The 115,343-nt window shown below is 53.3% G+C and carries 104 protein-coding genes and 6 tRNA genes (1 of these 110 running past the window's edge); 57 read left to right on the top strand and 53 right to left on the bottom strand.

The genetic code is table 11. The annotated features are described in order from the left end of the window. The 18 genes from ABIK48_00005 to rpsG form a co-directional block, all read left to right on the top strand. The coding region (locus ABIK48_00005; GenBank protein ID MEO0020548.1) for a T9SS type A sorting domain-containing protein at positions 1-1,224 on the top strand (1,224 nt) is incomplete at its 5' end. A gap of 63 nt (positions 1,225-1,287) precedes the next feature. Beyond that, positions 1,288-1,360 (top strand) — tRNA-Thr (locus ABIK48_00010). Positions 1,361-1,369: 9 nt separating this feature from the next. Further along, a tRNA-Tyr gene (locus tag ABIK48_00015) sits at positions 1,370-1,452 on the top strand. 20 nt (positions 1,453-1,472) lie between these two features. Next, positions 1,473-1,543: transfer RNA gene (locus tag ABIK48_00020), tRNA-Gly, on the top strand. A gap of 71 nt (positions 1,544-1,614) precedes the next feature. Continuing rightward, positions 1,615-1,687, top strand: a tRNA-Thr gene (locus ABIK48_00025). Between the two features lie 72 nt (positions 1,688-1,759). After that, positions 1,760-2,962 (top strand): elongation factor Tu, encoded by a 1,203-nt coding sequence (gene tuf, locus ABIK48_00030; protein ID MEO0020549.1) that lies wholly within the window; start codon positions 1,760-1,762, stop codon positions 2,960-2,962. Positions 2,963-2,964: 2 nt separating this feature from the next. Then, the gene (gene rpmG, locus ABIK48_00035; GenBank protein MEO0020550.1) at positions 2,965-3,111 is read left to right on the top strand and encodes a 50S ribosomal protein L33; all 147 of its coding nucleotides are present in this window, start codon (positions 2,965-2,967) and stop codon (positions 3,109-3,111) included. Beyond that, a tRNA-Trp gene (locus tag ABIK48_00040) sits at positions 3,110-3,182 on the top strand. The genes rpmG and ABIK48_00040 overlap by 2 nt, the downstream gene beginning before the upstream one ends. A gap of 8 nt (positions 3,183-3,190) precedes the next feature. Further along, entirely contained in the window at positions 3,191-3,382 is a 192-nt protein-coding gene (gene secE / locus ABIK48_00045) for a preprotein translocase subunit SecE (protein MEO0020551.1), read from the top strand. 18 nt (positions 3,383-3,400) lie between these two features. Then, positions 3,401-3,925 (top strand): transcription termination/antitermination protein NusG, encoded by a 525-nt coding sequence (gene nusG, locus ABIK48_00050; GenBank protein MEO0020552.1) that lies wholly within the window; start codon positions 3,401-3,403, stop codon positions 3,923-3,925. A 15-nt stretch (positions 3,926-3,940) separates the two neighbouring features. Next, the gene (gene rplK / locus ABIK48_00055; GenBank protein MEO0020553.1) at positions 3,941-4,369 is read left to right on the top strand and encodes a 50S ribosomal protein L11; all 429 of its coding nucleotides are present in this window, start codon (positions 3,941-3,943) and stop codon (positions 4,367-4,369) included. Beyond that, complete coding sequence (rplA, locus tag ABIK48_00060; GenBank protein ID MEO0020554.1) at positions 4,369-5,079, top strand: 50S ribosomal protein L1; 711 nt, start codon at positions 4,369-4,371, stop codon at positions 5,077-5,079. The genes rplK and rplA overlap by 1 nt, the downstream gene beginning before the upstream one ends. A 1-nt stretch (position 5,080) precedes the next feature. After that, on the top strand, positions 5,081-5,614 hold the full coding sequence (rplJ, locus tag ABIK48_00065; GenBank protein MEO0020555.1) for a 50S ribosomal protein L10: 534 nt from the start codon (positions 5,081-5,083) through the stop codon (positions 5,612-5,614). 81 nt (positions 5,615-5,695) lie between these two features. Further along, positions 5,696-6,091 (top strand): 50S ribosomal protein L7/L12, encoded by a 396-nt coding sequence (rplL, locus tag ABIK48_00070; GenBank protein MEO0020556.1) that lies wholly within the window; start codon positions 5,696-5,698, stop codon positions 6,089-6,091. Positions 6,092-6,181: 90 nt separating this feature from the next. Then, positions 6,182-10,189, top strand: coding sequence for a DNA-directed RNA polymerase subunit beta (rpoB, locus tag ABIK48_00075; protein ID MEO0020557.1), 4,008 nt, complete (start codon positions 6,182-6,184; stop codon positions 10,187-10,189). A 33-nt stretch (positions 10,190-10,222) separates the two neighbouring features. Continuing rightward, entirely contained in the window at positions 10,223-14,239 is a 4,017-nt protein-coding gene (gene rpoC / locus ABIK48_00080) for a DNA-directed RNA polymerase subunit beta' (protein MEO0020558.1), read from the top strand. Between the two features lie 62 nt (positions 14,240-14,301). Continuing rightward, on the top strand, positions 14,302-14,685 hold the full coding sequence (gene rpsL / locus ABIK48_00085) for a 30S ribosomal protein S12 (protein ID MEO0020559.1): 384 nt from the start codon (positions 14,302-14,304) through the stop codon (positions 14,683-14,685). A 10-nt stretch (positions 14,686-14,695) separates the two neighbouring features. Continuing rightward, a complete protein-coding gene (rpsG, locus tag ABIK48_00090) occupies positions 14,696-15,166 on the top strand; it encodes a 30S ribosomal protein S7 (GenBank protein ID MEO0020560.1) in 471 nt (156 codons plus the stop codon). A gap of 37 nt (positions 15,167-15,203) precedes the next feature. On the opposite strand, the gene recJ is transcribed toward rpsG, so the two are convergent. From recJ to ABIK48_00175, 17 genes are all read right to left on the bottom strand, one after another. Further along, positions 15,204-16,943 (bottom strand): single-stranded-DNA-specific exonuclease RecJ, encoded by a 1,740-nt coding sequence (gene recJ, locus ABIK48_00095; GenBank protein ID MEO0020561.1) that lies wholly within the window; start codon positions 16,941-16,943, stop codon positions 15,204-15,206. A 52-nt stretch (positions 16,944-16,995) separates the two neighbouring features. Beyond that, the gene (locus tag ABIK48_00100; protein ID MEO0020562.1) at positions 16,996-18,804 is read right to left on the bottom strand and encodes a tetratricopeptide repeat protein; all 1,809 of its coding nucleotides are present in this window, start codon (positions 18,802-18,804) and stop codon (positions 16,996-16,998) included. Positions 18,805-18,823: 19 nt separating this feature from the next. Then, entirely contained in the window at positions 18,824-20,749 is a 1,926-nt protein-coding gene (locus ABIK48_00105) for an SLC13 family permease (protein MEO0020563.1), read from the bottom strand. A gap of 9 nt (positions 20,750-20,758) precedes the next feature. Continuing rightward, on the bottom strand, positions 20,759-21,172 hold the full coding sequence (locus tag ABIK48_00110; GenBank protein ID MEO0020564.1) for a hypothetical protein: 414 nt from the start codon (positions 21,170-21,172) through the stop codon (positions 20,759-20,761). A gap of 14 nt (positions 21,173-21,186) precedes the next feature. Continuing rightward, complete coding sequence (locus ABIK48_00115) at positions 21,187-23,127, bottom strand: SLC13 family permease (GenBank protein ID MEO0020565.1); 1,941 nt, start codon at positions 23,125-23,127, stop codon at positions 21,187-21,189. 77 nt (positions 23,128-23,204) lie between these two features. Further along, positions 23,205-23,774 (bottom strand): TRAM domain-containing protein, encoded by a 570-nt coding sequence (locus ABIK48_00120; GenBank protein MEO0020566.1) that lies wholly within the window; start codon positions 23,772-23,774, stop codon positions 23,205-23,207. Positions 23,775-23,803: 29 nt separating this feature from the next. Beyond that, a complete protein-coding gene (radA, locus tag ABIK48_00125) occupies positions 23,804-25,162 on the bottom strand; it encodes a DNA repair protein RadA (protein ID MEO0020567.1) in 1,359 nt (452 codons plus the stop codon). Next, positions 25,163-26,584, bottom strand: coding sequence for a replicative DNA helicase (gene dnaB, locus ABIK48_00130; protein ID MEO0020568.1), 1,422 nt, complete (start codon positions 26,582-26,584; stop codon positions 25,163-25,165). It abuts the gene before it with no gap. After that, positions 26,568-27,794, bottom strand: a complete 1,227-nt coding sequence (gene coaBC / locus ABIK48_00135; GenBank protein ID MEO0020569.1) for a bifunctional phosphopantothenoylcysteine decarboxylase/phosphopantothenate--cysteine ligase CoaBC — start codon at positions 27,792-27,794, stop codon at positions 26,568-26,570. The genes dnaB and coaBC overlap by 17 nt, the downstream gene beginning before the upstream one ends. Before the next feature lie 31 nt (positions 27,795-27,825). Continuing rightward, the gene (locus tag ABIK48_00140; GenBank protein ID MEO0020570.1) at positions 27,826-28,155 is read right to left on the bottom strand and encodes a hypothetical protein; all 330 of its coding nucleotides are present in this window, start codon (positions 28,153-28,155) and stop codon (positions 27,826-27,828) included. After that, on the bottom strand, positions 28,152-28,766 hold the full coding sequence (gmk, locus tag ABIK48_00145; protein ID MEO0020571.1) for a guanylate kinase: 615 nt from the start codon (positions 28,764-28,766) through the stop codon (positions 28,152-28,154). The genes ABIK48_00140 and gmk overlap by 4 nt, the downstream gene beginning before the upstream one ends. Continuing rightward, positions 28,756-29,631 carry a YicC/YloC family endoribonuclease gene (locus ABIK48_00150; protein ID MEO0020572.1) on the bottom strand — a complete coding sequence of 292 codons (876 nt, stop codon included), beginning with the start codon at positions 29,629-29,631 and terminating at the stop codon, positions 28,756-28,758. The genes gmk and ABIK48_00150 overlap by 11 nt, the downstream gene beginning before the upstream one ends. After that, a complete protein-coding gene (dtd, locus tag ABIK48_00155; protein MEO0020573.1) occupies positions 29,628-30,068 on the bottom strand; it encodes a D-aminoacyl-tRNA deacylase in 441 nt (146 codons plus the stop codon). The genes ABIK48_00150 and dtd overlap by 4 nt, the downstream gene beginning before the upstream one ends. Beyond that, on the bottom strand, positions 30,065-30,673 hold the full coding sequence (locus ABIK48_00160) for a DJ-1/PfpI family protein (GenBank protein ID MEO0020574.1): 609 nt from the start codon (positions 30,671-30,673) through the stop codon (positions 30,065-30,067). Before ABIK48_00160 ends, dtd begins: the two co-directional genes overlap by 4 nt. A gap of 96 nt (positions 30,674-30,769) precedes the next feature. Further along, complete coding sequence (locus tag ABIK48_00165) at positions 30,770-31,357, bottom strand: hypothetical protein (protein ID MEO0020575.1); 588 nt, start codon at positions 31,355-31,357, stop codon at positions 30,770-30,772. A gap of 111 nt (positions 31,358-31,468) precedes the next feature. After that, positions 31,469-32,293: a signal peptidase I gene (gene lepB, locus ABIK48_00170; protein MEO0020576.1), complete on the bottom strand. Its 825-nt coding sequence runs from the start codon at positions 32,291-32,293 to the stop codon at positions 31,469-31,471. A 46-nt stretch (positions 32,294-32,339) separates the two neighbouring features. Continuing rightward, positions 32,340-33,020 (bottom strand): DUF554 domain-containing protein, encoded by a 681-nt coding sequence (locus ABIK48_00175; protein MEO0020577.1) that lies wholly within the window; start codon positions 33,018-33,020, stop codon positions 32,340-32,342. Positions 33,021-33,168: 148 nt separating this feature from the next. On the opposite strand from ABIK48_00175, the gene acpP reads away from it, so the two are divergent. The 6 genes from acpP to ABIK48_00205 are packed head-to-tail and all read left to right on the top strand — an operon-like array spanning position 33,169 to position 38,118. Next, positions 33,169-33,435: an acyl carrier protein gene (gene acpP, locus ABIK48_00180; GenBank protein ID MEO0020578.1), complete on the top strand. Its 267-nt coding sequence runs from the start codon at positions 33,169-33,171 to the stop codon at positions 33,433-33,435. Positions 33,436-33,464: 29 nt separating this feature from the next. Continuing rightward, positions 33,465-34,706 carry a beta-ketoacyl-ACP synthase II gene (gene fabF / locus ABIK48_00185; GenBank protein ID MEO0020579.1) on the top strand — a complete coding sequence of 414 codons (1,242 nt, stop codon included), beginning with the start codon at positions 33,465-33,467 and terminating at the stop codon, positions 34,704-34,706. A gap of 3 nt (positions 34,707-34,709) precedes the next feature. Continuing rightward, positions 34,710-35,498 carry an electron transfer flavoprotein subunit beta/FixA family protein gene (locus ABIK48_00190; GenBank protein ID MEO0020580.1) on the top strand — a complete coding sequence of 263 codons (789 nt, stop codon included), beginning with the start codon at positions 34,710-34,712 and terminating at the stop codon, positions 35,496-35,498. After that, positions 35,498-36,160, top strand: a complete 663-nt coding sequence (coaE, locus tag ABIK48_00195; protein ID MEO0020581.1) for a dephospho-CoA kinase — start codon at positions 35,498-35,500, stop codon at positions 36,158-36,160. The genes ABIK48_00190 and coaE overlap by 1 nt, the downstream gene beginning before the upstream one ends. Before the next feature lie 4 nt (positions 36,161-36,164). Next, entirely contained in the window at positions 36,165-37,217 is a 1,053-nt protein-coding gene (locus ABIK48_00200; protein ID MEO0020582.1) for a phosphoribosyltransferase family protein, read from the top strand. Positions 37,218-37,269: 52 nt separating this feature from the next. Next, complete coding sequence (locus ABIK48_00205; GenBank protein ID MEO0020583.1) at positions 37,270-38,118, top strand: HNH endonuclease signature motif containing protein; 849 nt, start codon at positions 37,270-37,272, stop codon at positions 38,116-38,118. Here the strand turns inward: ABIK48_00205 and hisS are convergent. The 4 genes from hisS to ABIK48_00225 form a co-directional block, all read right to left on the bottom strand. Continuing rightward, positions 38,115-39,368, bottom strand: a complete 1,254-nt coding sequence (hisS, locus tag ABIK48_00210) for a histidine--tRNA ligase (protein MEO0020584.1) — start codon at positions 39,366-39,368, stop codon at positions 38,115-38,117. The two genes, ABIK48_00205 and hisS, sit on opposite strands and share 4 nt — an antisense overlap. Positions 39,369-39,370: 2 nt before the next feature. Next, entirely contained in the window at positions 39,371-39,706 is a 336-nt protein-coding gene (locus ABIK48_00215; GenBank protein ID MEO0020585.1) for a hypothetical protein, read from the bottom strand. After that, the gene (locus ABIK48_00220) at positions 39,699-40,331 is read right to left on the bottom strand and encodes a V-type ATP synthase subunit D (protein MEO0020586.1); all 633 of its coding nucleotides are present in this window, start codon (positions 40,329-40,331) and stop codon (positions 39,699-39,701) included. Before ABIK48_00220 ends, ABIK48_00215 begins: the two co-directional genes overlap by 8 nt. Positions 40,332-40,432: 101 nt before the next feature. Beyond that, positions 40,433-41,536 (bottom strand): hypothetical protein, encoded by a 1,104-nt coding sequence (locus ABIK48_00225; GenBank protein ID MEO0020587.1) that lies wholly within the window; start codon positions 41,534-41,536, stop codon positions 40,433-40,435. Positions 41,537-41,818: 282 nt separating this feature from the next. On the opposite strand from ABIK48_00225, the gene ABIK48_00230 reads away from it, so the two are divergent. From ABIK48_00230 to ABIK48_00245, 4 genes are read left to right on the top strand one after another with little or no spacing between them, the layout of a single operon-like run. Beyond that, complete coding sequence (locus tag ABIK48_00230; GenBank protein ID MEO0020588.1) at positions 41,819-42,508, top strand: hypothetical protein; 690 nt, start codon at positions 41,819-41,821, stop codon at positions 42,506-42,508. Continuing rightward, positions 42,505-43,341 (top strand): DUF4097 family beta strand repeat-containing protein, encoded by an 837-nt coding sequence (locus tag ABIK48_00235; protein MEO0020589.1) that lies wholly within the window; start codon positions 42,505-42,507, stop codon positions 43,339-43,341. The genes ABIK48_00230 and ABIK48_00235 overlap by 4 nt, the downstream gene beginning before the upstream one ends. 16 nt (positions 43,342-43,357) lie before the next feature. Continuing rightward, complete coding sequence (gene trxA, locus ABIK48_00240; GenBank protein MEO0020590.1) at positions 43,358-43,693, top strand: thioredoxin; 336 nt, start codon at positions 43,358-43,360, stop codon at positions 43,691-43,693. Between the two features lie 16 nt (positions 43,694-43,709). Then, positions 43,710-45,125 carry an FAD-binding oxidoreductase gene (locus ABIK48_00245; GenBank protein ID MEO0020591.1) on the top strand — a complete coding sequence of 472 codons (1,416 nt, stop codon included), beginning with the start codon at positions 43,710-43,712 and terminating at the stop codon, positions 45,123-45,125. Here the strand turns inward: ABIK48_00245 and ABIK48_00250 are convergent, their stop codons facing one another. Genes ABIK48_00250 through ABIK48_00270 form a run of 5 tightly spaced genes read right to left on the bottom strand, consistent with a single transcriptional unit; the run spans position 45,126 to position 55,107 of the window. Continuing rightward, positions 45,126-47,264: a clostripain-related cysteine peptidase gene (locus tag ABIK48_00250; protein ID MEO0020592.1), complete on the bottom strand. Its 2,139-nt coding sequence runs from the start codon at positions 47,262-47,264 to the stop codon at positions 45,126-45,128. It lies immediately after the preceding gene. Positions 47,265-47,280: 16 nt separating this feature from the next. Beyond that, the gene (locus ABIK48_00255; protein MEO0020593.1) at positions 47,281-48,333 is read right to left on the bottom strand and encodes a PorV/PorQ family protein; all 1,053 of its coding nucleotides are present in this window, start codon (positions 48,331-48,333) and stop codon (positions 47,281-47,283) included. A 12-nt stretch (positions 48,334-48,345) separates the two neighbouring features. Next, positions 48,346-51,228, bottom strand: a complete 2,883-nt coding sequence (locus ABIK48_00260; GenBank protein ID MEO0020594.1) for a hypothetical protein — start codon at positions 51,226-51,228, stop codon at positions 48,346-48,348. Between the two features lie 10 nt (positions 51,229-51,238). Then, the gene (locus tag ABIK48_00265; protein MEO0020595.1) at positions 51,239-54,067 is read right to left on the bottom strand and encodes a TonB-dependent receptor; all 2,829 of its coding nucleotides are present in this window, start codon (positions 54,065-54,067) and stop codon (positions 51,239-51,241) included. Further along, entirely contained in the window at positions 54,064-55,107 is a 1,044-nt protein-coding gene (locus ABIK48_00270) for a hypothetical protein (GenBank protein MEO0020596.1), read from the bottom strand. Before ABIK48_00270 ends, ABIK48_00265 begins: the two co-directional genes overlap by 4 nt. Before the next feature lie 309 nt (positions 55,108-55,416). Here ABIK48_00270 and ABIK48_00275 point away from each other — a divergent pair, with 309 nt between their 5' ends. After that, on the top strand, positions 55,417-56,802 hold the full coding sequence (locus tag ABIK48_00275; protein MEO0020597.1) for a T9SS type A sorting domain-containing protein: 1,386 nt from the start codon (positions 55,417-55,419) through the stop codon (positions 56,800-56,802). Positions 56,803-56,818: 16 nt separating this feature from the next. Here ABIK48_00275 and ABIK48_00280 read toward each other — a convergent pair whose 3' ends face one another. The 9 genes from ABIK48_00280 to ABIK48_00320 all read right to left on the bottom strand — a co-directional run bounded on the left by ABIK48_00280 (position 56,819) and on the right by ABIK48_00320 (position 65,847). After that, positions 56,819-58,213, bottom strand: coding sequence for a PorV/PorQ family protein (locus ABIK48_00280; GenBank protein ID MEO0020598.1), 1,395 nt, complete (start codon positions 58,211-58,213; stop codon positions 56,819-56,821). Then, entirely contained in the window at positions 58,210-58,986 is a 777-nt protein-coding gene (locus ABIK48_00285) for a hypothetical protein (protein ID MEO0020599.1), read from the bottom strand. Before ABIK48_00285 ends, ABIK48_00280 begins: the two co-directional genes overlap by 4 nt. Before the next feature lie 68 nt (positions 58,987-59,054). Continuing rightward, positions 59,055-60,620 carry a glycosyltransferase family 39 protein gene (locus tag ABIK48_00290; GenBank protein ID MEO0020600.1) on the bottom strand — a complete coding sequence of 522 codons (1,566 nt, stop codon included), beginning with the start codon at positions 60,618-60,620 and terminating at the stop codon, positions 59,055-59,057. Beyond that, positions 60,568-63,048 (bottom strand): YfhO family protein, encoded by a 2,481-nt coding sequence (locus ABIK48_00295; GenBank protein MEO0020601.1) that lies wholly within the window; start codon positions 63,046-63,048, stop codon positions 60,568-60,570. Before ABIK48_00295 ends, ABIK48_00290 begins: the two co-directional genes overlap by 53 nt. A 4-nt stretch (positions 63,049-63,052) precedes the next feature. Then, the gene (locus tag ABIK48_00300) at positions 63,053-64,021 is read right to left on the bottom strand and encodes a lysylphosphatidylglycerol synthase transmembrane domain-containing protein (protein MEO0020602.1); all 969 of its coding nucleotides are present in this window, start codon (positions 64,019-64,021) and stop codon (positions 63,053-63,055) included. Continuing rightward, positions 64,018-65,217, bottom strand: a complete 1,200-nt coding sequence (locus ABIK48_00305; protein ID MEO0020603.1) for a glycosyltransferase family 4 protein — start codon at positions 65,215-65,217, stop codon at positions 64,018-64,020. Before ABIK48_00305 ends, ABIK48_00300 begins: the two co-directional genes overlap by 4 nt. A 45-nt stretch (positions 65,218-65,262) precedes the next feature. After that, on the bottom strand, positions 65,263-65,520 hold the full coding sequence (gene rpsT / locus ABIK48_00310; GenBank protein ID MEO0020604.1) for a 30S ribosomal protein S20: 258 nt from the start codon (positions 65,518-65,520) through the stop codon (positions 65,263-65,265). Between the two features lie 30 nt (positions 65,521-65,550). Further along, a tRNA-Phe gene (locus ABIK48_00315) sits at positions 65,551-65,623 on the bottom strand. A gap of 62 nt (positions 65,624-65,685) precedes the next feature. Continuing rightward, positions 65,686-65,847 (bottom strand): hypothetical protein, encoded by a 162-nt coding sequence (locus ABIK48_00320; protein MEO0020605.1) that lies wholly within the window; start codon positions 65,845-65,847, stop codon positions 65,686-65,688. A gap of 209 nt (positions 65,848-66,056) precedes the next feature. Here ABIK48_00320 and ABIK48_00325 point away from each other — a divergent pair, with 209 nt between their 5' ends. The 6 genes from ABIK48_00325 to ABIK48_00350 all read left to right on the top strand — a co-directional run bounded on the left by ABIK48_00325 (position 66,057) and on the right by ABIK48_00350 (position 72,496). Continuing rightward, positions 66,057-66,749: a VTT domain-containing protein gene (locus ABIK48_00325; GenBank protein MEO0020606.1), complete on the top strand. Its 693-nt coding sequence runs from the start codon at positions 66,057-66,059 to the stop codon at positions 66,747-66,749. Between the two features lie 33 nt (positions 66,750-66,782). Next, the gene (gene accC, locus ABIK48_00330) at positions 66,783-68,120 is read left to right on the top strand and encodes an acetyl-CoA carboxylase biotin carboxylase subunit (GenBank protein MEO0020607.1); all 1,338 of its coding nucleotides are present in this window, start codon (positions 66,783-66,785) and stop codon (positions 68,118-68,120) included. A 78-nt stretch (positions 68,121-68,198) separates the two neighbouring features. After that, entirely contained in the window at positions 68,199-70,826 is a 2,628-nt protein-coding gene (locus ABIK48_00335) for a valine--tRNA ligase (protein MEO0020608.1), read from the top strand. Further along, complete coding sequence (locus ABIK48_00340) at positions 70,823-71,365, top strand: hypothetical protein (GenBank protein MEO0020609.1); 543 nt, start codon at positions 70,823-70,825, stop codon at positions 71,363-71,365. The genes ABIK48_00335 and ABIK48_00340 overlap by 4 nt, the downstream gene beginning before the upstream one ends. A gap of 36 nt (positions 71,366-71,401) precedes the next feature. Continuing rightward, on the top strand, positions 71,402-71,791 hold the full coding sequence (locus ABIK48_00345; protein ID MEO0020610.1) for a DUF5683 domain-containing protein: 390 nt from the start codon (positions 71,402-71,404) through the stop codon (positions 71,789-71,791). A 6-nt stretch (positions 71,792-71,797) separates the two neighbouring features. Beyond that, on the top strand, positions 71,798-72,496 hold the full coding sequence (locus ABIK48_00350; GenBank protein MEO0020611.1) for a hypothetical protein: 699 nt from the start codon (positions 71,798-71,800) through the stop codon (positions 72,494-72,496). A gap of 71 nt (positions 72,497-72,567) precedes the next feature. Here the strand turns inward: ABIK48_00350 and ABIK48_00355 are convergent, their stop codons facing one another. The 4 genes from ABIK48_00355 to ABIK48_00370 form a co-directional block, all read right to left on the bottom strand. Further along, complete coding sequence (locus ABIK48_00355; protein MEO0020612.1) at positions 72,568-73,674, bottom strand: PilT/PilU family type 4a pilus ATPase; 1,107 nt, start codon at positions 73,672-73,674, stop codon at positions 72,568-72,570. 62 nt (positions 73,675-73,736) lie between these two features. Beyond that, positions 73,737-75,875: a hypothetical protein gene (locus ABIK48_00360; GenBank protein MEO0020613.1), complete on the bottom strand. Its 2,139-nt coding sequence runs from the start codon at positions 75,873-75,875 to the stop codon at positions 73,737-73,739. Further along, positions 75,872-76,432, bottom strand: a complete 561-nt coding sequence (locus ABIK48_00365; GenBank protein MEO0020614.1) for a hypothetical protein — start codon at positions 76,430-76,432, stop codon at positions 75,872-75,874. The genes ABIK48_00360 and ABIK48_00365 overlap by 4 nt, the downstream gene beginning before the upstream one ends. A gap of 174 nt (positions 76,433-76,606) precedes the next feature. Further along, entirely contained in the window at positions 76,607-78,232 is a 1,626-nt protein-coding gene (locus ABIK48_00370; protein ID MEO0020615.1) for a C25 family cysteine peptidase, read from the bottom strand. 84 nt (positions 78,233-78,316) lie between these two features. Here ABIK48_00370 and ABIK48_00375 point away from each other — a divergent pair, with 84 nt between their 5' ends. The 4 genes from ABIK48_00375 to ABIK48_00390 are packed head-to-tail and all read left to right on the top strand — an operon-like array spanning position 78,317 to position 82,806. Further along, complete coding sequence (locus ABIK48_00375; GenBank protein ID MEO0020616.1) at positions 78,317-79,189, top strand: Rossmann-like and DUF2520 domain-containing protein; 873 nt, start codon at positions 78,317-78,319, stop codon at positions 79,187-79,189. A gap of 1 nt (position 79,190) precedes the next feature. Further along, positions 79,191-80,159 (top strand): hypothetical protein, encoded by a 969-nt coding sequence (locus tag ABIK48_00380; GenBank protein ID MEO0020617.1) that lies wholly within the window; start codon positions 79,191-79,193, stop codon positions 80,157-80,159. After that, complete coding sequence (locus ABIK48_00385) at positions 80,143-82,116, top strand: vWA domain-containing protein (GenBank protein ID MEO0020618.1); 1,974 nt, start codon at positions 80,143-80,145, stop codon at positions 82,114-82,116. The genes ABIK48_00380 and ABIK48_00385 overlap by 17 nt, the downstream gene beginning before the upstream one ends. Continuing rightward, positions 82,117-82,806, top strand: coding sequence for a small multi-drug export protein (locus ABIK48_00390; GenBank protein ID MEO0020619.1), 690 nt, complete (start codon positions 82,117-82,119; stop codon positions 82,804-82,806). It abuts the gene before it with no gap. Here ABIK48_00390 and ABIK48_00395 read toward each other — a convergent pair. Beyond that, positions 82,800-84,695, bottom strand: coding sequence for a DUF2723 domain-containing protein (locus ABIK48_00395; protein ID MEO0020620.1), 1,896 nt, complete (start codon positions 84,693-84,695; stop codon positions 82,800-82,802). The genes ABIK48_00390 and ABIK48_00395 overlap by 7 nt on opposite strands. A gap of 298 nt (positions 84,696-84,993) precedes the next feature. Here ABIK48_00395 and ABIK48_00400 point away from each other — a divergent pair, with 298 nt between their 5' ends. Genes ABIK48_00400 through ABIK48_00415 form a run of 4 tightly spaced genes read left to right on the top strand, consistent with a single transcriptional unit; the run spans position 84,994 to position 90,747 of the window. After that, positions 84,994-86,292, top strand: a complete 1,299-nt coding sequence (locus ABIK48_00400; GenBank protein MEO0020621.1) for a hypothetical protein — start codon at positions 84,994-84,996, stop codon at positions 86,290-86,292. Then, positions 86,292-87,224 (top strand): glycosyltransferase family 2 protein, encoded by a 933-nt coding sequence (locus ABIK48_00405; GenBank protein MEO0020622.1) that lies wholly within the window; start codon positions 86,292-86,294, stop codon positions 87,222-87,224. Before ABIK48_00400 ends, ABIK48_00405 begins: the two co-directional genes overlap by 1 nt. After that, the gene (gene wbaP / locus ABIK48_00410; GenBank protein MEO0020623.1) at positions 87,211-88,578 is read left to right on the top strand and encodes an undecaprenyl-phosphate galactose phosphotransferase WbaP; all 1,368 of its coding nucleotides are present in this window, start codon (positions 87,211-87,213) and stop codon (positions 88,576-88,578) included. The genes ABIK48_00405 and wbaP overlap by 14 nt, the downstream gene beginning before the upstream one ends. Positions 88,579-88,629: 51 nt before the next feature. Further along, positions 88,630-90,747, top strand: a complete 2,118-nt coding sequence (locus tag ABIK48_00415) for a two-component regulator propeller domain-containing protein (GenBank protein ID MEO0020624.1) — start codon at positions 88,630-88,632, stop codon at positions 90,745-90,747. 8 nt (positions 90,748-90,755) lie between these two features. Here ABIK48_00415 and ABIK48_00420 read toward each other — a convergent pair whose 3' ends face one another. After that, a complete protein-coding gene (locus ABIK48_00420) occupies positions 90,756-90,920 on the bottom strand; it encodes a hypothetical protein (protein MEO0020625.1) in 165 nt (54 codons plus the stop codon). 27 nt (positions 90,921-90,947) lie between these two features. Beyond that, positions 90,948-91,787, bottom strand: a complete 840-nt coding sequence (gene speB, locus ABIK48_00425; protein ID MEO0020626.1) for an agmatinase — start codon at positions 91,785-91,787, stop codon at positions 90,948-90,950. Positions 91,788-91,958: 171 nt separating this feature from the next. Between speB and ABIK48_00430 the strand changes: the two genes are divergently transcribed. The 8 genes from ABIK48_00430 to ABIK48_00465 all read left to right on the top strand — a co-directional run bounded on the left by ABIK48_00430 (position 91,959) and on the right by ABIK48_00465 (position 99,722). Further along, the gene (locus tag ABIK48_00430) at positions 91,959-94,061 is read left to right on the top strand and encodes a T9SS type A sorting domain-containing protein (GenBank protein MEO0020627.1); all 2,103 of its coding nucleotides are present in this window, start codon (positions 91,959-91,961) and stop codon (positions 94,059-94,061) included. A gap of 123 nt (positions 94,062-94,184) precedes the next feature. Beyond that, a complete protein-coding gene (locus tag ABIK48_00435; GenBank protein MEO0020628.1) occupies positions 94,185-94,481 on the top strand; it encodes a zinc ribbon domain-containing protein in 297 nt (98 codons plus the stop codon). An 11-nt stretch (positions 94,482-94,492) separates the two neighbouring features. Then, positions 94,493-94,999, top strand: coding sequence for a hypothetical protein (locus ABIK48_00440; protein ID MEO0020629.1), 507 nt, complete (start codon positions 94,493-94,495; stop codon positions 94,997-94,999). Between the two features lie 2 nt (positions 95,000-95,001). Further along, positions 95,002-95,511, top strand: coding sequence for a cob(I)yrinic acid a,c-diamide adenosyltransferase (gene cobO, locus ABIK48_00445; GenBank protein MEO0020630.1), 510 nt, complete (start codon positions 95,002-95,004; stop codon positions 95,509-95,511). Continuing rightward, positions 95,492-96,454, top strand: a complete 963-nt coding sequence (gene meaB / locus ABIK48_00450) for a methylmalonyl Co-A mutase-associated GTPase MeaB (GenBank protein ID MEO0020631.1) — start codon at positions 95,492-95,494, stop codon at positions 96,452-96,454. The genes cobO and meaB overlap by 20 nt, the downstream gene beginning before the upstream one ends. Next, positions 96,447-98,099 carry a methylmalonyl-CoA mutase family protein gene (locus ABIK48_00455; protein ID MEO0020632.1) on the top strand — a complete coding sequence of 551 codons (1,653 nt, stop codon included), beginning with the start codon at positions 96,447-96,449 and terminating at the stop codon, positions 98,097-98,099. The genes meaB and ABIK48_00455 overlap by 8 nt, the downstream gene beginning before the upstream one ends. Before the next feature lie 9 nt (positions 98,100-98,108). Next, complete coding sequence (locus ABIK48_00460; GenBank protein ID MEO0020633.1) at positions 98,109-98,507, top strand: cobalamin B12-binding domain-containing protein; 399 nt, start codon at positions 98,109-98,111, stop codon at positions 98,505-98,507. A 45-nt stretch (positions 98,508-98,552) separates the two neighbouring features. Continuing rightward, complete coding sequence (locus ABIK48_00465) at positions 98,553-99,722, top strand: phosphoribosylaminoimidazolecarboxamide formyltransferase (protein MEO0020634.1); 1,170 nt, start codon at positions 98,553-98,555, stop codon at positions 99,720-99,722. 47 nt (positions 99,723-99,769) lie between these two features. Here ABIK48_00465 and ABIK48_00470 read toward each other — a convergent pair whose 3' ends face one another. From ABIK48_00470 to ABIK48_00520, 11 genes are all read right to left on the bottom strand, one after another. Then, on the bottom strand, positions 99,770-100,558 hold the full coding sequence (locus ABIK48_00470) for an Omp28-related outer membrane protein (GenBank protein MEO0020635.1): 789 nt from the start codon (positions 100,556-100,558) through the stop codon (positions 99,770-99,772). 276 nt (positions 100,559-100,834) lie between these two features. Beyond that, on the bottom strand, positions 100,835-102,166 hold the full coding sequence (locus tag ABIK48_00475) for an MFS transporter (protein MEO0020636.1): 1,332 nt from the start codon (positions 102,164-102,166) through the stop codon (positions 100,835-100,837). Between the two features lie 32 nt (positions 102,167-102,198). Next, positions 102,199-103,077 (bottom strand): lipoyl synthase, encoded by an 879-nt coding sequence (gene lipA / locus ABIK48_00480; GenBank protein MEO0020637.1) that lies wholly within the window; start codon positions 103,075-103,077, stop codon positions 102,199-102,201. Between the two features lies 1 nt (position 103,078). After that, positions 103,079-104,359 (bottom strand): 4Fe-4S binding protein, encoded by a 1,281-nt coding sequence (locus ABIK48_00485; protein ID MEO0020638.1) that lies wholly within the window; start codon positions 104,357-104,359, stop codon positions 103,079-103,081. A 147-nt stretch (positions 104,360-104,506) separates the two neighbouring features. Continuing rightward, the gene (locus tag ABIK48_00490; protein MEO0020639.1) at positions 104,507-105,967 is read right to left on the bottom strand and encodes a DUF6029 family protein; all 1,461 of its coding nucleotides are present in this window, start codon (positions 105,965-105,967) and stop codon (positions 104,507-104,509) included. A gap of 11 nt (positions 105,968-105,978) precedes the next feature. After that, positions 105,979-106,512, bottom strand: coding sequence for a TlpA disulfide reductase family protein (locus tag ABIK48_00495; GenBank protein MEO0020640.1), 534 nt, complete (start codon positions 106,510-106,512; stop codon positions 105,979-105,981). After that, entirely contained in the window at positions 106,512-107,099 is a 588-nt protein-coding gene (locus ABIK48_00500; GenBank protein MEO0020641.1) for a hypothetical protein, read from the bottom strand. The genes ABIK48_00495 and ABIK48_00500 overlap by 1 nt, the downstream gene beginning before the upstream one ends. A 60-nt stretch (positions 107,100-107,159) precedes the next feature. Continuing rightward, positions 107,160-107,297, bottom strand: coding sequence for a hypothetical protein (locus ABIK48_00505; protein ID MEO0020642.1), 138 nt, complete (start codon positions 107,295-107,297; stop codon positions 107,160-107,162). Between the two features lie 39 nt (positions 107,298-107,336). Next, positions 107,337-108,617, bottom strand: a complete 1,281-nt coding sequence (gene rimO / locus ABIK48_00510) for a 30S ribosomal protein S12 methylthiotransferase RimO (GenBank protein MEO0020643.1) — start codon at positions 108,615-108,617, stop codon at positions 107,337-107,339. After that, positions 108,614-109,033: a PaaI family thioesterase gene (locus ABIK48_00515; protein ID MEO0020644.1), complete on the bottom strand. Its 420-nt coding sequence runs from the start codon at positions 109,031-109,033 to the stop codon at positions 108,614-108,616. Before ABIK48_00515 ends, rimO begins: the two co-directional genes overlap by 4 nt. Then, complete coding sequence (locus tag ABIK48_00520; GenBank protein ID MEO0020645.1) at positions 109,020-109,634, bottom strand: outer-membrane lipoprotein carrier protein LolA; 615 nt, start codon at positions 109,632-109,634, stop codon at positions 109,020-109,022. Before ABIK48_00520 ends, ABIK48_00515 begins: the two co-directional genes overlap by 14 nt. Before the next feature lie 415 nt (positions 109,635-110,049). Between ABIK48_00520 and ABIK48_00525 the strand changes: the two genes are divergently transcribed. From ABIK48_00525 to ABIK48_00550, 6 genes are all read left to right on the top strand, one after another. Next, positions 110,050-110,850 carry a phosphate ABC transporter substrate-binding protein gene (locus tag ABIK48_00525; GenBank protein ID MEO0020646.1) on the top strand — a complete coding sequence of 267 codons (801 nt, stop codon included), beginning with the start codon at positions 110,050-110,052 and terminating at the stop codon, positions 110,848-110,850. Further along, positions 110,850-111,689, top strand: coding sequence for a phosphate ABC transporter permease subunit PstC (gene pstC / locus ABIK48_00530; GenBank protein ID MEO0020647.1), 840 nt, complete (start codon positions 110,850-110,852; stop codon positions 111,687-111,689). The genes ABIK48_00525 and pstC overlap by 1 nt, the downstream gene beginning before the upstream one ends. Beyond that, positions 111,686-112,522 (top strand): phosphate ABC transporter permease PstA, encoded by an 837-nt coding sequence (pstA, locus tag ABIK48_00535; protein ID MEO0020648.1) that lies wholly within the window; start codon positions 111,686-111,688, stop codon positions 112,520-112,522. The genes pstC and pstA overlap by 4 nt, the downstream gene beginning before the upstream one ends. Before the next feature lie 26 nt (positions 112,523-112,548). Then, a complete protein-coding gene (locus tag ABIK48_00540; protein ID MEO0020649.1) occupies positions 112,549-113,271 on the top strand; it encodes a phosphate ABC transporter ATP-binding protein in 723 nt (240 codons plus the stop codon). Further along, positions 113,249-114,022: a phosphate ABC transporter ATP-binding protein PstB gene (gene pstB, locus ABIK48_00545; protein MEO0020650.1), complete on the top strand. Its 774-nt coding sequence runs from the start codon at positions 113,249-113,251 to the stop codon at positions 114,020-114,022. The genes ABIK48_00540 and pstB overlap by 23 nt, the downstream gene beginning before the upstream one ends. A 144-nt stretch (positions 114,023-114,166) precedes the next feature. Then, positions 114,167-115,343, top strand: partial view of a hypothetical protein gene (locus ABIK48_00550; GenBank protein ID MEO0020651.1) — the 5' portion only. It continues 11 nt past the right edge of the window; only the first 1,177 of its 1,188 coding nucleotides appear in the window; it begins with the start codon at positions 114,167-114,169; its stop codon lies off the right edge, out of view.

The following is a 115,343-nucleotide window of genomic DNA, read 5'->3' on the forward strand; positions in this document are numbered from 1 at the left end:
GGCGAGGAGCGGACCAACACCACCGACCCGCTGGCAGTCTCAGCCCTGAGCACCATTCCGCCCGGCACCACCATCCCCTGCACCCTGTTTGTCTCCGGCGACAGCGCCGACTATGCAACGAAGTTTGCAGTTCAGCTGCGGGTAGGGGAACCGCCGCCTCAGCCGGGAACGATCATCTGGGGTCCGAAGGTCTGTCCGGGAATGCCGACCGACTGGGGTTTGTACGGCGTAGCTTATAACACCCGGGACAGTCTGATTTACTGCATCTATTTCTTCAGTGCCCAGGCTTACAAGTATACTTCCGACTCCTTCCTGCAGGCGCGCGGAACGATACCACTGCCCGAGGATTCCTGCACCGATATCGACTACTGCGAGTATGATAATACCTTCTGGGTGGTTGCCAATCCTTCCAAGCGGGTTTATAAAATAACGCCCAGCGGTTCGGTAATCCGTTACTTTTCAGTGACGCAGGCGGATTATCCGGTCGGGGTGACTGAACATGAGGCGGCTCACCTTGTCTATGTCAGCGACCGCCGGAGTACGACCAATCAGCAGCGGATTTTTGTGTTTGATACGCTGGGAAATCTTCAGACGACAATTACTCATCCGGTTTCCGGATATTACGGGACAAGGTGTCTGGCGCTTGACTACCATCGTCCCGGGAATCCGCCTTCACTGCTGAATATCTTTACCTGGTTTGATGCGGGTGGCACAGCGCTTGAATCCTGCGCGGTTACCGAGATTGACCGGGCGAGCGGTGCGCTGCTGAACCGGTTCCGTTTTGTCAATACCGAATGGAATATCCGGGGTGTTGAGTATGACCCGCGGGATGGTTCGTACTGGGTGACGATTATGCAGTATACCTCCGGTTCCAATAATATGATTTTCAAGATGGTAGGCTTCAACTATGGCGTCGGCGTGGCTGAAGGACCCGGGACCGGGCGGCTGGAGCGGGTGCAGCTGCAGGTGCGTCCGAATCCCTTCCGTGAGCAGACGGTCATGGCGATAAGGCTGACAGAACCGTCAGCGGTTGATCTCGAGATCTATGACCGCAGCGGCCGGCTGGTCCGGAATCTGGGACGGGCAGTCCCGGTGGTCACCCAGACGGAGTTCATCTGGGACGGTACGGATGACTTTCACCGCAGTGTTGCCCCGGGAATATACTTTTACCGGATTCGGGATGGTCAGCGTGAACTGTGGGGGAAAATGGTGCTTACCCGCTGAAGGGGACGGTGATTGTAAAACTTGACGGGACGACGAAATAGGGTATATTATTAACTTGGAATTGCCGACATAGCTCAGCCGGTAGAGCAGAGGTTTTGTAAACCTCAGGTCGGGGGTTCGACTCCCTCTGTCGGCTGAAAAAGATGGACGGGTTCCCGAGTGGTTAAAGGGGGCAGACTGTAAATCTGCTGGCGAACGCCTACGGAGGTTCGAATCCTTCCCCGTCCATTTGCATTTTTTAAGCCCGTGCGGGCGTGGTGTAATGGTAGCACAACAGCCTTCCAAGCTGTTTGCGTGGGTTCGACTCCCATCGCCCGCTAAGCGGAGAGATTTTGGATTGAAAGAAATTGTTGACAAGAAATAAGTTATAATTATAATTATTGAACTTTTGCCCATGTAGCTCAGTCGGCAGAGCACTTCCTTGGTAAGGAAGAGGTCGCCGGTTCAATTCCGGCCGTGGGCTGAATAATCAGTTAAAGCGGTTTGTGTTTAAGTGAGAGAAAAATAAGGATTTGAATACAAGGAGGAAAGGACCATGGCTAAGGCAAAGTTTGAACGGAAGAAACCGCATGTCAATGTCGGGACGATCGGTCATGTGGACCACGGTAAAACGACCTTGACATCGGCGATTACCAAGGTGCTCGCAACCAAGGGGCTGGCGACCTATACAACCTATGATCAGGTGGCAAAAGCCAGCGAAGCCCACGGCCGGCGGGATGAGACGAAGATTCTGACAATCGCAGTTTCGCATGTGGAGTATGAGAGTGAGAAAAGACATTACGCCCATATCGACTGTCCGGGGCACGCTGATTACATCAAGAACATGATCACCGGCGCCGCCCAGATGGACGGGGCGATTCTGGTGGTTTCGGCAGCGGACGGCCCGATGCCGCAGACAACCGAGCACATTCTGCTGGCACGGCAGGTTAATGTGCCGGCGGTCGTGGTCTATCTGAATAAAGTGGATCTGGTTGACGATCCGGATCTCATTGAACTGGTTTCTGAAGAAATCAAGGACATTCTGAATAAATACGGATTCCCGGGAGATAAGACACCGATTATCAGGGGCAGTGCACTGAAGGCACTGCAGGAGGATTCCGGACCGAATGTGGACTCAATCTGGGAGCTGATCAAGGCGCTGGATGATTTCATTCCGGAGCCGGTCCGGGACATCGACAAGCCGTTCCTGATGCCGATCGAGGACATTTTCTCAATTACCGGACGCGGTACGGTAGTTACCGGCAGAGTGGAACGGGGAATCCTCAAACCCGGCAGTGAAGTGGAAATCATCGGCTTTGGCAAGCATGATAAGGTGGTAGTTACCAGCATTGAGATGTTCCGCAAGGTTCTGGATGATGCGCGGGCTGGTGACAATGTCGGTCTCCTGCTGCGGGGTGTGAGCAAGGAGGAAGTGGAACGGGGTATGGTTGTGGCAGCGCCGGGTTCGATCAAACCCTACAAGAAATTCAAAGCCGAGGTTTATGTTCTGACCAAGGAGGAAGGTGGAAGGCATACACCGTTCTTCCCCGGTTACCGGCCGCAGTTTTATATCCGCACGACCGATGTCACCGGCACGGTTCAGCTGCCCCCCGGTGTGGAGATGGTGATGCCTGGTGACCATGTGACGATGGAGATTGAGCTGATTACGCCCGTTGCGCTGGAGCAGAATTCCAAATTCGCAATTCGCGAGGGTGGCCGGACAGTGGGTGCAGGAACGGTAGTCGAGATTATTGAGTAAAGATGCGTATATTTGTTACCCTGGCTTGTGCAGAGTGCAAGAGTCGGAATTATCATACGGACAAGAATAAAAAGAAAACTCAGCGGATGGAATTGAAGAAATTCTGTCCCAGCTGTAAAAAACATACAGTTCACAAGGAGGTTAAATAGGCCAGTAGCTCTAACGGTAGAGCGGCGGACTCCAAATCCGTAGGTTGGGGGTTCAAATCCCTCCTGGCCTGTAAGAAAAATGAATATCTGGAAAAAAATTAAAGAGTACATCAAGGATGTAATCAGTGAACTGAAAAAAGTAAGCTGGGTAAAACCGCGTGAACTCTGGACTACCACACTGGTGGTTATTGCTTTTTCGGCGGTACTGGGCGGGTTCATCGGTTTGTGTGACTTTATTTTCTCCCGTTTGCTGGCACTGATTCTGCGGTAATCAAATGGGAAAGGCGCGATGAAGTTTTTTGTGGTTCATACCTACACCGGCAGAGAGAAGAAGGTGAAAGAGCTGCTGGAGAAGGCGATCAAGATGCAGGGTAAGGAGGAACTTTTCGGACGGGTGATTCTGCCGGCAGAGAAGGTTGCCCGGGTGCGCAAGTCAAAGATTGTTACGGAAGAAAAGCGGTTGTATCCAGGATATATTGTCGTCGAGATGGAGCCGGTTGAGGAGGCGCTTAAGCTGGTAACATCAATTCCCGGGGTTACACATATTCTCGGGACAAAACAGCGACCGCTGGCGCTGTCGGAAGATGAGGTAACGGCAATCTGTGAACAGATTGAGCAGGGCAAGGACCGGATTGAACCGGAGGCGCCGTTTGAGAAAGGGGAGACGGTAAAGGTAACAAAGGGACCGTTTGCGGGGTTTACCGGGACGGTGGAGGAGATTATACCGGAACGGCGCCGGGTCAAGGTGATGGTTACCATTTTCGGACGCCCAACGCCAATTGACCTCGATTTTCTCGAGGTCCAGCCAATTTAGGGAGGATTTGTTATGATGACGAAGAAAGTTCTCGCAGTAGTTAAATTACAGATTCCCGCAGGTCAGGCGACTGCAGCACCACCAGTTGGTCCGGCACTGGGGCAGCACGGTGTGAATATTGCGGAGTTTATCCGGGCTTTCAATGAGGCAACAAAGCGGGAGCCGCCAGGAATGCTGATTCCGGTGATTGTTACGATTTACGCCGACCGGAAATTTACATTCGTGACCAAAAGTCCGCCGGCATCGGTGCTGTTGAAGCAGGCAGCCGGACTGGCAAAGGGTTCGGCTGAACCCAACCGGGTAAAGGTGGGTGTGGTAACCAGAAAGGCGATCCGGGAAATTGCGGAAAAGAAGATGAAGGACCTGAATGCCAGCAGTCTGGAGGCGGCAATAAAAATCATCGAAGGGACCGCCCGTTCGATGGGACTTACAGTGGAGGGTTAATGAGACACAGTAAACGATATCGTCAACTGCGGGAGAAGATCGACCGCTTGAAAAGTTATTCACTCGCTGAGGCGGTCCGGCTGGTCAAGGAAAACGCCAATGCCAAATTTGATGAATCGGTAGAGGTGGCGGTCAGGCTGGGGATTGATCCGAAAAAGCAGGAACAGGCGGTTGCCGGGACGGTGACGCTTCCGCATGGCACCGGTAAAAAGGTGAGGGTACTTGCCTTTGTCAAGGGAGATAAGGTGGATGAAGCCCGGGCCGCCGGGGCCGATTATGTGGGGTTTGAGGATCTGGTGGAGAAAATCAGTTCTGGCTGGACCGATTTTGATATCGCAGTGGCAACCCCGGACACCATGCCTGCGGTCGGAAAACTGGGTAAGATTTTAGGACCGAAAGGATTGATGCCATCCCCGAAAACCCAGACCGTGACCTTTGATATCGGGAATGCAATCCGTGCTCTTAAGGCGGGAAGAATCAATTATCGAAATGACAAAACCGGAAATGTCCATGCGGTGGTCGGGAAGGTCTCATTTGCACCGGAACAGCTGATTGACAATATCCAAACCTTTGTCCGGGAGCTGATGAAGAACAAACCCTCAACCGCCAAGGGGCAGTTTATCCGCAAAGTGGTTATTTCCTCGACTATGGGGGTGGGGATTAGAGTTGACACCAAGGAATTCAGTGAAGCGGTGAAACGCGAGGTTTAAAATGCCCAAGGAAGAAAAGGTTAAATTTATTGAAGATCTGCAGTCAAAAATCAAGGCAGCGACTGCACTCTATTTTCTCGACTTCAGCGGACTGCCGGCGAATGACTTTAATGAGTTCCGGCGCAGCGCCCGGGAGCAGAATATGATGGTGAAGGTAGTAAAGAATCAGCTCGCACTGAGGGCGCTGAAGGCATCGGGCGTTCCCGATGGGATTGATCAAGTCCTCCGCGGTCCGACCTCCATGATTTTTGCAGTTGATGATCCGGTTGCGCCCGCACGTTTCCTGAAGGATATGGGTAAACGGATACCCAACATCAGGTTCAAGGGTGCCTATCTGGAAAATACAGTTTACACCGCCGAGCAGTTCGACCTTTTGGCGAATCTGCCGACCAAGCAGGACCTGCGCGCCGAACTGGTGGGCGTTCTTGCCGGCCCCATATCAGGACTTGCTGGAGTGCTGGAGGGTATGCTGGCAGAGCTGGTTTGGGTGCTTGAGCAACTGGAGCAGAAAAAAAGTACCGTGTCCGGGAGTTAATCATGGCGTCCCGGGATATTGATCCAAGATTGCTGCTTCTAAGCAAAATGGCTGAAAAATTTCTAAATTAAGGAGGAAAAAATGTCTGAGGATAAAGTTCAGCAGTTAATTGCTACGATTGAAGGGTTGACCGTGACCGAACTGGCAGCACTGGTAAAGGAGTTGAAGGAGAAATTCGGGGTGACAGCTCCCGCATTTGTTGCCGGGGTGGCAGCTCCTCAAGCTGCGGCCGGTGGTGCAGCAACGGATACCAAGGCAGAGGAAAAGACCGAGTTCACCGTTACCCTGGTTTCAGTTGGTGACAAGAAGATCCAGGTGCTCAAGGAGCTGCGTGCTCTGACTCAGCTGGGTTTGAAGGAGGCAAAGGATATTATTGAGAAGACACCAAGTGTTATTAAGGAGAATGTCAGTCGGGAGGAGGCGGAGCGCCTGAAGGCGAAGCTGGAAGAAGTCGGTGCCAAGGTGGAAATTAAGTAAGATTTCCCTGGTCCGCGGTTGTGCAGCAGAGGAACCAGCGGTTGAGCGGTTTATTTAGCACGGGTGGAGCGTAAACAGGAAAGAGAGTAAATGAGTATAAAACAGAAAAACTTTGCAAAGAGTCGGACGGTCCTTGAAATTCCCAATCTGCTTTCGCTCCAGTGGGAGTCGTTTGCCGAATTTACCCAGTTCAATGTCGCACCGGAACAACGCAAGGTGCAGGGGCTGGAAGCGGTGTTCCGGGAGATGTTTCCGGTTGTTGATGAACACAAGAACTTCCGTCTTGAGTATGTGCGCTACGAATTTGGCGAGCCTCGCTATTCTCCCGAAGAGGCGATTGCGCGGGGAACTACTTATGCCCTGCCGCTCAAGGTGATCTTCCGTCTGGTCAGAACCGGATGGAAAAAAGATAAATTGCGGGATACCGACGTTGGTGAACCGGAAGTGAAGGATGTAATCGAACAGGAGGTATATTTCTGTGAGCTCCCTTGGATGACGGTAAACGGCTCATTCATTATTAACGGGGTTGAAAGAGTAGTCGTAAGCCAGCTGCATCGTTCCCCCGGAGTCTATTTCTCAGAGGAAGAGGAAGAATTGTCGGCACTGCTGGTTCCATTGCGGGGAGCCTGGTTTGAGCTGGTCGTAGATAAGAATCAGACGCTGATGGTAGTCCTTGATCGTAAGAAACGGGTATCTGCCGGGACATTCCTTCAAGCCTTGGGATATACCCATGCTGATGTGCTCAGAAAGCTGTTCAAGGTAGAGCGACGGAAACTGCAGCTGGGAGATGTTCTTGCGGAAGATATAAAAATAGAGGATACAGATGTTACCGAGGCGAAACGGGAGCCAGTAGTTTTAGCAAGGGCGGCAGAGCGTATTACCGAAGGTCTTTATGAATATCTCACTGCCAAGGGGATTGAGGAGGCGGAAATTGTCGTTTCCGGTCAGCCGGGTATCGATATTATTGTGAATACACTCGAAACCGACAAGGCCAGTTCCAAGGATGATGCGGTAAAAAGGATATATCTGCGCTTGCGAAACATCGTACCGCATTCGCTGGAAGTTGCGGAAAATATGATTGCGGCGATGCTGTTTGATCCGCGGCGATTTGACCTGGGCCGGGTCGGGCGTCTCAAGCTGAATCAGCGGCTCTGGCTCAGGACCAGTCCGAATCAGACTGCGCTTGATATCAATGATATCTTTTCAATTATTGACCGAATCCTGCGAATCGCGGCAGAAGCGCAGCTGGCAGTACTCAAGATCGAATGCAAAGACAGGCATGATGTAGATACGATTGTCAATCTATTGACAGAGAGTGGCGCTGCTCCTGATAAATACGAGTTTTTTGATCGTAATCGCATAGTGGAACTGTGGTTTAAATCTGAGGATTTGGGAAAGCTGGCGCGCGAGATTTTACATCGGGCGGGCTACAAATCAGATTTGCAGATGTTCCGATACGGGCTGGATGATGTTGATCATCTGGGCAGCAGGCGGGTAAGAAGAGTCGGGGAGCTGCTGGAGAACCAGTTCCGGCTCGCATTGACCCAGCTTGCTCAAAATGTCCGGGAAAGGGCAGCGTTTGTTGACGATGCGCAGCTGGTGCCTCAGGAGTTGGTGAATACTCGGGTAGTTGCAAATGCGGTCATGCAGTTTTTTACCCAGAGCCAGCTGTGTCAGTTTATGGAGCAGACCAACCCGCTTGCTGAGTTGACGCATAAGCGGCGGGTTTCGACTCTTGGTCCCGGAGGATTAACCAAGGAGACGGCCGGCTTTGAAGTCCGCGATGTGCATTATTCTCATTACGGCCGGCTCTGTCCGATTGAAACTCCTGAAGGTCCGAATATCGGTTTAATTGCCACGGTTGCCACTTACGCCCGTATTGATCCTTACGGATTTATTAGTACTCCTTACTGGCAGGTAAAGGATGGCAGGGTGATCATGGGGAAGGGAAAGGAGGTTTACCTAACGCCTGATGAGGAGGACCGTTATACTATTGCTCAAGCGACCTCGGAACTCCTTCCCGATGGCAGTTTTGCCAAATCGGAGGTTATCTGTCGTCGACGGGGCGATGTAGTGGTAGTCCCGGTGGAAGAAGTTGATTTTATAGATGTTTCTCCGAAGCAGCTGTTTGCTCCTTCAACAGTTATGATTCCGTTTCTGGAGCATGACGATGCTGACCGGGCATTAATGGGTGCCAACATGCAGCGGCAGGCGGTTCCGCTCCTCGTGCCTCAGAAACCATTAGTGGCTACCGGAGTTGAAGAGAAATTTGCGACTGAATCGGGTGCAGTGGTTATTGCTCAGGAGGATGGAATTGTTACAAAAGTTGATGCCAGACGGATCATTGTTCGCACTGAAAAGGGGCTGGTAGAACACCGGTTGATAAAATACCGGAAATCCAATCAGTATACCTGTCTGAACCAGCGGCCGGTAGTCCGGGTTGGTGATGAGGTGAAAAAAGGAGATCTGCTCGCCGACGGACCGGCGACAGATGAGGGCCAGCTGGCGCTGGGGAGGAATGTGCTGGTGGCGTTTGTGCCCTGGCGGGGATATAATTACGAAGATGCGATTATCGTTTCCGAAGATTTATTAAAAGAAGACGCGTTTACATCTATTCAGATTCTGGAGTTTGAAATCCAAGCCCGGGAGACGCGGTTAGGCCCGGAGCAGATTACTCGTGATATTCCCGGAGCAACTGAAGACGAGCTGAGGAATCTGGATGAGTTTGGAATTGTGCGGATCGGAGCGGAGGTTGGTCCTGGTGATATCCTTGTGGGCAGGATTACCCCCAAGGGGGAAACTGAATACACTCCAGAAGAACGGCTTTTGAGAGCGATTTTCGGAGAGAAGGCAGCAAATGTAAAGGATACATCATTACGGGTGGAACCCGGGGTTTTTGGGACAGTAATTGATCGGCGAATTCTCTCCCGGAAACTTAATGACCGACTTTCCCGCCGGCTGGAAAAGGAACGGGTGAATGAGGCAGAAAATCGTTATGAGGTGAAGAAAGAGTTTTTCCGCCAGCGGCGCGATGAGAAGTTGAGGGCATTACTTAAAGGGCATAAGGCAGCAGCCAATGCCCGGACAAGCAAGGGGAAGATTGTTCATAAAGCCGGGCTGGTAATGGATGATGAGTTTCTTAATTCGGAAGAATTTTCCAATGTTGTTAACTTTGAGCAGCTGTTGGTCAATCCCAGACTCCAGGATGAAATACGGCAGGTACTGAAGGAATATGATGACGCGCTAACCAAGGCTCAGGCGGAAAAGAGAAATGAAGAGGAAAGGGCAACGCGGGGTGACGAACTGCCTCATGGTGTATTGCAGTCCGTGACGATTTTTATTGCCCAGAAGCGGCGACTGGCGGTTGGTGACAAATTCGCCGGGCGGCATGGTAACAAGGGAGTGGTCTCCAAAATTTTGCCGGTTGAAGATATGCCCTATGTTGCTGTTAATCCCCAGGAAGCCGAGAGCAATACGATCAAAGAAATGCGTGGATTGCCAGTTGATATGGTCCTGAATCCGCTGGGCGTGCCGTCGCGAATGAACTTAGGGCAGGTTTTAGAGGCACATCTGGGCTGGGCGGCACGGGTTCTGGGATATCAGGCGGTGTGTCCGGTTTTTGAAAGCGCAACCCCCGAGGAAATCAAAGAGGAGTTGAAGAGAGCCGGATTGCCGGCAGATGGTAAGATTGTCTTGTACGACGGCCGAACCGGAGAGCCGTTCAAGGGAAAGGTTACGGTAGGTGTAATGTACATGATGAAGCTGATTCATATGGTAGATGATAAAATCCATGCCCGCTCAACCGGTAAATATTCATTAATTACTCAGCAGCCGCTGGGTGGTAAGGCGCAATTTGGCGGACAGCGTTTTGGCGAGATGGAAGTATGGGCTCTTGAGGCTTATGGTGCAGCGCATGCTTTACAGGAGATGCTGACGATTAAGTCTGATGATGTGGAGGGGAGAAGCGCACTTTATGAGGCACTGATCCGGGGCAAAAACCCACCGCGTCCCAAGGCGCCAGCTTCATTTGCGGTTCTGATTAAGGAGTTACAGGGTTTGGGATTGGAACTGATTCCGGAAAGGGAAAAGAAAATATAATAATGCGGGGAATTTTTGAGGTGAGGAGGTCGGATGAGCAGTGAAAGAGAATTCGTGTATGATTTTGATTCACTTCGGTTAAGACTTGCGTCACCAGAAACAATAAGGAGCTGGTCGAGTGGTGAGGTAATTAAACCGGAAACGATTAATTATCGCACTCAGAAGCCGGAAAAGGATGGTCTGTTCTGTGAGCGAATTTTTGGACCCGTAAAAGATTATGAATGCAACTGCGGTAAGTACAAGCGAGTTAGGTACAAAGGTATTGTCTGTGACCGATGTGGAGTGGAGGTGACGCTTTCTTCGGTGCGGCGCCATCGCATGGGACATATCGAACTGGCGGTACCGGTTGCACATACGCTCTTTTATCAGGTGCCGCCATCGAAGATTGGATTAATACTGGATTTGACGATTAATCAGGTGGAGACAATTCTTAATTATGAAGTCTACATCGTCATTCAGCCAGGTGCTTCACCTTTCAAAAAAATGGATCTCTTAGATGAAGAACAATACCGGGAGGCACTCGAAAGAAGGTACGACGGATTTGAAGCTGATACTGGTGCAGTTGCGCTTAAAAAGCTGCTTGCTTTGATTGAGCTTGATGATTTAGCAGCTGATTTGAGGGCAAGAATAAAGCACGAGACTTCGCGGCGGTTCAGCCTGCTGCGCCGTCTGCGGGTAGTGGAGGCATTTCGTAATTCGGGAGCCAGACCGGAATGGATGATTCTGGATGTTCTTCCAGTGATTCCGCCAGACTTGCGACCACTGGTGCCACTGGAGGGGGGGCGTTATGCGACTTCAGATTTGAATGATCTCTATAAGCGGGTCATAGTGCGTAACAACCGGCTGAAACATCTTATGTCCATTCGGACTCCTGAGATTATTCTCAAGAATGAAAAGCGGATGCTCCAGGATGCAGTTGATGCGCTATTTTTGAATGAATCGCGTCCCAAACCGGTGAGGGGTAAAGCCGGGCGTCCCTTGAAATCACTCTGCGAAGCATTGCGGGGTAAGCAGGGAAGATTCCGGCGCAATCTGCTCGGTAAAAGGGTTGATTACTCAGGGAGATCGGTAATTGTGGTTGACCCGACTTTAAAGTTGCATCAATGCAGTCTTCCCAAGGAGATGGCACTGGAGCTCTTTAAACCGATGATTCTGAGACGACTGGAAGAACGTAAGCTTGCCGACAGTGAACGGGGTGCCAAACTTATGTATCGGCAGGAGGCACCGGAAGTGTGGGAAGTACTGGAGGAGGTTACAAAGGACCATCCTGTGCTGCTGAACCGGGCACCCACACTGCATCGTGTTTCAATCGAGGCCTTTTATCCGGTGTTATCTGAACATCGAGCGATTGGGATTCATCCCCTGGTTTGTCCGCCGTTTAATGCTGATTTTGATGGTGATACGATGTCGGTGCATGTTCCTGTGACTCCTGAAGGGATTCTGGAAGCAGCAGTTTTGATGCTGGCACCGCATAATATTCTGTCCCCAGCACACGGAAAACCATTGATGGTTCCATCACAGGATATTGTTGCCGGGATATACTATATTACTAAAACAAAACCCGGAGAACCCAAACCTGCTGGTTCGTTTGATGATTTTCATACCGTGCGCTCGGCATTTGATCTCAACGAATTTGATCTCCACGAATGGATTAATTTTCGATATCAGGGTAAGCTTATTCTGACAACAATAGGCCGTGTGCTGTTTAATGCCGTACTGCCCGAAGGGCTTCGATTTGTAAATGATACCGTTCCCAAGGAAAAACTCGTTGGGCTAATCGACCGGTGTGCACGGACACTGGGGCTTGATGTTACTGTAAAGCTTCTGGATGATCTGAAGGATCTGGGTTTTGAGATGGCAACTAAATCCGGATTGTCGATTGGAATGGATGATGTTGTGGTGCCAAAGGAAAAGCAGAAGATACTGGAACGCAGTGACGAAGAAGTAAGGAAGGTCCAGAAGGCGTATGATCGGGGATTGATGACTGAATCAGAAAAATACAACAAGATTGTTAACATCTGGACACTAGCGACTGCGGAGGTTGAGGAAGCACTGATGGGGAGATTGCGTCAGGACCAGGATGGTTTTAACCCAGTCTTTATGCTGATTGATTCCGGGGCACGCGGTTCCCGGACGCAGGCAGCGCAGCTGGGTGGAATGCGAGGGTTGATGGCAAAGCCTCAGAGGAGAACCGTGGGAGAGGAAGTTATAGAAACGCCAATCAAAAGTTCCTTCCGTGAAGGGCTCTCAGTGTGGGAGTACTTCATTTCCACCCATGGTGCACGCAAGGGATTGACCGACACTGCCCTAAAGACGGCGGAAGCGGGGTATCTCACCCGCAGGCTCGTTGATGTAGCACAGGATGTGGTCATTACAATGGAGGATTGCGGGACAATTGTCGGCCAAGAGGTCACTGCGCTGCGTGAAGGAACTGATATTATTGAGCCGCTGAATGAGCGGATTGCCGGTCGTTTTGCGCTGGATGATATCGTGAATCCGGTGACCAAGGAGGTAATTGTCCGGGCCGGTGAGGAAATCACTGATCAGGCAGCTGAGGAAATCGAAAATTGCGGTATTGAAATGGTAAGGGTGCGTTCCGTTCTAACCTGTGAGGCTCCCAATGGTTTGTGTGTGAAGTGTTATGGTCGCAACATGGCGACAGGGAGAATCGTTGAAATCGGCGAGGCAGTTGGTATTGTGGCAGCGCAGTCAATCGGTGAGCCCGGGACACAGTTAACGCTGAAGACTTTCCATGTTGGTGGTGTAGCCGCACGGGTTGCTGAACAGACAAAGGCATTTGCACGTTTCGCGGGGAAAATCAAATTTGAGAATCTGACTGTCAGCAGACGCAGCGATGGGGAATCGACAACTTTGGTGCAGGGGAAGATAATGTTACTGTCAGCGGAGCGTCAGATCCCATACAGCGTGCCGGTGGGAGCGCTGATTCGAGTGGAAGATGGACAGGAAGTTAAGGAAGGTGATGTTTTGTTTGAATGGGAACCTTATTCCATTTCGCTTCTTGCCCAAGTTAAAGGGAAGATAAAATTTAGAGATATCGAAGTAGGGAGAACACTCAGGGAAGATATAGATGAACAGACCGATCGAATGCAGAGGATAATTATCGAAGACCGGTTGCGGAAACTGCACCCAATGATTGAGCTTGTGGATGAACGGGGTAAGGTGGCAGATCGATGCCCGCTCCCGGCCGGGTCATATTTAATGGTTGAAGAGGGGCAGAGTGTGTTGCCGGGTGATGTGCTGGCGAGGCTCGTCCGGGAGATGGCGCGAACCCGGGATATTACTGGCGGTCTTCCCAAAGTAGCGGAGCTGTTCGAGGCAAAGAGAGTTAAATCGCCAGCGGTAATTTCAGAAATCGATGGGACGGTTGAGGTTGGTGAACCCAAAGAAGGTAAGCGACTGGTTAGAGTGCTTTCGGATGGCGGGGCAGTGAAGGAGTATGAGATACCTTACGGAAAATATCTCCTCGTCCAGACAGGAGATCGAGTTAAAGCCGGGGACAAGTTGTGTGAAGGCTCAGTTGATCCTCATGATGTGCTTAAAGTAAAAGGGTGGCTTGCCGTGCAGGAGTTCTTGACTAACCAGATTCAGGCGGTTTATCGGTTGCAGAAGGTAAAAATCAACGATAAGCATATTTCAATAATAGTGCGGCAGATGCTACGCAAAGTGCGAATTGAAGACGCCGGAGATTCCAACTTTATTGAGGGAGAAATTGTCGAACGGCGTCGAGTACTGGAAGAGAATGAAAGGCTGCTGGCTGAAGGTTTGCGACCGGCAAGCTACCAACCGATTTTGCTTGGTATTACCCGAGCCGCTCTCCTGACGGAAAGTTTCCTCTCGGCAGCCTCATTTCAGGAGACAACGCGCGTGCTTTCCGAAGCTGCGATTCAGGGACGAGAAGATAAGCTCCGTGGCTTAAAAGAAAATGTAATAGTCGGAAGATTGATTCCTGCCGGGACCGGTTTCCGCGAGTTCAGCAGAATCAAACTGGTGACAGCCGAAGAAGAAAAACAGCAAGAGGAGGCGGCTTAGTAGATTATGGTGTGGCTTGTAATCGGGATTAATTTGGTGTATAATTCTATAAAGGAGATAATATGCCGACGATTAATCAGTTGGTGAGGAAACCGCGTAAGAAAGTTAGGGCGAAATCGAAGACCCCGGCACTGCTGGGTAATCCTCAGAAGCGGGGAGTATGTACTCGTGTATACACAACTACCCCCAAGAAACCGAATTCAGCATTGCGTAAGGTTTGCAAGGTGCGTCTTACTTCGGGATATGAGGTGACTGCTTACATCCCCGGTGAAGGACATAATCTGCAGGAACATTCAATCGTTCTTGTCCGGGGGGGGCGTGTAAAAGATTTACCCGGTGTTCGTTATCATGTAGTTAGAGGAGTTTATGATTGCAGCGGTGTGGAAGGAAGAAAGCAGGCACGCAGTCAATACGGTGTAAAGCGGCCCAAGCAATCTGCAGGATAAAGGGAGAATTATGGCAAGGAGAGGCAAATACAAAGTTCATACCGTAGCTCCTGATCCGAAGTACAATTCGGTACTGGTTGCTAAATTTATCAATAAATTAATGTGGGACGGCAAGAAGACGGTTGCGCAAAAGATATTTTATGAGGCGCTGGCTCTGGCAGAAAAGAAAGCCGGCGAGGACGGTTATTCGATTTTCCAAAAGGCAATTAACAATGTAAAGCCGGTACTTGAGGTTAGACCCCGTCGAGTCGGAGGGGCTACTTATCAGATTCCAATGGAAGTCTCACCGCGGCGCAGGGATGCTTTGGCAATTAAATGGCTAGTAGAAGCAGCTCGTGCCCGGGGAGAGTATACTATGATTGAACGTCTGGCAAATGAATTGATTGATGCCAGTAAAAAACAGGGCGCAGCATTTAAGAAAAAGGAAGATACTCATAAGATGGCGGAAGCCAACCGAGCATTTGCTCATTATCGCTGGTGAACTGGAATTGAATAAAATAACAGAGTTTTTAACAGGATCAATCAGATAGATTGTTGTTCCCGGCAGTTCTCAAGTCTAAAAGTTTCAATTGGACTCTGTTATTGCTGTTGAATGTGCCGTTTGCCAGAGTATAACAGATATCAAGATACCCCGGCTGACCGATGCGAAGATTGAGTATGTCTCTGCTTCGGTTCCAGGCTATAACCGATACAACAGTGTTACCGGAGCGCACTTTGAATTTGAGGTGTTCTTTATTTCTGCCGATACGCTGAGGATAACCTACGATTTCCAGACCGGTTGATGCAAATACGGGTTCAGGATTGTCCAGCCCGAATGGCTGGAGCTGAGCAAGGTGTTGAAGCAATTCAGGAGTAATTTCATCGAGGTTGGCTATGGCATCGATTTTCAAGGTGGGCTGAAAAGTTGACTCCGGCAGTAGGGAAGCGTACTGATTTATTGCATTCTCAAACAACGGAATTAGGTCGCGGTTTATTTTGATTCCCGCTGCATAGCAATGTCCCCCAAAACTAATGAGGTGATCCTTGGTTTTTTCCAGTGCTTCGTAGAGATTGAAACCAGAAATTGACCGTCCGGAGCCCTTACCGATTTCCGCGTTAAGGGAAATCAGGATGCAGGGACGCCAGAATTCTTCTGCCAGTTTGGAGGCGACGATTCCAATTACTCCTTCGTTCCACCCTGGCCGGGCAAGCACCAGTACCCTCTGTTCATGTTTTGCTCCATCGATAATGAGGCGTCGAGCTTCGGTGAAAATAATATCCTCGAGCCGTTGACGAAAGCGGTTGAACTCCTCCAATTGATATGCCAGATTAATGGCGGTGTCGTCATCTTCAGTCAGAAGAAGCTCAAGGGCAAGTTGCGCGTGACTTACTCGCCCCGCTGCATTGATACGTGGAGCGACGACGAATGCAATGTCACGGGCCGAAAGTTTTCGAGAGTAAAGGCGGCTGGTTGCAAGTAGTGCCTTTATTCCTGGGCGGTTAGTTTTACTTAACGCAAGAAGTCCAAGGCGGGCGATGATTCGGTTTTCTCCCACAAGCGGGACTACATCAGCGATAGTTGCCATTCCGACTAAGTCAAGTAACGCGATTAATTCTTCTTTAGGAGATTTTAAAGAAGCCAGCAGCTGCCATGCCAGTTTGAAGGCAACACCAGCACCGGAGAGTTCTCGAAATGGATAATCGGAATCTGGGCGTTTTGGATTTACAAACGCAAGAGTGGGGAGCGAAGTTGTATTTGGTTCATGATGGTCGGTGACGATCACATCAATGCCGGCATCTCGTGCTAGTTTAAGATTTTCAATATCAGCTGAGCCGCAGTCAGTAGTAATAATTAACCTGATGCCATGTTTGATTGCGTGTTCAATTCCGGCACGAGAAATACCATACCCTTCATTCTGACGGTGAGGCAGGTAGTAAGTAACCACGCCGCCCAATTTTTTCAAGGTGGAGACGAGAATTGCCGTGCCGCAAATACCGTCGACGTCATAATCACCATAGACCAGTATCGCTTCTTGATTTTTGATCGCTGAGATAATTCGTTCAGTGGCGAGATTGATATCGGGCAGAGTATCAGGACGATGTAAACGCGCTGCCGAAGGATTGATGAATTCTCTGCACTCCTCAGCAGTTCGGCAACCGCGATGGTAAAGCAGCTGGATAATTATTGGGGGAAGATTGGTAGTTCGGACGAGTTCCTGAATCCTTTCTTCTTCAGTTATAGGCAGCTGCCATTGATGGTTCTGGAAAATTGCAGACACGGTATGTTTATAGCGAGATGAGGACGGAAGTCAAACGAATTGCAAATCACAATCAACGAATTTCATGCTTAATATAAGAAAGTGCTGAACGGGCAGCTTCATGATCGGGATCGAGTTGCAAACTTAAGGACAGGTATTTCTGAGCGTTAAGTAGATCGCCTATGCTAACATAAACAAGTCCAGTTAAGTAATATGCTTCCGGGTTAAGTGGGTTGATTTGTATTGCAAAATGATAATGGCGAAGTGCACTGATAAAGTCACGGCGCGCGACGGCAATCCGCGCTGCAGCGAGATGATGTATTTCCCGGGCTTCCGGAGAAAATCTTTGTAATTGCTCAAATTCGTGTTCAGCCTCAGCTATCCGGCGCATTCCGGCATAAAGTTCGATCAGACTGTAACGGGTTGAGTAGTTGTTCGGGTCATATTGCAGTGCTTTATTAAAAGCTTGAAGGGCAGGCATTGCATATTTCCGTTCTAAGTAGATGTTTCCCAGTTGAGTCCAGGCCTGAGCAGAATAATGGTTGCGATTCACCGGTATCAGATTACTTACTAGGTAAATTGCAAGACTGATTGGGAGCCACCGAATCCCGACTGATACACGTCGGTTTTTGTAAAAATGGTAGAGTTCGAGAAAGGTATAACTGGCAAATGGAAGAAATAACGGAATAGTGGGTGCGCGGAGTCGGGATAAAACATAAAACACGAGTGCGGAGATGAAATATCCACCTATGAAGACGTACAGAAGCCAGCGTTGCCGCCACTGTCTCCCAGCAAGGATGATACCGGGTATTCCAAGGGCTATGATTATGCCCCAGTTCAACCGGGCGAATTTGAGCACCCAGGAGAACGGTAATACCGTCTCAAAGTAATAATTGTTTGGCACTTCATAATTACAAAAGAATAATAGTAGTTTGCGCCACAAAAGCTTCAGGAACTTTCCCGGGGATGATGTGATGAATTTTAATCCCTGCTTGAACCACCATGATGATGCCTGTGACCAGGAGACTTCCTGTCCGTTTACAGTTTTAGCAATTTGTTTCAAGCGCTGGTGAGAAAAACCGAATCCGAGGTTCATATCCTTAACCGGCTGCCAGGTCCCATCAGCTTCCGAGTTGTTACCGAAATAGAAATTAATGCCTGAGTGGGCAGTAAACAGTACCGGGTCACGGGCAACCAGATAGTTGCGTAACGGCATGAGACCAACAACCACGATGTTTGCAACCGCAAATGAAATTGCAGAATTAACATGTACTTTGTGAAATTTAACAATACCCCAGATGAGAAGTGGTAAAAGGATAAGCAATTCTGGGCGGCAGATAACCAGCAGGCCGAAGCTAATCCCAGCCAGCAGGGCATGCCACCAGCGGTTTATTTTCAATAGTAACAAAATGGTCAAGAGTGTAAAAAAAACTGTTATTTCCACATAAAGCAGTGTACCGGTGTAGAAAATCAGAACACCGCATAATGCGAATCCCAGACCTGCAATAACTGCAGTTTTAAGATTGAACAGTCGCTCGGTAATTTTCATCAGCATGAAGCAGGAGATTACTGCCAACAGGGTCTGAAATATCTGTACTGGGACAACTTGGGGACCGAAAAGGCGATAGATAGTTGCCAGTAAATAAGGGTAAAGTGGACGCAGAAAGAACACCTCAGTTCCCCAGAAATTACCCTTAATAATTTCCAATGCCCAACGATGGTAAAACCAGGAATCAATTACTTGGGGTGTCAGGGATGAGAAAGGATGATGCCGCATTTCCAGAATAAACCACAATCGGACCAATAATGTAGCCGACAGGGGGAGCAGAATCGATAAAATTTTTTTTGATTTATTAAGCAATGGTGTGTGTTTTTCCTTCATCAGTCCTGCGGTACTAACATCATGGAGCAAAGGGCAGTTGGATAAGAAGAATGATTGTGGCGATGAGGAGGGTAATAACCGTAATGACAATTCCAGTGCCAATCCACTGGCCGAAATTGATCGACCGCCCGGTATACTTTTCATACGCACCGATTGCCACCAGGTTGGCACTGGAGCCGATCATTGTCAGATTGCCCCCGTAGCATCCTCCAATTAACAGACTCCACCAGAGAATTTTGCTATGAGGCAGGCCAATCTGTACCAGCGTTTTAACAATCGGAACAAGTGCAGCAACAATCGGCATATTATCAACAAAGCCTGAAGTTATGCCAGAAAACCAGAGAAGAAGTATGAGGCTTGAGCCTGTCAGTCCAGACTGTCCAAGCCATTGAGTAAAAGGCAGGTTTTGGGCAATCCGTAACAAAAGATACCCCAGTTTTGTAGTGACACCGGTGTGTTCTAAACAGGCGGCATTGGCAAAAAGAAACATAAAAAAGAGGATGGTCCACCAATCAATACCACGTTCAATCAGCATTTTCCCCCGTTCCTGCATGACGAATATGACAAAGGCAAGAGCAGTGATCGGGGCAGCAACAAGCACAGTTCCCTCCTTAAGATTTAGCCAATGTTCCAGTCGGGCGTGGAGGATAATGAGTGTTATTACCGCAACAAATACAATCCAGCCGAGTTGCAGTTCTGATGGTTTGACTGAGAGAGTGTCACTGATTTTCATCTGTGGGTGTGCAGGAAGATGTCGGCGAAAGAGTGATAAACAGATGATAACGGTAACGACACACGCTACAAGCGATACCGGCGTTGCCCAGCGCAGAAAGTCTTCAAATGTCAATCCTCCAGCGAAGGCTATATAGACACCGATTGGATTGCCAACAAGTGTTAGCGCTGACCCTACATTGGTAGCAAAGACCAATGCTAACAGGTAAGGGAAGGGGGAGGTTCGGTTCTGGCGGGCAATCTCCAATGCCAACCCAAAGGTCACAAGAATTCCGGATACTTCTCCCGCAAAACCGGAGAGGATAGTGGAAAAAAGCATTAGAACAGCAAGCATTAGTCCTGAGGAGTTTCCTATTCGTCGGGCAACAGCTGTGACAATTATCCGGAAGAAACCGATGTTTTCCAGCCATTTGATTAAAGCCATCATCGCCATAATGAAGATTACTGTAGGTATGGACATATATTCTACAGCAAGTTCGACATTCATTACCCTAAGAAATAACAGCAGCGCAATGCTCACTGCCGCCAACGCCACTCGAAACCGCCAGAAGAACAAAGTTCCGAGAATCATTCCAACGAAGATAGCTGTTGTCAATGCCTGACGGGAGACCCACGGTTCCGAATTAAATTTGAGCAACTCCAATTTTTCGTATATTCCCGTAGCCGGCAGATCCAAAATAGGGAAGAATGCTCGGCCAAGAAAATAAGTCCCCAGGATTGCCAGCAGCAGGAATAATAATGTCCGGTAGCGCTGGAATATTCCGGGTTTTACTTCAGCAGTCAAGAGACGGAAAATTTCTTCGGGATTCCGGGCTTTAAGTATCTGTTGACGGCGATGGTAATCGTGAAATACACGGGCAATTTCCGCAAGAAGCTGGAGATATTCATTGCGGTGCTGCTCAGCGGCAATGACAATGAATATAAGTTGGACCGGTTTAGTGTCTTCCGCGTGCCACTTGATTCCCTTGCGTACCCGGATAAAGATAGCCAGTGGTGCCGGGAGTGCTTCAGGTATAATGGCATGAGGGATGGCAACCCCCTCGCCCAGACTGGTGGAACCGGATTGTTCTCGGATAACAAGGTGACGCACAATCTGGTCGGACACAGAATTCAGGGGGGCGATCCGGCTGACAGCGATTTTAAAGACGGTTTCCGGTGAATCTGCTTCTTCTAAGTCAATTACGTACTCCGGTCGAAAATATTTCTGAAGCATCGATGAGAATTATGAGTTGTTTATCAATAAAATGGGGCAGGGTAAATTGGGGAGCAGTTCTTCTGGTAGATGGTAATCATGGTCAGCGAGAATGCTGACAGGCAGAATTATCAGATCGCAATGCGTACTATTGGCAAGAAACTGCAGATTATCAAGGGTCGTCAGATGAGCGATTACTGATGCTCGAATACCGGATTGTTTGAGGTCTTCTTCGACCCGGTAAATACTGCGCCAGCACTGGCGTTCATAGTTCTCCGCCCGGACCGCTTGGCGGGTCGCACCTTCAGTTCGAGGAGGTGGACATCCGTCAAGAGGACTGACTCCGGAAACAAGCACTGTACTGTTATGCTGGCGTGCAAAGCTCATGACAATTTCCTTTTCTTCCTGCTTTTCACTTATTATGTAGAGGATACGGTCGAACATATTTTTCTCCTTTTTTACGGTGCCAGATTTATTTGGCAAAAGATGGCAATGGAAGAAACAATGAGAGTAACAGTTGTTATGATTATACCGAACTTGAACCATTCCCGAAATCGGATATGGCGACCGCTGGCCCGTTCAAAGGCTCCTACCGCAACGAGGTTGGCGGTTGAGCCGATGACGGTCAGATTTCCCCCGAAACATCCTCCGAAGAGCAGTGCCCACCATAGGATTGAGGCATGTGGTAGTCCGATGCGAATAAGGTCTTTGACAACCGGCGCAAGTGCGGCAACAATCGGGAGATTGTCGACGAATCCCGATAAAATACCAGATATCCAGAGAAAGGAAAGAGCAGCAGGCAGAGTGAGACTGCAGTTGCCGGTTCCGGCGATTTTCCCGGCGAAATTTAAGAGCAGGTAACCTAACTTTGTTGTGACTCCGGTATATTCAAGACAGGCAGCGTTAGCAAATAAAAACATGAAAAAAAGTAACGTCCACCAATCAATCCCCCGTTCAACCAGTACTCTGCCTTTTTCTTGTTCGTAAAAGACAATAAAACCCGTAACTGCTAATGCACTTGCAACCAAAGCAGTGCCGTCACTTAATCCAAGCCAAACTTCAAATCTTCGGTGTAATGCTATCAGGATGATAATAATGAAGAAGGTGATTAGGCCAACCCGGAGCTTGACCGGATCAATATTACCGGCGGTCTTTTCGAGTTGCTGCACATCAAGGTGATATCGAGTATTGAAAAAGTGTCGGCGGTATAGAATTAAACAGAGGAGAGCGACGATAATCGCAGTAATAGCTGAAACCGGAGTTGCCCAGCGCAGAAAGTCTTCAAATGATAAGCCACCGGCAAAGGCAATGTATACTCCGATCGGATTGCCGACAAGTGTAAGAGCAGACCCAACATTAGTAGCAAATACCAAGGACAGCAAAAAGGGCACAAGCGGGGCTTTTGTTCGGCGTGATACTTCCAGCGCGAGACCAAAGGTTACCAGGATGGCTGAAACTTCATCAGCAAATCCCCCCAGAATAACCGAGAATGCCATAAGCAGCAGAAGTAAAAGCCAGGGGATACCTTTTACCTGCTCGATTGCCTTCAGTACAATAAACCGGAATACGCCGATATTCTGCAGCCAGCGGACAATTACCATCATCGCCATAATAAACAGAATGGTCGGAATGGACATGAATCTAACGGTGTGTTCCAAATCCATTACTCCGGCAATTAGTAATGTGCCCAATGCTGCTGCAGCAATAGCGACCCGGAAACGCCAGAAAAGCAGTGTCCCGATGACCATGGCGAGAAAGAGAGTGATTGTCAGTTGTTGCCGCAGAATCCATACCGACTCATTGAAACGTAAATAACCCAGTTCCTGATAGATACCGACAGCTGGAAGACGAATATGCGAAAGGATGCTTCCTGCCCCGACGAATATCAGCGCAACCAATCCGAAAAATAAGATGAGCCGACGATTGCGCTTAAAAAAATTCTGATGAGGCGGAGAGGCGATGATGCGCGAAGCCGATGTCGCATCCTGTGCTGCAAGTGCAGCTGTGCGTAATTGCGGGGTATTTAGACTGCGGGCAATCTCGGCCAGGAGGGAAAGATAAAGGTTCCGTTCTTTTTCTGGAGCTACTAAACATACTATCAGTTTTACCGGTTCCTCGTCGATTGAATTCCAAGGAACTGGTTGTTTTAGCCGAACTACGAGAGCGGCGGGCTGATTTATATTATCCCCGATGAAATGCGGGAGCGCAATACCATAACCGACACCAGTTGAGCCGAGGTTTTCCCTTTCCCGGAGCTGATTGACTAAAAATGTTTCATCGGTAGCTACTCCCGCATCTATAAGTTGACGGGCAATGCGATGAAAAATTTCATCTTGGGTTAATTTTTCGTCAATATCCAACGCCCAATCGCTTAGAATAAACTTTTTGGGATCAATCATTAATTCGTTTCCTAATTATGAATTTCAAAATAAACCAAATTTTTGCGAAGTCAAAATGTCCCACTTTTCGAGTCTGTTCAGTGGAGTTCGATGAACTTCGGTTTTGCAAATAACACCTGTCCAACATCAGTGTCAATGCCGCCCTGTATTATAACATCAACCTCCTGTCCTACGGAATTCCCACCATTTTCGACAACGACTTTAATTCCCCCTTCAAGATAACCGATGCCTTCATTCCGTTCTTTTCCTCTTTTGGAAATTTTTACTCTCAAAGTCGTACCGGGCAGATAAGCTGGACGGAAAAGCTCAAAAAGCTCGGCAGTAGTGATTACCGGAAAGCCGTTTGCGGCATGTTTCAGTTCTGATCGAATAGTTATTAGGGTGGCATGGTACCTCTGGGCAATATTCATCAATTCATCTGTCGACTTGATCGGGAGAATTTTTAACTTAAGCGTAGGGATGCGTTTCAGTTGTTCGATGTGTTCTTTTGCTCTTTGAAGTGAATATTCGGATTCGTCCGGTTGTATGCCTGGTTGCGGTAGAAAAAGCCTGCCTGTCAGCAGTCCCAGTTGCAGAAATTTCACGACTCTGGGGTCAGCAAGAGTATCGGAATCGATAATAAAGGCTTTGGTTTTTCGAAACAACATGAAAACCTCCAAATTTTAAAAATTTAAGTTCATTTTTTCACTCCCAAGTATTTCAGAGCGGCGTTGATTGTTTCCACCGGGACAAGTTCGATATTCAATTTTTTAAATTTAGTAAAATTCGGAGGCAACAGTGCGCGTTTAAACCCCAGTCTTTGTGCTTCATTCAATCGTGCTTCAATCCGGCTGACAGTTCTGATTTCTCCTGCCAACCCAACTTCGCCGATGACTACTGTATTCTCAGGCAGAGGTGCATTGCGCAAGGCCGATGCCAATGTGCAGATAACACCCAAATCGACAGCCGGTTCAGTTAGTTTTAAGCCTCCGGCAACATTAAGAAAAATATCACGGTTACCTGTGCTGATACCGGCGCGGCGTTCAAGTATTCCCAGTAGAAGCGATAGTCGACGCAGGTCAAACCCTGTCGCTATTCGCTGAGGTAACGGAAACGGTGTGGGGGCAGCCAGAGCCTGAATTTCGACTAATAGAGGTCTTGTCCCTTCCAGTGTTGCCACTACAACCGAACCGGAAACATTGAGACGCCGATCAGAAAGAAAAAGTTCCGACGGATTGGGAACTTCCTTCAGACCAATATCGGTCATTTCAAAGACGCCGATTTCGTTCGTGGGACCATAGCGATTTTTGACTGTGCGGATGATACGGTAGTTGTAGGTTGTTTCCCCTTCAAAATAAAGCACCGTGTCTACCATATGTTCTAGTGTTTTCGGTCCCGCAATTACGCCGAATTTCGTGACATGACCGACAATGAACGTAGTGATGCACTGTGTTTTAGCCAGTCTTAATAATTCAGCAGTACAATCACGAACCTGGGCAACACTTCCTGGTGTACTGGTAAGTTCGGGGTTTGTCAATGTTTGAATTGAGTCAATAACCAGTATCTTGGGATTTACCTGATTAACTCCATGGACAACATCCTCCAGTGATATCGTACAAAGGACGAATATATCAAGTAGTGATGAATTAAGGCGTTCAGCCCGCAGGCGAACCTGTTCAGCTGATTCTTCTCCTGTAACATATAACACTGGAATTTTATTCCGGGCGAGATTTCTGCAAACTTGTAAAAGCAGCGTTGATTTACCGATACCGGGTTCACCTCCGAGTAGCAGCAGGGATCCGGGTACAATTCCTCCTCCTAGCACACGATCCAATTCACCAATTCCGGTTTTTAACCGCTGGACCGGAGTCAGAGACAGTTCTGCCAGCCTTTTGGGAGATGCACAGGTGTCTGATGAGTGTTTTGATCTCGGTAATTTTTTAGGGATAACTTCCTCTTCAGTGAGTGTATTCCAAGATTCGCAGTTGGGGCAACGGCCCAGCCAGCGGAGTGATTCGTAACCGCAGTTCTGGCATACAAAATGAACCTTTCTCATTTAACTTTCTGATTCCGCTTCGTTGTCTTCGGGCAGGGTTGAGTAATTATACCTTGATTCAATATTTTCGAAGCGCATAAACTGGTATAGGTAGACCAGTTTAATACTTCGGGTGGGGCCATTGCGATGCTTGGCAATGATTAAATCAGTATCTTTTTTCTGTTCCTCAGAAAGTGCGTCCCAGTTTTTTTTATTATATTCGGCATCGCGGTACAGGAAAATAACAACATCCGCATCCTGTTCTAATGCACCCGATTCACGAAGGTCGGACAATAACGGTTTTTTGTCTTCTCGTCGATCTGGTGCCCGTGACAGCTGAGAAAGGGCAATTACAGGAATATTGAGTTCTTTTGCCATTGCTTTCAGTGCCCGGGAGATTTCTGTGATTTCCTGCTGGCGGCTGTATTCGCGGCGTCCCCCGCTATGAGGTTCCATCAATTGCAGGTAGTCGATGATTATCAACCCGAGATCAGGGTGATCCCCTTTGAGGCGCCGGGCACGGGCACGAATTTCTAAAGCGTTTAATGCTGCAGAATCATCGATATAAAGTTTTGCTTCCGACAGCCGTCCAACAGCAGCTGCAATCCGGGCATATTCGGGATTGTTGAGCATTCCCCGGCGCAGTTGATTGATTGTAACCCGCGCCTCGGCACAAATCAGGCGTTGGATAAGACTGTCGGTTGACATCTCGAGACTGAAGATTGCAACCGGCACCGGCTTCTTTACCCGGGTCGTAGTATTGACAGCAATATTAAGCGCAAAGGCAGTTTTTCCCATTCCCGGACGTCCGGCAATGATAATGAAATCCCCGGGTTGAAAACCACTGGTAAGATCATCAAGTTCCAGAAAACCCGTTTCCACCCCAGTGATATGCTGTTTTCTAGTTCGGGCTTGTTCTATCCGGTCCATTTCCTGAAGGAGTCGTTCGCGAACAAGCGTAAATCCGCGTCGCTCGCCTGCCTGACGCAGCTGAAATATCTTGCTCTCGGCCTTTTCCAGTAGTTCTTCGGCTGAAAACTCTTCATTGTAGGCGTCCTGAACGATTTCGGTAGCAGTCTGAATTAATTGTCGTTGTAACGCTTTCTCCAGTACCAGCCGGGCATGTTCTTCACAATTAGCTGAGGTCAATACTGTGTCCTGCAGTGCCGAGAGAAACGGTTGTCCTCCGATACTGTCAAGTTCCTTCATGCGCCGCAGCTCATCGGTAACTGTGATGATGTCATAAGGTTTCTTGGCTTCAAAAAGATTCAACATCGCTTCATAAACGCGCCGATGAGCAAGTGAATAAAAGTGATCTGGCTTTAAAAATTGCATCACCCGAGGTAATGCTTCCTGATCAATTAGAATGGCACCAAGAACCGCAGCTTCCGCTTCAAGCGCCTGGGGTGGTTTTTTTTCTCCTCTTTCAGAGCGGGTGGACATGATTAGTGTTACCTTTTTTGTTTCGGTGATAAATTGTTCCGACTATTTTTACCAGCTCCCTGGCAAAATCTACTTTACTCATTTCCTCGAGACGGCGGGTTTTGCCTGAACGGTAGATAATGACTGGACGAATAGTGGCGGAGCCGGCAGTCTGTACTGGATTGGCAACGATTAACGCCGGCTTTTTTTCCCGGAGTTTTTTGCGTGCCATTTCTACTGAATCGTCCTGAGAAAATGCCACGGTGAACGGTCGATATTTTGATGCGCTTACGATTTTGAGTATGTCAGGTGTCCGTCTGAATGCGACCGTCAGACTTGGTGCGTGAAGTTTAGCGCGTGCTGTTTTCACGGGCTGATAATCTGCCACTGCAGCACACATGACAAGAATATCAGTTTCCGGCAGCTTATTTTCAACTGCAGTTGCCATCTCAGCAGCGGTCCGGACCCGGATGGTATCTGGAGGCAGCTGGACGGTTACTTCCCCAGCAATGAGTGTCACCGTGCTTCCGGCGGCTTTGAATGCCTTGGCGATTTCCAGTCCCATTATTCCAGAAGAGCGGTTGGTAATAACGCGTACCGGATCCAAAGGTTCTTCAGTTCTACCGGTAGTTACTAAAACACGAACACCTGTAAAATCTGGTAATCTGGTCAAACAGGCACAGCATGTTTCAAGAATTGATTCCGGTGATGCCATTCTTCCCGTACCGACCATTCCACAAGCCAATTCACCAGTTTCGGGATTGATAAAGCGATAACCAAACGCAGCAAGTCGCCTGATATTCTCCTGGACGATCGGATTTGACCACATATTGGAGTTCATCGCCGGTGCAATAAGAACTCTGCCGGAACCTACCTTTTCGGATGGTATTGCAAGCAGAATCGTGGAGAGCAGGTCATCCGCAATACCATGGGCAAGTTTGCCGATGATATTAGCAGTTGCCGGTGCAATTACTGTCAGGTCTGGTTGTACAGCAAGGTCGATGTGATGGATAGAATCATGGGGTATTCGATATTTTGGAAAGAGGTCCCCCCCCACTTCCCGCCCGCTTAAAGCACGAAAGGTGTCTATGCCGGTTAGTTTGGCAGCGGCGCGGGTGAGAACGACGGTTACGTTCCAGCCTTTTTTACGGAATAATCGCAGCAGTTCAAGTGATTTATAGGCAGCAATACTTCCAGTAACTCCCAGCAGTATTTCAACAGGTTTTGCCAACACCGCCTCCGGAGTGAGGACCGTAAGTTATTTATGAACGCGTGCGGCTGGTCCCGGGTTTACTGCCGGATTCGATTTTGGAGATGCCGGTTTCGGATGCTGTGCTCAAATCAGCTTTTCTGGTCTCGGTTGCGAGTCGGTTGGCATTCAGCGCCTCGAGCTCTGCTTCGGTAAGTGGGGCATATTTTAATTCACCCCGCAACAGGCGATGGAGAGCATATTCATAAGGATTGGTGGGTAATTGTATTTCGTCCCGGCTGATTGCATCGATCAGTCGACGCGTCTCCAGCGCTGCAATATTTAAAGCCAGATATTTGTTTGGATACACATGCCACAGCTGTTCAATTGACACAAACTTCATTCAATCCTCCTTTTATTACGGTGAATTTTACGGCCGGTCCGGAGCCGTTCACTGCGAATAATTCCCAAGACGTCCCGGATCGCCTTTTCCAGTTTATCATTAATTACAAGATAGTCAAATTCATGAATACAGGCCAGTTCTTTTTCTAATGCTTCCCGACGCTGTTGCAGTTCCTCATCCTTTTCGGTTCCCCGGTGGGCAAGTCGGCGCTGCAGTTCTTTTATGCTCGGGGGGAGGATGAAGATGCTAACCGTTCCGGGCAATTTCTGCTTGCAGGAGCGCATTCCTTGAATATCCAGATCGGCAATAACATCCTTACCAGCGCGGAAAGCTTTAATTACCGGTGTTTTGGGTGTTCCGTAAAGATGGCTGTAAACCTCGGCATACTCCAGCAGTTCGTTCCGGTTGATCATTTGCCGGAATTGTGTTTCTGATACAAACAGGTAACTTTTCCCATTGATTTCTCCTTTCCGGGGAGGACGAGTAGTGGCGGAAACAGAATAGAAAATTTTTTTATCCCGTTTGACAATTTCTCGGCAGATTGTAGTTTTCCCCGCACCGGATGGTGAGGAGAGGACGATCATGAAAGGTTGGTGAGTTTTATTCCACATTGCGTACCTGTTCCTTGAGTTTTTCAATTTCGCCTTTAATTTCAATTGCCCGTCGCGAGATTACTACATCCCGAGCTTTGGCAGCCAGCGTGTCGGTTTCGCGGAGCATTTCCTGAGCAATGAAATCAAGTTTCTTTCCTGAAGTGCTGCTGCTTCTCAGCGCCCGGAGAAACATACTGCAATGGCTTCGAAGACGGACACATTCTTCATGAATATCAAGCCGCTCAGTGATATAGGCGACTTCTTCCAGAATCCGCTTGGAATTTGCCTGGATATTCAAGTTAGCCAGCTGTTCAATCAAATTTTCGCGTCGCTCAGCAACCCGTTTGGGAACTCTTTCCCTTATGCAATGAAGCGCCCGGCGGATTTTATTTATGCGCCGGCGCAGATCTTTTACTAATGCAGTTCCCTCAGTTTCTCTCATATGAATCAGCTGGTGAATCGCTTCGCCAATAATTTTCCGGCTCGCACGCCAGAGGCGGTTCTGTCCGGGAGTTAATTTGCTCGTGGTAATGACGCCCGGGAGCGTCAGCAATGCGTTCAAATCAACTTCTCCCGATAAATTAAACCGCCGTTTCAGTTGCCGGATAAGTGTTAAGTACCTTTTTGCCGCTTCCCAGTCGATTTTGATACAGGTGGCAGTACTGGGTTCGTCGATTGTCAATTGAAGTTGAATATAACCGCGTCGGATTTTCCTTCGGACAATTTCGTAAATGTCCCGTTCATAGCTGACAAGCTGAGGCGGCAGTTTTGACACCAATTCAAAGTATTTATGATTTACGGAGCGGATATCAACGGCAATTCGGGTTCCGGATTCAGCTACAACTCCTTCTGCACGGCCAACGCCGGTCATGCTTCTAATCATTGTTCCTCCAACAGAATGGTAACTGGTCCGCTGTTAATTAGATCCACATCCATGCGAGCGCCGAATTTACCGGTCTGAACTGAGACGCCGAGATAGCGCAATTCATCGACAAATCGTTGATAAAGAGCTTCAGCACGCGATGGTTCGCAGGCTTGAGAAAATGACGGTCTAAGTCCATGTTGAGTATCGGCATACAAAGTGAATTGCGAAACGACCAGAGCTGAGCCGGTGACGTCCAGAAGAGAGCGGTTCATTTTCCCTTGTTCATCGTCAAAGATTCGCAACCGGACGATCCTGGACGCCAGCTTTCGACCGGTTATTTCGTCATCCAGTTTTCCAATTCCAATAAATATTACCAGTCCCGGTCCGATTTCGCCGAGGATATTACCATCAACAATTACCCGCGCCCGGCTTACGCGCTGTAACAATGCCCTCATCGTTTTACCGTTCTAAGTATTGCTGCCAGTCGTCTGATTGCTTTACCGGTATACTCAGCCTTGGAAGTGGTGATGATGTTCTTGTCCTGAACGATGTCAGCAAAATAGTGGCGGGCGCCATTTTGTTTCAGAATACCGATGGAATAGAAGTCAGGATATACGGTGGCCTGCCGGCCTTTTAATAACCCCGCCTTGGCCAAGATAATTGGTGCCAGTTCTATGGCAACAATAATGCGTCCGGCATCGGCAAACTCCCGGCATTGGTGCCAGATAGTACTGTCATTCCAATATGGCGCAATTCCCGAACCGTTGATCAGCACTAACGCAGAAAACCGATCGGCTTTAACTTCACTTATTAGTCGCTGCGGTTTGATAATCAGTCCATCAATACCTTGCGCAGCAGTTGTATCGGTGGATATGAGGAGCAGGGGTATTTCATACTTTTCTAAGAGCCGTACTGTCGTGTTTAACTCGTCGTCGCGAAACAGATTCGAGGGAACAAAAATGGCAACAGTTTCTGATTCTATTGGGTTCAATTCCATAGAACTGTTGCTGCTTCCCAACGGCGCTAACAAGATGCCCGTCAATGATAACAGGTAGTACACCTTAATTATTAAAATAGCCTTTTAGTAATTGATGTCAAGAAAATGCAGTTCCGTATTTTGTAAGTATTTGATTTACCGGCTGTTATACGATAGACCTCATGATTGCCGGTTCTGTTTTTTATCGATGCCGAATGAAAGAACTAATTTTGGGTGTTGGGTGTAAAGGTTTTGCAGATGCCGGTTTTCCTTCCCCGGAAGGCAGAAATGACCGGGAAGAAATTCGTGGAATCCCTGGTGTGTCAGTTTGGACCGAGTATCCGGGTTTGGGGGGAGAATGTAGATGTGGTCCGGGGAGAGAGAGAATAGCTGATGAAGAAGATTTTCGGAGAGTTGCTCATTTGGAGGAGACTGGTATTCAAAACCTACAGAATTGAAGCCGGCATTGCGCAAGATTATGAAATCCTCCTTGGGAATTGATGAACTGTTTATTCTGATAGTGAGTTGATCAAAGCCAGACTCGCGCAGGATTTTCGCTTTGTCCGGATCGACGGTTTTGGGGAGTATTAGCATCGTCTGTTCCAGGGGGGTTATGGTCAGGGAGTCATATAGGGCTTGCAGGATGCGGTAAAGTTGATCAAGGGTAAGTAAAGACGGTCCCCAACCACCGAAGAAAATCGTAGTAAAGGTTACTCCGCGATAGCGACGGGCGCATGATTTGATATCATTGACCAGTTGCGCTACCAACCTTTCAGCCTTTTCAAATGTATAAGGTTCGGGTTTTATTCTGAACCGGAGGTCAATTTTGTCTCCGAGGGGGATGATGATATTTATTCCGTTATTCCCCACAAGATGTTTTTACCGGACGAGTCTGCCGATGCGATTGAACCGTATTGCCCACGGTGAGAGGAGGATGCGGGCGATATTGGGAGCGGCACCTGAGGAAAAATAGAGGATCAGCGGTTTTCCGCGGATATACCGGAGCGCCAATGGTCCCCAAAATCTTGAGTCTTCGGAATTGTCGCGATTGTCCCCCATCGCAAAGATATGTCCTGGTGGGACAACGACCGGTCCGAAGTTGTCCCGGACATAAGGGGAGAGTTCTGAGCGATAAAAGCTGCGGTTAAGCCACAGACGTTGAAACTCCGATTTCATTTCCCCGGGCAGAGGAGGCAGAGTATAAGGAAACTTGTGAACTGCATAAGGCGAAACTTCCCTTTTGCCGTTAATATACAGTCCTTTATTTCTGATTTCTACAGTATCACCGGCAACGGCAACGCAGCGTTTGATGAAATTACGGGGAACATACCAAGTAAAAAAATGGCGCTGAGTATCCCAGAATAACGGCAGGAGCGGAAGCCAAGAGGGGAATATCCGCTTGTATCTGCCAGGATTTGCAGAATCCTCAGGAACGTCTCCGTCCAGAGGAAAACGGAATACGACAATGTCCCCCCGTTTGGGCTGAGAAAATCCAATCAAGGTGTTATCGGTAAATGGAAGTTTTATTCCGTAGACAAACTTGTTCACGAGCATAAAGTCACCGATGGCAATGGTATCTTCCATTGAGCCGGTCGGGACGAGAAATGCTTCAACGAGAAACGAACGGATGAGAAGAACGGCAATAATTACCAGCACCCATTCCCGAAGGAATCGCTTGAGACCTTTACTGAATTTCCCGGGCATGAATTTTCAGTTTAGGGGGATCGGTGCGTAAGTCAAGGAGATTGCCTTATTTCAGAAAGATAATTCCGAGCAACAATACGACGAGCAGTGCGGGGAGTAAATTTAGTACCTTTAACCGTTTGATTTCAAGAAGGTTAATTCCCAGTCCAATGAGAATGAGTCCGCCGACTGCCGTTAGTTCGTTTGTCATTGTCGGCGTGAGCAGCGTAGTGAGTCCTCGGGCGAGCAGAGTGAGTCCTGTCTGATAAACAAACAGCGGCAGGGATGCGAACATTACCCCGATGCCTAAGCCGGCAGTGAGGGCGATGGCAGCAAAACCATCAAGAAGGGATTTAGCAAAAAAAAGACTTGGTGTTTTACCTAGTCCTTCCTCAATAGCTCCCAATATGGTCATTGACCCCATGCAGAAGATCAGAAAGGCGGTTACGAGACCTTCGGTAAAGCGTTCGGTACCGAGCCGGAGGCGAGATTTCAACCATTCACTCCAGCGGTTCAGTTGGTAATCGAGGTCAAACAGTTCTCCAAGAATGGAGCCGGAGACAATAGAGAAAATCATAAACAGAATTTTCTCAGTACGAAGTGCCATTGAGAAGCCGAGAAACAGAGTAAAGATACCGATTGCCTGAAACGCCATGCGCGTCAGGCGGGCAGGCAGACGGGTATGAAATAACAGCCCCAGCAGACTGCCGGCGATCACCGCAATGGTATTAACGATTGTCCCCAGCATTAGTTAATATTACTGATTAGCCTGGCGCCGGCAAATTTTATCCACTGGCAGATGGGACAGAGCTCAGCGGTGCTTGACTTTGTATCCAATATCCATATAGTTTAGAAGTATTTCATCGTTGGTAATCTAAGTCTAAGGAGGATATGGAATGGCATTAATTGATGAAGTAAAGGCAATAATTGCTGAGAAGCTGCCGGATGCGGCAGGAAAACTCACCCCGGATGCCCGGTTCCAAGAAGACTTGGGAGCGGATTCGTTGGATATCGTGGAACTTGTGTTGGCATTTGAGGATAAATTCGGTATCAAGATCCCCGATGAGGATTCCCAGCAACTGACTACCGTCGGTAAGGCGGTTGAATATTTGGAGAGGAAGCTGGCGGAGAAGAAGGCGGCTGAAGGCAGTCCGCAGGAATAGCCTTCCCCTGAAATTGTAAGGGAACGGTGATGACCAAGCGCAGAGTTGTAGTTACCGGTTTAGGTGCAGTTACCCCGCTCGGCAACGATGTGAAGACCTACTGGGAGAATCTCCTTGCCGGTGTGAGTGGTATAAAAAGAATCAGTGCTTTTGATCCTTCAGATCTGGCAGTACAGATTGCTGGTGAAGTAAGGAATTTTAATCCGCTGGAGCGGCTAGATGCCAAGTTGGTGAAGCGGGCAGACCGGTTTACCCAGTTTGCTCTGTGGGCGGCAGTGGAGGCTCTGAAGGATGCAGGTATCGATTTAAATCAGGAGGATTGTAATCGAGTCGGTGTTATTGTCGGATCCGGGATGGGGGGTATTGCAACTTGGGAGCAGCAGCATGAAATTTTTATTACTCGGGGCCCGAGACCTGTTTCACCTTTGCTGATTCCGATGATGATTCCGGATATGGCGTCCGGACAGATATCAATTGTCTACGGGTTAAGGGGGCCGAATTACTGCTCGGTTTCAGCATGTGCCTCTGGAGCCCATGCTACCGGCGTCGCCTTGCGTCACATTCAGAATGGAGATGCGGATGTGATGATTACCGGCGGGAGTGAGGCACCGATTACCAAGTTTACCGTTGCCGCATTCGCAAATATGGGGGCACTGTCCAAGCGTAATGACCAGCCCGAGAAGGCATCACGGCCGTTTGATCGTCAGCGGGACGGTTTCGTGATTGCCGAGGGGTGTGGAATTTACATCTTGGAGGAGCTGGAGCATGCGTTAAAGCGGGGGGCAAAAATCTACTGCGAGCTGTCTGGTTACGGTGCGAGCGCTGATGGTTACCATATCACCGCTCCAGATCCGGATGCGCTGGGCGCGGCACTGGCGATGAGGCGGGCGCTGGAGGATGCGGGATTGAAGCCCGAGGACATCGATTACATCAATGCCCATGGAACATCGACCCCGTTAAATGATGCGGCCGAAGTGAAGGCCATCACGATGGTATTTGGCGAGCACAGTCGGCAGCTGGCAGTGAATTCCACCAAGTCGATGATCGGTCATGGGCTGGGAGCGGCTGGAGCAATGGAGTTTGTGGCAACCGTGCTGTCAGTGAGCGAGGGTAAGCTGCACCGCACGGCAAATCTTGAGGAACCGGATGAGGGGGTCGAATTGGATTTTGTCAGGGAGGGATCAAGGGAGAGAAGGGTGCGGGCTGCGCTGTCAAATTCATTCGGATTTGGAGGTCATAACTGTTGTCTTTGTGTTAAGGCATGGGAGTAGGGTATGAATATAATCTGCTGTCTTAAACAGGTACCGTCGACCGAGACCAAGATCAGAATAAATCCCCAGACGGGTCTGGTGGATACAAATGAGGTGGAGTGGGTAATTAATCCGTATGACGAGTATGCACTGGAGATGGCGTTGCGGATCCGGGAGACGCTCGGCAGGGGCAAAATTACCGTAATCAGCCTCGGACCGGAAAGAGTGAAAATGGCACTGCGCACTGCCTTGGCGATGGGGGTTGATGAGGCGGTGCAATTATGGGATAGCGAGTTTGAAGGACTGGACGGGCTGAGTATCGGACGGGTGCTGGCTGCGGCAGTGAAGAAACTGGGGTTTGATCTGGTTTTGACCGGCAAGCAGGCAATTGATGATGATCTTGCCTGGGTACCGCAGACAATCGCCCATTTTCTGAATATTCCGCACTGCGCGGTCGTGCCGGAGGTGGAACTTAACCGGCTGGACCAAAGAGAACTTGTGTGCCATCGGGAGATTGAAGGAGCAACGGAGATTGTTGAAGTAAAGCTCCCCTGTCTGGTAACGGTACAGAAGGGAAAGTTTCAGCCCCGGTATCCGACACTGAAGCTGATGATGGCAGCGAAAAAGAAGGAGATTCCGGTGTGGGACAGAAATACACTGGGGGTTGATTCTTCCCAGCTGACGCGGCGCGTCGAGTGTATGGGCCACCGGTTACCGCCCGAGCGCAAGCCCGGGAAGATACTGGAGGGGGATGTGAATCAGGTTGTGCCGGAGCTGGTCCGGTTGCTACGCGATGAGGCAAAGGTTGTCTGATGTTTGACCGGCAACTCGCTCAGGAGCGGCTGCTGATCGGGATCGGTGGAAACTTAGGATCGGGTAAGACAACAGTTGTCAATGAACTCAGGCGTTACGGGGCAAAGGTGATTGATGCGGACAGCATCGGCCGAAGTCTGCTGCGTAAGGGTACGACGGAATATCAGAAACTGGTTCGTGCGTTTGGCCGGGAGATTCTGAAACGTTCAGGGGAAATTGACCGTAAAACTTTGGCAAAAAAGGCATTTTCCTCACCAGCAGCGCTGAAAAAGCTTAACGGGATCATGCACCCCCCGCTGCTGAAAAAAATCAAGGAAGAAATTGCCAACTGTCGGGAGGGGCTGGTGGTGGTGGATGCAGCGCTGTTGTTTGCTTGGAAATTGCACCGGCAGATGGATATTTCAATTCTGGTCACTGCACCGGATGAGCTGCGGCTTGCCCGACTGAAAAAGAGCGGTCTGAGTCTGGAAGATGCCCGACAGCGGCTGAAGATGCAGGCTTCAGATACGAAATTCTGGTCCGAAGCCGATTTTGTGCTCGAGAACTGCGGTTCGCTGGCAGAACTTAAACGGAAAATCCGGGCACTTTGGAATTATTTCTATTCCAACCGGTTGGAACGCCTGAAAGCGAAAAGAAGCAGTTCTTTTGCTCACGGAGACTGAACCGGTGAGGTGGAGTCAGGTTCCGCTGCGGGAATTGGAGCTTGAGGACCGACTGGTCCGGGCGGTAACCCCTTACATACTTGAGTTTCGAGAAGTGCATGAAATGGTAGTAGATTTTTTCGGGATTTATCAACAGCTGGTGAATCCGGAGGCGACTGGAGTCGGGCCTCCGGAACGGGAGGCCAATGCGGAGAGTTATTGCATTTCCGGTCTCCAAGGGGAAGTTGGACGCTTTCATGTAATCTATGATCTGGAAGAGACCCGGCTGGCGATCGAGCTGCCGGCTGAGGAGGCAAGCAAAGTTTACCGGCTGTTGCGCGAGCAGAGGATTGTTGTCCCGGATCTGGAACTGGTTCGGAAAGTCATGTCCGGCAACCTGGCGGAAACGGTGGCTGCGATCTTCTGGCAGGTGGGCGCCATAAAGGTAAGCCTCGGTGATCTGCGACCGCTGTTTAAGGTGGATGAGAACCGGAATTACAGTCCGATTTACATTGATGTCAAGGGAATTTCCTACTATCCCGCGGTCTTGGATTTTGTATTGTCGGCAAGCGCCCTTTTAGTTCGTAATCTCAATTTTGATGTCATCTGCGGCATTGAAGCCGGCAGTATTGCACTCGCTGCGTTGCTAGCGCAGAAACTGAATAAGCCGATGTTTTTTGCCCGGCGTCATTTGCGTTACCCGGAGGCAAGTCCGTTTGAAGGGGTGAAGCAGCATGAGCTGTTCCGGAAGCGTGTGCTGCTCGTGGATGATACACTGGTGCATGGCTGGACCAAGACGCAGGTTGTCGAGGTGATCCGTCACTGGGGTGCGCAGGTTGATGCCTGTTTCGTGATCTTTGACCGCCAGCAGGGTGGGGAGGAGGAGCTGGCGCATGCCGGGGTCAGGCTGTATTCGCTGACCAACCGGGAGGCGGCGCTGTCCGAAAAGATACCGCGCGAGATCAGCTGTCTTACTGATGGGGAGTATGCCGAGGTCTGTTCCTATTTTGCCGATCCCCAGGAATGGCACCGGCGCCGGGGGTTGAATTTTACCCCGATAATGAAAAACTTGACATAGAGTTTTTAGTTTATAACAATTTATCTGAGGCTTAATTTCCAAAGGAGGTAAGATGCTGTGGCATTACCATTGTCCTGACTGCGGTCACCCACTTGAGGTGGAGTGGGCGCGGCATAGGGAAGAAACAGTATGCCGGAAGTGCCGTTTGCGTCATTATCCTCCGACCCCGGATGAGGATCCCTTTGCCTACATTGCGGGAGCCAAGTGGCCGCCGGAACTGGAGCAGATTGTCATTGCCCACAAGGGATCGGTGTGCTCTGCACCGGGTTGTTTCCGGAGTTACAATACGTTGACCCTCAAGAAGCCGATTTCCAAGGGTGGCAGGATTTCGGTTGATAATCTGATCCCGGTATGCACGCATCACGCCCGTGACAAGGGAGAGCAGGATTATGAGGAGTGGATTCAGAACCTGAAAGAACGGGAGTTGAATGAGCAGTTGGCAGCAGTTCCACCGCCGATGATTCAAGCGAAAGCGCCGCCCGCGGAATCGGCTGAAGCGGTTCCCCTTGCTGGTTATGTTCAGCTGATTTCCCGGGAGAGTAATACTAGGCTGATGCCTTTACCTGAGAACCGGCCGGTGGTAATGGCGCCGTTTCTGCGTGGGGCAGTCCGACGTCTGGTGTTTGACTACGAGTGGGAAGCAAAGGGCGGGGGTGAGGTGAAGGTCTATCTGGTTGCTTGGCCGAGAGGCGAAGAGCCGCGTCTGGATTTTCTAGAGAGTGAAGAATTTGCGGGCCTGAAGGCGGTAAAGGAGCACTGGGCAGAGCGGGATGCGCGCGGGGAGGGTTGTGTTACGCTGGAACTCCCGCCGGCACCAATGGGACGCTGGACAGCTGCGGTAGTGATGGAGGGAAATGGTGCGTTTGCAATTAAGGAGTTCGTGCTGGCAGGTTGTGATTAGGCAGCGAGCAGGGGTTTAAGTCTGGAGATTAATTCAGGAGCAGGAATTTCGATTTGTTCCCCGGTAATAAGGTTTTTGAGTCCATAGACGCCCCGTTTCAGTTCTTCCTCGCCGACAATGACAGCAAAGGCGGCATCTGCAAGGTCGGCAAGATGCAGCTGACGCTTGAGTTTCGGGCTGTCAAAGCTGAGCTGCGCAGGTATGCCGGCTTCGCGGAGCCGATCGACAAGGTCGACTGCGGGCCGGAGTTCGTTTTCTGATGTCCAGATGACAAATGCCAGTTGCCGTCTGTCGGTCTTTGCTTCCGATTGAGGCATTGCGAGCATGGTCCGTTCAAGCCCGATTGCCAGTCCGCTCGCGGGGGTGGGGGGGCCGCCGAGTTCTTCAATCAGGTAGTCATAGCGTCCGCCGCCGCCAAGGCTGTTCTGGGCACCAAGTTTATCGGAAATAAACTCAAAGGTCGTGCGGTTGTAGTAGTCCAAGCCGCGGACCAGATGGTCGTCGATCCTGTAGGGGAGCTGGCGGACAGCGAGTTCATTGATGACAATATTAAAGTGTGTCTGGCAGTCGGAGCAGAGGTACTCCCGGGGGACCGGAGCCTTCTGGAGCAGGGTCTGACAGTGATCATTTTTGCAGTCGAGGACCCGCAGGGGGTTTAATTCAATCCGCTGCTGACAGTCCGGGCACAGCGCCTCCCGGTTGAGACGCAGAAAGGTAAGCAGTTTTTCGCGATAATCCTGCCGGCAGGTGCGGCAGCCGATTGAGTTTACCATTACTGTGAGACTGGTGATATTCAGCCGGGAGAAGAAGCGGACGCCGAAATGGATCAGTTCGGCATCGGTGCGGGCACTGGCTTCACCGAGTGCCTCAATGCCCAGCTGGTAGAACTCCCGGTATCGGCCTTTCTGAGGCCGGCTGTAGCGGAAACAGGGGGTGATATAATAAAGCCGGCAAGGAAGAGCAAGGCGGTTTTCCAGAACCGCACGAATTACACCAGGCGTACCTTCGGGTTTAAGGGTGAGGCTGCGCTGGGAACGGTCCTGAAATGAGTACATCTCCTTGATTACAATGTCGGAGCCGGTGCCCGAGGATTTGATGAACAGTTCAGTATGTTCGAACGTGGGGGTTATGATCTCCTGAAAGCCGTGGATTACGGCAAGCTGACGGAATGTGTTTTCCACCAGCAGTTTCTGCTGGCTGAGGGGTGGGATGAAATCCTGAGTGCCTTTGGGGCGGGTATGGCGGAGCACGGTTACTTCAACCGCGTTGAGAGTTCATATGAAACCAGACCGAGTCCAAGTCCGATGAGGTTGGAGAGCAGGTCGACCAGATTATATTCTCTACCGGTGGGGAGTAAACGCTGAAGGTATTCGACACCGGCAGCAAGGGGCAGTGTGAGCAAAAGCGAAGTCCATGGCATTGCCGCTTGGCCGAGAACCCCCATGACCGTAAAAAGCGCAGTGTGAATAGTTTTGTCCAGGCCGCGCTGGATCAGTCGTGGCGGTCTGCCAGTAGGCAGCAGCAGGGCGATGACGGTAATGACAATCCAGAGAACGAAGAGAATCTTGGCGGGGCGGCGTTTAGCCACGGGTTTCCTCGCCTCGGACAATTTCCTTGATCCGCATTAACCGGGTGAGTTCTTGGCGTTCAGCTTCAGCCAGCCGGAAGGTGATCACCCGGACCGCATCTTCCAGAGCGGGGATAAGGACGAATTCGAGGGCGTTGACCCGGCGCCGGGTGCGTTCCAGCTCGGTTGCCAGAATTTCAACCGCCTTTTCCTTTTCGGCGAGGACGAGCAGAGAATCGAGGAGCTGTTCCATCCGGAGCAGGGCGATGTCCAGTTCGCCCGAGGTAGTGGCAAAGCCGTAGCAACGGAGCACACCACTGACTTTCTTGGTAAAAACCGGCACCCGGATGTTCATGATTGTCTGGGTCGAGACGGCAATTTCCACCTGGCGGGTCGGTTTCATTACCGCTTCCCGGAGAAACTCTCCGGGGTAAGAGTTGCGGGCGAGGGCGAAGCGGGCAAGGACACTGCGCGTTTCTTCCTGTACCCGTTGGCGATGCTCCCGGATTTCCTCGACCAGTTTCAGCAGCCGCCGCATGAGTTCCTGTTGTTTATCCTTGAGGAGTTTGTGGCCGCGCCGGGCAATTGCCAGCCGGCGGCGCAGACGCATCAACTCCATTCGGGTAGCGTTGACCGCGAGTCGCATCAGGTGAATTTTATAAAATCAGGCGCCAATGTCAAAGTTCTGGCATTTTAGTTTCTGATGCGGGAATCAGCTTACTCGGGGAAATGGCAGCGTGCGTGCTTTTAATGTTTGACCTGCCAGTCCAGCTCGAGGACCGCAATATCTTTTGTTTGCCGGACAACATCGGCGGCAACCAGCAGTTTACCATTGGTTGCAATTGAAACCCCCTTGGTCTGAGTGTCGAGTTTTAACTGGCGCTCCCAGATGGAACTGGCGTTGGGCAGGTATTCAAATACCAGCAGCTGGTGCTGTTTCGGGCTGAGCAGGGTACCGCAGATGATAATTGTGCCGTCCGGGCTGATACCGATGTCGTTGCCTTCAGCCTGGGCATTTTCACCATAGGCAACTTTGCGCACTGCGCCACCATCAGCGGTGTATTCAAGAATTACGCAACGGGTGGAATCTCCAATCCGGGCGGTGCCGACCGCAATGATGTTGCCAAATTGATCAAGAGCGATATTCCCCGGCTCATCATTTCCGCCGGAGTCATAGTGCCGGGTCCAGAGTGTTTCTCCACCGGGTTTCAGCCGCATGAGGAAAATATCCGGCCCGGAACAGAATCTGCCGAGCACGGTTAGGTTACCTTGAGCGTCTGCCTTGATCTTCCAGCCCTCAGCCGGTTCAGTAAAAGAATAGGTGCGTGTCCAGCGGGTGGTGCCAAAGGAATCCAGGACTGCGATAAATAGCTGGTTACCCTCTGCCGTGCTGATGCCACCGGTGATCGCAACTCCATCCTTCAATGAACAGATGCCGTTTGCCCATGATGCTTCTGCCAGTGACAGTCCTTTCTTCCACCGGGTTCTGCCATCATTACCCACACGGATCACGAGGCAGATTGTAGTATCATAGAGGCGGGTGTACCCGCAGAGATAGAGGTTTTTTTGATGGTCAAGGGCAGCATCTTTCAGGATATTGTAACTGCCCTCGGCAAAGTTCAGTTTTCTTCTTAACCTGCCATGCTGGTCAAGAAACTGGACTAGTCCGACCGACCTGCCCGTTGTCTCCCGTCCCAGATTGGCAACAAGAAGCAGATTTTCATCAGCAGTAAGCAGTTTCACGCACCGTTCATCGGTTCCGGTGTCAATCCAGGTCTGCCAGACCACCGGCGGTCTTCCGCAGAGAGCAAAAATTAACACCCAGGACAGTAACAGGACACGGCGTTTCATTTCTGACCTCCTTGCAGGTTAACAGATAACAATAGCCACGGATACGGGGTTTGTCAACTCAGCCATTTGCACGATGTTTCTGATTGATTCAGCATTTACTTTACGGATCGGATGGTGAATACACCCGGTAATAACCCACCACAAGGTTTAGTGTTTTAATAGTTTCAACACTATATATAGACCGAAGGTGGAATGGGGTTTAAGTGTGGATAAGGCGTTGTTTACTGTGTTTCGGACAGCAGATTTGACTTTTGAGCGCCGGGTTCATATACTATTTTGACGATGAGATGGGCGGCATTTGTGGTAAGCTTTGCGGTCGGTATTTTACGGTTGAGTGCGCAGGAACCTGAAGCTTGGCTGGTGCCGTTCGGATGTGCATTTGAGCATGATATTCAGGGGTTTAATCAGGTGTTTGTCCGGAATAATCTTCCTGAGTTCAGCAGGAGAATTTACGGCTGGGGTGTGGAACTGCGTTCCCTTGCCGGAGGTAACATTCTTATCGGTCCGATGTATTTCCGGGTACAGGAGCAGGTGAGAAATGACTCTTTCCAGCTGCGAACTGAAACTTGGAGCATTATGGGGGAAGCCGGTTTGAAACTGCCGATCTTTGGTTTCATGACGGTGACGCCGATGATCGGGTTGGGCGGTGTCCAGCCTGCTTTTCAGGTAAAGCAGTTAAAAGGCGATGTTGAGTTGGACAGTTTGCTCAGGGTACCGGGAAGGATGGCGAGTTTTTCTCCAGGGATCAAGCCTGCCGGGCTGGCGGCATTGGAAATCAGTCTGAATCTGCCGACCAAAGCCGGGAAATACGGGGTGGCGCTGAGGGGCGGGTATCTTTATTCGCCATTTGCATTGAGGTGGTGTCTGCTCGACGGGAGCGAGGTGCTCGGGACACCAGATTCTAGGATTCGCGGGTTCTGGGTTTCAGCGGGGTTCACGATCATTCCTGCGCCCGAGGTTGAGACCGAATGAGAAACCGGATGGGTCTGCTTGCAGGTGCCGGGCTACTGGCGCTTTTTGCCTGTCTTTATACCTACAAGGCTGATGCTACCGGTACATTTTCCCGGGCGGTTGAAAGTTTCCGGGAGGTAAATGTCGAGACCAAAAATGGTGCGGTAACGGTCAGTCCGAGTGCCGAAAGTGTTGCTCAGATTCAGATTGTCCGATATGCCTATGGCAAGGACCGGGAGGATGCCCAGCGTCGTCTGGAGCAGATTGCGGTTGTGGAGAGCGTTACCGGAGAGGAGTGGCATTTACGGGTGAATTTTCCGGCAAGTTCGGTGCCGCAGGGTGCGAATGTTACTGCCAGCCTTCCTGAGAATGCAGGAGTGAGTATCACCACCAGCAATGGAAGTGTTTCCGTTGCCGGCATTACTGGAGGGGTGACGGTGATTACGAGTAACGGGGCGGTGGAATTTACCGGTACCGGTGGGGACGGATACATCTCGACGACGAATGCGGATGTGCATGTGCGGGTTCATGAGGGGGGGGTGGCCGTTAATACATCAAATGGTGAAGTTGAATGTGATCTGAGTGATCTGCCGGCGGTCAAGAGCGTAAGTCTGAATACGAGCAACGGCAGGGTGGTGCTGAGTTTGCCACCGGATGTCTCCTGCCGGATTACTGCCAGCACCAGTAACGGTACAGTGGTGATTACCGGTTTTCATGCTGAATATGAAGAGCAGAGTCAGAGCCGGGTTCGAGCCAGGATAGGTTCAGGTGCCTCCAGCGTGACCGTCACCACTACCAATGGTGATATTTTGATTCAGAACCGGAGTCACACTACCGGTGGTCTAATTTATTAAATAAAATGGAGGATATATGGCAGATAATCAGAATGTTTTGCAGCTGACCGATAACAATTTTGAGATCGAGGTGTCCGGTTCCACCGTACCGATGCTGGTTGATTTCTGGGCACCGTGGTGCGGACCGTGCAGGATGATTGCACCGGTGATTGACCGGCTGGCAGAAAAGTATGCCCCGAGACTGAAGGTGGGGAAGGTAAATGTGGATGAGAATCCCCAGACCGCCGGCAAGTTCGGCATCATGAGCATTCCGACGCTGGTGTTCTTCAAAGAAGGCAAGGAGGTTGACCGGATTATCGGGGCGTTGCCCGAAGCGGTGCTGAGTGCCAAAATTGAGGAACTGCTGCGATAACCTCCGGTCTTATTAATTGATATTCAAGAATAACAGGCTGAAACCCGAGGCGGTTGACAGGCTGTTAGAGATTGTTTCTTCCGATCGGCTGATCACCGAGACTGAGCTGCTGATGGATTACAGTCACGATGAAAGTCCGTACCCTCCATGTGTCCCCGTTGCGGTGGTCAAGCCGGTAAGCGTCGAGGAGGTTGCCAGGATTGTTCAATTTGCCCGCGGCGAGAGGATACCGTTGACACCGCGCGGGCTCGGCACCGGTCTGGCAGGCGGTTCGGTGCCGGTTCACGGCGGGCTGGTGGTCAGTATGGAGTTGATGAACCGGATTCTGGAGATTGATACTGAAAATCTCATGGTCCGGACCGAACCAGGAGTTGTTACCGCGAGGTTACAGGAGGCATGCGCTGCTCACGGTCTCTATTATCCCGTTGACCCGGCTTCGCTTGACGACTGTTCAATCGGCGGTAATGTGGCGACAAATGCCGGTGGCGCCCGGGCGTTCAAGTATGGTGTTACCGGTGACTATGTTACCGGAGTTCAGGCGGTACTTGCCGATGGTTCGGTGATCAATTATGGCGGCAAGCTGCGCAAGAATGCCACCGGCTATGATTTGAACCGGTTGCTGGTTGGTTCGGAAGGAACTCTAGGAATTGTGACTGAGATTACCTTCCGGCTTGTGCCCAAGCCGGCTTATCAGGTGGATCTGCTCGTCCCCTGTCGGACTATGACACAGGCGGTGGAGCTGGTAATCCGGCTGGTGCAGGAACGGCGGGTGATGCCCGCAGTAGTGGAGTTTTTTGATAAGAAGGGAACTGATGCCAGCATCAGGGTGCTGGAAGAAAATCTGCCATTTCCTGATGCGCCAGTTCAGGTGCTGATTGAACTGGAGGGGAATGACCGGGAGGTGGTAAGTGAAGATGCGTTGAGGCTGGGGGAGATGGCGATGGCGCTGGGCACGGACGAACCGCTGGTTGCCGAGGATGCATCAAGCCAGGGACGGCTGTGGAAGACACGCCGTTCGCTGGCAAAGACATTGAAACAGTTTTACCCGGAGGTGATTGCTGAGGATATTGTTGTTCCGGTCAGCCGGCTGGCAGAGACGGTTGAGTTTATCTGTCAGCTGGAATCCCGGTTTGGACTGGTGATTGTGCCTTTCGGGCATATCGGTGACGGTAATATCCATACTGACTTCTGCCGGAATGAGTCTGACCGGGCGGGCTGGCAGGAGCGGGTGAACCGGGCAGTTGATGAACTGATTGATTTTGTGGTCCGGGCTGGCGGTCAGATAACCGCCGAGCACGGAATCGGTGCCCTGAAAAAGAGATTGATGAAGAAGGGACTGGGGGAGGCAGAGCTCAGGCTGATGCGTCACCTGAAGCAGACACTGGATCCGGATAATATCCTGAATCCGGGCAAGGTACTGCCTGATGATTAGTTAATGCAGGCGGACTTTGGCAATCCTGCCGGTTTTCCTGAAGTTTTTTCCCTGAACGACCACGATGTAGACACCATCGGCAACTTCCCGGTTCTGCTCGTTGGTGCCGCTCCACTGAATTTCCCGGTTTTGAACCCGGGAGAATTTCTTTACCAGAGTGCCGGAAAGGGTGTAGATGAAGACATCCGGTATCTCCTCCGGCGGAAAATCGAGGATTAACCGGCAGGGTCCGGTAAAGGGTGCCGGCAGGGTATAGGGTTCTGCCCAGCTGGTGATTCTGACGGAATAGTACTGGCTGACACGGGAGCGGTTGCCGAATGAGTCAATCGCAATCACTAGAAAGTAATAGCCTGAGGTGTCGCGGGCGAGGTTAAAAAGATAGGCGGTAGTATCACTGGTGGTCAATGCCCGGCGCAGGCGGGCAAACCGCTCAATTCTGATGTCATCGATAAAGACGCCGAGCCGGTTGATTTCGGCGTCAGTCTGATATCGGAATCTCAGATAGAGTTGCGGAGTGGCGGGCAGAAGATAGCGGAATTCCTGCCATTTTTCGCCATCACCATAGATTGAGTCCAGCGGCTGCCAGGTGGTTCTGTCGCTAGACCATTCAACATAGCAGACATCCCGGCGGATATTGCCGGTTGAATCTTCGGTCTCCTGAGTGGAGTAGAATCCATAAAATGAGAGCAGTCCTCCCTGCGGCAGATGGAGCGGGTCTTTCAGTTCCAGTCGGCAGTTCAGATTGCTGGCTGATCCCGAGAAGAACGCCCGGGCTGGGGATCGGAAGTAGCGGGTGGACAGACTCCAGCCGTCACTTTCCCAGTTGTTCAGGCTGTCTCCATGGTCAAGGAGTATGATTTCCGGTTCGGTTACCTGATACAGTTCGTAAGTTAGCGATGCCAGATCCCAGCTTTTCCGCCACCAGAGCCGGATGTCCCCTCGTCCACCAGTTCGGTGCCGGGTGATTTCCGGAGCCTCAGGTTTCACATCATCACAGCCGAAGTAGCTGTTGAGAAATTTCAGCCACGGTATGGAATCGGCAAAGGTCAGCCGGCGGTATTCGCTGATTTTGGTTTTAAAATCAAGATAGCCGAAAGGAAACCAGACGGCAGCGCCTTTAGCATTGCCCAAGCTGCCGCCAGTGGCGTTGGCGACAACCAGCGGATTGAGCGTTGAACGCAGGTATTTCAGACCAGTACCGGGTGCCAGTTCCCAGAAGTGAATAAAGTCAATCTGCTCGTCCCGGACAGAAGGAGGACGGACCGCATCGGTGGGGAAAGTCTGAACACCGGTTCGTGCCAGCCGGTAGCCGGTTGCCTGCGGATTCAGGCTGTCCTGCAGGGCCGGACCCAGAATTTTCAATACCCGTTCGAACTGGCGCAGGTCAAGAGCGGAAAGGCAGACATTCTCCCCCGGGAAAGAGCTGATATAGTCGGTACAGAATTCCGGGAGAAATTCCTCCGGTGTTGAGTTCGGTCGTGCGGTCAGACGCCCGAGGAAAAGATCATAGGGGAAACCATCCCACTCAACCACCGCCTCGGATGCCAGGAGGTAATCGGCAAAGGGCATCAGTTCAGCTGCGATTTCAACTGAACCCATGAGACAGGCGTCAAATCCGATGATGGTGAGTTTCCGCCCAAGCTGTTCAACGCCGTTTTTAATTGCCTTCCGGAGTTCCCCTCCGGCAACACCCATCATGTGGCCATGGGATTCGTCAATGAATACCGCCCTCTGCGGTCCATAGCCGGCACGCCAGCCATTACCATGGTCCCAGAGGATCAGCAGGTAGTTTGAAGCCGGATAGCGGGTGCCTAGGAATTCGATGAAATCTGCCAGCACGGCGGTGTCTGCCATGTCAACTTCCCCCAAGTCCGCAAGCAGGTCCAGCACCGATTTCCGCACATAATAACGACGGCAACCCGGATTGGTGTCCCGGGCGGCGTTGTCAACCTGAACGATGATGTTGACTTCGCTGGTCGAACCGATTGTAAGCATTTCCCGGAGATCTTCATATGCCTGTTCGCTCATGCCGTTGTCGGCACACATGTAGATACCCACGGTCCACTGGGCACCGTAGACAGGACACAGAAGTAAAAGCAGGGGGATGGTTAGCCATCCCCCTGCTTGTCGGATCGCCATTGCGGCGAATACGTTTTTAGAACCCGACCGTCAGCATAAGCCGGTGTGCCGGCTTGATGTACTGATAATACCGGAAGGAGTAGTCAAGACCAAGCTCCAGTCCTTCCGCCGGTTTACCCCTGATGCCGACGCCGGCACACAGACCGGTGAGCATTCCCAGTTTCTGCTGATAGTTCTGGTCAACATTCAGAATATACCCGCCGCGCAGGAAGAGCATTTCTGACAGTCCGTATTCGAGACCGAAGTTAACCGTTTCGTTGATATCGGATGGATGAACGATATCAATTGCCGCTGTCAGCCGGTGCGGGCAGGTCTGAACGAGATCCATTGCCACACCGAACCGGAAAGCAGTGGGGAGAGGAGCGGGTGTAGTTTTGTAGGAGCCCTGAAGCTGGCTCGGTCCCGAATCAGGCCAGTAGAAGTTATAATCGAGATGCGGACCGGAAAATGCCAGCTGAGTGCCGAAGTTGGTTACTGCAGCACCGAGTCGGAGCGATTTGAAGCCGGTGTTGTAGAACAGTCCGAGGTCGAGGCCGATTGCCGATGCACCCATATCCCAGATGGTCTGCTGGACACCCTTGACCGTGAGACCGAATGAGAGCTTGTCAGTGATAATGCGGGCGTAGCTGATTCCAAAGGCGATGTCGTTGGCGCCGATCGTAAGCCCGGTGCCTTCGTCTTCCCGGACCGGTGTCTTCGGATCATCAACAGTCGTCTGTTCAATTTCCCCCATCGTCAGAGCGTTCGCCCAAATGCCGACAGTGCCGAAGTTGGTTACTGGCAGGATAACCGTAAGGTAGTCATGGTTGAGGTCGGCAAACCAGTTTGCGTGATTTACCTGTGCCTGGCGCTTGATGTGTGCCAGACCGGCGGGGTTGAACCAGGTGGCGGAAGCATCATCCGCAAGTGCGGTAAAGGCATCGCCCATCCCGGAAGCCCGGCCGACACTGATTTTCAGAAAGTTAGCGCCGGTGGTTGCCACCTTGCTGAATGCAGCCTGGGCAACGGAAAAGGCGCCAACCGACACAAACAGCAGGCTGATAACGCCGATTTTTAATCCTTTTTTCATCTCTGCCTCCCTTTAATGGATGAACATGAACTTGCCGGTATATTCTCCAGCAGGGGACTCAACATGGAAGATGTAGACACCAGAGGCAATCAACTGTCCATAGTCATTGACCAGATCCCAGGTGGCGGTGCCACCTTCATCCAGCGGCTGTTTATTTGTATCACGGTGTTCAATCACCTTTACCAAGTCACCGGAGGTGGTATAGATTCTGATCGTGCAACGGTTGGGCAGATGGGTAAACTTGATCACCCGCTGGTCAGATGTTTTCTCCCAGCCGTTAAATACGATATAGGGATTGGGGACCACTTTGACCTGCAGTTTGCGTTTGGTGGTTGTGTCAGCGTAACCGGTGGTAGAGACCAGACGCAGAATGTTGTAGAAAGCAGCCGAACCTTCAGTCCGATGGCCGGTCAGGAGCCAGACATCACCATCCTGAATTGAGTTCATGAGACTGCGTAGGCTGTCGCCCGAGGGTTTCAGTCCGAGGTAACCGCCGCCGATGTAGATGTTGGCGATCGTGCCTTTCAGAGTGTCGGTTGGAGAACGGAACAGCCGGTCAACAAAGCACCAGCCATTGGCGTTCTGAGGTCCGGTACCGGCGGTAGTGAATTTAGAGAAGGGAACTTCAATGTTGCCGTTGGTAATGTCATAGACTTGGGCAGTGAGATAGCCGTCACGGTTCTTCCATTCAATCCGATAATCGGAACCTCTGAATGCCCAGTATGCCTGCGCCGGTGCACTGCCGACCTTCAGTGATTCCGCCGGATAGCTGCCACTGAGTACACTCACCGCATCAAAAGGTGTGGCCGGGATTTTCATGTTCATAACCATTTTCAGTCCGATACCGTTGATTACCGGCAGGTTGATTATCATCTTCTTTGCCGGCGAGGCAATTTCATAGACGAAGGATGTGGTGTCAACCACGAGCGAATCATTAAGGCTGGTATTGACCACATAGTAGGAGTATTTGGGTTTTGATGTGGAACCGGACCATTGAGGACCGAGGAACCGGATTTCGTAGACATCGCTGTTAACCAAGAACGGAACCGCAACCGTAGTTGTGCAGGACAGCGCGCTGTTTAATGTGTCGCCAGCCACCTTGACAATTCGGGCTTCGGGGAAGACATAGTTAGGGGCATCCCAGCGGGGGACCGTGGAGAAGTTGGAGACAATTCCGGAACGGAGGATCAGCGTATCCCAGGCGACCGGTTGACCCTGAGCATTGGTGTCGGTGGTAACATAGTTCCAGTCGTAGGCGGTAACACAGTAGTAGTAGGTGAAGCCGTTGATCACATTCTTATCCAAGAGTGTGTAATAGATGCCACTGTCGGTCGCCTTGATCCAGAGACTGTCGGGAAGCGTGGAGTCACCGCCTGGAGGATAAGTGAAAGTGATGGAATCAGCCAAGTCACACTGTCCGATAATTTGCCAGTTTGCACCATCGCGCGATTTGTAGATGATGTAGCCCTGAAAGTCGTAACCGCGATACATCGGGTCATAACCCGGCTCACCAGGACGGCTTGCCACCTTTTCCCAGTAGCGATCCGGAGTTCTTTCCGGCAGATCATCCCAGACGATCCGCACCTGTTTGTCCCCCGGAACCAGAATGATATTGGGGGCAACCGGAGGTCCGGGCAGGAGCCATCCCTGGTCAAAGATGAACTGGGCGGAGTTTGCTACCTTGGCAAGGTGAACCAGTGAGTCCTTGGGTCGGTCTGCCCATGGCTGGTTCGGTCCGCCAAATGGAGCACCGATTGCAGCAACAACGAGCCTTTCAACCTGTCCGGGGGCAAGGTCGAATGGACCGGAGCACATGATGAAGCGCTTGTCTGCCGGCGAGACATCAACTGAATCGTATGCGGAGTAGACGCCAGTGCGATAGTCGTAGCCCGCCATGGTCAGATACTGGGCAGGGTCGGTGACCGGGTCGATGTCAATCGTGAATTTCTTGAATGCGGTCATACCCAGCGGTACTTTAATTGTGTCTCCTGTCGAAGTGATTGAGTCGCGTTTGGGGCTGTCGAGGAACTTGTAGGCAAAGACACCAGGTGTGCCCGTTTCCCAAGTTGTGCCCGGACTTTCGTTATTATCATAGTCACCAGCATAGCCGACATTGCGCACCCAGCCAGCGCCCGGGATGGAGTCGTAGAGAATAAAGCCCACCATGTCGTCAGTGGCGTTGCCGATGTCCGGATCCATGACCGCACCGATGAAGCACCGTTTGAGCGTGTCAGTCCCGGAATTGCGGACATTGTAGATTATGAAGAAGATGTCCTGATTGGAGGGGTAGTTCCAGGCATAGACCACCTGATAGACATCAATGTTTTGAGGTTTGCCCGGCGCGATGTGGTTCTCCGGAGCACCGTCCGAGTAGACGCACCACATGTCTTGGAGTGAGAATGCCTCATAAGGAATAAGCACGCTGTCCAGTTTAGAATCGCCGGTCTGCCAGCGATCACGGGGAGCTGGGGGCCAGTCGTTCGGATAGACGAAGATCCGGTCTTCAGCAGCACCAGCTCCTTCAGGAGCATGGGCAACTGTGGTGGGCGTCATTTCCGTTCCACCGGAATTGGGGTTGTAGCCGAACGAGACGAGAGTGTCAATTTTTTCATCCGCGCGGGGTTTTAATGAGCCAAACCACATACCCGCACCAAAGATGTAGCAGTTGTGGAGCGGCTGGGGCCAAGAACCGCCCGCCTGACCGGTGCCGACCGTAACATCAATTCCGTAGCGGCCGTCGTTGTAGAACGGACACTTCCAGCGGTTGATGTTCAGCCATTTCATATCATAAATCCGCTTACCCGATTTCACCGGGGTGGCGGATCTGGCAAGCACCGGTGTAAGAAGCGCCAGCAACAACAGGCTGGCGATGGTTAAATTAAGCAATTTCTTCACCTTTCCTCCCTTAGAACGACAGGCTGACACCAAAGCGAATCTTGCGTGAGGAACCGAAATAGGTCGGTGCCTTCACATAATCCTCTCTTGCCCGCATGTAGGACTCATAGAGTTCCATCTGTGACAGGTAGCCGTCATGATTGAAATCCCGCGCCGGATGATAGTAAAGGTCCCCGAAGCGGATTCCGGGCGAAAATTCCTGCGGAGTAAAGATCCTGCCGTCGTAATCCGGCTTGCCGGTGGCAGAATAGACGCTGGTGACGACCCGGGTGTTGAGGAGGTTGGTGATATCACAGGAAAGTGCCAGATTGAGACCGCCCAGTTTTATATCCTTGCCGAAGCGCATATCAATAGTGAAACTTGACGGCATGCGTGCCGAGTTTTCCGGTCCGGTCCGGTTGCCGCGGATGTCGGTCGGGGTGTAGGGCAATCCGGAACCGTAGTTAGCCACCGCTGAGGTGTTGAAATCCCGCAGTGGGATGAAGATGAAGTCTGAAGGGAAGGAAAGTCCGATGCTGCCATGGAGTGAGTGGCGCTGGTCCTGATCAAGATAGTAATCGACCTGGAGCGGTTTTTCGCGCTGGTACTGGTCGGTCGCGGTAGAAGCGGTGCCCTTGGCAATCTGGAAGGTGTAGCCGAGCTGAGCGTTCCAGTAGTCGGAAAGTGCCTTAGTCATCGTTGCTTCAAATCCCTGGATCCGGGCGTATTCAACATTATAATACATCGTATAGGGCTGAGGCAGGGCGGAGACAACGCGGACACCGGAAAGGTCAAATACATCCTTATAGAAAGCGGTAAGGTCAAAGGCGAAAACATCTGTTAGCTGGGCATCAAAACCGATTTCGTAGGCGATTGTTTTTTCCGCACTCATGTTCGGATTGCCGACGATGATGTTGCCCCGGCCGCGGAGTTCAGCTGCCGGGCGCTCGGCATACTCGTAAAGGTTTGCAAATACCGGGTTCTTGAAGAAATGACCGTAGGAGAAGCGGAATTTGATCCGTTCGGTAATCGGATAGGAAATACCGAGTCGGGGTGAAAGCCGAAACTTTGGCGGTACCGGCAGGAAGCTGTCGGATATCTCCGGCGTGGAACCGAGTGATTCGGGAAATGCACGGACCTTCGCCTTCGCATCCAGATAGTCAAACCGGACACCGGCGCGCACTACGAGGTCTTCGAAATCAGCCCGATCCTGAACATAGGCGGCTGCCACGAGCGGTTTGTAATTATAGGCATCCCAGAATGGATTGGCATCCCAAGGGAGCGAATTGTCATACATTGAAACTGAGTACTGGGTGATGTCGACACCGGTTTTTATTTCGTGGACCTTGGAGATCGTCCGGGTCAGGTCAAACTTGAAGAGGGCGTGATTTGTCGCCCGGTAATGCCAGACCCGGTTGTCGCCCTCGGTCACGAACAGTCCTGGTACACCGAGTGGATAATCAAGCAGGGCATAAGCCTGCATGAAGTTTTTCTTCTGTGCCTTGTGAGCATAAACTGTGTCGCCATTCGGCGCCAGCCAGTAAGAACGGTAGAGCTGAAGCACCGCTTCCTTCTTGCTCAATCCTTCCGGATTGTTGAATACCCAGTCCTCTGCCCGGAAGAAATACCGGTCCCAGATGCCGGTTTTGCGCAGAAAACCCCAGAAACCGGTGGTATCAGCTGCTTCGGCGTCAAAGTTGCGCACCGTACGGATGAGCGAGGTCTGGAAGATGCCGAATTTTGCCTCGTAGACGGTGGTCGGGGAAAGCATATGGTTCAGAGTGATGTTGGATTTGTAACTGCGCACCCGGTTGGCATACATCGCCTGCAGGTAATACTTGTAGGTATTGGACCAGGTCTGCCACTGATAATTGGAGTGATAGCCATCGATCGTCAATTTCATACCTTCCCGGGTGAGGAAAAATTCTTTCGGGAATTGCAGGGTGAGTTTGCCCTCGACCGCATATTCGCCCCTGGGGGCATTAACTTTGTAAAGGCAGTTTCGGTCGTCGTCAGTTTTGAAGTATTCAGTGGAAATGAAGTAGCGAAGCCGGTTCCAGAAGGTCGGACCGCCGATGGAGAATGTAACCCGGTTATAACCGAAGTTCAAATCGGGATTGGGAAAGACCTCGTCGGTCAGATAGCCGAGTTTACCCGAGGTTCTGGTACCGCCTTCCTTCGTAACCGCCTTGATGATACCCGACATTGCCGAGCCGTATTCCGCATCAAAGCCGCCGGTGACTACAACTACTGAAGCCAGAGCATCACTTGTCGGTTTGGGACTGGACCAGAGGGTACCGACTACCGCATCCTGGGCAGCAACACCATCGACGAGATATGCGACATCATCGTATCTGCCACCACGGATGTGGGTCCAGCCGCGGCCTGCGGTCTGGGTTACACCCGCCTGCAGGCCGACCAGTTCGGAGAGCTGGACTACCGGGAGTCGCTTGAACTCTTCGTCTGTGATAACCCTTTCCACAGTAACCGTACCCCGGTTCACCATCGGACGCTCTGCCTTTACTTCCACCGTTCCCACTTCAATCGCGGTAGGTGTCAGCTGGAAATCAATCACCGTCACCTGATCCTGCACTACCAGTACATCAGTGACCGTCATTTCATTATAGGAGATATAGGAGGCACTCAGCTTATATCTGCCCGGGGGAACGTTGTTGATTTCATACTCTCCGTTAGCGTCGGTTGCGGCACCCAGTTCGGTTCCGACAACGATCACATTGGCACCGATTAATGGTTCTCGAGTCCGTTTATCAATAACTTTCCCCCTGATTCTGCCGACCACACCGGCAAAGGCGGCCGGAACGGTCAGCAGGAGGATCAGGAAAAGCGTCAATTTCTTCATTGTCCGCCTCCTTTGACATTAATTGGAATTCCCCAGATGGTGGCGGTCAGTTCTCCACCGGCATCGTAAAGCACGGGGAACGGAATCTGCTCAATATAGAGCCACTGTACCCCGGTCTGATTCAGCTTCAGCCGGCTGCCGGACCAGAGCCGGTAGCGGGTATTGTTGTAAAAGAGGAAATTCTGAGCATCGGTAACTGCAGTATAGAGCCCGGTTACCCAGACACTGTCATTCACTGAGTAGGAAAGCAGTCCATCCGGATAATCATAGAACCGCTGACAGCCGAAGTGCAGTGTGTCCGGACGCAGGAAGAAGGTGTCAACGCGAACACCGTTGGTCAGATAGGCTTGAATAAAATAGGGCGCATCATCAGGGTTGGGAGCGTAGAACCTCGGGCCGCCGGTAATCTTCCAGAAGCGCCACTCGCCATTTTCCTTCTTCAGAACGCAGCCGTTGATGACGACACCATTGATCGGTTTTTCCACAATCATTGAAGTGTCGGTGAACAGCGTGTCATGAAATTTAAGCCGGATGGTCTCCGAAGGGGTGATGATAATGGAATCACGGAGAAAACGGGTGTATTTCCGGGCGTGCAGTCTTAGTAGCCCGGGGATAGTTTCGACAACGGTTACAGTTGCGGTGGTTTCTTTGGAAACGGTATCAGCAACGGCGACGAATTTATACGCCCATTTCCGGCCCGTGCTGTCAAACCAGTGCTGCATTGAGTCACAGATATAACGCTGCTTGAAAGCGTTGTCCTTGATTGCCTTTTTCAGAATCGAGTCCGAAATCAACCAGTCAAAATACTGGAGTTCCCCTTCATTAAAATTAACCGTAAGCAGATTCCGGTTTGCTTCGATTACCGCTGCGATTGCGGTGCTGTCGGCTGCGCTCGGCTGCCAGATCGCCGGCGGGGGCATGCGGCCACAACCGGTGAGGGCAACTGTTATCAGCAGGAAACCGGCAGCCAGAAGAACCAGCCAGTTTCTTCCTGATGCCGGAGGCGCAGCCGGGTGGTTTTTACCAACTATGATCCGCACAGTCTGCCTCCTTTTATTTTTCCTGATTTATGAGTTTCGTTGTCTGCTCTCATATGCGTTATACCGAAATTAAACTTCGGTTTTGTTGAATATTAACAGAATACTTAAAAGTGTCAAAAGGAATGACCCGGCCCACGACAGGTCCGAATTCGGATTGTTTATCAATTACCAAGGTATATTAAAATTAGCCAAAGACCGGTCTGGTGTCAAGCAAATCAGGTATCTGTGCTGAGGATAGGCAGAGTTTTAGGCAGATTGACAGAACCGATAATCCCATTTATAATTTTACGGGCAGCAAAAGGAGGTTTTATGAAAAGGCTGCTGTTTGTGGTAATCCTGCCGAGGCTTGTCTTGGGAATCTATGACATGAAGTGGTTTGATCTCAATAGCTGGCGGTGTCCGTTCTATAATGATGGCCGCTGGGGAATTGATGTGACCGCCGGTCCCGGTGCACCCGGCGGTTCCTGGCCTCAGCCATTGCGGAATTTCTATATCTTCGGCGCCGGTGTCTGGATTGGTACGATTGTCGGTAATGACACTCTTACTACCTGCGGGTATAATCCCAACACCGGGGGAACCGAGATGTTCCCGGCGTTGTGCCGGTACTGGCGGCAGACACCCCTGGATTCTGCCGATCGGGTTTATAAATATCCGGGTGACTGGCCACCACCGGCAGCCAGATTTCCGATGGCACCACAGCAGGCGCGTTCGGAAATGGATCTCTGGATGTGTTTTAGTGACTCGGAGCCGGGTAGCCATAACGCGCCGGGGAGACCGCTGGGGGTTGATGTCTATCTAACCGTTTACGGGTTCTCAGACTCATTTTCGCGCGACATGTTCATCCTGAAATATGAACTTGTCAACGCCTCAGGAGGGGTGCTGAATCAGATGTATGCCGGTCTGGTGGTTGATGCCGATATCGGTTATCCCGGTGATGACATGACCGGACTGATTCTCGATCGGCAGTTTGTAGTCGGTACTGACACATTCCGGGTAAAGAACACTGGTTTCTTCTATGATTACAATAACATTGAGACGTCCAGTTCGGTCTGGGAATCAGGAACACCCGGTGCAGTGGCGGTACGGCTGCTACTGGCGCCCAATGGTCTTAACTTGAGCGCTTTCAAGCGGTTTACCATTGAGATTGATCCGGTCCGGGATGCAGAACAGTATCTGACGCTAAAAGGTTATAATTACCGGACGGGCAATTATGAGCCTTATGATTCTCTTGATTCTGAGCCAGGCGATAAACGGGCACTGCTGGCGGTCGGACCGGTGGATCTGCCGGCAGGCGGCGAGGCAACTTTTTACTTTGCGGTAATCGCTTCCCCATATGGCAGTCAGGGACAGACGCCGGAGGAACGTGATACTACCGAACTGGCGCTGCGGTGCTGGTGGGCAGAACGGCTGCTTGCCCGAATTCTGGGCATTGAGGAGGCACAGGAGGTCGGGTTTAAGCGATGGTTGACGGTTTATCCCAATCCCTGCCGACTGGGAACTGTGATGACCGTTACTGGTGCTGATGGTGTCCGGATTTATGATCTTCAGGGTAGACTGGTGAAGGAGCTGAGCGGAAGTGATTCCCGCTGGGACGGAAGAGACAGGCAGGGCAGACTGGTGTCAGCTGGAGTTTATTTCTTCAGACCGGTTAAGAATCGGACGGAGGTCAGCAAGGTGCTGCTGGTCCGAGAGTAAATAGGTGCCGGCTGTCTTATTGGCGCCGTTCGAGATAAAAATCCTGCTGAATTAGTTGTCCGGGCGGTAAGTCAAGGGTGCAGGACTGGGGGATATAAGGTGCCGGTACGCGAACTGATATTAGGTACCTGCCGCTTGGGAGGTTTCTGATTGTATACATTCCGAGATCAGGGTCGGTCTCCTGTTCTCCATACACTGCACCCTTATAGATGACAGTGCCGGACACAGGTTTTTTCGTTATCGCATCATAGATAGTGCCGGTAATCATAGAGTAGCGCACCGGCTGGAGTGCAATGACCGCTGACTGTTCGCGATCACCGATGATGAACATGGTATCTGTGCGCGCCTGATAGTCTTTGCGGAAGGTATGAATAATAAGGCGTCCGGGTACAAGTCCGGTGATCAACAGTTCGCCGGCCCGGTTTGTTTCGCCGATGAATTCCCGGACACCCTGAAGTTTGATACTGCCCCAGATCCGTTCACGGGTCAGAGCGTCAATTACCCGGATGCGCAGACTGCCATGACCGTAGCGCGGAAGGTTAAGTCGAATGCCGAGTCGGTGAACTGTGCCCAGTTTACCGTAGCCTGAGAGCGAATAATCAAGCGCAAGGTTTGTTAGATTGACACCGATGCCTGCAGTCAGCCCGCTGAGCGCTCCGAGCTCATTGAGGTCCTGAGGACCGGTCCGGTAGCCGGCACGCAGGCTCAGCTCGGTGATCGGCTGATACTCAATCCCCAGCCGGAGATGAAACTGCCGGTCATGGGGGTAAACGCCGTCAAGAAGCAGTCGTAATCTGCTCGCAGTCCAGGCAAGTCCAAGGATGAGCTCGGCAGGCAGCGTTTCCAGCCGGCTGTACTTCATTAAGCCCAGATTGCGCAGTGCCAGCCCGGTTTTGAGAAACTCAAAAGGTTCGGCAGCGAAGCCGATATCAAAAGCAGTGCCATAGCCGTAACCGGTATAAAGATTTTCATAGCACCCCTTCAATCCGGCACCGACAAAGTACTTTTGTGCGACCGGCAGTCCGTAGCCGAGAGCAAGGATACCGTTCCAGGTACTAAAGGTATCTCCGGGCTGGTTCTGTTCGTTCCAGAATTCGATTCCGGGCGTCGCGGAATAGATCAGACTGAATCCGAGAACACCCCGATTAGCGGGCAGGGCAAAATGCAGAAGTTCATCGTTGGTGCCGTTATACCAGATCTGATGAGAAAAAGACAGGGCATAATCTCTGATTTTTCCCAGCCGGCCGCAGTTCCAATAAAGGGCGGTGGCATCATCAACAGTTGCGGTCAGCGCTTCTCCCAGCGCGGCGCCCCGCGGGCCCTCTGCCAGTCTGATCAGCGGTAAAACCGAAGTTCCCGGTCCCGGATCGGTAAAAAAGAGGGAGATTGCCACTAATAACAATATGCTCATCGGCGGTTGACTACCAGTTTTTTCTTTATCCGGTGAACCCTTTCTCCCTGTTTCCATTCTAAAAGGTAGTCATAAGTTCCAGAGGCAACCGGTCGATTGCGGTCATTGCGGGCGTTCCAGCCGACCAGATGGACACCGGTGGCAAGGGGCTCGTGCTGCAGGATAGTGCAGATGCGTTTGCCAGCGCGATTGAAGATGAACAGACTGACTTCGCCATTATCCGGAATACCGATCACAAAAGTAGTCTGGTCTTCAAGAGGATTGGGGAAGTTGTGAATCAGTAATCCCGGGATAAGTCTGATATTCAACCGGACACTGTCCCGGACAAGGCTGTCATTATCAAGGAAGGCGGTGATGACTACTGCTGCGCTGTCCAGCTTTCCGGTGTCGCCGCTCAAGTCAGTCGGAGCTTCAATCCGGAGTGTGAAATAGTGCGGTCTGCCCGGCTGGACAAACCCGAGTTCGGGGAAGCCGTCGCGGTCATCGTCCGTCAGCAGCAAGGTGTTTGCCGAATCGTATAACTGACCGTTCCAGCCGGCGGGCAGAAATGGCGGCAGAAACTCTACAATTGAACCGGAATCTCCCGACAGATTGACAAAAAAGCGGTAATTCTTTTTTTCGCCGGTTTGGAGCTGGTCGTTCTGATCCGGAGCAATTTCCAGCTGAAGCAGCGGACGGTCGGTGATGTTCTGCCTGAGGTTCAGCTGGGATCGGGCCGGGGTCAATGTGATAAGCAGAACCCCGAGCACGCTCCACCTGCAGCTGCGGCTCACATTAAGATTTTAGCAATACCGTGGTGATTGTCAAAAAACTGGTTACCGGTTCTATAACCGAAACGTAATTAATCCGGACGCCTTAATATCACAACGCCGATCGGTTTGGCAAACTCGGTAATTCCCTTCAGTTTGATTGGGAAATGGCGGGAAGGGGGGCTCCAGTGGTAATCAATCAATTCCATTTTCAAGGGGAAGAGGGCCTGCAGCCGTTCCCAGTCCTGTGGATAAAGGCTGATCAGTCGCTGATAGTAATAGTACTTGAGCAAAATGGCACCGATAGTGCTGTCAGCCAGTACTCCGGAATGAAGCCGGTAAGTGCCGGGTTCAAACAGTTCCCGGACCTGAAGCTGCCTGCCGGCACGGCGTGCGAGGTATTCTACCAGTGTGAGGTGCGAGGTGGCAACGGTGGTGTTAGGTTCAATTTGTCCGACAGCTTCCTCAAATGAGGCGTGGGTGCCCCGGTTGCAGTAGAGAAAATAGCCGGCATAGAGATTATCGAGACAGAGTAGCGTCAGGAGGCACAACCCGGTGCGGCGCAGGGTCCGGCCGGTGCCGGCTGCCAGCAGCGTCAGTCCGCCGTTAAAAAGTACCAGCAGGGCAGTAGGGAGCAGATAATAGTCGAACTTCCGCGAGAAGAAGAAAAAAAATGGCAGATGAACGATCAGATAGATCAGTACCAGCCGGCTGAACGGGTTTTTATCCTTTACCCCTTTTATGAGTGCAATCAGCAAAAGGATGGATACCGCCGGTACCAGGAGGATGAAAATCAGGATCTCCCAGGGGTAAAACAGGCGGGGAACGAGGTTGTAGCCCAGATTGGCGCCCAGGGCGATGAGGTTGCCGAGCGGGTTCAGTTGCAGCATATTGATGTCATAACCGCGACTTGCCATGATTTCAAAAAGCAGGTTCCGACCGGTGAAGATGCTGAGGATGAAAAGGAGTAGTGCCGGTGGTGCAAGTCCGAGCAGAAATTTCCCCAGCATCTGCCAGCGTGACTGGGATGATGTGAGAATGAAGATCACCGCCACTGCTGTGGCGCCGAGCGCTGTCTCCTTGGTCCAGAGCCCGAGTCCGAGTATCACCCCGGCACGGATGGCATCGGAGCCTTTTCCGCTGCGTAGCGCACGGAGCAAAAAAAGGATGCTGAGGATGATGAAGAACAGCATCGTTATTTCTACCTGGCCCAGCCGGCTGTAGAGGCGGAGGCTGAACAGGGGCAGGGTCAGAAGTAATGTCGGCAGTGCGGTTGCCGGCGGATAAAGAAGCCGGGCGGTGAGATACAGGACCGGCAGAATTGCCGCACCGGTGAGGGCCGAGATCAGCCGGACTGAGGTCAGCAGCTCCATTCCCAGCAACTGGAGCAGAGCAGACAGGTAGACAAAAAGCGGGGGAAAGAACATGATGTCATTGCTGATGATGGTTCTGTTATCAATCAGCGAGCGGGCACAGCGGGCATAGTTGATTTCATCCGGAAGCGGGCTCCAGTAATTCAGCCGGATGAGATTGGCGGTCAGTATCAATGCGAAGAAGAGCAGGGCGAGCTGATAATCACGACGGGTAAGAGAGGTGGTGTTCGGCTCAGCCACTGCTGGGAGTTGCCTTTTTCCGGTGCGGTATAAGAGAAATGGCACTGATCGCAATCAGAAGCATGATGGAGATGAGGGTCAGAATGAGGCCCAGTCTGAAATAACGCGGAATGTGGGTGAGTTCAAGCTGGTGCGTACCGGGTGAGAGCGGAATAGCGCGCAGGGTATGAAACGCCGGCAGCAGGGTTGCGGGGTTGCCGTCAACCCGGACCTGCCAGTCAGGATGGTAATTTTCGCTTAAAATCAGCAGTCCGGGCTGGCTGAGCTGTGCCTGAAGGCGGATGATATTCGGATCATAGAAGGTGATGGTACAGCGGGCGGTGGTGTCGGGAGCGGTTACCGGTGGCAGACCCGGGTCGGCATAGAGCAGCGCGGTGTGCGCCGGATCAAATGCTGAATCCATGAGCCGGGCAAGCAGTTCCTCCCGGCTATTTACCAGTTGATAATTAAAGACAATAAATGCCCGGGGCAGACAGCGGAGGTTCTGGTAGATCGCATAGCGGGCACCGGTAAAGACCGGCTGGAACCAGGGCTGGCTGAAATAGGTTTTAAGCTGGCTGATAATCTGCCGGGTCTGGGCATCATAGCGGGACAGGTCTTCGGGCAGGTTGAGGGTAATCACATACTTGACATTAAGCAGGTTCATGAAGTTGGGGTTGAGGAGATTGTTAGCCTGGAACATGACACTTTTGCCTGCGCCGATGAAGTCCTGATAGCTCTGAAGCGGATTGGGCATCTGGCCGCCCGTGGAATGGATATTATGGAGCCAGAGTTCGCCTTCATCGGAACGTTCGTAATTCAGGGGCAGAACCCGGAAGTAGGAGGAGTCACGACTCAGGAAGCGGACCACCTCATCCGGGGTAAAGTATTCCTGCGGTGGCGGCATGGCGCGGATGTAGCCACGACTGTTGTCCCAGAGCCGGAGTGCAATTCCGGTGTCCATGGTCATCACAAGTGCAGTGAGCAGGGTAAACAGCTGGGGCTGGAGCCGGTTCCGGGTAACCAGAACAACCAGTCCGGTGCCGATGAGCCAGATCAGGAGTGCCAGGACCAGTCCGGTCAGCAGTGCCGGATAGTTGGCTTCAAACTGGGGAAGCCGGGCGCCGGGGTTGAGGAGGGCGGTAGCAGCATTCCGACCGGCAAGGAAGAAGAGCAGGAGCAGGAGCAGAGCGGCGGCAGCATAAATGAGCAGGCGGAGGTCTTTTTTTCTTTCAGCGGAATGCTGACGGTCAAGGAGCCGGTCAATTCCGAAGCCGGCAAGGACACAGATGGAAAAGCCGGCTAAAAAGAAGATCATGCCAGGTCCGCGGAATTTGCTCAACCCGGGCAGGAGATAATAGGGCAGACGGTAAAACGGGGTGTTGCCTCCCCATGCCATCAGCAGGGCGATGATGAAGGCGAAAAAGAAGAAGCGGGTGCGGGGTTTTCCCCAGGTGCGGATCAGTCCGAGCAGGGCAAAAAGCAGCGGCAGGATGCCCAGATACTCACTGTGCAGTTTGAACGGGTTTCTGCTCCAGTAGTTTTCCAGTCCACCCGAGAAGCGGGGAGTCAGCAGGTCAAAAATCTCGGCAATCGGCATTGACCAGGAGGTTGCAAACTCATAGCCCCGTTCCGCTCCACGGGCGCCATAAGGCAGGTTACCGTAGATCGGCAGATACTGGACCGCTGCCAAGCCGAAGGCGAAGAGCATGGCCAGCACAAAGTATCCGGCAAGGCGCACACCGAGCCCGGTATTTTTCTCCTGACGGAGGGTGCGGATAAAGCAGAAAATAAACCAGGCGAGGAGGATCAAGCCCGTGTAATAGACCTTCTGAATGTGGCCGGAGAGCAGTTGCAGTCCGAGGGTCATGCCGGTGAGGGCGAACCAGATAAGCTGGCGCCGGTTGATGCCGCGGGTGATGAAAAAGAGCGCCAGCGGCATCAGTGAGGAGCCAATCAGTCTGCCGTCATGGCCGGCAAGGGCAAGGGTGAGCAGTGAGCCGGAGAACATATAGGCGACACCGGCGAGGAAGGCGGCAAGGGTGTGCAGTTTCAGTTCCCGGAGGAACAGGTAGGTGCCGAGTCCGGCAATGAAGGTCTGGAGGAAGAAGGTCCAAGCCCAGACCACATGGACCGGCAGCAAGAGCCGCAGGAGCATCGTGGGATAGAACAGGTCACCAAAGAAGGCGGCAACCGTGGGCTGGCCTGAGAGAATCTGAGGCTGCCAGAAGGCGACGGTCAGATGTTTGCGGATGTATTCTGCCATGAACTGGTGAGCGGCATAGCCACCACCGCCGATGAAGTCGGTGCCAAACATCATCACCGTGCCGAAGAGGAATCTGCCGAAAAAGACCAGCGGCAGAATAAAAAGGAGGGCGACCGCATAACGGTGCAGCCGGTTTTCCGGGACCGGCCCGGAGCGGTTCCGGTCCGCACCTCCTGCGGGCGTTTTCCCGGGCGGTGTAACTTTCTGCGGATGGTGCTTCTTTGCCATTTGATTACCTCCGGTGTTTATCCGTTTTCTCATCCTTCAATCTGCGGCTCAGAACCGGCAGACAGAGAAGTGCCATTGCCAGTTCGGCGGTGCTCATCCAGATTCTGGTGATCAACGCTGATATGATAGCAACTGTTTCCGGCATTACCAGTTTGAGTATGTAAGTATAGATGCCTTCGCGGATGCCGAGTCCGGCCGGGGCAATCAGGATGACAAATCCCAGAATCCAGGAGATGGCGTACCCGCCCAGCAGAATCGGCAGCCGGGAAAAGGGGAGGGGATAAAAGGAGTTGAAGAGCACAAAGCAGCCCAGCCCCTGAACAAACCAGTCCAGGACATAGACGCCAAGAATAAGCAGTAACCGGGGATAGGAAATTCGGAGTTCAAAGAGGGGCTGCCGGAACAGCCGGAGCAGCGGTTTGAGGATGCGGTTGAGAATCGGGGGATAGGTGACCAGCAGAGTGAGGGGAGCAAGGAGGAATGAGTAATAAATGGTGCGGGGAACGACGGTGCGGGGCAGGAGCAAGATGGCAAAGGCGAACAGGAATACCGCGGCGAGCAGGAGAAAACCGGTTTCAATGACCACACTGGCGAGGCTTCGGGCTTCCGGAACACCTTCCCGGCGGGCAAAGGACATTCTGCCGAGCGTGAACCAGACCTTGCCGGGTGCATATTTTCCCAGCTGGGTGACAGTGAGAATGGCGAGTGCCCGTCCGAACGGGAGCCGGGCGTCCAGACCGGCAAGGAGCAGCTGCCAGCCCCAGGCACCGAGCGGGAAATGAAACAGCAGCAGGATGAGATAGGAGAGAATCAGGAGTCCGGGCTGAAAGCGGATACGGTCAAATGGAATCTGGTGCCAGTCGCGGATGAGCCGGCTGAGGAGAAAATAGAATGAGACAACGACGATGAGCGTGCCCAGGGTATATCGGAGCCAGTTGAGCTTTTTCTGCGGGCGGTCCGGACCGGGGTTCATTTTTCCGAGCCGGCGGGCTGAAGCTGGTGATAAAGGTTGATGAGCCGGTCAATGATCGCATGCCAGGAGTAGTTGCGCTGGATGTGTTCGTAGCCGCCCTCTGCCAGGTTACGGGCAAGTCCGGGATTTTCCAGCAGGCGGGCAATTGCCCGGGCAAGCGCCTCCGGGTCCGCAGGCGGTACCGTCAGTCCGGTTTTGCCGTCAATTACCAGATCGGTGATCCCGCCCACTGCCGAGGCAATTACCGGTTTTTTACAGGTCATCGCCTCAATGAGCACAACCCCCAGCCCTTCAGTGTCGCCCTTGGCATCAATTACCGCCGGCAGAACAAACAGATCACAGCGGGCATACAGTTCCTCCAGCTGTGCCTGCGGTACTGAGCCGTGAAACCGGACCGTCCCTTCCAGTCCCAGTTCGGCGGTCAGTTTCCGGAGTGCGGCAAGCTCGGGACCGGAGCCGACAATGTCAATGATCACCGGCTGTTTTTGCCGGAGGAGTGCTGCCGCCTGAATCAGATACCGGACACCCTTGCGCTCAACCAGCCTGCCGACAAACAGAACATGTTTTTCACCGTTGACACCAGGTTCAGACGAACGGGCCGGTTCCCCCACCGTGGCGCCGAACGGGATGATGTCCACCTGCCGGTTAAAGATTTCCTGGATCGCCCGGACCGTATGGGTGGAGTTGGCGGTTACCCGGTCTGCCCGGCTGATCGCCCAGCGCAGAAACGGACGCAGGATTCTGAACTTGTGCCGGACCGCCATCAGCTCGGCACCGTGAAAGCTGATCACAATCGGCGCACCGCAGGCTTTTGCCCCTGCCCAGCCGAAAAGAAAGTGGGGCAGGGGCCAGTGGACATGGATGATGTCAAATTTCTCCTTCCGGCAGAGCCGCCAGCACGCAATCGTGCCGAAGAAAAGATAAAAGACCGCCAGCAGTTTGTTTAAGAGCCCCTTCTGCACCCGGTCAATTGCGGTCTCATCGTGAGTCAATCTTTCCCAGCGGGCGAAAAAGTAACGGAAACGTTTGACCGGTGTGCCGAAGATGATCTGATCACCCAGACCGGCATAGGCGGAGGTGAACATCGTGATCTGCAGGCCGGCGGACTGCAGGCGCCGGACCGTCTCCACGAGCCAGGGTGTTATGATATCCTGTTCCGAGCGCGGGTAGGCGGTGGCGATGTATAATATCTTCATCTGCCATCCCTGCCGCAAGCCGGAGTGCGGGCGCCTGTGAGTCGGTTAACGGAGATATGAGATCGCCTTCATCAGGCGCGACTTGAGCCGGCTGGCGGTATTCGGGTGAATGATGCGGTTCTTGGCAGAACGGTCAATTACCGACTGAGCGGTGATGAACGCCTTCAGCGCCTCCTCTTTCGTCCGGGCAGAACGAACCGCCTTGACCGCCTTTTTCAGTGCCAGGCGGCGGGTGCGGTTGAGCTGCCGGCGCCGCTCATTTTTCCTCGCCTGTCTCAGAACCGAAATGCTTCTTTTTGCCAAACAGCCTCCATTTGTGTTAAACAAAACTAATGCCGGGACACAGAATCGAACTGTGGACACCAGGATTTTCAGTCCTGTGCTCTACCAACTGAGCTATCCCGGCACGCACTCAAATTTTAAGCATCAGAAACCGCTTGTCAATTCTGGAGCCGGTGGCAGCAGAAATCATGGCCGGTCGGCAGAAGCCGGCAGTTGATGATGAGGAACGCCGGTGCCGGCACTGGCAACTGCAGGGTCGGATGCGGTCGCCGAATGAGCACGGGGCAGGGAGGTAAAGGCATATCCGGTATCAGAATCGGCATGAGGGTGATAAATGTTATCCTGCACAGCGTAAAGGATACGGTCAGGGGAACTGCCCCGGGACCAGAGAAAAAATGGGTAATAACTCCGTAACCATTTATAAAACAGTTAGTTAGGTTATTGAGCATAAAAACGGGTGTGAATTTTTCTTTTTTCCAGACTCTAATTTAATATGGAGTGCAGGATGGTGCGGTCTTAGCGCTTGACTCCGGGCGGTAATAAACTATTTTAAGCGGATGAACAGGCGACAGCGCAGAGCAGTTTTTCTGCTTTTAACCGGGCTGGTGCTGGTGGCTGTGATTCTGGTGCTGGTGGTGAGGCGCTGGGGTTATATATTCAGCAGTCCGGAAGAGCTGCGCCGGCTGGTTCACTCCTGGGGAGTCTGGGCACCGCTGGGCACGATTCTGCTCCAGCTGGTGCAGATTGTGCTGGCACCCCTGCCGGGAAACCTGCTGGCGTTTGCTGCCGGTTATGCCCTGGGTTTCTGGCCCACGATTGTCTGGCTCATGATCGGGGTGCTGGGCGGTGCTACTATCACCTTTCTGCTCAGCCGGGCGCTGGGCAGAAGGCTGCTCAGGGTTTTTGTGCCCGGACCGGCGCTGGAACGGTTTGACCGCCAGGTGATTGAACGGGGCACATTTTACCTTTTTCTTCTTCTGCTGGTGCCGAATCCGATCGGCGACTGGGTTTACTATCTTGCCGGGCTGACCCGTATTCCCCTGCCCTTTTTTCTCCTGCTGGTTCTGCTTGCCCGGCTGCCGAGTAACATCATTGAGTGCGGGATTGGTGCCAGCGCAATCCGGTTCGGACTCCGGGAATGGCTGATTTTCGGTCTGGTGGTTGTTCTGCTTACCGCCGGCTACCTGCTCAATCAGCACCGGATTGAACATTTGCTTTTGCGGCTTGCCCGGCTCCGGGATGGTAATTGACAGTGCTGGGGGAGCCGATATCCTGAATGAACAATGTTGAAAAAGGTGCTGGTTGCCAACCGTGGTGAGATTGCCCTGAGAATCATCCGGGCGTGCCGGGATCTGGGGGTCAGGTCGGTGAGCGCCTATTCGGAGGCGGACCGGGATTCGCTGCCGGTAAAGCTGGCGGATGAGCGGGTATGTATCGGTCCGGCGCCGGCCCAGCTTTCCTATCTCAATGTCTCCCGGGTGATTGCGGCGGCTCTGGTCAAAGGGTGTGATGCGGTTCATCCCGGCTACGGATTTCTCTCCGAGAATGCCGATTTTGCCGAGGCGGTAACTGAATCGGGATTGATATTCATCGGTCCGAAACCGGAGACGATCCGGCTCTTGGGCGACAAGGTGACCGCCCGGGCGCGGATGCAGGCTGCCGGTGTGCCGGTGGTACCCGGGTCGGAGGGGGTAATTGACAATGTCAAGGATGCGGCAAGAATCGCCCGGGAGATCGGTTATCCGGTGATCCTGAAGGCGGCGGCTGGTGGCGGCGGCAAGGGAATGCGGGTGATCCGGGAGGAGGCGGAGCTGGAAACCGGCTGGAACCTGTGTCAGGCTGAGGCGCACCGCTCGTTTGATGACAGCCGGCTCTATCTGGAAAAGTATATCGCCGCTGCCCGGCACATTGAGGTCCAGATTCTGGCAGACTCAAAAGGGAACTGCATCAGCCTGGGGGAGCGGGACTGTTCAGCCCAGCGCCGGCACCAGAAGTTATTGGAGGAGAGTCCGGCACCAGGAATCAGTGCCGAGCTGCGTGCCCGGCTTTCCCAATGGGCAAAATCGGCAGCCCGGGCAGCCGGTTATCTGAATGCCGGGACCGTGGAGTTCATCTGTGACCGGGAGGGGAACTGTTACTTCATGGAGATGAACGCAAGGCTGCAGGTTGAGCATCCGGTTACCGAACTGGTTACCGGTGTGGACATCGTTTGTGAGCAGTTGAAGATCGCCGGGGGCGAAAGGCTGGAGATCAGGGAAAATCCGGACTGGCCCTGGGGCCATGCGCTGGAATGCCGGATTTATGCCGAGGACCCGGAGAATGATTTTCAGCCTTCACCGGGCATGATTACTGATCTCTTTCTTCCTGCCGGACAGGGGGTCAGGATTGACACCTATATCTATCCCGGCTACCGGGTCCCGCCCAATTATGACCCGCTGATTGCCAAGTTCGTTACCTGGGGCAGGGATCGGGACGAGGCGCTCCGCCGGATGGAGCGGGCGCTGTATGAGACGACCATCGCCGGCATTGCGACCACGATTGACTTTCACCGCCGGCTGTTGTCCAGTCCCCGCTTCCGCCGTGCCGATCTGACTACTACCCTGCTCGATGAGGTCTGGTAGCGGGCGGGCTCGGGAACGGATTGACGGCACGCGGCTTTGGTTCTTGACCACCGGGATGCGATTTCTATAATTTGAGCAATGATTGAAAATTACCATTCCGATTTTCCCACCCGTTATGACCCAAAGCCGGTTGAGGAGAAGTGGTACCGGTTCTGGGAGGAGAAGGGGTATCATATTGCCAATCCGGAATCGCCGAAGCCGAAGTTTTCAATTGTAATCCCGCCGCCCAATGTCACCGGTTCACTCCACATGGGCCATGCGCTGGACAATACCCTGCCCGATATCATTATCCGGCGCAAGAAGATGCAGGGTTATGAGACGCTCTGGCTCCCCGGGACCGACCATGCGGGTATCGGCACTCAGGTAAAGGTGGAGCAGATGCTTGCCAAGGAGGGCAAGACCCGGTTTGACCTGGGACGGGAGGGATTTCTCAGGCGGGCATGGGAGTGGAAGGAGAAATACGGCAATCAGATTGTGGGTCAGTTGCGCCGGCTCGGCTGTCTGCTGGACTGGAGCCGGTTCCGGTTTACGCTGGATGAGGTGTGTGCCCGGGCGGTGCGGGAGGCGTTTGTCCGGTATTACGAAGCCGGGCTGATTTATCGCGGGCTGCGGATTGTCAACTGGTGCCCGCGCTGCCGGACCGCCCTTTCTGATCTGGAGGTGAAGGATGTGCCGGAGCAGTCTCATCTCTGGTATATCCGTTATCCGTTCGCGGATGAGCCGGAACGGTTCTTAGTGGTGGCGACCACCAGGCCGGAGACGATGCTTGGTGACACCGCGGTCGCGGTCAATCCCGAGGACGAGCGTTATCAGACACTGGTCGGCAGGATGCTGGAACTGCCCCTGACCGGCAGAAAGATTCCGGTGATTGGTGATCCGGCGGTGGAGATGGATTTCGGCACCGGAGCGGTCAAGGTGACACCGGCACATGACCCGGCAGACTTTGAGATCGGCGAACGGCACGGGCTGGAGCGGCTCAAGGTGATCGGTGAGGACGGAAGAATGACCGGTGCCGTGCCGGAGAAGTACCGGGGTCTGACGGTTGCCGAGTGCCGGCAGGCGGTGGTTGAGGATCTGAAGGCGCAGGGGCTGCTGGAGAAGATTGAGGATTATCAGCATGCGGTCGGGACCTGTGACCGGTGCGGAACGGTGATTGAGCCGCTGGCAAGTGAACAGTGGTTTGTCCGGATGAAGCCGCTGGCGGAGCCGGCGATCAAGGTGGTGGAACAGGGCAAGGTGCGGTTCTTTCCCGAGCGCTGGAACAAGGTCTATCTGGAGTGGATGCGGGGGGTCCGGGACTGGTGCATCTCCCGCCAGCTCTGGTGGGGACACCGGATTCCGGTCTGGTACTGCGGGTGCGGTGAGATTATCGTCAGTCGGCAGGACCCGGACCGCTGTCCGAAGTGCGGTTCGAGCAGTCTGCGCCAGGATGAGGATGTGCTGGACACCTGGTTCTCCTCTGCCCTCTGGCCCTTTGCCACCATGGGCTGGCCTGAGGAGACGATTGACTACCGGACATTTTTCCCGACCAACTTCCTGACTACCGATCCGGACATCATCTTCCGCTGGGAGGCGCGGATGATCTTCTCCAGCATCTTCTTCACCGGCAGGATTCCGTTCCGGGATGTTTACATCCATTCCACTGTGCTGGATAAGACCGGTGCCCGGATGAGCCGGTCCAAGGGGATCGGGGTTGACCCGCTGGAGATCATTGAGCAGTACGGAACCGATGCCTGCCGGTTTACGATCGCCTATCTGGAAAGCCAGTCGCAGAGCTACCGGCTCTGGAATGAACGGTTTGAGCTGGGGAGAAATTTCTGCAACAAGCTCTGGAACGCCTGCCGGCTGGTGGCACCGCACATTTCCGGAGTTGGCGGGGAACTGACAGCATCCGGTCTGGCACCGGTGGACAACTGGATCATCGCCCGGTTTAATCAGGCGCTGGAGCGGGTGAACCGTGGTATTGACGGCTACAATTTTGCTGCGGCGGCACAGGCGGTCTATGAGTTCTTCTGGCATGACCTGTGTGACTGGTATCTGGAGTTTGCCAAACCGCGGCTGAGGACCGGTGAGCCCGGGGTGAGGACGGTGCTTTACCATCTGTTCCGCCACACCCTTCAGCTGCTCCATCCGTTCATGCCCTTTATCACTGAAGAGCTCTGGCACCGGCTGGGACTGGGCACCGGCTCAATTCTGGATTCAGTCTGGCCCGGTCCGCTGCCAGGAGATGAGGCAGAAGTGGCGCTGGTGGAGCGGTTGCAGGAGCTGATAACCGGAATCCGGCAGGTGCGGGCAGAGATGCGGGTGCCGGCAAAGAGCCAGGTGGAATGTGTGGTCAATACCGGTGATGAGGAGTTTCGGCGATTTCTGACTGAAAATGAGGGGCTGGTTGCTGAGCTGGCAAAGGTTTCCCGGCTCAGCTTCAGCCCGGTCCGGCCGGCGGCTTCGTCAGTGGTGGTGCTCAAGGAGGGCGAGGCGTTCATTCCGCTGGCAGGAATTGTTGATGTTCAGAAGGAGCTGGCACGACTGAAGAAGGAGGCAGCGGAACTGGAGCGGCTGATTGCGGAGATTGACCGGCGTCTGAACAGCCCTGATTTTCTTGAACGGGCGAAGCTGGAGGTGATTGAGCGGGAGCAGGAACGACGGCAGGAGTTTCAATCCCGCCGGGAACGGATTCTGCGCCAGCTGGAGGCATATCAGGAATGAAGGGGTTTATAAGCAGTTTAGGCTGGATACTGTTTCTACTGGCAGTGGGTGCCGGGCTGGTGTTTTATAATTTTTCCTATCTGCCACTTGCTTCCCGGGCGTTCAGACTGGAAAGGGAAGTCGGAATGTGGACCGGCCGGGTGGATGAGCTGGCGGACAGTCTGAAACTGTTTAAAACTCAGGACACGCTCTTCAGTGTGAGTTACCGGTTTGACGAGCTGTTTGTGGCACCGGAAAGTCTGCGGCTTTCGGCTGCCGGTGAAAACATCCTGCGCACAATTGTGCCCCAGCTTGGTTCAGGTCCGGTGGTGGAGGTGATTGCGAGCTGCGACCGCCAGTTACCGAAAGGGGCATGGCAGAATTCCTGGGAGTATTCAGCGCTGGCAGCTGCTGCAGTCGCCCGCAGGCTTGTCAGTCTGGGGGTATCAGCAGAGAAGGTCCGGGTTGTGGCGCTGGGTGATACCCGGATGCCCCAGCGGCGCGAAGCCGAGGCGGCACTGCTGAACCGCCGGATTCAGATTGCGGTCCGGCCCAGATAATTAATGGGTGTTTTTATTCTTTTGGTTGGGGTAAGTTTGCTTCCGCCCGGGGGCGATTCTGCATTGCGAACTCTGCCAGTAAAATCACCCGGCAGAGCGGTGCTTTTTTCGCTGCTTTTCCCCGGCGGCGGTCAGCTGTATACCGGAAGATACTGGAAGGCGGCGGTGATTGCACCCGCCGAGCTCGGGCTCGGCTATCTGAGCTATCAGGAGCATCTGCGGGCAGAGCAGGCGCGGGCAGAAGCAGATACCGCCAAATACCGTTATTACCGGGACCGGCGCACAACCTTTCTCTGGTGGACCGCAGCCACCGTGGTTTTTTCCATGGCAGATGCTTATGTCTCAGCGCAGATGTTCGGGTTCGAACAGGAACTCCGGCTGGATGTGGGACCGGACCGGTTCGGAGTCAGAGTAGCAATCAGATAGTATCTGATGAGCAGATTTTTTGCTGCTGCCGGCAGGTTCAAGATGGAATGGTTTCTGGCGGCGGTATTTGGAGACGGGGCAAGGCTGGTTGAGGATCAGCAGCTTGCTGGGGAATGGGGGCTGGGTTACTGTCATGGCAACCGGCTGGAACTGGTGCGTTCGCCCGGGAGGAAAGGCGAGCCCGGTCTGCTTAAGGCGCTCTTGGAGCTGAAGACTGATATGGCGGTTATTTATCAGCATGAGCTGTTGCCGGACTCTACTCCAGCAGGGCGTATTCCCCCCTATATCCACTATGAGCAGGGGCGACACTGGATGTTCTGTCATGCCGGCAGAGTTACCCGGGCCGAAGCACTTTTTGGCAGCTGGCAGCGCACCTCCGGCGGTCTGACCGCAGCTGAGCTGCTGTTTGCCTATGTTTTTGACCGATTTAATTCGGAGCAGCCACAGGAATCATTGAATGGACTGTTGACTCAGCTTGCCGGTGAACCGGAGCTGGCGTTCTGCATGATGTCGGCAGATATGCTGGCGTTTGTCTGCCGGACCGATGGCCGGGAGGACAATCCGGCGCGGCTCTGGCTGGGCAGAGGCGAGCTGATCCGGGTAATCTGTTCCGGAAGGGTGGTTAATCTGCCCGGAATCAGCTGGGAACCGATTCCTGCCGAACAGGTAATTTTTATCCGGCGTCAGCGCTGGGCAGTGGTTTAACCGCCCGGGCAAAAATTACCCTTCAGGGAAATCTGAGCGTAACCCTAACCTCTGACTTCACCTGCGGCGTTTCAGTGCCGCCGCATCTTGCTGCCGAACTCAACCAGTTCGCGGAAGCCCTTCGGATCAAATGCGGATGCGATCGCGGTTTCGTAGGTGACCTTACCCGCCCGATACAGCTCTGCCAGATAGGCATCAAATGTCATACTGCCTTCTGAGGAGCCGGTCTGAATTGCTGAGTACAGGTGTTCAATTTTGCGTTCGCGGATCAGATTGCGCACTGCAGGAGTGGCGATCATGATTTCGTAACAGCCGATTCTGCCCTTGCCTTCTGCCCGCAGGAGCAGCCGCTGGGAGAAGACCGCGAGCAGCGAGATTGAGAACTGGATTCGGATCTGGTCACGGATTTCCGGTGGGAAGATGTCGATGAAGCGGGTGACCGTTTCCGGTGCGTTAGTGGTATGCAGGGTGCCGATCACCAGGTGTCCGGATTCCGCCGCCCAGATGGTGGCTTCAGCGGTCGCCAGATCCCGGATCTCGGCAACGAGAATGACATTCGGGTTGGAACGCAACCCTTTCATAATCGCTTCACGGAAACTGGATACATCAACGCCAACTTCGCGCTGGGTTACCAGACCTTTCTTGTGGTCGTGGACGAACTCGATCGGGTCTTCAATTGTGAGCACATGCCGCGGGCTTTCCAGGATATAGTCAACAAAGGTCGCCTGAGTAGTGGTCTTGCCCATTCCGGTCGGACCGGTAACGAGAATCAGTCCGTGGGGCCGGTCAAGGAGCGATTTGATCCGCGGAATGAGGTGGGTCGGGACAAAGAGTTCCTCAAAGGAAAGGATACGGCGGGGAATGAGTCGCAGTGCCAGTCCGAAATAGCCTTTCTGCTTGTAGACCGCAACCCGGAAACGTGCCATGTTCTTGAAGTTGAGGGCAAAGTCACCACCGCCGCCGTTGTCAATCTGGGCACGGAGGTGGCGCAAGTCCTTGGTGGCGATGTTCTTGAAGCTTTCGGTTTTGTCCGGGGTCAGGACCGGGCAGTGTTCAATCGGCTGGAGTAACCCGTCGACGCGCAGTGTTGGCGGACGTCCGACTGTTAAATGAAGGTCAGAGGCGTTGCGACGAATGCACTCGGCTAAGAGTGACTCAAAATATTCTTCGTCAGACATCAATTTGAATTATAACCCCCGGTTTTATGCTGTCAAGCGGTTCAGGTTTTAAAATTGCGTTATCAGATGCCGGAAATCAGTTCGCTCAGTTTGAACCCCAGTGACCAGCGGAAGGCGAGATGCCTTTCTCCGGGTTCCGGGGTGCTTTTCCAGAAGGGGAAATCTGCATAGAGAGGGCCAAGTTTCAGTCGGACGCCGGCATCAAAGACCGGTCTCAGGACCTGCAGTCGGAGCGTGTCGGCGACATTGCCGAAATCAAGGAAGGGCTGAATTGCGGATAGGGGGAAGCGCCAGGCGGTCCGGGGGAGCAGATGGATGTTAACACCCCAGCCAAACCTGCCGGAGCGGTAAAGTCCATAATAGCCACGGCAGTTGGCATCACCGTCATAGTGCCAGTGCTCCTGACCTGATGCCATACCTTCATAAGCCCAGGAGACCGGTTCTTCCGGGGTGTAACTCAGTCCGCCGGAGAGATAGAATTTTTCCTGCAGCGGGACCAATCCGGTAACAGCTCCCGCAAAGATGCGGATTGAAACGGGCAGAAGGTTGACCGGGGTAATGGTAATATTTTCTATCAGGCTGATCCGGGTGTAAGTGTATTGAGAAAGAAACGGTTTCAAACCCTGAGCGCAGAGCAGTTCGTGCTGAACCGTAAGCACCGGAGTTTTGTGCGTGCGATAGAGCCGGGATCTGATTTCGGCAATCCGCGCCCGATTCCAGGCGCGCGGGTCTCTGCCGGTGGTGTCAATGAGCTCATAGAGGCGATAGCCAACCTGGAGCTCGGTGCGGGGCAGGCGGAAGGGGCTGCTGAATTCCGAGGTCAGGTAGAGTTTGACACCCCGATCGCGGAAGGAGTTGTCGCCCGCAAGATAGAGCCGGAGCCGCACCGGATAAAATATAATCGGTGTCTGGTAGCTGATTCCGGTATGCCAGTCCGATTTTTTTGAGGCGTAATTCTGAATCAGGGTCCAGTTATGGGCGCCCCGCACCGGACCGGCATCAATGAACCTTCGGCCCTGAAACCAGATACCGGGCTGGAATCCCCGGTAGTTGTCATACCAGAACCATGGTCCATAAAAAAGCTGGTAGGATTCAAACTCAGGCAGGGCGAAGAGGAAACGGGTGCTGAGCTGAGGGGGGTAGATGTTATTCCAGCGGTCCGGCTCCAGAACTGATGTATCCGGATCAAGCGTTATCCGGCGGACAGTTCTCACCGCGGGAATTGAAAGGGTTGCTGAGGGGTTCAGCAGGACGGTGTCAATCCGGACCGTCCGGTCGGTAAACTCGGTTTTTACCCGGACCGGCAGGTTCAGCGGATAGCGGGCAGAAAGGTCAATATACAGATTCTGATCCTGACGGCGCAGGCGACAAATTTTCAGATCGTTTTTCCCATTCTGGTTAAAGAGTGTATTGATCAGAACCTCCTGTTTCGGTCCGGCGACTGCAGTCAGACAGGCAAGAAAGGCGGGAAGTCCGGCAGAACCATTATTATTCAAGTAACGCTGGCGGAATTGCCGGATGGCGGAATCTACAAGAGCGGTGCCCATCCTTTTTTCCAGTGCTCTCAAGACGAGGGCAGTCTGAGCCCGGAGTACCGCATCGGTGAGAAAAGATTCGGTATCGGGCTGAGGTTCAGTAACCGGGAAGGTGAGGTTGTTGGTGGCGGCAATGTAATAATAAACCCGGTGGAGATAGTGTTCTGATATGCCGGAAAGGAAAGCGGAGGCGCCAGGGATGTCGAGCAGGTTGCTGGTTCCATAAACCGCTTCCAGATAACGGGCGGTGGCATAGGCAGGGAGTCCATACATTAACAGAGGCTCGGACAGCCGTCCGGCAGTAAACCAGTAACGGGCGATCCCCAGTGCCAGTTCTCGTTCCAGGAGTCGGACAAAGGGAACGGGTGAGAACTTAACCGGAATCTGGCATCCGGCAGAACCAGAAGAGCCTTCCGGACCATCGGTGATCGTGAGTATACCTGCAGAATCAGGTGGTGGTCCGAACCAGCGGGAATACAATGAGCAGATATTTTGAGCTTCGGCAGCAATACGGTTTTGATCAGGATTCAGACGGGTCAGATTGAGCCGGATATTGATGTTGCTGCCTGCTGGTGTATCGCCGGCACCGGTTAACGAGTACAACCGGTCCGGTGTTATTCCGGTTATAAGTATCAGAATCAGACGAGCGATGACAGGATGCTTCATTTTCCGGTCTTGAATACCTCAAGACAGATGTTCTGCAGTCGGAGCAGAAGGTCCGGTTCCAGCCCCTGGCGGGTGGTGAGTTCAATCAGATGTTCGAGCTGGGAGTTCAGCGATTCTCGCGGGGAGAGGGCAATCAGGCGGCAAACCGAACGGATATAGGTGAATATGGTGCGCCAGGTAACAGGTGAAGGGTTGGGAACGAACAGTTGAGTGCGTGCGCGGTCAACAGCCTGGTCCACGAGCTGCCAGAATTTTTCCTGGGCAAGCTCCGATGTGGAGGGAAGGACGGACGGGGTGGCAGCGGGCAGGGGAGCTGATTCGGCTAATGGAGGTGTTGCGGTTAATGATGGTTTTCCCTTTTGCTGTTCTTCGTGACCGCGGGCTGCAAGCCTGATTTTTGTGATGATATCGGCGATATCCTGCCAGCCGGCATTGCAGGCTTGGAGATACCCGGTTATCGTGCGGAGTGTGGGGTTGGGGACAAGGCCCTTTTCCAGCCTTAGGATGTACTTATACCCGTGAGTGGGGTTGAGCCCGAGGATTTCAGCCAGTTTCATCTGCGAAATGCCCGCATTAAGGCGCAATTGTCTGAGCTTTGAGCCCAGTTCTGCAAGGCCCTCAAGACGCGGTTTACTCTTCGCCATTCAAATATCTAATTAAGAATAGATATAACCTGCATGAGGTCAAGAAAAAAGGGGTGTCAACGACACCCCTGGGAATTCGTCGCAGTTTTATTTCAGTTTTAAAAGTTTGATTGTGGTTGCGGGTGAGATGCTGAGCCGGCAGAGATAGATACCTGCAGGACATTTTCTGCCATTCCGGTCGGTGCCATCCCAGTTAACTCCACTGCGGGCATGAATGATTTCGGTTACCGGTCTGCCGCTCGCATCATAGATGGTGATATCGGTTGGAAGTTCTGCTGGTGACCAGAAAAAGCGGGTACCGGTGATAAATGTGCCGGGGATGGCGGTCAGGTTGACGGTTCTGAAAGCTGGGGGCTGTTCGGTAACAGCGGTGAGCCGGACCGGTATCAGCGTGTCATAGGGATAAAGGTTGTGCCCGGTAACCACCAGCCGCAGACTGCCGGTGTCGGGCGGGTTGATGTTGAATACCACCAGTCCGGAGTTGTCGGTATAGCCATATTCATATACCGTTGTGTCCATTGAGACGCAGACCAGGGCGTTCCTGACCGGCTGGCTGTTGAGATAAACGAAAACCGGGAACTCCTGAGGTCCAGGCGGGATTTCTGCCGGATGCTCCACCAGCGGATGGCGCGGGGTATCGGTCCAGATGTCCAGCGCCGGATCACCCAGGAGATTGAAACCGCGGTATTCCGCCACATCGGCAAATGCCCGGTAGAGTGAATCCTTTGCCCGAATCATCGCCTTGCCCAGGATATAGTTGTTTTCCTGAAACACCGTCTTGAAAAATGCCCGGGCGACCGCACTTCTTTTGCGCACGGTGAGATTACTGGATGCGAGCGAGTGCGTGTTACCGAAGAATGCGACCGCACCCTTGAGGCTGGCGGGTGTGCCTGCCTTGACCCAGGCATCACCGACCATTGATTCGCCGGGCGCCAGCGTCATTGTTTCACAGGTAATGGAAAGGATAATCGGCAGTTTGCTGCCGTTGCTGGTTAATGCCGGATTGACCGCAAATGGTTCATACCAGTTACTGACTCCGGTACCCCGATAAAGCACCATGGCGGTGCCGTTGGTAACTGAGTTTACGACATCGTTGGCATTGTTACCACGCAAGTAAGACAGTGAATCGCAACTGACAAAGTTGTTACTGCCGGCAAGACTGGCAGCAATTCTGATGTCATTCCAGTAAATCGTATCATCTGAATCCTGGTTTTCTCGGATGACGGTGGTTAATCTGCGCATCCACAGGCTGTCGGTCAGGTCCGGGCTTTTTTCATAGGCAAGGGTTTTGAAGACCATGACACTGCACTGCCGGGCAGACTTTGCGGGAAACCTGCCGACCGGAATGTCCATATAAAGGTCGCTGTTGATATCACCATAGATATTGTCGGAATAGTAACCGTACTGTTGCTGGATGCGGTAGAATCGTGCCGGCAGGGCGCTGGGCGAACCAACGAGCAGGACATACTCGGGCCGGACCGGCCAGTTGTTGTAGGCGTTGCGGATGTAGGTTTTTATTGCATTCGTATCCGCGCCGCCGATTTCTGACAGTTTTACTACCTTGCACTGCATTCCGGAATAGTGCTTCCATTCAGCCAGCGGTTGAACGATTGGAGCAAGGGCGTCAGTGGCAATAATCAGATACCTTGCCCCCTCATCGGCAAAAGCCAGGGCGGTAAGGGTCAGGCTGAGGAAAAACAGATACTTTTTCATTTCGGGACTCCTTTCAACCGAGCCATTTGTATAAAATTATACTTTCTTGCCAAACGGATGTCAAATCGGTATTATCTGAGGGATATGCCGCAGAAGATTCGGAAGAGGGCGCAGGTTGAGCGTCTCGGTTTCATCGGCGTCGGGAAGGTAGGCGCTACTCTGCTGTTTCACTGTCTGCGTTCCGGTTATCGCATCAGTGGCATTTATGACATTAATGGTCAACGGGTGCGCATTATCGCCCGGAGAATGAAGGTCAAAGTTGCCCGGATGCCCGAAGAAGTGGTTCTGGGAAGCGATGTGCTTTTTTTTACCGTTCCGGATCAGGAGATTACCCGGATTTACCGGCAGGTGAGGAGTAAAATCAGACCGGGCACAGTTCTGGTGCACTGTGCCGGTGCATTCGGCAGGGAGCTTTTTGCCGGTGCCGAGGAGCTGGGGCTGGAAACCCTTGCTCTGCATCCGGTTCAGACCTTTGTCAGTGATGAGCAGGTGGTCCGTAGTCTGCCAGGCAGTTTTTTTGCCCTTGATGGCAGTGCGGGCGGATTAAGTTTCGGCCGGAGCCTGGTGCGGGCGCTGAAGGGGAAATGGTTTATTGTTGAGGGGCAGAACCGGCCGCTTTATCATGCGATGTGCGTGTTCAGCTCTAATTTTCTCAATGCCCTTCTCTATGCTGCTGAACAGATAGGCAGTAGGGTTGGTCTTGCTCCCGCAGCAGCGCGCCGGATTCTGCAACCGCTGGTTCAAACGACGCTGAATAATATTTTCACTCATGGTCCTTATTCCAGTCTGACCGGACCGGTGCGTCGGGGTGATCAGAGTACAATTCGCACCCATATCCGGATGCTGAAACAGCATCTGCCCGAAGCGGTTCCGGTCTACCGGATTCTGACCTCATGGCTCAGGCAGATGCTCAGGGCGGAGCAAGAGAAAAAGCGCGGTGGAAAAAAAGGAGGGTGAAATGAGATGTTCTGTGGTTTTGGCACTGCTGGTTCTCGTTACCTCAAACTGTGCGAAGAAGATGCTTCCGCCCAGTCCGGACCGGTTTCCGCCCCGGCTGGTGGAGGTGGATGCGCGGAGCCGGGTGCAGGTGGAGCTGATTTTTGATGAGGATATTGACCCGGCACGGTTTCAGCCGGAAAGTATCAGCATTTCCGGTCTCAGGGTCAGAGGTGTGTCTGTCGGCAGACAGCGGTCCAGTGTGCTGATCTGGACCGAACCTCAGCGGTCAGCAAATTATCTGCTCAGGGGTGTAATCTGGGATGCAGCGGGTAATCCAGGCCGGTTTCGTGCCAGTTTCCGGGGGTCAAACCGGATTGACACCATTCCGCCGCAGGTAGTTGCGGTCCAGCCGGCACCGGAATCAAAGGGGATGTTGCGCTTGGTCCGGATTGCGGTCCGGTTCAGCGAACCGGTGGATACTACCGCACCGGTAAATTATCTGATTGTGCCCCGGGTTGCGGAAACGCTGTTTGTCAAGTCATGGGAGCCGAGCTGGCAGGAGTTCCGGCTGGTCTGCCGGGAGTCCCTGCCCGGTAACGAGTTTTATTTTCTTCTCCTGCCTGGAATTCCGGATCTGGAGAGTAATTCCTGCCGGATGTCTGCCTGGACCGCCTGGAGTGCAGAGACGGTGTTTGCCGGCGTCAGGGTCCGGGGGCGGGCGGTTTTTAATGGTCAACCGGTTCGTTCCGGAGCGGTTTTTTTTAACCAGGGTGAAACGCGGGCGCTGGCACCGATTCTCGCCGATGGTTCCTTCGGTGTGAAACTCCGAGCCGGAGTTTATTCGGTATTTGCTGCCGGTGATACCGATTATAACGGCAGGGCAGAGCTTATTTCCCCTGAAATCCAGTTTAATACTGAAGGCGAGAGTCTGGAACTGATGATGTTGCCGGAAAGTCTGCCCCGGATGATCAATGAGTATTGCCGTTAGTATCATACTTCTGGTTCTGGTGCTGTTTGCCTATCGGGGGCTGCTGCATCCGAGAGGTGAGCCGGGACTTTTTGTTTTACGGCTGGGGGTGCTGGTGATGTTTTTGCTGATAGCCACCGGCCAGATTGTCAGTTTCGCCTGGCAGGAGCGGCCGCACCGGGTGGCGGTTCTGGTTGATCGTTCCAAGAGTATGCAGGCGGTCAGGGCAGACAGCCAGGCGCTGGAGATTGCCGGGCAGATAGGTTCATTCCTGCCCCGGGGTCTGAAACCGCAGTTCTGGAGCTTTGGCGACAGTGTCTATGCCGGGATCGATCCCAATAGAATATATGAGCACACCAGGCTGGGCCGGGCGCTGGAACTGGTTTTTAACTCCAGACCGGCAGCAGTGCTGCTGCTGAGTGACGGTCAGGACAACGGCGACCTGAGTCCGATGGCGGTGGTGAAACAGGCGCAGGTGCCGGTTTATGTGGTAGGGTTCGGTCAATATGCCGGTTACAATCTCAGTGTCCGGGATTTGGAGTTGCCGGGTCTTGTTTATGCCGGAGATACGGTGCACATCCGAATCCATCTGCTCAGTTCCGGACTGCGGGAAAATCTGCCGGTGCGGGTTGAGGTCGCCGGACAGGAGCGGATAGTTATCGCCGGTGCCGGTTTCTCAGAGCAGGAGCTGGAGTTTCCGGTGGTTTTCAACCAGCCCGGGAAAAAAGTGATCCCGGTCCGGGTGGAAAGTTTGCCCGGAGAAATAACCTTTGGGGATAACCGGGCGCAGGCGCTGGTTCAGGTGCAGCCGGCACGGGTCCGGGTAGTTTACTTTACAAATAACCCGGGACCCAATACCAGGTTTATTCTTGCCCTGCTCCGGCAGAATCCCAGGGTAAGTCTGGAGACAGTGATTTCCCTTACCGGCAGTCTTGATACCGGAAAGGAGCCAGCAGGCGATGTTTATTTGCTTGACGGGGTCAGCGAAAAGGAGCCGGACCGGGTCTGGTGGCAGTGGCTGGAATCACAGATCAGAGATGGTGCCGGTCTTCTTTTTGTCGCGGGGGTAGATAATGCTATCGGACCGGTGCTGAGCCGGATGTTACCAGTATCGCAATGGACGGTGTTGAAGGGCAGTTTCACACCGGTGTCCACCAGTGATGCCGAGATTGCCGGGATTTTTGGACCCGGCGGAATTGATTTTAATCTTCTGCCGCCGTTCAGCACTCTGATCACCGGGGTTCCGGATGCGGGTGCTGTGGTCTGGCTTCAGGCAGGGGAGAACGGCAAGCCGGTGGTTGTCGCCGGCAAGCGGGGCAGGGGCAGAGTGGTTTATTTTGGTGGTTATCCGCTCTGGCGCTGGGGTTTTCTGCCGGAAATTTCCTTTGGTCGTGAGTCACCGCTGGCGGTATTTCTTGACCGGGTGAGCCGTTATCTGGCGGAACGGGATACGAACCGGTTTGTGTTGGAAACCGACCGCATGAGCTATCTGGCGGGCGAACCGGTGCGGTTGCAACTGCGGGCGCGGCGTCCGGGGGGAGACTGCTGGGAGGGACTGGATGTGCGGATCCGGGTTAATACTGGTGGTATCTGGGTGCCGATGGTAGAACGGGGAGCAGGGATATATCAGGCGACGATCCAGGGTTCTGCTCCGGGCAGTCACCATGCGGTTGCCGAGGTGCGTCAGGAGGGGGTGGTTCTGGGCACTGCCGGGGTTGACTGGGGTGTTGATGAGCAGGGTGTAGAGCTGGTCCGGCTCGGCCTGAACCGCGGTTTGCTGGAGCGGATCGCTCAGGCAGGGAACGGCTGGTTTGTTCCGGCGGAAAGTCTGGCTCCCGAGCTGATAAAAGGGATCAGGACCCGGGGTTATCAGCGCCGGCTGGTCCTGGACCCGAGAAGTCTGCCTTGGTGGTTCGGGCTGATGGCGGTGCTGTTCGGGGTTGAGCTTTTACTAAGACGCAGAAAGGGGTTGTATTAGATGAGCATGGTTCAGGGGTTGAAGAGCGGATCGGAGCTGAAAACGGGGTGCAGGAGACTGTTTGGGATTCTGTTGCTGATGGCTGTTCCGGCGCTGGTTTATGCTGGCAGCGGGGAGCGGATTGCGGAGTGGCTGGGAGCGCGGGGGTTGAGTCCCCAGCTGGTGGTATTACTCGTTTCAATGCTGCCGATAGTGGAGCTGCGGGGGGCGGTGCCGATCGGCAACAACCTTTTCGGACTGCCGTTGTGGCAGACACTCCTGCTGGCAATCGGTGGCAATATGCTGCCGATTTTTCTGGTGGTGCTTCTGCTGGAAAAGGCGGTGGAGTGGCTCGGGCATATTGCTGTTTTCCGGCGGTTCTTTGACTGGCTGTTTCAGCGGACAAGAAAACGGAGCGGAGTGATTGAACGGTTTGAGTTCTGGGGGCTGGTGATCTTTGTGGGCATACCTTTGCCGATGACCGGTGCCTGGACCGGTTCAGTAGCAGCGGTGCTGCTGGGAATGTCCTATTTCCGGGCACTGCTGGGTATCTTTCTCGGGGTGCTGATGGCAGCGGTCATTGTCACCGCGCTGTCCTTGCTCAGGTGGTGGGGTGCGGCGGTTGCGGCATTATTGATTTTAATAATTACTCTTCAGCAGTTTCTTTCCGCACGCCGCCGGTCAGAAAAGTTCAGGACCGGAGATCAGTAGCTGCCGAGCCGGCCAAGGATCAGTTTCACCTTTTCTCTTTCGGGCGAGTTCGGTTCCAGTTCGAGAAAACGGCGGAGATAGTGCCGGGCGCTGTCCGGTTTGCCCTCAAAGGCAAACACCAGACCCTTGTTTTCAATTGCTGCCGGATAGTCCGGATAATACTGAAGACTCCGGTTGAAATCGGCAATTGCACCGCCAGCATCGCCCCGGGCATATTTCAGCATACCCCGGCGGTTCACCGTGGCAGCAAAGCGCCGGCAGAGATCAACGGTTAACGGGTCGTAAAACCGGGAGGTCTGATACCGCTCCGGTCCGGGCAGGTGCAGCGATTCCGGCGGTGCGGGCAGAGTGTCGTTTGCGGGCAGAAATTCATAGGTCAAGCCGTTAAATTTAACCCGCCAGCCCTGCCAGTTTTCCAGGAGGGTGGTGAAGTTCTGAGAGAAGAAAAATGCCCTTTTTCCCTTCAGACCCGAGATGAGGTCTGCCATGATTTCCTCCGCAGTCCGGCGGGCAGTCTCACCAAACCGGATGTCACTGGTCCGGACCGGAGCGGTCCAGAGGTTTTCAGCAGCCGCAACCGCTGCCTCGGGCACAGGCAGATTCCGCATAAGTTGTCTGAGATACCAGGGCAGGGTCAGGTGATACTGGCTGACGACCAAAATCCGGTCTTCAGGTCTGGATTTGAGGTTGAGCCAGTTGATACCGTGGAAAAGACTGTAGTCATCAGTGAACAGGACCGCGTTCTCTGGCAGTTCCGCATTTACCGTCTGTGCAAGGTCGGTGAGGCTGGTGAGGTGCGAGCGGTCCTGGCGCGGGTAGAAGTAAACCGTCTGGGCAACGGTCAGGATTGCGATGGTAATGGTGACCGGGATCGGTTTTACCCGCGAAAGACCGTGGATGCCGTAACCGATGAGCAAAGCACAGACAAACCAGACCGGCAGAAAGTAACCCTCTTTGTCCGGAATGTTGTAAAGCAGGACCGCAGGTCCGGCAGTCAGAATTCCTGTAAAAAAGCCCCATAACAGTCGCCGGTGGGATTTGAGCATGCCGATGATACCGGGGATGAGCAAAAGCCAGAAGACAGTGAACTGCTGGAGGAGCATTTTCGGCAGATCGCGCAGCTGAGTGGCAAGGTAACCGGTGCCACCGGCAAGAAACCGGTAGCGGTAAATCCGGGCGGTAACATAAACCAGCAGGTCACTGAGGCTGTGAACTCCTGCCCAGCCGGGCAGGTCCTGAGCACGGAAGAGCAGGCTGAAATAGAGCAGCGGGCCGAGCAGCAGGAGTGCAATACCCGCAGGAAGGGAGCGGAGGAGCGGACGTTTGGGACCGGTAATGGCGATGACCATCAGGCTCGGAATCCAGAAGATGATGAAGAGGTGGTGGGCGATGCCCAGTCCGAGAAGGAAAAAGATTAAAAGCAGACTCCGGATTGAACCGGTCTGAGCATGGACAGTTGCCAGGAGCAGAAGCAGGGCAATCAGCAGGGTGTGGAGACTGTAGACCTCAATTGCGGTTGCCTGCTGCCACAACTCCCAGGATACCGCCCAGACCAGTGCGCCCAGCAGGGAGGCGACAGGATTACGGGTCAGCCGGTCCAGCAACAGAAAAAGAATGAGGCAGGAACCGGCAGCAAACAGGCTGGAGATCAGGTTGAGGCGGAAGGGCAGGGACAGAACCGGTATCAGGGAAGCAGCTTTTAATATCCATAAAAGTAATGGATACCCGGGTGGATGTGCCAGACCGTTGACTGCGGTTACGACCACAAACTCGGCTGAATCCAGCCAGAAGATATCACGGGCAGTGGTGGCAAAATACAGCGCAAAGGGCAGAAGGAAGGCAGAAAGGGGCAGAAGATAACGGCGGAGTAAGATGCCGGTCTTCAGCACAAGGAAGTTTAGCCGGGGGGCGCCCGATGTCAACGGGAAAGCCATTCGGATAGTTGGCTTCTGGTCTGGAGACAGACCGGGCGGAGATTAAGACACCGGTGCTGACCTGACAGCAATACCCACCCCTGCCCGGGGCTAGCCCCCCTTGACGGGGGTGTATGGCATAACTGGTTGAAAATTAAAAAGATGTGAAATTAACCCCATCAGGAACCAATAAAAACGAGGTGGAAAGACAGATCTGCTGTTTGGTGGTACTATCCTTGACATCGGGGGAAAACCGGATATAAGGTGATATATATTGAAGGTTAATCCCGAAACCAGACTTCTGTTTTTGATTACTGGTGCAGCTCTGCTCATCCGGTTGCTCGTGGGTCTGGGGTATAAAAACCGGATGACGCCGGGAGAGCCGGTGCAAAAGGCAAGGTCCGAAGCGGAGTATCTCCGGGAGCCGTATCTGGAGCTGGGTGATTCCCAGCAGTATCTGCTGCTGGCAGAAAATCTCCGGACGCGCGGAAGGTTCAGCTGGAATGGAGGACCGGTGACATTCCGGCTGCCGGGTTATCCGCTGCTGCTGGCATTAATTAATAATAATCTTATTGTGATGACGGTCCTGCAGGCAGTGCTTTCGGCGATGAGTGTGCTGTTTGCCGGTCGGGCAGGGATGAAGGTTTTCGGTCCGGTTGCCGGGCTGGTGGGTGCGGGGTTGCTGGCGATTGACATTCCCAATATCGCCCATTGCGGAATGGTGATGAGTGAACCGCTGTTTGTTTTTCTGGTTACCGGCGCACTGCTGGCGTTGAGTTATGGTCGGGAGTGGCTCTGTGGAACAATGCTCGGAATGGCGGCAATGACCAGGCCGATCGGGGTTTTCCTCTTTCTGCCGGTGGCAGTTTTTCTCGTCTGGAAAAGGGTGCGGTGGCAGCGGGTGGCGGTGTTTCTCGTGTGTTTCGGCCTTCTGCCCGGGTGCTGGGTAGTCCGGAACTGGCGGGTTTGGGGCAGGCCCGGGTTCAGTTCCAACGGTGGCTACAATCTGTTTTATGCTGGTGCTGCTGAGGTGGTGGCGGATAAACTTCAGGTGCCGCTTGCTCACGCCCGGGTGTATCTGGTGGAGCGGTACCAGCAGGAGCTGGAGGGAGATAATCCCCTTGAGCTCGGCGAACGGCTGGGCAGAATCGGGATGAGGGTTATTGTCCAGGAGCCGGTGCGGTTTCTGAAGGTCTATCTGCGGAGTGCAGGGAAGATTATTTTCGGGACCAAGGCGGATGACCTGGTGCTGAGGCTGGTGGCACCTGAGCTGCGACTGGCAAGACTGGGCGCACTGCCGGAGGTGCTACCGGTCGGGGTCAGAATGGTGATTTTTCTCCTGAGCGGACTGGAGCTGGTGCTGATGGGCGGAACCATCTTTTTTCTTTTCCGGGCGCTGCTCCGGGCGCAGCCGCGGTCATGGGTCTGGCTGTTGCTGACACTGGGAGTTTATTTTATCCTGCTTGCGGCACCGCTCGGCGACGGCCGGTTCCGGGTGCCGGCGATGCCTTTCTTTACCGCACTGGCGGGTGCCGGCTGGTCCGGGCTGCTGGCGAAGCGCAGGGGTGGTTAATGGGAGAACCGGAGCTGGCGCTGGTGTTTGTCAATTACGATTCTGCCCGGTGGCTGAGAACCGCGCTGGCAAGTGTGAAGCAGGCAGCGGAAAATCTGGAGGTGGAGCTGGTAGTGGTGGACAACTTCAGCCCGGGTGAGAAGGAGCGGGAGCGGTTGCGGGAGGTTGGCGATGAATTTGGCGCCCGCATTCTGCTTCTCGGGAAAAATCTCGGTTATGGAGCGGCTGCCAATCGGGGAGTTGCGCATACCCGGGCTGAACTGGTGGCGGTGTGCAATCCGGATGTCCGGTTTACTGCCCAGAGTCTGAGCCGGCTGGTGGAGTTTATCAGGTCCCAGCCCGATGCCGGGGCGGTTTCCCCTCAGCTTTACTATCCGGACAGAACCCCCCAGCCCTCCTGTCGCCGGTTACCAAGACTGCGCTATCTGTTCTGGGGAAGACGCTCACCGCTTGTCCGGATGTTTCCCCGGCAGGCACCGGCACGGGAGTTTCTCTATCTGGATCTGTGGCGGAGCACGCAACCGGTGGAGGTGGAGGCGGTGATCGGCACAGTGATGGTATTCCGGCGCAGCGCCTTTACTGCTGTCGGCGGTTTTGATGAAGGGTATTTCATGTTTGCTGAGGATCTGGATATCTGCGACCGGCTGCGGCGGCAGGGGTGGCGGGTGTTTCTTGAACCGCGGGCAAGGGTGATCCATTATTACGGTGCGGTGCGCCGCCGCTGGCGCCGCTGGACCGAGTATCAGCGGGTGCGGGGGTTGCACCGGTTCTTTGTTCAGCGCAGCGGGTTGCCGGGTTCACTGCTTTTGTCAGCACTGTTTGCCGGCTATTACTTCAGCTTGGAGGCAATGGCGGTTGCGGGGCTGGGGGAGTTTGAATATTCCTGGCAGAAGAGGAGCGCGAAGACAGGAGGCAGGATTGCACCGGCTTAAGGGGCTGATAGTTATCGCGCTGCTGGTCGCCGGGGATCTGGCCGGGGTGCTGTTGAGCTATATTCTGGGCTATTTTGTCCGTTCATGGTGGTCCGGGGGCGAAACCTTCACCGGCAGCCTGTTGAGCCGGGCATATCTCCTGCTCGTCTTTCCGTTTGTGTTCGCCTATGAGGGGTTGTACACGAGAAGGCTAACTGAATGGGAGGAAAGACGCCGGTGTGTGCGCGGGGTAGTAATCGGCAGTGCACTTTTGACTATTCTGCTGTTTATGGTGCGGTTGTGGATTGTGTCACGGCTGGTGGTGGTGCTGAGTGCGCTGTTCAGTGCGGTGCTCGTGCCTGCTATTCGCACATTGCTGAAGCGGTTGCTGGTGCGGTTACAACTGCTGGATCAGCCGCTGGTGATCTTCGGCTATGGCAGTGCCGCCCGGCTTTTTGAGGCGGAGCTGAATAAGCACCGGACCATGGGTTACCGGGTCGTAGCGCGGATTGAGCGGCCGGCAGACAATGAGCCGCTGGGAGCACTAATTTCCCGGGCAGAAATTCCCTCCGGGTCGCTGGTGGTGGTGCTGGCAGACTGTTTCCGCGAACCGGAACTGAAGCAGATCTTTGAGTATGCGGAGCAGAGTTTCGCCGAGATGATGATTCTGCCCAATCTCAGTCTTCTGACCACCTCCACCGCTGCGGTAGAGCAGATCGGAAGTCTGCTGGTTCTGAAATACCGTTATAATCTGCTCCGGCCGATGAACCTCTGGACAAAACAGGTGCTGGAGTTTGTGCTGAGTCTGGTGCTGACGATTGTACTGCTGCCGGTGTTTGCGGTGCTGGCGCTGCTGGTGAAACTGTCTTCACCCGGGCCGGTCTTTTTCCGGCAGCCGCGCATCGGCCGGGGCGGGAGGGTGTTTACCTGTCTGAAGTTCCGGACAATGTATCAGGACGCTGAAGCCCGGCTTGAGGAGATTCTGAGGCGGGATCCGGCGGTGCGGGCGGAGTGGGAAAGATATGCCCGGATTACCGGTGATCCGAGGGTGACCCGGATCGGTCGGTGGCTGCGCCGGTTCAGTCTTGATGAACTGCCCCAGCTGTTAAATGTGCTTAAGGGCGAGATGGCACTGGTGGGTCCCAGGCCTTATCTGGTGAGCGAACTGGAGCGGGTGGGAAAATATCTGAAGACAATTGTGCGCGTTCGTCCCGGACTTACCGGTCTGTGGCAGGTTTCCGGTCGTGCGGAACTGCCGTTTGAGGAGCGGATGCTGCTGGATGAGTATTATATCCGCAACTGGTCGCTGTGGCTGGATTTTTCCATCCTGGTGCGCACAATCAGGGCGGTGCTGACCGGTCGCGGCGCTTATTGATTCCCGAGAGGCAGGGTTGATTTTCACTTCATTTTCCTTATTATCAGCATGATGAGTCTGGCGATTCTGTTTCTGCTGGCCGCTGCACCTGGTGGCTGGCAGACATTTACCAACAGTAATTTTATCGCGGATCTGTGCGGTGACGATTCGGTACTGGATGCGGCAACCCTAGGCGGGGTGGTAATTCTGGAGACAAAACCGGAGATCCGGGTCCGGCACCATTTCTACCATACAGACGGGCTGGGGGTGAATCGCTGTCTCTGTATTGCCCGGGATCCGGAGGGTAATCTCTGGGTCGGAACCGATGGCGCCGGACTGGCGGTCATCCCTGCCGATTCGGGCCGTGCCCGGCTGTATCGCGCCGGCGAACTGCCACTGCGGATCCGGACGTTGGTGGTTGATTCCGGGCGGGTTCTGCTCGGCACTGAGCAGGGCGTGTATGTTGTTGAGCTGCGGGGTTCACCGTTGAATTTTGATGACGACCGGGTTGAGCATTACAGTTTTGCCCGGGTGCGGGAGCTTTTGAGTGACCGGGTGCTGGCGATTGCGGTCAGCCCTGCCGGTTACTGGATTGGAACTAATCAGGGATTGACCCGGGTTGACCAAGAGTTCAGCCGCTGGCGTGCCTTTCGCCGGCCGCTGGGGGATTCGGTGAGTGCAATTGCCCTGCTGTCCGATGGCCGGATTGTTGCCGGCACCGAGCTGGGGCTGGTGGTTGGCGATACCGGGGGACTGGTGCCGATAGTGACATTTGCGCAGGCAAAGGCGGTCCGGGATCTGGCAGTAACGGGCAGCAGTATCTATCTTGCAACCGCGGATACGCTGTTTCAGGTTGACAGCGCCGGGACGATGGTACCGCTGCTTTTGGGTGACATTCGTTCTCTGTTTGCCGGTGCGGTTTTGTGGGCCGGGCTGGGAGGAAATGATGAGTGGGGGCTGGGGTTGCGTTATCTGCGGAGCGGTCAGTCCTGGGAAAGTTACTATTTTAACGGCGTTGCTTCGGGAATGGTGAGTGACTGTGTCCTGGGAAAAGATGGAAGTATCTATGTCGGGCACCACAGTTCCTACATCTCCCGGATTAAGCCGGACAGTGCGGTGCAGCTGATCGTTTCCCCCCTGAGCTGGGCGGTGCAGGTGCGGTGCGATTCGCGGGGAAGGCTTTGGTTCAGCCATTTCTATCCGGGCGGGTTGAGTGTTTATGATCCCGCGGCTGATACCTGGGGGAGTCGCCAGCTGGGGTCCGGGGATCGGAATGTGGTTCAGGCGTTCGGGCTGGACCGGCATGATACCAAATGGGTATTTAACAAAAGCGGTTCAGTTGTCGCGATTGATTCGCTGGGCAGAGAGGCGGAGTTTTATCTGCCGGAGCTGGTGCCGCCACCAGGGGGTAATTATGAGTTTGCCTTTGATTCCCGGAATCGGGTGTGGGTCGGTTTGACCAACGGGCTTGAGGAGTTTGACTATAATGGAACGCTGTTTTATCCCGGAGATGACCGGCATGCGCTGCACAGCGAGGGGTTGCCGGCAAGTGAGGTGCGGTCAGTTGCGGTTGACCCTCAGGACCGGGTATGGGTGGCAACACCGCAAGGGGGAGCAATGTGGGACGGGAGCAGGTTTCAGGTTTATACCACAAGTAACAGCCGGTTGTTGTCCAATAATCTTTACCGGGTGCGGGTTGACGGCGGGGGCCGGGTGTGGTTTCTATCTGACCAGGGGCTGTCAATCTTTGATGTTGCAACCGGGAGCTGGACAAATTATACCTCCCAGAACAGCGGTCTGATACCCAACTCCCAGAGTCTGACCGGCTTTTATACCGCACTTGCCCTTGATGATGAGCAGGGGGTTGCGGTGATCGGGACCGCCCGGGGTGTCTCAGTTTTTTCTTATGCACCGGAGCCGGACTCAGGTGCCAGGGGGTTGAAGATTTTCCCGAATCCGTTTATTTTCGGGGTTCACCGGGGAGTGGTAGTTGCCGGTCTGCCCAGCGATGCACGGGTAAGGGTTTACACCTTGAGCGGCATGCCGGTAGCAGAGCTGCCGGTGAGTCCGGGGTTGGGTAGAGCATACTGGGTCCCGGATAGGACAGGAAGTGGTATTTATCTGGTGGTGGCAAGCAGTCGGCAGGGGATTATTACCGAGCGGCTGGCAGTGGTGAACCGGGGTCAGTAGCGGGCCGGCTATTTTCCAGAGCGGCGGTTTACCGGACGACGCTGACGGCTGTCACCCGGGTCCGGTTCTTCCATACAGGAGTCAAAATACTGGCACTGGGGACAGCAGTCGTCATCCTTTACCCTGCCTCGGGTACGGCAGATTTCATAGCCGGCACAGGCACGACAGCACATAAAGGTTAGCCTCCGTAGTAGCTGTTTTTATACCTTGGTTTCAATGCTGAGCAGCAGAATAAGTTCCCGAATCAGTTCGGCGACGGTGGCAGCGGCAGCGGTGGCGGTGTGGTTCCGCGGGCAGAATTCCACCAGGTCGGCACCGATGATGTTGAGACCCTGGAGTCCGGCGAGGGCGCGCACCAGTTCCGAATAGGAGCAGCCGCCAGGCTGGGGGGTCTGGACTTCAGGCATGACCCCGGTGTCCAGGACATCGATATCGAGAGTGATGTAAAGGGGACGAGTGCCGATTTTTTCCCGCACGATGGCAAGCGGTGCCAGGACTTCAAACGGAAAGAGATTGGAGAGCCCCAGTTCATCCGGATGGGAGAAGGAGCGGATTCCGAGCTGAAACAGGTTTTCCCGGGGAATGTAATCCAGGACCCGTTTCATGGCGGTTGCATGGCTGTTCGGTTCGCCGAGGAATTCATCTCTGAGATCGGAATGAGCATCAAATTGCAGGACGCACAGGTCCGGAAACCGCTGGTAAAGTTCGGCGATGATGAACGGGGTGATGGAATGTTCACCACCGATTGCCAGCTGTTTCTTTCCTGCGCGGTAGGTCGCCGCAGTGTTTTTCCGGATGAGCGTCTCCGGGGCGGCGGGTTCTTCAAATGTGAACTCCAGGTCCCCCGCATCAAACACGCGGACCGCACTGACATCCCGGCGCAGATAGGGGCTGAAGGATTCGATGTTGGCAGTACCGAGACGGGCGACCGCCGGACCGAAACGGGTGCCGGGGATGTAGGAACTGGTGCGGTCAAGCGGCATGCCGATGACCACCACCTGAGCATCCGGAAGTGGGGAGCTGGCAAAAAAGTTTGCCATCAGCGGATATTAGCATAAGGATTAGATGTTGGCTGTCAATAATTGCACAAGCCGGTGCCGGATTGGAAATATGGAGGTCTGGCTTGACATCAGGGCACTGATGATTAAACTCAAACTGTCGGTCAGAAGAGAGTTAATGTTGACAGTTAAAAACCAAAGAAGGAGGTAATTATGAAGCTGTTGTTGGTCGTCACCGGTCTGGCAGTAGTTACTGCACTTGCCTGGGGTGCGCTGCCGGCGACGCAGGCCGGGCCGGGTTCGCTTCTGAGCCGGTCGGAGGAGGTGCTGACACCGGCGGTGAGTGACAACGGATTGCCAGCGGTTGACTTCTTTGCTGATGAAACGCTGCATTTCGACGGTGTACCTTATACCGGTGTCGGGCTGACCAGTGGCGGTACCTTCTATTCAGCGGCGCGGTTTACCCCGACAAGTGCCTGCACGCTGAAGGCGATTCTCTTCTATCAGTGGCACAACTCCAGCAACGATTACGCATATATTTTTGCTGAAGGTAATGATACTACTCCCGGGGCAGTGCTGGAGTCGGTTCCCTACAGTGGTGCTGATTCGATGCGCTGGAAGCGGATTGATCTCAATCCGCCGCTGGTACTGCCGGCAGGGAGCGATTTCTGGGCCTGTGTGCGGTTGACACATACGGCAGGGAGGTATCCGATCGGATGCGATGCCGGTCCGATGGTGCGCAACCGGGGCGGATTCCTCTCCAATAATCGCACATCCTGGCGACAGCTGGCAGACCAGGGGTTGGATTACAACTGGAATATCCGGGCGGTAATCAGCCGGATTCCCGGTCTGGCGCATGATGTGGGCGTGTCCAGAATTCTGGTGCCGGAGCCGAATGTTGGTCCGGGTAGTTATCAGCCAGTTGCCCGGGTAGTTAATTATGGCACGAATGCGGAAAATAATTTTCAGGTTTACTGCTGGATCGATTCCGGGGCGGTGCGGGTGTATAATCAGAGTGTAACCGTAACGAGTGCAATTCAGCCCGGTTCCCGGACTGATGTAACTTTTCCGGCGTGGCATACCGGTCCTGGAGGTGCAAGCTATACGGTCACGATGTTTACTGATCTGAGTGGGGATCTCAACCGGGCGAATGACACCGCACGGCAGACGACGAGTATTGCCAATGTGTTTGCGCTGATGGATCATGATACCGGTTACTGCCGGCTGACTGTGTCTTGTTTCGGTCCGCTGGGGTATGATGCCCCGGCTGATGCCGGTTCGGGGTTCCGCTATCCGAAGACCGCCGCCAGCGCCCTCTATTACGGCTCGTTTGCTATGGGGACCGATACCGGTTATGTTGCAGACTGGTATTATGGCCGGCCGGCAAGCCAGATTAATTCGGATCTGGTGGCGGTGGAGTCGCTGCGGGCGATTGTGCCGCCGGGTATCGGTGATGAGCATTTTTACGCCAGCTTCTCTGATGCGGCTCATCCCCGTCCCAAGAGTCTGCGGGTAGTTCAGCACAGCTATATGAGTGCCGACCCGTCGTACGATGACTTTATTATCATTGTCTATGACATCCAGAATCAGGGTTCCAGTGCGGTTAACGGGCTGTATGCCGGTCTGTTCATGGATTTTGATATCGGCTCTTCACCAACGACCAATCAGGGTGCCTCCGATACCGTGCGCCGCCTGGTGTATATGCGGCAGGCGTCAGGTGCCAATCCCACTGTTGGGGTCAGAATTCTTGAGCCTGCCAGTTTCCGGAATCTCAGTCTGGTGGATCATGCGATCTATGTCTATCCGGATACCGCAATGACCGAAAATATGAAGTGGCGTTTTCTGAACGGCACAATCGTCCAGCGCAGTTCCAACCGGCCTTATGACTGGTCAATCGTTGCCTCTGCCGGGCCGTTTGATATCAATCCGGGCGGAACTGCCCGGCTGGCGGTGGCGGTGGTAGGTGGCAGTGATGAGAACGGGTTGCGGGCAAATGCGGATGCGGCGCAGGTGTGGTATAATACCAATGTGGGGCTGGCGGAGGTACCGGCGGTAGTAGAACCGTTGAAGTTCCGGGTTTCTCCCAATCCGTTTGCACAACGGACCCGGGTATATTATCATGCGGGAGTTGCAGGCAGGATGAGACTTGAGGCTTTTGACGCAGCCGGCCGGCGGGTTGAGCAGGTGGAGTTTGATGTTGCACCGGGAAGCGGCAGTTATTTGTGGAAGCCTCAGGGTTTGAATTGTGGTGTCTACTTTCTGAGGGTTGTTACTCCGGATGGCATAGTCGAGACAAAGGTTCTGCGGCTGGATTAGAGACTGGAGTAGGGAGCGGGGCGTCCGTTTGCGGACGCCCCGTTTTGTTTCTGGGGTGAGGCGTTCCGGTTGACAGGCGGGCGGTTTTGAGTAGAAGTATTATAATAAAAGGAGGTCAGGTTTATGCCTGTTTATGAGTTCTGTTGTGACGAGTGCGAGAAGAAGTTTGATATTGTCGCAACGCTCCAGGAGAAGGAGGCCGGGCTGAAGCCGGTATGTCCCCATTGCGGGAGCAGCAGTGTGCATCAGGTGTTCGGACGGTTTACCGTGATTGGCGGTTCCAAGGATGATACCGATATTGATCTGCCGGATGTGGATGAGGATTACGGTGCGGGCGCCGATGAGGAGTTCGGGGATGAGGGAATGGAAGGGATTGATGATCTGGACGAGGATCTGGATGAGGATGTGGAGCTGGATTAGGAGGAGCGGAGATGTTCTGGTTTGACTGGATGAGTCTGGGTATTGTAGTGGGAGTGGCGATTATTCAGACCGTCCGGACAGGCAAAGCCGGAGGAATGGGGCTGACTCTGTTTGAGGCGGCAGGGCTGATTGCAGCAGCGGTGGGCGCCAACAGTCTGGCGGGTAATCTTGCTCAGGCAATCGGTGTGCAGCCGGTGGTGATGCTGATTGTGCTTTTTCTCATTTTTGCGGTTCTGGCTTTTATCTTCGCCCACTGGCTTTTCGGTGTGACCGGCTGGTCGTTCGAGTCGCTGGACGGGCTGCTGGGATTTTTCTGGGGGGTGGCTGCGGGCTGGGTGATCGCCCATATGGTACTGCGGATTGTCATCATGTCGCAGGGTGAGAACGGAGCGGTTGCCGAAGTAATGGCAAATGCCCCGATCGCCCGTGAGGTTTATTCCTTCCGGACCTGGAATGCGCTGATGGCGCTGCTGTTTAAAGCCAGACTGGGACCGGAGTTCAATCCGGATGTAAATTAGTGATGATCCAGGTTTATACGGGCGAGGGTAAGGGGAAGACGACTGCGGCGTTCGGGCTGGCAATGCGCGCCCTTGGTCATGGCTGGCGGGTGCTGGTGGTGCAGTTTATGAAGGGGGATGATCAGTATGGTGAGGTCAGGACCGCGAAGCGATTAGCCAATCTGGAGGTGCGACAGTTCGGACTTAAGACTTTTGTTCAGCGGGGTAATCCGGGTGCGGATGATGTCCGTCTTGCCCAAGATGGTCTTGAGTTCGCACGGAAGGCGATTCAGTCTGGAAACTACCAGCTGGTGATCTTGGATGAGCTCAATTGTGCGGTGGATTACGGGCTGGTGCCGTTGAGCGAGGTGATCAGGCTGGTTCAGGAGTGTCCAGCCGGAGTAGAACTGGTGATTACCGGCAGGAATGCGCAGCCGGAGTTGATCAAACTGGCAGATCTGGTGAGTGAGGTCAGGGAGATCAAGCACCCGTATCAGAAGGGTATTGTCAATCGTGTTGGAATCGACCGTTGAGGAGTTACTGGAGCGATTCGCCCAGGGCGACCGGCGTGCCTGCGGTCAGGTGATTTCTCTGGTGGAGAATGAGTCTGCCCGGGCAAAGCTGATTCTGAATAAACTCTATCCGCAGATGGGCAGGGCGTATCGGGTGGGAGTAACCGGTCCGCCCGGAGCCGGAAAGAGCACACTGGTGGAGAAGCTTGCCAGGCAGTTGCGGGAGTATAATTACCGGGTGGGAATTGTGGCCGTTGATCCGAGTTCCCCATTTTCCGGCGGTGCGGTTCTGGGGGACCGGGTGCGGATGGCGGCACTTTTTACGGATCCCGGAGTGTATATCCGTTCAATGGCAACCCGTGGCAGTCTGGGCGGACTGGCAAGACGCACGCGGGAGGTTTGCGATATTCTGGATGCCTTTGGCAGTGATTACATTCTCATTGAGACCGTGGGGGTAGGCCAGATGGAGCTGGATATTGCGGAAGCAGCTGATTCTACGGTGGTGGTGCTGGTGCCCGAATCCGGGGATTCAATTCAGGCGCTGAAGGCAGGATTGATGGAGATCGGAGAGATTTTCTGCGTCAACAAGTGTGATCGGGACGGGGCGGACCGGATGGTGCTGGAGATTCAGACGATGCTGGAGCTGCGACCGAAAAATGATTCCTGGATACCGCCGGTGGTGAAGACCGCTGCAATTTCGGGTCTTGGGATTGAGGAACTTTATGAAAGAATTTCTGCTCACCGCCGGTATCTGGAAACCAGCAGTATCCTTGAGGAGCGCCGGCGCCGGGCGGTCAGAGCGGAGATCGAACGCCGGCTCAGCGAGAAGCTGCAGAGCTGGCTCTGGCGCCGGGACGGTTTTAAGGAGCGGGTGGAGGAGCTGGTTGAGGCGGTTATGAGCCGCCGGATTTCGCCCTACGAGGCGGTGGACCTGCTGTTTAAGGAAAGGGGGTTTGATGAATGAACTGGAGCGGATTCAGAAGGAACGGGAAAGGTGGGAAGGATGTGTGAGCAAGGGTGACCCGGAGCGGTTTGTAACCGTTTCCGGTCTGCCCGTGGATATCATTTATACACCAGCTGACCTGCCAGGGTTTGATTATCTGCGGGATCTGGGTTTTCCCGGTGAGTATCCGTTTACCCGTGGTATCCGGCACAACATGTACCGTGGTCGGCTCTGGACGATGCGTCAGTTTTCCGGGTTCGGCACTGCCCGGGACACCAATGCCCGCTACAAGTTTCTGCTTGCCCATGGTGAGACCGGGCTTTCAGTGGCGTTTGATTTTCCCACACTTTACGGCCGTGATTCGGATGATCCGATGGCGCGGGGTGAAGTGGGAAAATGCGGGGTGGCGATATCTTCGCTTGAGGATATGGAGACGCTGTTTGATGGTATTCCGCTAAGCGAGGTGTCGACATCAATGACGATCAATGGTCCGGCAGCGGTGCTGTGGGCGTTCTATATCGTTACTGCCGAAAAACAGGGGGTATCAAGCGAGAAACTGCGGGGGACGATTCAGAATGACATTTTAAAGGAGTATATCGCCCAGAAGTCCTGGCTGTTTCCGCCCGAACCGTCGATGCGGATTATTACCGATATCATGGCATTCGGTGCGCGACATGTGCCGAAATGGAACACAATTTCCATCTCCGGATATCACATCCGGGAGGCCGGTTCCACTGCAGCGCAGGAGCTGGCGTTCACCCTGAAGGACGGAATGACCTATGTTGAGGCGGGGATCAGGGCAGGACTGGATGTCGACGAGTTTGCCCCCCGGTTATCATTTTTCTTTAATTCCCATCTGGATTTTTTTGAGGAGATTGCCAAGTTCCGGGCGGCAAGGCGAATCTGGGCCCGGGAGATGCGGGAAACATTCAAGGCAAAAAAACCTGAGTCCTGGCTCTTGCGTTTTCATACTCAGACCGCGGGCTGTACCCTGACCGCTCAGCAGCCGGAGAATAATATCGTCAGGACCGCATTTCAGGCGCTGGCGGCAGTACTGGGCGGAACTCAGAGTCTGCATACCAATTCGATGGATGAGACCTGGGCGTTGCCGACTGAAAAGGCGGTGCTGATTGCACTCCGCACCCAGCAGCTGATTGCGGAGGAGACAGGAGTAATCAATGTTATTGACCCCCTGGGAGGTTCCTATTATGTAGAGGCGCTGACCAATCGGCTGGAAGAGCAGGCATACGAATATTTTGCGAAGATCGACGCCCTGGGCGGTATGATCAAGGCAATTGAGCAAGGTTATCCGCAGCGTGAGATCGCTGAGGCGGCTTATCGTTATCAGAAGGCGGTTGACGAAGGGAGGAGAACTGTTGTCGGGGTGAACAAGTATGTGCTGGAAGGCGAGAGGCTGGAAATTCCGATACTGAAGATTGATCCGCAGGTGGAGGTGGAGCAGTGTGAAAGACTGCGGCGGTTGCGACAGCGCCGGGACGATGCGAAGGTGCGTCGCACCCTTGATGATCTGAAAGCCGCCTGTGCGGGCCGGGATAATGTAATGTATCCGATTCTGGAGGCGGTTCGCGCCTATGCCACACTCGGGGAAATCTGCGGAGCAATGAAGGAGGTCTTCGGCACCTATGCCGAGCCACCGATGTTTTAGGAGGTGAAGATGAAGAAACTGAGAATTCTCATTGCCAAGCCCGGGCTGGATGGCCATGACCGGGGCGCAAAAGTGGTTGCCCGGGCGCTGCGGGATGCCGGGTTCGAGGTGATCTACACCGGATTGCACCAGACACCGGAGATGATTGTGGAGACGGCAATTCAGGAGGATGTGGATGCGGTCGGCCTCTCAATTCTCTCCGGCGCGCATATGACGCTGATTCCGGAGGTGATGCGGTTGCTGAAGGAAAGGGGTGCGGGCGATATCCTCGTTTTCGGTGGCGGCATAATTCCCAAGGAGGATATGGAGGAACTCTACCGGATGGGCTGTGGCCGACTGTTCGGTCCCGGAACACCGACTCAGGAGATCGTTGATTATCTGAAGGAGAAATTTCCGGACCGGGTCTAGCCAGCTGTGCTTGACAACAGTCAATCGAAGATTATTTTATAACCCTTGGACGAAATCCGTCTGCGCTACGGGACCAATCCTCATCAGAAGAATGCCCGGGTTTATGTGGCAGAGGGCAAACTGCCGATCGAGGTGCTTAATGGTATGCCCGGATATATCAACTTGGTGGATGCATTGAACTCCTGGCAGCTGGTGAAGGAGTTGCGCGCGCTTGCGGGGATGCCGGCGGCTGCCAGCTTCAAACACACCAGTCCGGCGGGAGCGGCGATCGGCCGGGAGCTGGATGATAAGCTGAAAAAGTCACTGTTTGTGCCCGAAGGCGAGCTTTCGCCCCTTGCCTGTGCCTATGCCCGGGCCCGTGGGGCCGACCGGATGGCAACCTTCGGAGACTGGGCGGCATTTTCTGATCCGGTTGACGAAGCCACGGCGCTTCTTTTGTCCCGGGAGATTTCTGACGGCTGCATTGCTCCGGAATATGAGCCCGCGGCGCTGGAAATTCTTAAAAACAAGAAGAATGGCACCTATCCGGTTCTCCGGATCGACCCGGAATGGACCCCGCCTCCGGTAGAGGTCCGACAGCTGTTCGGTCTGTTTCTCGAGCAGGAGCGAAATGACGCCCGGATTGACCACAAGCTGCTGGAGAATGTGGTTACGGTTAAGAAGGTGATTCCTGACAGTGTAAAGCTGGATCTCCTGCTTGCCTATCTGACATTGAAATACACCCAGTCCAATTCGGTCTGTCTGGCGTATGACGGACAGGTGATCGGAGTGGGGGCAGGGCAGCAGTCCCGGATTCACTGCACCAGGCTTGCCTGCGCAAAGGCAGACAAGTGGTTTCTGCGTCTGCATCCGAAGGTCCTGGGGTTGAAGTTCAAAAAGGGTATCAGCCGGGGGGAGAAGGCAACCGCAATTGATATTTTTCTGGAGGAGAACGCTACACCTGAGGAGGTACACACCTGGTCCAGACTGTTTGCTGATTCGCCTGCGCCGCTGACGCGGGAGGAACGCTGGCAGTGGATTGCTCAGTTTAACGGTATCTGTCTGGCTTCCGACGGGTTTATTCCTTTCCGGGACAATCTTGACCGTGCAGCCCGGAGTAATGTTCAGTTTGTGATTCAGCCCGGCGGTTCAACCCGGGATGAGGGGATTATCCGTGCTGCCGATGAATATGGCATGGTGATGGTGTTTACCGGACTGCGGTTGTTTTATCATTAAAAAGAAAGCGGGGCGACTTTCAATCGCCCCGCCTGTTTTTCTGATTATTAATCAGTGACGATCAGCTTTCCGTTGAACTCAGTCCCGTTAACCTTAAGCCGGTAGAGGTAGATGCCGCGGTGGAGCCGGCTGCTGACATTAATTCTGCTGTCGCCCGCTATTGTGCCATTTTGAGTATGGGATATCCGGCCGTCAACAGTGTAGATGTAAAGCTGATACTGGGCTCCGGAACTGGCGGTGACGGTAAAAACGGGCCGGCCTGAAGCCGGATTGGTAAGGGGTCTTACCTGTGCCGGCATGCACTCAGCCGGTTTTCCTTCACCGACGCCGACGAGGTCTAGAATCGCAATCTCTGCTCCCTGGTAGGCAGGATAGGAGGAGTCGGATGGTACCATAGTAGTACTCTGGGCATAAACCACAATTTTGCAGCGTTGTTCATTCCAGGTACTGGCGATCGTAAAGGGTTGAATTACTGAATCAATACCCCCAGCAGGGACGGTAATTACCGTACCATACTGATTAGGAATGTAATCGCGGCAGACATGATTGTGCCACTGGTCACCGTTGGGCGCGGAGTAGTAAATTGAGTCTTCAGTCACTACAACCGAAACACGCATTGTCAGGTCATCGGTCGAATCGTTCTGAATCAGCGTTTTGATTGTGCCCTCGCGGGTGGTCTGGTTGTAATTACCGGTCAGGCTAATCTGGACCGGAGTCGGCACGCCGATCTGCGCCGCAACATAGCTTGCCCAGAGGTTATAGTTGTAACCGCGCTGCCGGCCGTCAACCCAGAGCCAAGGGGTCGCATAGGAACCGCTGTAGGGCCCGGGGTACATGTACCATTTGCCCCGCGCTTCGGCAGAGTAAAGCGGATATGAGGATGATACATGCCATTCGACGGCAACAACATAACCGGCATAATCGTAGGTGATCTGGTCAACTGCCCGACTGGCAGGTGCGCAGCTGGCTCAACCTTCAGAATAGGCTTCTTCCAGGACGACGATTCGCTGGTAGCCCACTGTAATAGTTGCAGTGAGCACCAGGGAAAGGACGATCAGTTGCTTGAGCACGATTGCCTCCTTTTGTTTATTATAGTTATCGAGCCCAGTGTGTCAATCCTGATTTCTGATTCCCAGCGCCTGCAGCAGAACATCCTTACCGGCATTCAAACGCCACAGTGCCAGATTGGTCAGTTCTCGAATTGTATGCCGCACCGGCTTGCTGCCCGGTTCCCGGACCTTAAGCAGTAGTGGCAGGCAGGCGAACCGGGCGATGCCGGCAGCAAGGAACATGACGTCGTAATTATAAAAATCGATGCCAAGGATTTTCAGATGAAAGCTGGAGATCAGCTGGGCGATGGTACCGGCAATCAGGGAGGCAATAAAGGCACCGAGACCGGTGACGACACTGTAGATCGCAAAGTAGCTTTCCTTGCGGGCAGGGTTATCGGCAAGGTCAAGCAGCAGGTTCCATAGTCCGAGACTGGCTCCGGTCCAGACCGCGCCGTTGAGGACGCCATCAATCCAGATTGGCAGGCGGAAGCGGGGGGTGGCGAAGAGCCAGAGAAAAGGCATTATTCCCACGAGGGCAAAGTTGAGGACTGTAACTGGTCGGGAGCCGAATCGGTCGATTGCGCGGCCCCAGAACAGTTGGAACAGGACGCCGATTACTCCGCCAATCATGGAATAAATTGCCACTTCGGTAAAGCTGAAACGGAGATTTTTCAAGAGATGGACGAGGTAAAATGGTGATGCGAGTGTGCCGGTGAGAAACCAGATTGCGAGGAAGATTGTCAGCCGCCGGAACTGCGGTTCCTGGAGCGGGCCGAAAAGAATTTCCCGGAATGCCGGTGCCGGCAGGAGTTTCGGTTCGGGTTCAGGCTGCCGGCGCAGGAGCAGTGTTGAAACCACACCGAACAGTACTGCGAGTGTAAACGCCAGCAGGTAGCCGGTGGTTTCGTTCCCCCGGGCTTTCAGATAGTCCATACCCCGTCCCGCCCCAAATGCAACCAGCACACCGCTGACATTGAGAATTGCATTCCGGACACCGAAGAAACGGCCCCGGCGTTCCTCAGGCACGAGGTCACTGATCCAGGATGTCCAGACCGTGCCGGCGATTGCCATCAGCACTGCGGAAATGCCGACGATCAGCAGGAAAAGTTCAATCCGCAGCCGGATGCGGAGCAGCAGGGCGATGACGATCAGTACATAGACTGACCGGCCGGTACCCGCGGTCCAGAGTACCAGCGATTTTCGGTTACCGACCCGGCGCACCAGGTAGCCGGAGAGAAAGCTGAAACCACTGACCAGTGCGGGGATGGCAGACAGAAGCGCAATCTGAAATGAATTTGCCCCGAGGTGCAGTGCCAGTCCGGCAAGAAACATACCGCCGGCAAGGGTTGTGTAGAGGGTGGCAAAGGTGCCTTCAATGATCGAGATTTCCAATCCTTTTTCGATTTCGCGGGGGGAGAGACGGTTCAAATCAGTGGAGGGTCGGGGTTGATATCTGTCCTGAGCAGTTCCTCAGCCAGATATGAGCTTCGGACCAGCGGGGCAGCAATGGTTCGCGGGATGCCGATGGCGCGGGCATGCGCTGACAGCTTCTGAAGTTCCTCCCGGGTGTAGTAACGCGCAACTGGCAGGCAGCGCCGGTCCGGCTGGAGATACTGGCCAATGGTTACAATATCACATCCTGCTGATTTCAGGTCAGCGAGTGTCTGGATGACCTCCTCCTCGGTTTCCCCCAGTCCGACCATCAGACCGCTTTTGGTTCTGACTGCCGGTGCCAGCATTTTTGCCAGCTGCAGAGTAGAAAGCGACTGGCAGTAATCTGCCCGCCGGTCACGGACAGCCGGGGTCAGCCGCTCCACGGTCTCAAGATTGTGGGCAAAAACATCCGGACCGGCAGCAAGTACCTGCTGAATCAGTTCTCTTTTTCCATGGAAATCCGGAACCAGCACTTCAACAGCGATTCCCGGATTTGATTTTTTCAGCAGCTGCACGGTGCGGGTAAAGATACCGGCACCGAGGTCAGGCAGGTCATCACGATCGACCGAAGTCAGGACGACATATTTAAGACCCAGTTCCAGAATTGCCTCTGTCACCCGTTCGGGTTCAGAATTATCTACCTGACCGCGCGGGTTGCCGGTGGTAACAGCGCAGAAGCGGCAGTGTCGGGTGCAGGTGTTGCCGAGAAGCAGAACTGTTGCCGTCCCCCGATTCCAGCATTCAGCAAGGTTCGGACAGCGGGCTGAGCTGCAGACGGTATTCAGGTTATATTTCCGGAGAATCTGATTTACCCGGATAAATTCCGGGCCGGCGGGCAGCCGGAATCTGAGCCATTCTGGTTTACGCACTTCAGAAAGTAATTTTCAAGGATTTTGGTGGACAGTTCCAGACACACTGAAAACACCGGATACATTCTGCCTGATTCGGGTCCTGGAACGGCTCAATGTCCATGGGGCAGACCCGGCGGCAGGCTCCGCACTTACTGCAGGTCTGTCCGTTCAGCTCCATCCGCATCATACTGGCTTTGTTGAACAGGGCATAAATCGCACCAATCGGGCATACCATGCGGCAGAAGGGGCGTTTTACCGTGATTGATGCCCAGAAGACGAATAAAAGAATGGCAACTTTCAGATAAAAGAGCCAGCCGACAAGTGCCCGCAGACCCTGAACCGGGTCCCACAGCACAAGCGGGATACCAGCTTCCAAGGTGCCCTGAGGGCACAGTTTGCAGAACCAGGGTTCGGCAGTGAAGTAGGCAGCGACGCCTGCAACGATGAGCAGAAAGGAATATTTGAGAGCAGTCGCAGGGAGGTAAAGTTTAAGTCTGCCTTCCAGAAGCAGAACGTTTAAAACCGCAAACAGAATAAAAAGGAGGCCGATTTCCCCGCCTGAAAACGGACCAATTCCTACTGATTTGCCGTTAAGGCTGATGATAAAACCGGCTGGGACGGCGATGAACAGTGACCGTTTCCCACCAAGCAGGCTGAAGGCAGCCATGCTGACTACGCCAGTTGCGATGCCGGAGCTGGCCTCATGTTTGAATATGATTAGCAGGCCCAGAACAATTCCCAGGAGCATGCCGGCAACCGAGAATCGCTGGGGAAGTGCGAGTTTTCCCTTGATCGTACTGTAGAGCAGCAACGCCATAAACGGCAGCCACCCGAATAGCAGTCCTTTCCAGAATGAGATTTTGATGAAGGTGGCAAGCAGAATTACGGTTAGGATGCCGGTTCCGGCAATAGTCAGGAAGGTAACCCAGCGGTTCAGATTTGCCCGGGGTCCGATTTTAATCTTGTAAAGCAAGTCCTGCCACAGACCGAAGGGGCATATCCAGCCGCACGCCGCCCGGCCGACAAATGCGCCGATTATCATGAACAGTCCCAGAATCACCCAAGGCACATTCTGCCACCAGGTAACCCCTTTCATGCCGATGATTTGCTGAAAAGAGCCAAGCGGGCAGGCAAATACCGAAAGGGGACCGCCGTAACAGTTGAGTACGGGTTCAGGTACCGATTTGAGTATTCCGGAGTAAAGGACTTTATTCTGAAGATAGGCAAGGATATAACCGTTCAGGAGCACGGTGCCGATAATCTGACCGATGCGATGTGGGGCAATGCGCCGTTTCGCCATTTTACTTACAGGTCTACCCGAGACCCATACAGCCAAGTCATATCTGGGAAGCAAAGCCGTGAATGATTGAGAGCATGCCCAGTCCGATACCCAGCACTAAGAGTACGATTCCGCCGATTGCCAGCAAAACAAAGACCAGTTTCCGCCTCATATCCGGCTGATCAGTTGCAGTTTCATACCCCGGAATGGTGCCTCATATCGGCACACGCCACCTGAGCAGGTATAACCACCCTTTTCTGCTCCGATGCGGAGCCGCAGAACATTCCGTTCATTAAGATTATAGACAGTTTCAAACACAGGCCAGGAGATCTGGTTATCGTAGCGCTTGAGTGAATCTTTGTCCACACCCTGCCAGCCGATGGTAAAAAGCCATTTTTCACCCAGTCCGTAACTTACAGAAATCAGGGGTTCGTGATACCGCCAGTGGCTGCCATGAGTGGTATCAGTGGGCAGTTCGGTTACCCAGCCCAGTTCTGCCTCGAGAGTAAAGGTATGGGGTCCGGTGAGGTAGTTCACCAGGATTGTCGGACGGTCGGTGGTCCGTTCGTAGGTTCCCAGTTCGATGTTTCTCTGGAGCATATGGTTGAATTTGAGTTCAAATGTCCAGTTCGTTCCCAGTGATTGCCGGGTTTTAAGTTCTCCCTCAAGGACACCGGCGCTGGTGTCGTCATGGACAAAAAGACGGGCCAAATCGGCTTCAAGGTAGAGCCCGTTAGGTATCGTTCCTGAGATCTGAACTCCGAATCCCTGTTCATCCACGCCCCGGTTAATCGAGACGCCGGATTTAATCGGAGTGGGGGGATCGTTATAGTGATAAGTACCCTGAGGAAAACCGAGCCGGAGGTAGTTTACATACTGGGCGATGATGGAAAAACCGGCAAGTGCGGTGCTCAGATTCAGGATGTAGCCCGTGCCGGTTTCCCGGCCGCCGATTCCCGGTTTTGTCCCCAGCCGCCAGGCAAATTCCGCTCCGGCAGAGACAGGTCCGATATCCAGCCGGCAGTCACCTCCAAAGAGCTCGGTGAACGCCTGTGCGGTCGGATCGACCTCCCGGTTAATGCGGACATAACGGGTGCCCAGACCGAAAAGCTGGATCGGTCGAATAGTCAGATCAGCACCCAGTACTTGGTCAGTTGTATCCAGTTCGTTCATTACCTTGTAGGTGTTTTCCTGAAAAAAGACATCCCGGAGCCTGCCGCCGAGTAGTGTTACCTCACTGCTCAGTGGCAGTTTAAGTCTGCCGAACAGGCCGTGGAGGCTCTTGTAATGCCGGAAGTCATCATCGGCACCACTGCTCAATGTCAGTCCCTGGCCAAAGGTGGCGTAGAATCTGCCGAGCCGGACTTCAAGTTCTTCCGGGTTATAACCGATAGCGTAGTCCAGCAGATGGAGCGGTTTGCGCACTGCCGGTCCGTGCTTGGACGGTTCAAACCACAGCACGCCCAGTTCGGCATCAAAATCGCTGTAGCGGGCACTGAGCTCAAGCTTGTCCTCATAATGGGTTGCCCAGTCCTGCTGGTAAGCCCAGAATTCTGCCCGGTTGACCCCCTGGATTGTCAGGTTGGCACCGAAGACCAAGCTCAGAACCAAGAAACTGCCTATGCTCACTTTTTACCCGCCTATTTTTCCTGAGGGGGTTGCTCAGGTGGAACTGAGTCTTGGGGCGGCAGCCATCTTACCATTTCCTCAGCAATCCTTTTTTCGTCGCCCTTCTTGTAGCCGATGTGGGTGTAGACAATTTCGCCGTTCATGTTGATGAGGTAGGCGGTAGGTTTGATGATGATGTTGTATGCCTTTTTTACCCGCTGCTGCTGATCAAGCAGGACGATATAGGGCCATTTCTTGGCGCGAACAAATGCCCGGACCCGGTTCTCGTCTGCCGGCTTATCCACTGAAAGGGCTACAATCTGCAGTCCCCGGTCTTTCAATGAATCATATACCGGCAGCAGGGCATCAAGTTCGGCAATGCAGTTGACGCAGGGCAGATCCCAGCATTCTAGATAAACCGGGCCGTGTTTCAGGAGATCGTGAAGTGTTACTTCATTGCCATTAATATCTCTGAGGGTAAAATCCGGCGCCGGTTCGTACTTTTTCCCGGCACCGAAGGCAGTAAATAACAGAAAGGCAACTACAAAAGGAAGGACTTTTTTCATCAATCCTCCTGGTTTATTCGCCATTTGACAGCGGTTTGTAGCACAGCCCGGCTGGCAAGATTCTGGACAGTTACCGCAATGCCGGTGCGGTTCGGGTTCCAGTCCGGAACCGGTGTGCTGAGAACGGTATCAAAATCCTGTCCGAACCTGACACGGAGCGGGATGCCGAAGCTGTCACCAATGACGGTGCGGACGGTCATTGGTGAATAGAAGGTGTCGGCTCTCAGGACTGAATAATAGGGTATGCTGTCTTCAAAGGCGATTGCCACCAGGCGCAGAGTTGTAATTGTGTCGGCAGAAGAATCGGTGGGGGTGATTACGAGTCGCACTGTGAGCCGGGAGGAGTCGATGACGGCGCTGTCGATTCTCATTTCCAGCATCGTTTTTCTGGTTCGGGCAGCATCAATCATATCCCGGTAAACCGGATAAAAGGAGTCGGGCAGTGTAATCTGGGGTGAGCGGATGGTGCCGTCAAAAAATGCCAGGGGGCGTTCCCCACCCGCGCCGTACCACTCCGCTCGGGCCTTGCCCGCCGGTGAGGAAAGTTGAGGCAGAAGTTCCGAATCGTAGTAAATCACAAAAGCCATTGAATCACCATAGATTTCCCTGAGGCTGTCCAGCGCCCGCGCCGCGGACGCACAGTAGGCTCATTCATCGACGGGAGTAGAAAACAGTTCCACGAGCACAATCCGGTTTGCCGCACGTTCAATCAGGGGTGCATCGGAGCAGGATAAAAGCAGACCGCCGGCAGCCAGCACGGTTAATATCACAGGCGTATGTTTCATCATATCAATTTTAGAAAGCCGATATTACCAGTCAATTTTTTACTTTAGAGGTTCGGGAGCAGCTTGAAGGGCATAAAGGTCATGGGTGCCCGTTTTTGTCACCAGACAGCGGTAGAACCTGCCCGGTAAAAGCGGAGCGGGAAATTTGACCACGCCGTCAATTTCCGGTGCGTCCCATTCGGTTCTGCCCTGCCGGGGAAAATCGGCAATGATGATCAGCTCCCGATTTGCAAGCCGGCGCAGTTTGCGCCGTGAGATTGCTGCCTGAATTCGCATGATGGTTTTGAGCCGCTGGCGGGCGGTTGCGGGGCGGACCGGCGGTTTCATGGCTGCCGCCGGCGTGCCGGGTTCAGGTGAGAAGACATAGCCTGCCAGCCGGTCAAATTCAGCAGACCGGATGAAGTCCACCAGTTCCCGAAACTCCTTGCGGGTTTCGCCCGGAAAGCCGGTAATGACGGTGGTTCGGATGCACATGTCCGGTATCTGTTTCAGTCGTTCCAACAATCTTGCAACATCATTCCGGGAATAATGGCGGTTCATCAGCTTAAGCAGCCGGTCGCTGATGTGCTGTATTGGCAGATCGATATAGCGGCAGAGCTTCGGATTGGTGCCGAACTGCTCAATGACATCTTCGGACAGGTGTGCGGGATGCGCATACATCAGCCGTAACCAGGTAATCTCTTTTATCCGGCTCAGCCGGTTGAAGAGCCGGGCAAGTGACGGTTTACCATAGAGGTCAGTTCCGTAGGCGGTGGTGTCTTGGGCAATGAGGATTAGTTCCCTGACCCCCACAGCGGCAAGGTGTTGTGCTTCGTCTTCGAGCTCTGAGAGTGGACGGGAACGGAACGGTCCTCGGATTTTGGGAATCAGGCAGTAACTGCAGTGGTTGTTACAGCCATCGGCAATTTTGAGATAGGCATAATGGAACGGTGTGGAAATCAGCCGGCAGCCAGGTCCGGTTTTTCTGCCAAGCAGTTCGGGGATGGAGGTCAGCTGGTCCATTTTTATCCAGTGATCAACCGCAGGGAATTTCCGGTTCAGAGTGCTGCCAAACCGCTGAACCAGACAGCCGGCGACAAGCAGTTTCATGCCCGGATGCCGATGTTTGAGCCGGCTGAGTCTTTGGATCAGCGCAAATGATTCTTCGACCGCCGGTTTGATAAAGGCACAGGTGGTGAGAATGACAGTATCCGCTGTTTCCGGTTCTGCAGTCAGCTCATATCCGGCTTCAGCCAGTGCACCAAGCAGGTATTCGGAGTCCACCCGGTTTTTCGGACAGCCGAGCGCAATGACCGCTGCCCGTTCGGGTCTGACCTTCAATGCCGTTCTGAGACTTTCCAGAGTTTGCCGGTTGCCTCGGCAAGGATGGTGCCTTCGGCATCGGTCAGGCGGCTGGCAGCGAGCACCAGTCTGCCCTGTTCTGCGGTTATCCAGCCCTGGCCGTAAATCTTCCGTCCAACCGGCACCGGTTTGCGGAACCGGACATTCATTTCGGCTGTGACTGTGCTGTAGCCGCGGGTTTTCGTTGACCATGCCATCAGTTCATCAAGCAGTGTGGCAACAATGCCGCCATGAGCGATGCCGTGCCAGCCCTGATAATGTTCAGGAATCACATACTCAAAATGGGCGCCCTGCTCTTCAGCCACAATTGGCAGCCTGAGTCCGGAGGGGTTGGATCTGCCGCAGACAAAGCAGGTGTCTCTGTCCTGCAGTTCGAGCCTGTTACTGGAACTCAACGGTAACCCCTTTCGGCGGAGTGAACCGGAAACTTTTCCGGCTGACCGGTGGATTCCAGCGCTGACGGGTGAGCAGAAACCGGCACTGGTTGCCCATTTCGTCGGTAAAGGAAAGTCCGGTAACTGTTGTGCCGGTGGGATCCAGTTCCAGACGCAAGGGGGAAAGGAAACTGTTGTCATTCTCAATCAGAATTATTCCGGTTCCCTCCTCGGTGATCCGGCTACTGGTATCCAGGAGCGGTTCCACGAAGGCAAGCAGTGGGACAGGCTGATTTCTCTGCTGTCGTACTGCCCGTTGCTCATCAGGAAAATAGAACCAGACTACCGAATCGTTGCCGACAATCGTCTGGCGGACCGGTTCCTGCACCTCAAGCCGGAAGTTGTGGGGGAGCTGAAAGAGAAAGCTGCCTTTGAAGATTAGAGGTTCCTGTCCGATGTTCTCAGCCGGTCTGATCGTTTCCGTAAAACTGCCCGCAAGCGACTTGAGCCCCAGATACCGGTTGCGCAGTGCCTGCCACCGGTCGGCTGGTGAGCCCAACCCGAGCGCAGCAGCAAGAATAACCGGTAGAACAGTTTGTCGAAAATGTCCGGTATGTTTCATTTAATCAAGTTTAGCAACTTCTCTGAGGCTGTCAAATGAACATAGCCCAAAGTTTCCTCAGGCATGCTTGTGCTGGCATAATGAAAACAGCAGGGTTGAAAAACACCCGGTCCGACCGAACCGTTTCACCATGCTTTCAATTTGCTTCGGTAATATCGATGTCGGATTAAATGGCATGCGGTGCCCCTTGCAGTTAGAGTACTATCCAAGAGGGAAATTAACATCAGATCACTGCGAAATTTGGCTGTTTTTTGTTAAGTCACACGCAGACAATCAGTTATAGATCTAATGACGGGCAGAGGAGAAATTATAGGGGGTCCACTCCGGGGTGGATATCAGGGTCCGGGGGTGTTTGGTGGGGAGGTTCGATTCTAAACTTGCAAAGTGTTAAAATATGATTAATATTTTGCACCCGGTGTCTGAGGAAATTTTTCGAGTAATCATCCTTCTGTGTTCAGTTCTATTTCTGTTGCCCGGCTGCCGGAGCAGTAGCAAGAAAGCGCTCGTGCTTGCCGGTTCTACCTCAGTCCAGCCGTTTGCCGAACTGCTGGCAGAACTTTATCAGCAACGGCATCCCGGAGTTGAAATTAATGTTCAGGGGGGTGGATCAACTGCCGGAGTCAGAGCGGTGCAGGACCGTATCTGTGATATCGGGATGTGTTCCCGACATCTCAATGCTGATGAATCCGGATTGACCGCAATTCCGATTGCGGTTGATGGCATTGTGCTAGTGGTCCATCCGACTAATCCGGTAGTGAGTTTGACCCGTGAGCAGGTCCGGGCGATTTTTTCCGGGGCGGTCCGGAACTGGCGGGAGTTAGGGGGGGCAAATCTGAGGATTACAGTAATTACTAGGGAGGAGGGTTCGGGGACAAGAACCAGTTTTGAGGAGAAGGTGATGGCGGGAGACCATTTTGCCTCCGATGCCTTGGTTCAAGATTCCAATGGTGCGGTGCGGGAGATCGTTGCCAACGATCCGGGTGCAATCGGATACATTTCGTTCGGGCTGGTGGACAGGCGGGTGAAGACCTTGGCAATTGATGGTGTCCAGCCGACCGAGGAAACCATCCGGACTCATCAGTATCCGCTGGCACGGGATTTTCTGTTTATTGTCGCCGGCGACAGTAATCCGCTCGCCCGGTCATTCATCGATTTCGTGCTGAGTCCGGAGGGTCAGGCGGCACTGGCCGAAGAGGGGTTAATCCGGGTGCGCTGATGAAAGAGAAGCTGATTGAGAAGGGACTGCTGGTAGTTGCCCTGTCTGCGCTCGGTTCACTGCTGCTGATTGCGCTGTTCATCTTCATTGAGGGAATGCCGCTGATTGTCAAGGTTGGTCTGAAAAATTTCATTGCCTCGACACACTGGGAGCCAACCCGGGGAAGTTTCGGGATTCTGCCGATGATTGCCGGTTCGCTGACAGTAACCTTGCTGGCACTGGTTTTCGGTGGAGGGCTCGGGCTCGCAGGCACAATGTTTCTTGCGGAGTTTGCTCCCCGGTGGAGTGTCAGAATCCTGAAGCCGCTGATTGAACTGCTTGCCGGGATTCCTTCGGTAGTTTACGGGTTCATGGGTGTGGTGGTGCTTGTGCCCTGGATTCGCCAGACATTCGGCGGTCCCGGCTTCTCGGTGCTTGCTGCCGGGATTATTCTGGGGATTATGATTCTGCCGACAGTGATCGCTATTTCGCTCGATGCGCTGAATGCGGTGCCCCTGAGTTACAAGGAGGGTTCGCTTGCACTCGGTGCGACCCGGTGGCAGACGCTTTACCGGGTGCAGTTCCGGGCGGCAAGGAGCGGGATTATCGCCAGTCTGATTCTGGCAATGGGCCGGGCAGTTGGCGAAACGATGGCGGTGATTATGGTTGCGGGTAATGCACTGCTGATTCCGACTTCACCGCTGGCGCCGGTGCGGACACTGACCTCCAACATCGCGCTGGAGATGGGTTATGCAGCCGGAGACCACCAGCGGGCGCTGTTTGCAACGGGCGTGGTGCTGTTTGTGATCATAGCGCTGTTGAATACGATCGCACTGCTGACGATGCGGGAGCGGAAGTGATTTCCCGGCCTCTGGTTGTTCAGCGCATGGTCTGGCTGATTCTGGCATTGCTGACGCTGTTTACGCTGGCAATTCTCATTTTTATTCTCGCTTTCATCAGTGCCCGGGGTGCAAAGGTGATTACTCCGGAATTCCTCTTTTCCCTGCCTGAACGGATGGGGAAGGAGGGCGGAATTCTGCCGACGCTGATTGCGACAATTTATATTGCGGTCGTGGCAATAGTGGTAGCAACACCGTTCGGAGTGGGCACGGCGGTTTATCTGACCGAATATACCCGGGAGTCCGCTCTTACCCGGATTATCCGGTTCGGAGCAGATGCGCTGGCAGGAGTGCCATCGATTATCTTCGGGCTGTTCGGTTTTATTCTGTTTGTCATTCGGCTGAAGATGGGCTGGTCAATTCTCGCCGGCGGGTTGACGCTGGCGGTGATGATCCTGCCGACGATTATCCGGACGAGCGAGGAGGCGATCCGGGCAATTCCTTATCAGCTGCGGGAGGTAAGTTATTCGCTGGGCGGAACCAGATCTCAGACCATCATGCGGGTAGTCCTGCCCAATGCCCTGCCCGGAATTCTTACCGGAGTGATTCTCGGGCTGGGCAGAAGTGTTGCCGAGACGGCGGCGGTTATTTTTACCGCTGGTTCATCGCTCAGGATGCCGCGGACGATTCTGGATTCGGGCCGGACGATGGCGGTGCATTTTTACATTCTGGCACGGGAAGGGTTGTCAATGGAACGGGCATACGGGACGGCATTTCTACTGATTGTGGTAATTCTGCTGATTAACACCATTGCTTATCTTTTAATGTTCCGACTTACAAGGAGGCTGAAGTAATACCGGAGAAGATTACTGCACGGAGTTTGAATGTTGCGGTTCATGGCCGTCCGGTGCTGCGCGATATCAGTCTGAGCGTGATGGCAAATGAGATTCTGGCAATTATCGGACCGGCACATTCCGGCAAGACCACCTTCCTGCGCTGCATTAATCGCCTGATTGAAAATCAACCAGGTTTTGTCCGAACCGGCGAACTGCTCTTGGATAACCGGGATGTGCGGCAGTGGGATATTGATACGCTGAGGCGCCGGGTCGGGATGATTTTTGCTACACCGATACCCCTGCCCGGGACGATCTTTGACAATGTGGCATACGGTCCGCGCCTGAAGGGGATCCGGAATATGCGCCGTCTCGCAGAAATTGTGGAGAGGAGCCTGCGTGCCGCTTTTCTCTGGGATGAGGTGAAAGACCGGCTGTTCAGTTCGGCACTGCGCCTTTCCGGCGGGCAGCAGCAGCGACTCTGCATTGCCCGTACGCTGGCGGTGGAACCGGAGGTAGTGATGATGGATGAGCCCTGTTCCGGCTTGGACCCGATCTCCACCGCTCAGATTGAACAGGCAATGCGCGAATTGAAGCAAGGCTATACATTTATTCTGGTAACCAACAATGTGAAACAGGCGGCCCGGGTTTCGGACCGGACTGCATTCTTTCTGAGCGGAGAACTAGTTGAACTGGGACCGACCGCCCAGATTTTCACCGCCCCCAAGGACAAAAGGACTGATGACTATGTCTCCGGCAGAATCGGTTAATTCTCCGGTGAAGCTGGCGACGAAAAATCTCAGTGTATTTTACGGCAGTTTTCAGGCGGTAATTGATGTCAGTATCGAATTTCCTGCCTGCGGAATTACGGCGATCATCGGTCCTTCCGGATGCGGCAAATCTACTCTCCTGCGGAGTCTGAACCGGATGAATGAGCTGATTGAGGGAGCAAAAATCCGGGGCGAGATTCTGCTTGACGGTAAAAACATCTATCAGCTGAATGTGTTGGAACTGCGCAAGCGGGTGGGTATGGTTTTTCAGCGGCCGAATGCGTTTCCCCTTTCAGTATTTGACAATATTGCCTATGGGCCCAGGGTGCACGGAATCAACCGGCGACAGAAGCTGGCGGAGATTGTCGAGTGGAGTTTGAAGGCGGTCCGACTCTGGGAAGAACTGCAGGGACGGCTTGACCAGAATGCGCTCAGTCTCACGGACGAACAGCGCCAGCGGCTGTGTATTGCCCGCATGCTGGCGGTGGAGCCGGAGGTACTGCTCCTTGATGAGCCCTGTTCGGCACTGGATCCGATTGCGACGTTGCACATTGAAGACCTGCTCCGGCAGCTCAAGGAAAAATACACGATTGTAATTGTCACTCATAACATGCAGCAGGCGGCCCGGGTTTCTGATTTTACCGGTTTCATGTTTCTGGGAAAACTGATTGAATTTGGGGCCACATCCCAGATTTTTACCCGGCCCCGGCATCCGGAAACCGAGAATTATATCTCGGGCCGGTTCGGTTAATTCCTTTAGAGACATACAGTTAACTAATCAAGTCTCATCTTCAGTTCTGTTAACCAGAATTTAACAATTAATTTATCAGGCATTTATTTTAACAGCTTAACATTTTCCCGCATGTTTAAGCAAAAACAAAAGAAAGGAGCTGTCTTGAGTCGCAAAAAGCTGGTTGTAATCTTGGCGTTAATCGCCGTCGTCGGTCTCGCACTGGAGCCGGGCGAGACCGAATTTGAGCATAATGGCTGGTTCCGCTATACCAATCAGTCAACCGCCTTCAAGGTCGCTGAACCGAGTGTAAGCCGGTTAAGTCTGGAACGGGGCTATATCCGGCTTTCTCATCAGTGGGCACCATCCTTTTTTACCAAGATGACGGTGGATATCTTTTCATCGGATAAATACCCGGAGGGAGCGACGGTGCGGTTGAAGGAGGCATATGCGGATCTGGCGGCACCGTTCCTTCGCGACTTCAATATCACTGCCGGACTCCAGAAGCATTACTTCGGGCTGATTTACTCCTGGGATTATACTCATCCGGAGAAGGAGCTGGCAGATGAACAGGGAATATGTGGCTCAGCCGACTACGGTGTTACCTTGAACGGGTTTCTGCCGGCAGGGCTGGGGGAGTTGCAGTTCGGGGTTTACAATGGTGAAGGCTACAAGTATGCGGGCAAGTATGTCAACACCTCACCGGAATTGCTGGGTAATCTAAGAATTACCTCCCTTCCCGGGATTACACTTGGTGCCTCGATATTTACCAACAGTGCTGACATCTCCCATTACAAGAATGATCGCAAGGGCAGAGTTACTGAAGGTGGCAATATCTATTTTATGAATGCCGATACCGCGAATATCAACCGTCTGGCTTATGCCCCGATGTTCAAACTGGCGTTCGGGCCGTTTTCTCTTCTGGGTGAGTATCTGGGTTACAGCTATACGAGGAGGTTCAGCTACTATCAAATTAATCGGGACACGCTCGGTAATATTGTTGATTCAACTCTGGTGGTGAAAAAGAAGGATTACCGGATGAATGGAGTGGATTTGGTTCCGGTGGTGACACTGCCCGGTAGAACGGTGGAAATTTTTGGCCGGTTTTCAATCTGGGACCGGCGGGAGCAGAGTGGTGATTCAATGATGCTTAACCGGGATAAGAGTTTCATCCGTTATGGTACCGGATTCAATTATCATTTTGTGCGTCGGGAAAAGGGCAAGCCGGGGCTTGAGTTTCAGTTTGCCTGGACCCGGACTCAGCCGAAAAACAGTGCGCTGCAGCCGACCGATGTGCTCTTGGCACAGGTGCGGTTTGAGTGGAGTGCACTTGTTCCCAAGC

The sequence above is a fragment of the candidate division WOR-3 bacterium genome, from assembly GCA_039801085.1.
GTDB lineage: Bacteria > Hydrothermota > Tepidihabitantia > Tepidihabitantales > Tepidihabitantaceae > JAOABP01.

Coding starts and splice junctions, on each gene's coding strand:
- lepB (MEO0020576.1), bottom strand. CDS start 32,293: ATGCCCGGGAAATTCAGTAAAGGTCTCAAGCGATTCCTTCGGGAATGG.
- ABIK48_00175 (MEO0020577.1), bottom strand. CDS start 33,020: ATGCTGGGGACAATCGTTAATACCATTGCGGTGATCGCCGGCAGTCTG.
- ABIK48_00235 (MEO0020589.1), top strand. CDS start 42,505: ATGAGAAACCGGATGGGTCTGCTTGCAGGTGCCGGGCTACTGGCGCTT.
- gmk (MEO0020571.1), bottom strand. CDS start 28,766: ATGTGGAATAAAACTCACCAACCTTTCATGATCGTCCTCTCCTCACCA.
- coaE (MEO0020581.1), top strand. CDS start 35,498: ATGTTTGACCGGCAACTCGCTCAGGAGCGGCTGCTGATCGGGATCGGT.
- ABIK48_00265 (MEO0020595.1), bottom strand. CDS start 54,067: ATGAAGAAATTGACGCTTTTCCTGATCCTCCTGCTGACCGTTCCGGCC.
- ABIK48_00110 (MEO0020564.1), bottom strand. CDS start 21,172: ATGTTCGACCGTATCCTCTACATAATAAGTGAAAAGCAGGAAGAAAAG.
- ABIK48_00430 (MEO0020627.1), top strand. CDS start 91,959: ATGAAGCTGTTGTTGGTCGTCACCGGTCTGGCAGTAGTTACTGCACTT.
- ABIK48_00115 (MEO0020565.1), bottom strand. CDS start 23,127: ATGATTGATCCCAAAAAGTTTATTCTAAGCGATTGGGCGTTGGATATT.
- ABIK48_00470 (MEO0020635.1), bottom strand. CDS start 100,558: ATGTACCCCGGGCCCTACAGCGGTTCCTATGCGACCCCTTGGCTCTGG.
- trxA (MEO0020590.1), top strand. CDS start 43,358: ATGGCAGATAATCAGAATGTTTTGCAGCTGACCGATAACAATTTTGAG.
- accC (MEO0020607.1), top strand. CDS start 66,783: ATGTTGAAAAAGGTGCTGGTTGCCAACCGTGGTGAGATTGCCCTGAGA.
- ABIK48_00405 (MEO0020622.1), top strand. CDS start 86,292: ATGGGAGAACCGGAGCTGGCGCTGGTGTTTGTCAATTACGATTCTGCC.
- rpsG (MEO0020560.1), top strand. CDS start 14,696: ATGGCAAGGAGAGGCAAATACAAAGTTCATACCGTAGCTCCTGATCCG.
- ABIK48_00205 (MEO0020583.1), top strand. CDS start 37,270: ATGCTGTGGCATTACCATTGTCCTGACTGCGGTCACCCACTTGAGGTG.
- ABIK48_00105 (MEO0020563.1), bottom strand. CDS start 20,749: ATGCTTCAGAAATATTTTCGACCGGAGTACGTAATTGACTTAGAAGAA.
- ABIK48_00505 (MEO0020642.1), bottom strand. CDS start 107,297: ATGAAACATACGCCTGTGATATTAACCGTGCTGGCTGCCGGCGGTCTG.
- ABIK48_00250 (MEO0020592.1), bottom strand. CDS start 47,264: ATGGCGATCCGACAAGCAGGGGGATGGCTAACCATCCCCCTGCTTTTA.
- rpoC (MEO0020558.1), top strand. CDS start 10,223: ATGAGCAGTGAAAGAGAATTCGTGTATGATTTTGATTCACTTCGGTTA.
- rpsL (MEO0020559.1), top strand. CDS start 14,302: ATGCCGACGATTAATCAGTTGGTGAGGAAACCGCGTAAGAAAGTTAGG.
- tuf (MEO0020549.1), top strand. CDS start 1,760: ATGGCTAAGGCAAAGTTTGAACGGAAGAAACCGCATGTCAATGTCGGG.
- ABIK48_00325 (MEO0020606.1), top strand. CDS start 66,057: ATGAACAGGCGACAGCGCAGAGCAGTTTTTCTGCTTTTAACCGGGCTG.
- speB (MEO0020626.1), bottom strand. CDS start 91,787: ATGGCAAACTTTTTTGCCAGCTCCCCACTTCCGGATGCTCAGGTGGTG.
- ABIK48_00220 (MEO0020586.1), bottom strand. CDS start 40,331: ATGCGACTCGCGGTCAACGCTACCCGAATGGAGTTGATGCGTCTGCGC.
- ABIK48_00435 (MEO0020628.1), top strand. CDS start 94,185: ATGCCTGTTTATGAGTTCTGTTGTGACGAGTGCGAGAAGAAGTTTGAT.
- dtd (MEO0020573.1), bottom strand. CDS start 30,068: ATGAGGGCATTGTTACAGCGCGTAAGCCGGGCGCGGGTAATTGTTGAT.
- ABIK48_00460 (MEO0020633.1), top strand. CDS start 98,109: ATGAAGAAACTGAGAATTCTCATTGCCAAGCCCGGGCTGGATGGCCAT.
- pstB (MEO0020650.1), top strand. CDS start 113,249: ATGTCTCCGGCAGAATCGGTTAATTCTCCGGTGAAGCTGGCGACGAAA.
- ABIK48_00340 (MEO0020609.1), top strand. CDS start 70,823: ATGAAGGGGTTTATAAGCAGTTTAGGCTGGATACTGTTTCTACTGGCA.
- rplA (MEO0020554.1), top strand. CDS start 4,369: ATGAGACACAGTAAACGATATCGTCAACTGCGGGAGAAGATCGACCGC.
- ABIK48_00100 (MEO0020562.1), bottom strand. CDS start 18,804: ATGAAGGAAAAACACACACCATTGCTTAATAAATCAAAAAAAATTTTA.
- ABIK48_00420 (MEO0020625.1), bottom strand. CDS start 90,920: ATGTGCTGTCGTGCCTGTGCCGGCTATGAAATCTGCCGTACCCGAGGC.
- ABIK48_00360 (MEO0020613.1), bottom strand. CDS start 75,875: ATGAAGCATCCTGTCATCGCTCGTCTGATTCTGATACTTATAACCGGA.
- ABIK48_00350 (MEO0020611.1), top strand. CDS start 71,798: ATGAGCAGATTTTTTGCTGCTGCCGGCAGGTTCAAGATGGAATGGTTT.
- ABIK48_00380 (MEO0020617.1), top strand. CDS start 79,191: ATGAGATGTTCTGTGGTTTTGGCACTGCTGGTTCTCGTTACCTCAAAC.
- ABIK48_00500 (MEO0020641.1), bottom strand. CDS start 107,099: ATGGCTTTTGTGATTTACTACGATTCGGAACTTCTGCCTCAACTTTCC.
- ABIK48_00120 (MEO0020566.1), bottom strand. CDS start 23,774: ATGTTGTTTCGAAAAACCAAAGCCTTTATTATCGATTCCGATACTCTT.
- acpP (MEO0020578.1), top strand. CDS start 33,169: ATGGCATTAATTGATGAAGTAAAGGCAATAATTGCTGAGAAGCTGCCG.
- ABIK48_00255 (MEO0020593.1), bottom strand. CDS start 48,333: ATGAAAAAAGGATTAAAAATCGGCGTTATCAGCCTGCTGTTTGTGTCG.
- nusG (MEO0020552.1), top strand. CDS start 3,401: ATGAAGTTTTTTGTGGTTCATACCTACACCGGCAGAGAGAAGAAGGTG.
- ABIK48_00305 (MEO0020603.1), bottom strand. CDS start 65,217: ATGAAGATATTATACATCGCCACCGCCTACCCGCGCTCGGAACAGGAT.
- ABIK48_00140 (MEO0020570.1), bottom strand. CDS start 28,155: ATGAAGTTTGTGTCAATTGAACAGCTGTGGCATGTGTATCCAAACAAA.
- ABIK48_00520 (MEO0020645.1), bottom strand. CDS start 109,634: ATGAAACATACCGGACATTTTCGACAAACTGTTCTACCGGTTATTCTT.
- ABIK48_00370 (MEO0020615.1), bottom strand. CDS start 78,232: ATGAAAAAGTATCTGTTTTTCCTCAGCCTGACCCTTACCGCCCTGGCT.
- rplL (MEO0020556.1), top strand. CDS start 5,696: ATGTCTGAGGATAAAGTTCAGCAGTTAATTGCTACGATTGAAGGGTTG.
- ABIK48_00225 (MEO0020587.1), bottom strand. CDS start 41,536: ATGAAACGCCGTGTCCTGTTACTGTCCTGGGTGTTAATTTTTGCTCTC.
- ABIK48_00295 (MEO0020601.1), bottom strand. CDS start 63,048: ATGGCAAAGAAGCACCATCCGCAGAAAGTTACACCGCCCGGGAAAACG.
- ABIK48_00230 (MEO0020588.1), top strand. CDS start 41,819: ATGAGATGGGCGGCATTTGTGGTAAGCTTTGCGGTCGGTATTTTACGG.
- ABIK48_00275 (MEO0020597.1), top strand. CDS start 55,417: ATGAAAAGGCTGCTGTTTGTGGTAATCCTGCCGAGGCTTGTCTTGGGA.
- ABIK48_00365 (MEO0020614.1), bottom strand. CDS start 76,432: ATGAAACTGGCTGAAATCCTCGGGCTCAACCCCACTCACGGGTATAAG.
- ABIK48_00390 (MEO0020619.1), top strand. CDS start 82,117: ATGAGCATGGTTCAGGGGTTGAAGAGCGGATCGGAGCTGAAAACGGGG.
- ABIK48_00375 (MEO0020616.1), top strand. CDS start 78,317: ATGCCGCAGAAGATTCGGAAGAGGGCGCAGGTTGAGCGTCTCGGTTTC.
- dnaB (MEO0020568.1), bottom strand. CDS start 26,584: ATGTCCACCCGCTCTGAAAGAGGAGAAAAAAAACCACCCCAGGCGCTT.
- ABIK48_00440 (MEO0020629.1), top strand. CDS start 94,493: ATGTTCTGGTTTGACTGGATGAGTCTGGGTATTGTAGTGGGAGTGGCG.
- ABIK48_00355 (MEO0020612.1), bottom strand. CDS start 73,674: ATGTCTGACGAAGAATATTTTGAGTCACTCTTAGCCGAGTGCATTCGT.
- ABIK48_00300 (MEO0020602.1), bottom strand. CDS start 64,021: ATGAACCCCGGTCCGGACCGCCCGCAGAAAAAGCTCAACTGGCTCCGA.
- radA (MEO0020567.1), bottom strand. CDS start 25,162: ATGAGAAAGGTTCATTTTGTATGCCAGAACTGCGGTTACGAATCACTC.
- ABIK48_00335 (MEO0020608.1), top strand. CDS start 68,199: ATGATTGAAAATTACCATTCCGATTTTCCCACCCGTTATGACCCAAAG.
- ABIK48_00415 (MEO0020624.1), top strand. CDS start 88,630: ATGAGTCTGGCGATTCTGTTTCTGCTGGCCGCTGCACCTGGTGGCTGG.
- ABIK48_00385 (MEO0020618.1), top strand. CDS start 80,143: ATGAGTATTGCCGTTAGTATCATACTTCTGGTTCTGGTGCTGTTTGCC.
- pstC (MEO0020647.1), top strand. CDS start 110,850: ATGAAAGAGAAGCTGATTGAGAAGGGACTGCTGGTAGTTGCCCTGTCT.
- ABIK48_00455 (MEO0020632.1), top strand. CDS start 96,447: ATGAATGAACTGGAGCGGATTCAGAAGGAACGGGAAAGGTGGGAAGGA.
- rpmG (MEO0020550.1), top strand. CDS start 2,965: ATGCGTATATTTGTTACCCTGGCTTGTGCAGAGTGCAAGAGTCGGAAT.
- fabF (MEO0020579.1), top strand. CDS start 33,465: ATGACCAAGCGCAGAGTTGTAGTTACCGGTTTAGGTGCAGTTACCCCG.
- secE (MEO0020551.1), top strand. CDS start 3,191: ATGAATATCTGGAAAAAAATTAAAGAGTACATCAAGGATGTAATCAGT.
- rplJ (MEO0020555.1), top strand. CDS start 5,081: ATGCCCAAGGAAGAAAAGGTTAAATTTATTGAAGATCTGCAGTCAAAA.
- ABIK48_00485 (MEO0020638.1), bottom strand. CDS start 104,359: ATGGCGAAACGGCGCATTGCCCCACATCGCATCGGTCAGATTATCGGC.
- cobO (MEO0020630.1), top strand. CDS start 95,002: ATGATCCAGGTTTATACGGGCGAGGGTAAGGGGAAGACGACTGCGGCG.
- rplK (MEO0020553.1), top strand. CDS start 3,941: ATGACGAAGAAAGTTCTCGCAGTAGTTAAATTACAGATTCCCGCAGGT.
- ABIK48_00280 (MEO0020598.1), bottom strand. CDS start 58,213: ATGAGCATATTGTTATTAGTGGCAATCTCCCTCTTTTTTACCGATCCG.
- ABIK48_00190 (MEO0020580.1), top strand. CDS start 34,710: ATGAATATAATCTGCTGTCTTAAACAGGTACCGTCGACCGAGACCAAG.
- ABIK48_00150 (MEO0020572.1), bottom strand. CDS start 29,631: ATGATTAGAAGCATGACCGGCGTTGGCCGTGCAGAAGGAGTTGTAGCT.
- rpoB (MEO0020557.1), top strand. CDS start 6,182: ATGAGTATAAAACAGAAAAACTTTGCAAAGAGTCGGACGGTCCTTGAA.
- ABIK48_00495 (MEO0020640.1), bottom strand. CDS start 106,512: ATGAAAAAAGTCCTTCCTTTTGTAGTTGCCTTTCTGTTATTTACTGCC.